Source organism: uncultured Roseovarius sp. (assembly GCF_947489715.1).
GTDB lineage: Bacteria > Pseudomonadota > Alphaproteobacteria > Rhodobacterales > Rhodobacteraceae > Roseovarius.
The window spans coordinates 1-113475 of record NZ_CANLER010000008.1 but is presented as its reverse complement, the minus strand read 5'-3'; the positions used below and the strand labels follow the sequence as shown (position 1 = coordinate 113475).

The following is a 113475-nucleotide window of genomic DNA, read 5'->3' as shown; positions in this document are numbered from 1 at the left end:
TGGGGCAGGTTTTGCGTCCGCGCAACGCAGGGCCAAATTCTAAAGCGTTTCCAGTTCACATTGAATCGCTTGTTCGCTGCCTCTCGCGGCGCTCGAACGCGAAAAGCGATGATGCTTGTTTCAACGAACACTGGAAACGCTCTAACGAACCGACTTCAGGAAATGTGCCAGTACGTCAATGGCGACGCCCATATCGCTGGCCGAGGCAAACTCCTCGGGCGTATGACTGACCCCGTTGCGGCAACGGACAAAAAGCATGGCAACGGGGCAGAGATCCGCCATGGCCGAGGCATCATGCGTCGCGCCCGAAGGCAGCGAAAGCGCCCGCGTCCGGGCGTGCCGCGACGCGTCTTTCAAGCATTCCGACAGCTCTGCGGCGCAAGGTTGGGCTTTTTGCTGGTAGGTTCTGGTGCATGTGATCTGCAGCCGGCTTTCCTGCGCAAGCGCATGTGCGAACCGATGCAGGTTTTCCCCGGCCAGGCTGCGTGTTTCATCATCGGGGGATCGGAACTCGGCCGTCAGGCGAACGGCGCGCGGCACCGCGTTGACAACATTCGGTTCCACCGTCAGCGCTCCGACCGTGGCCCGAAGATCAGGCGTGGCCCTGGCCATCCGGTTGACCTCGGTCACAAGGGCAGCAGCGCCCACAAGCGCATCACGACGGCCCTCCATTGGCAATGTCCCGGCATGGCCGGTTTCACCAATTACCGAAATCTGGTGACGTTCGATGCCGCAAATCGCCGTGACGATGCCGACAGCCTCGTCTTCGCGTTCCAGCACCGGACCTTGTTCGATATGCGTCTCCAGAAAGCCGATTACATCGCCCGGCCCACGAGCCAGCTGGCCGATGCCATCCGGGGTCAGGCCAAAACCGCTCAACGCATCACGCAGGGAAATCCCGTCCCGGTCGGTCATTTCCAGAACCGCCGGATCGAAAGATCCTGCCAGGGCGCGTGAGCCGATCAGGGCGGTCGGAAAACGCACCCCTTCTTCATCGGCGAAGGCAAGGATCTCTACCGAAAACGGCAACTCCGTCCCACCGGCCTTCAGTTTTTCCAGTGCGATAAGGGGTAATACCACCCCCATGATCCCGTCATAGGCCCCGCCTTCACGCACCGAATCCTGATGGGATCCCATCAGGAACGTCCCCGCACCGGCAGGGCCCTCCTTGCGGCCAATCAGGGTTCCGGCAGCGTCCAGCGCAACCTCCAGCCCGGCCTGTTCCATCCGTTCGCTCAGCAGGTCAATCGCCGCGCGGTGTTCTGGCGTGAAGGGCAGGCGGGTGACACCCAGGCCGGGCTCGGAACAGCGTGACAGCTCCTCCAGCAAGACCGCCGCCCTCGTGCCCCAATCAGTCAAGCTTTCGCTCCGGATCGTTCAGCGTCGGCACCTGTTCGGTCCAGGCCGCATAGTCTCCGCCCGTGGCCCTTTGGTGCAATTGGTCAAGCGCGCCAATGGGGTCGTCCGGATGATAATCGACCCGCAGCGTCAGGGGTGGTCTGTCAGGATGCAGAACCAGCAGCGCCGCCGAAAGAAGCCCGCGATAATCGCCCCCGGCCTTTTCCGCCGCCCGCAATGCCGCCAGCAATCTCAGATCGAACGCCATGTCGGCACTCTCGAACCCTTCGGCCAGGGCCTCCAGCACGCTGGCCCGCGCCAGCATATTTCCCGCTGCAATTCCGCCCGTAAACGCGACGCTGCCTTTTTCCGGTTGATTGGCATCGCCGGTGAACGCCGCCACCCCGCCATGTCTGTCCAGCGCCGAAAGCTGGCGATGGGCGCGCCCGCGATCCGGCAGCGTGACGTTGTCGATGGCGGATTTTGCATCCGCGCCCTGCTGCATCATCGTCAGAACATCGTCGCCCCACAGGGTCGATGGCGCGGCGCCCTGACTGGCCGACATCCCGGCAGAAAGGTCGCCTCTCAGCACCCAGCCGCCGACGCAAAGGCTACCGGTTGCAGCGGCGCCACCGATGGCACCGGTTTCAGGATCATGCGCAAGAATCGAAAAGGTCATGCCTCACCTTATACTGAACATTTTCTATTTATCATGATTAATTGACGATTGCAATTTATCATGATAAATACAATGCCATTACAACAGGGAGAAAACCAATGAAACTCACAACCTGGACCCGTCGGGGTTTGATGGCCGCCGCCGTGGGCGCGGTGCTGGCCACCGGATCCCTGACAGCCCCCGCAACCGCGCAAACCCCGCCCGGCGTGCTGATCGTCGGCCAGATCGCCGAGCCGAAATCGCTTGATCCGGCGGCGGTGACCGCGGTGAATGATTTTCGCATTCTTGTGAATGTTTACGAAGGGTTGACCCGTTACAAATCCGGCACACTCGAGGTTGAACCGTCATTGGCCACCGATTGGTCGATCAGCGATGATGGCACCGAATATACCTTTACCCTGCGCGACGGGGTCAGCTTCCACGATGGCACGCCATTCAATGCCGAGGCGGTGAAATTCAATTTCGACCGGATGCTGGATGAGAATCACCCCTTTCATGACACCGGCCCGTTCCCACTGTCATTCTTCTTCGGGGCCGTGCAGTCAACCGAGGTTGTCGATGACATGACGGTGAAATTCACCCTGAACGCCCCCTACGCCCCTTTCCTGTCGAACCTTGCCTATCCTACGGGTCTGATCGTCTCTCCCGCCGCGGTCGAGGCGCATGGCAAGGAGTTCGGTCGTAACCCCGTCGGCACCGGCCCGTTCAAATTCGCCGAATGGCGCTCGAACGAGGCGGTCGTCGTTGAGCGCAATGATGGCTACTGGGGCGATGCGGCGGGTACCGAGGCGGTCGTGTTCCGCCCGATCACCGATGCCAACACCCGCGTGGCCGAGATGCTGGCCGGTGGCATCGACATGATGGTCGAAGTGCCACCCACCTCCCTGGGTCAGTTCGAAGGTGGCGGGTTTACCATTGCCGAACAGGCCGGGCCGCATGTCTGGTTCCTGATCCTCAATGCCAAGGAAGGCCCCTTTGCCGACAAGTCGCTGCGCCAGGCGGCCAATTACGCGATCAACAAAGAGGCGATCGTGAACGACGTGCTCGAAGGCACGGCCACCGTTGCGGCAGGCCCCACGCCACCCGCTTTCGCCTGGGCCTATAACGACGCGCTCGATCCCTATCCCTATGATCCCGAAAAAGCCAAGGCGCTGATCGCCGAGGCCGGGGCAGAGGGCGCAGAGCTGACTTTCTTCGTGACCGAAGGTGGCTCGGGCATGCTCGATCCGGTCCCGATGGGCACTGCCATTCAGGCCGATCTCGAAGCCGTCGGCTTTGACGTCAAGATCGAAACCTATGAATGGAATACCTTCCTGGGAGAGGTGAACCCCGGGCTTGAAGGCAAGGCCGACATGGCCGAGATGGCCTGGATGACCAACGACCCCGACACATTGCCCTACCTGGCGCTGCGCTCACAGGCCTGGCCCGATCAGGGTGGCTTCAACTCAGGCTACTATGCCAACGACAAGGTCGATGAGCTGCTCGAGGCCGCACGCACCGCCACCGATCAGGAAGAGCGGGCGAGGCTCTACCGCGAGATGCAATCCATCGTGCAGGAAGACGCGCCCTGGGTCTTTGTCGCCAACTGGAAACAAAACGCGGTGACAAATGACCGGGTCGAGAATTTCGGACTTGAACCGTCATTCCTGTTGCATCTGCAAGGCGTCGTGAAAAACTAACACAAGACGCTTCGGGCTGGTCACAAAAGCAGCCCGAAGCGAACCCAAAGAGGGCACGATGGGCGGATACATCCTGAAGCGACTGATATCGGCCATCCCGGTGCTGCTGGGGATCACGATCATCGTCTTCCTGATCATGTCGCTGATCCCGGGCGACCCGGCCACGGCTATCCTCGGCTCCTACGCGACGCCTGAGAATGTCGAGAAACTCAACCGCGACCTGGGCCTCGACAAACCGATGGTGCAGCGGTATTTCATATGGCTTTCCAATATGTTGACCGGGGATTTCGGGCGCTCCTATTCGCTCAACCGGCCGGTCATCGACGAGGTGCTGGAACGCTTCAACGCCACGCTCATTCTGGCGGGCACGGCCTTTGTTCTTTGCTCGATCCTCGGGGTGTTGGCCGGTGTGATCTCGGCGGCCCGTCAATATGGTCTTGCCGACAAGGCGATCACCTTCATCGTGCTGATCGGCATTTCGGTCCCGTCTTTCTTTCTGGGCATGATGATGATCCTTGCCTTCGCAGTGAACCTGCGCTGGCTGCCGGTGTCGGGCATGTTCGCGATCTATGGCGGTGGCGATCTGCCGGACCTGATCAACCACCTGATCATGCCGGCGCTGGCGCTCGCTGCCGTGGCCACCGGCGTCATTGCGCGGCTCTCACGGTCGGCGATGCTTGAAGTGTTACGGCAGGATTACATCCGCACCGCCCGCGCCAAGGGCGTGCCCGAACGCCGGGTGATCATGGGCCACGGGCTACGCGCCGCCATGGTTTCGATCATCCCGATCCTTGGTATTCAGGCCGGGTTTGTCCTGTCGGGCGCGGTTTATATCGAGATCGTGTTCCAATGGCCCGGCGTCGGCCGGATGCTGGTGGATGCGATCCTCAAGCGCGATCTGCTGCTGGTGCAGGGCGGCGTCGTGTTCGTCGCGGCCTGCTACGTGCTCTTCAACATCGCCGTCGATGTCGCGCAAAGCCTGCTTGACCCCAGGATCAAGACATGACGTTTCTCAGGCTTCTTTTCCGAAACCGGCTGGCCGCGATGGGTGCCGTGGTGCTGGTGGCAATCCTGATCCTTGTCCTGATCACGCCGCTTCTGCCGCTGCAAAACCCCGACACGACTGCCACCGCCGACCGGTTCCAGAAACCCTTCAGCGACGGGCATCTGCTGGGCACCGACCATCTGGGACGCGATCTGCTCAGCCGCCTGTTGCACGGCACCCGACTGTCGCTTGCGGTCGGTATCGCCGCCGCGGTGATCGCCGCCACCATCGGCTCGGCCATCGGCATCGTCGCGGGCTATTTCGGCGGGCGCATCGACAACGTGATCATGCGCGTTGTCGATATGCTGATGGCCTTTCCCTATATCCTGCTGGCGCTGGCGATCGTCGCAGCCCTGGGCCCCGGCCTGATGAACGCATTGATCGCCGTGGCCGCGGTCAACGTGCCGTTCTTCGCCCGCAACATTCGCGGCATAACGGTGGGCCTTGCTGGCCGCGAATTCATTGATGCCGCGCGGCTGGCGGGCATGGGGCACACACGGATCATCCTCACGGAACTTCTGCCCAATGTGCTGCCGGTGATCATCATTGCCATGTCCACCACCGTGGGCTGGATGATCCTTGAAACCGCCGGCCTCAGCTTTCTCGGTCTGGGCAGCCAGCCACCGCAGGCCGATCTGGGCTCGATGCTGGGCGAGGCGCGCTCGGCCCTCATTTCGCACCCGCATACCTCGGTCGTGCCGGGGATCATGATCTTCCTGATCGTCATGTCGATCAACCTGCTGGGTGACGGGGTGCGCGACGCGCTTGATCCGCGCCTGCGTTCCGGCGCGCTCAGCCGCCCGCTGCCCACCACGCTTGTGGATCGCCAGGGCGACATTCCCGCCGCCACCGACGATCTGCTGGCGATTCAGAACCTTCAGACCCAGTTTCATGTCGGCAAGCGCATCTACCGCGCGGTGGGTGGTGTGTCGCTCGCTGTCAAACCCGGGGAATGCCTGGGCGTGATCGGCGAAAGTGGCTCGGGCAAATCCGTCACCGCGCTGTCGGTCATGGGCCTTGTCGCCTCGCCCCCGGGTGTGATCACCGGTGGCGCGGTGCGGTTTCAGGGACACGACCTGATTGGTGCCCGTTACGAAACGCTGCGGCAGAAACGCGGGGACCGGGTGGCCTATATCTTTCAGGATCCGCTTTCGACGTTGCATCCGCTCTACCGCGTCGGGCGGCAACTGGCCGAGGCGATCCAGTCGCATCACAAGGTTTCCAGCGCCGAGGCACGCACCCGCGCGATCAGCTTGCTCAAGGATGTTCGCATCCCCAATGCCGAAAGCCGTGTTGACAATTATCCGCATGAAATGTCGGGCGGGATGCGCCAGCGCGTCGGCATTGCCATGGCGCTGGCGAATGAACCCGACGTGATCATCGCCGATGAACCCACGACCGCGCTGGATGTCACGGTACAGGCACAGATCCTCTCGTTACTTTACGATCTGCGGCGCGATCGCGGCCTGGCGATCATCTTCATTACCCATGATTTCGGCGTGGTGGCGCAGCTATGCGACCGCGTGGCCGTGATGTATGCGGGCCGCATTGTCGAAGAGGGGCCCACCGATGCTGTGCTCGAGGCTCCGGCGCATCCCTACACGAAACGTCTGATCGCCTGCGTGCCCGAACTGGGCGGTGGGCGGCGCGCGCTGGCGGCCATTCCGGGCCTGCCGCCGGTGGTCGATGACCTGCCACCGGGCTGTGCTTTCGCCCCGCGCTGCGCCAAGGTGCAGGATGCCTGCCGGACACAAGAGGTGACGCTGGCCGGGGCGGCGCCCCGCGCCGTGCGCTGCCTTTTCCCCGAGGAGGCCCTGTGATGACCCACCTGTCGCGTACCGACGTAATACCGACAAAATACCGACGTTATACCGACGTTGAATTTTGCCTGTTTTCCGGGGGATCCGCATGACCGCCCTGACCGTCGAAAACCTGGCCAAGACCTTCCCGCTGAAGAAGCCGCTTTTCGGTCCCGCACCGCCCGGCGTCCGCGCCGTCCGCCCCATGAGCTTTGCGGTCGAGACCGGCGAAACCCTCGGCGTTGTGGGCGAATCCGGCTGTGGTAAATCCACGCTGGCCCGGATGCTGGTCGGGCTGCTGGAGCCAAGCGAGGGGGCAATCCAGATCGAGGGAAAGGCGCTCGACAATGCCGATCCGGCGGAATTCGGCAAGCTGATCCAGTATGTTTTCCAGGATCCGATCAGCAGCCTGAACCCACGCAAAACCATCCGTCAGATCATCGAGGCACCTCTTAAACGACTGTATAATATGCCGAAATCGGAACGCGAGGCACGGATCTCCGAGATTTTCGCCTCCGTCAATCTGCGCGAGGAATTTCTGGAACGCTACCCGCATGAATTCTCCGGCGGCCAGGCACAGCGCATCGGCATCGCGCGGGCGTTGGCCGCAAGCCCTCGGATCGTCATTCTGGATGAACCGGTCTCGGCGCTTGATGTCTCGGTACAGGCACAGGTGCTCAACCTTCTGGCCGATCTCAAGGCGCAGTTTGGCCTGACATATCTCTTCATCACCCATGACCTTGCCGTGGTCGAAGCGGTCAGCGATCGCATCATCGTGCTCTATTTCGGATCGGTCGTCGAAATCGGCAAGGCCGAGAATATCTTTGCAACCCCCCGACATCCCTATACAAAACTCCTGGCAGACAGCGCCCCGGTCGTCGGTCGGCCTCTTTCCGCGCCCGAGCAGAAAGGGTCGGAATTGCCCGATCCGCTCAACCCGCCGCCGGGCTGCGCCTTTGCCGGCCGCTGCCCGCGCGCAACCGATCTTTGCCGCGCCAAGGTGCCCGCGCTGAAACAAATGGGAGAAGACCAACTTGCCGCCTGCCACCACCCGATCGAAGGCTGAACCCAAGCTGAGCAGACCCGTTCAGGTCGCCGAGGCGATCAAGGACTGGGTCGTGGAACAAGGGCTTCAGGCCGGGGATCGTCTGCCGGGCGAGGCTGAGCTGATCGAACGGTTCGCCATGGCCAAAGGTACGATCCGCGAGGCCATGCGCATCCTCGAGGCCCAGGGTCTGATCAAGACCCGCACCGGCCCCGGCGGCGGCGGTTTCGTGCACGAGGTCAGTCGCCAACGCGCCAAGGCTTTGTTGGGAAATTACTTTTATTTCAAGGACCTGACCATTGGTGACATCTACCAGTTGCGTCTTGCGCTGGAACCGGAACTTGCGGCCTCTCTGGCGGGTAACCTGTCGGAAGAAGTACTGGCGCTATTGGAAGACAATATCGCTGAATATTCTGAACCTGCTGCCACGCTGGATGAAGAACGTCAGCAGCATGTGGCATCGCTCCGGTTCCATGCGGTCCTGGCCGAGCAGGCCAAAAACCCGATGCTGGGCTTCATCATCGACTTCATGGTGAACCTTTTGTCCGATCTCACGGTTTACCGGCGTCTTTATTCACCGCCCAATCTCGAGCTCTGGAAGCAGGGGCGTGACCACCAACAGAGGCTGGTTCAGGCATTAAGGAACAGCGATGGCGATCTGGCCCGATCCATCATGACCGACCATATGGAAACCGCATGGACGCTTATGCGCCAGCAAGAGGTTGAGATGCAAAGCAGGTTCATATCAGAATAGGTGCCACCCGCCCCTCGTGTCCCACGGCCCAGAGCCGGCTGGCAATTTCGAATAACTCACATGCGCGGGCATTACAGGCGCGCTTGAAAACATACCAAAAAATGGTGATCAGGCGTTTTAGCCGCCTCGTTGCATCCGCGCGGCACGGCCACCGCGGCGCTTGCGCAGCAGCGGGGCACGGTTCGGCAGGTCTTCCATGATCTCGCGACGTTCATCGGAACTCATCTTTGACCAGCGGCCAATCTCGTCGATGGATCTCAGACACCCGGTACAGATCCGCGCCTCGGGATGCACGACACAGATGCGCACGCAGGGGCTTTCAACCTCATCGCGCTTCCAGACGGGTGTTTCGTCGTTCATTGTGCTGCCCTCAAGTGGCTCAAGCGGTCCAATACTCCCTGCAGGATATAGGATGCTGCGATATTATCTATGACCTCGGCGCGACGTTTTCGTGTCGCATCCGCCTCTAACAACGCTTTTTCCGCCGCGACGGTCGATAACCTTTCGTCCCAGAACCCGATGGGGAGCGCCGTCAACCGTTCCAGATTGCGGGCGAATGCGCGTGTGGATTGGCAGCGCGGGCCTTCGCTGCCATCCATGTTACGGGGCAGACCCAGGATAATTCCGCCTATATCGCGCTCTTTGGTTATTTCCAGCAGGCGCGCCGCATCCAGCCCGAATTTGCGCCGGCGGATGGTTTCGAAAGGGCTGGCAACCGATAGCAGGCTGTCCGAGACCGCAACGCCGATGGTCTTTTCACCCAGATCAAGCCCAATCAGCGCGCGCCGGGCGGGCAGGGCGGCGGCAAATGCCTCAATGTCGTCCGTGATCATTCGGCAACCCCGGCCTGCTCTGCGCCGGATCGAACCTGCGCCAATGCCTCGGCCTTGCCCGCAAAAACCTGCTGTGCCTCGGTCCAGATGGCGCGCGCCTGATCCACTTCGCCCAGAACCCCGTAGGCGGCGATCAGGCGGGCCCATTCCTCGGGGCTACCGCCGTCACTTGCCAGGCGGTCCGACAGGTTCTGGACCATACCTCGGATCATCTGGTCGCGATCCTCGGCGTTCATCTCGCCCGCAGCTTCAACATCCTCTGCCGATGGCCCCCTTACGGGTTGCGGCAGCTCGTATTTGACCCCCGCACGCCAGGCGACTTCTTCAATCTGGTTGCGGATCGGCGCCACCCAGGGCGCATCCGGGGGGCTTTCGCGCAGCAGCTGTTCCCAGGTGCGGAACGCCGCATCAGGGCGATCCACCTGCATCAGGAACGAGCCCAGATAATAACGCGAAGTCGGGTGGTCGGGATCCCGTTGCAGCGCCATGCGTAAGGCCGCCTCGGCCTCGGTCGAGACATATCCGCCTGCCGCCGCGATCATCAGATCGGCCATCAGCGCATGATCATCGGCGGTGGCTTCGGGGCCTTTGACCTCGATCACCTTTGCCTGCGCAGTGTAGGCGGCGGTGATATTGCCCAATGCGGCCTCGTTGCGTACCAACAGGCGCAAACCACGCAGGTCGCCCGGCCGGTCCTTGACCGTCTGGCGCAGTTTTTCCATCAGGGCCAGGTAATCCGCTGACGCCTCGGGCACCGGTGGCCGCGCAGGCGCGCGCGCCTCGGCTTCGGATTGCGATGCGCGTTCGGTGCGTGCCTGTTCGGATGCCGCAATCCGCGCCTCAAGCGGCAGGTCACCGTACCCGGGCGCGCCCAATCGGGCGTAAAGTGCAACGGACCCGCCCAGCATCACCGCAATCAGCGCCAGCGCCACGATGGCGTTGCCACCTGTCGTGCGACCGTCAGCGGCCTGCTGCGCGCGCAGATTCGCATCCGCGGCCAACACGCGCCGGGATACTTCGGTGCGCACCCGCTCGGCATCCGCCTCGGCGATCACCCCGCGCGCAAGGTCGCGATCCACCTCTTTCAGCTGGTCGCGATAAACCTGCAAATCATAAGCTGCAGGCGGTATCGCCCCTTTGCGCCCGCGCAAAAGCGCCAGTGCCAGAACGCCCCCGACACCCAGTGCCAGCGACCCGATGATGATCCAGAACGTCATGGCCTCTCCCATTTCCGATCTTCATGTAACGGTGCGGTGACCCGGAAAAAAGGCCAAACCCTTCACAACAGGGTCATCTGGCCAGCGCCAAGTTGCCGCAATGTCGCGATTTCGATGTTTTGTGCCGCCGTCAGTGTGCTTTTACCCGGGGATAAGGCGCATTACATCCCCAACTGCTGCCATCTGCGAATCCACCCCAAACCCGAGAGCGCGCATGAAACGTTATTCCGCCTTTGCCGTCGCCCGTGAAGCCGCCCGTTTCCACATGGGATGGGAGCGGGCCTGGGCCTCCCCCGAACCGAAAGCCAAATATGATGTGATCATCATCGGTGCAGGCGGGCACGGCCTGGCCACCGCCTATTATCTGGGCAAGAACTTCGGCATTACCAATGTCGCGGTGCTGGAAAAAGGCTGGCTGGGCGGTGGCAACACCGGTCGCAACACCACCATCATCCGCTCGAACTACCTACAGGATCCGTCGGCCGCGATCTACGAAAAGGCGCGCAGCCTGTACGAAACCATGAGCCAGGATCTGAACTATAACGTCATGTTCAGCCCGCGCGGCGTGATCATGTTGGCCCAGACCGAGCATGAGGTCCGTGGCTACAAGCGCACGGCCCATGCCAACGCGCTGCAAGGTGTCACGACCGAATTCATCACCCCCGCGCGGGTCAAGGAAATCGTGCCGATTATCAACCTCGAAGGGCCGCGCTATCCGGTGCTGGGCGGTCTCTGGCAGGCGCGCGGCGGCACAGCGCGTCACGATGCGGTGGCCTGGGGCTATGCGCGGGCCTGCTCGGACATGGGCATGCACATCATCCAGAAATGCGAAGTCACCGGTGTGCGCACCGAGGCAGGCAAGGTCGTGGGTGTCACCACCAGCAAGGGCGATATCGACTGCAACAAGTTGGGCATGGTCGTGGCCGGCAACGCGGGTCACGTCGCGGATATGGCGGGCTTCCGTCTGCCAGTTGAATCCGTGGCGCTGCAAGCGCTGGTTTCCGAGCCGATCAAACCCTGCATGGATTGTGTTGTCATGGCCAATACCGTGCACGGCTACATGTCCCAGTCCGACAAGGGCGAAATGGTCATCGGTGGCGGCACCGACGGGTTCAACAATTATACCCAGCGCGGCTCTTTCCACCATATCGAGGAAACCGTGCGTGCATTGGTCGAAACCTTCCCGATGGTCGCGCGCCTGAAAATGCTGCGCCAATGGGGCGGCATCGTCGACGTCACAGGCGACCGCTCCCCGATCATCGGCACCACCCCGGTTGAGGGTATCTTCATCAACTGTGGCTGGGGAACCGGCGGCTTCAAGGCAATCCCGGGCTCGGGCTGGGGCTTTGCCGAACTGATGGCCAAGGGCCATTCCCCGCTGACCGAGGCATTTGGCCTCAACCGTTTCTACGAAGGCCGCTTTATCGACGAAAGCGTCGCCGCTGGGGTCGCGCACTGATGCGCGTCCGGCGCACCATAATGATCCGGGGGGACCGGGCGGAATCTGGCCGAGGCCACACCACGCAATTCGCGGGGTTTGGCCGGTTTTGGCCGGGGATTTCCGCTTATCCTTCTCAACCTCTGGCTGCATCCCCATCCTTGTTTTTGCAAGGAAAGGAGACCATGCCATGTCAAATTACGATCAATGGCGCGACTCGCATAATTTCTCGCGTGGCGCGATGGACACCGGTAGCACCGGGTCCGGGCTGCTCTGGCTTTTCGCCGCAATTGCGGTCCTGGGCGTGCTTATACTTGTCGGCTCGCTCGGCGGTGGCTCAACCTCGGTTGAACATCCGGGCGGTGCGGGCGCTGACCCAATTGTCGTCCCGGTTGAACCGGACGCGGGCGCTGGCGCCACAAGCTCGACCGGCGCAGAATCAGCCGGCACAGTCCCTATCGAATAATACCAAATCTCACGTGAACGCTTTGGGCGGGGGCCAATCGGTGCCCGCCCTTGGCGTGTTTTCCGGTAGTGACCGTTCTGCGGATGCCAAAGGATCAGTGGTTGCCCGGCCACCAGCTGGGACCGCCGCCTTTCGCGCGGTTGTTCGTGCTGTCGCCGTCGCGACCCATTCCCCGAAATACCACGATGATTGCAATCAGAAGAATGGCCGCCAACGGGGCGATCTTCAGAAGATTGATAACGAGAGAGCCGTCTTCCATGCGGTTCAACCTAAGAACGCAGCGCTTCAATTTCCAGAAGGAGCCGTAATATGCTGATCCTGACCTGCCCTTGCTGCGGCGTCACCGGCGAGGAAACCGAATTCCACGCCGGCGGCGAAGCGCATATCAAACGTTTCGGCCCCGGTACGTCGGACGAAGATTTCCATGGCTACATGTTCGCCAAGGAAAACGCCAAGGGCGTGCATTTCGAACGCTGGCGGCACAATAACGGCTGCGGCAAGTGGTTTCATGCCGCGCGCTGCACCACCACGCTCGAGGTTTTCGGCACCTATAGTGCGCAGACCTATGAGCCCCCGAAAGACATCAAGGACAAAATCTCGGCCAAGCGGCCGGGCTGGAGCTGGAGAGAGTTCGCATGAGCACACGTCTGGCCACGGGCGGCCGCCTTCTGAACAAGGACCGCGCGTATAATTTCACCTTCAACGGCAAACGTCTGACCGGCTATCCGGGCGATACGCTGGCCTCGGCGCTTTTGGCCAACGATCAGATGCTGATCGGCCGGTCGTTCAAATACCACCGCCCGCGCGGCGTGGTCGCCAGTGGCGCCGAAGAGCCCAACGGCATCGTCGGCATGGGCGAGGGCGCGGCGTTCGAGCCGAACCAGCGCGTTACTACAACCGAGCTGTTTGAAGGCCTGACCTGCGCCAGCCAGAACCACTGGCCCAGCCTCGAATTCGACGTGGGCGCGATCAACACCAAACTGTCGCGCTTCCTGCCGGCGGGCTTCTACTACAAGACCTTCATCAGCCCGCGGCCGTTCTGGAAACATGTATACGAGCCGATCATCCGCAAATCCGCCGGTCTGGGCAAAGCTCCGAAAGAGCGGGATCAGGACAAGTACGAGCATTTCTACGCCTTTGCCGATGTCGTTGTCATCGGCGGCGGTGTGGCGGGGCTTCAGGCGGCGCGCGCCGCTGGCAAGGCTGGTGCCAAGGTGCTGTTGATGGAGCAGACCGCCCATTGGGGTGGCCGTGCGCCGGTTGACGGCGGCACCATTAACGAAGGTAAAGAAAAAGTTAATCAGACGCCTGTGGATAAGTTCGTGGACGAAATCGTCGCGGAACTGGAGGCGATGCCGAATGTGACCCTGCGCACCCGGATGATGGGCGCCGGGGTTTACGACCACGGCTATGTTCTGGGTTACGAGCGGGTGAATGACCACCAGCCGGGTGCCGCTGGCCCCCGCCATCGCCTGTGGCGTGTCCGCGCGGGTCATATCGTCACCGCGACCGGCGCCATCGAACGCCCGCTCAGCTTTGCCGGAAACGATATTCCGGGCGTGCTGCTGGCCTCTGCCGTGCGCGATTACGCGGTGAATTACGGTGTCTCGATCGGGGACCGGACAGTTGTCGTAACCAATAACGACGATGCTTACCTAACGGCAATCACCCTTAAAAAGCTGGGGCTCGACGTTCCGGTGATCCTGGACGCACGGGTTCTGCCAGAAGACAGCGCCCTGATGGCCGAGGCCAAGGCCCTGGGCATCCGCGTGATGATGGGCCACGCCGTGGCGTCGGTCAAAGGTGGCAAGCGCGTCACCGGGGTCGAGATTTGCAGCCAGGCGGGCGAAGGTGCCGTGCTTGAAACCGTGGATTGCGATGCTGTCGCCATGTCGGGCGGCTGGTCGCCAGTGGTGCATCTCTGGTCCCATTGCGGCGGCAAGCTGACCTGGAACAGCGATTTCGCCATGTTCCAGCCGGATGTGGATAATCCGCCCAAAGGTGTGGATGGAGAAGGTTTTGTAACCGCTGCCGGATCCGCCAATGGCGAGCTTGATCTGAACGGTGTTCTGGCCGATGCGGACGCCGCTGGCAAAGCCGCCGCCAAGGCCACCGGTCACACGCCGGGCAAGGCCAAGACCCCAACCGCAGAGACGGCCGAACAGGCCCCGATGGCGCCGGTCTGGCTGATGCCGCAGGGCGCGGGCATCAAGAAGCGGATGAAAGCCTGGCTGGATTATCAGAATGACGTCAAGGTCAGCGATGTGCAACTGGCTGCCCGCGAAGGGTTCGAAAGCGTCGAACACGCCAAGCGTTATACCACGCTGGGCATGGCGACCGATCAGGGCAAGCTGAGCAATATCAACGGTCTGGCGATCCTGTCGGATGCGCTCAACCAGCCGATCCCGCAGACCGGCACCACCACGTTCCGCCCGCCCTATACACCGATCTCGCTGGCCGCGATCGCCGGCGAGGCGCGGGATGAACGGTTCCAGCCCATTCGCAAGACGCCGATCCATGGCTGGCACGAAGAAAACGGCGCGTTCTTTGAACCCGTCGGCCAGTGGCGCCGCCCCTATTGCTATCAGAAACCGGGTGAAACCGTGCATGGCGCGGTCAAGCGCGAGATCAACCAGACCCGCGACAAGCTGGGCCTGCTGGATGCCTCGACCTTGGGCAAGATCATCGTCAAGGGCCCCGATGCGGGCAAATTCCTGGACATGCTCTACACCAACATGATGTCGACGCTAAAGCCCGGCAAATGCCGCTATGGCCTGATGTGCAACGAAAACGGCTTCCTGTCGGATGACGGTGTCGTGGCGCGGATCGACGATGAAACATTCCTCTGCCACACCACCACCGGCGGGGCCGAAACGATCCACGGCCATATGGAAGAATGGCTTCAGACCGAATGGTGGGACTGGAAAGTCTATACCGCCAACGTGACCGAGCAATTTGCCCAGATCGCCGTGGTCGGACCGCAAGCCCGCAAGACGCTGGAAAAGCTGACCGATGCGGATATCAGCGGCGAGGCGCTGCCCTTCATGTCCTGGGCCGATATCACCCTGGGTGATGGCATTCCGGCGCGGGCCTACCGCATCTCGTTCTCGGGCGAGCTGAGCTATGAGATTGCCGTGCCCGCCAGCCGGGGTCGCGAGCTTTGGGATCTGCTGCTGGCTGTGGGGGCCGAGGATGGCATCACCCCCTATGGCACCGAGGGCCTGCATGTGATGCGTGCTGAAAAGGGCTTCATCATGATCGGCGACGAAACCGATGGCACGGTGATCCCGCAGGACCTGAACATGCAATGGGCGATTTCCAAGAAGAAAGAAGATTTCCTTGGCAAACGCGCGCAGGAACGCAGCCATATGGCCGATCCGAACCGCTGGAAACTGGTGGGGCTGGAAACCGTCGATGGCTCGGTGCTGCCGGATGGCGCGTATTGCGTGGCCGAGGGCAGCAATGCCAATGGTCAGCGCAATGTGCAGGGTCGGGTCACCTCGACCTATTATTCGCCGACGCTCGACAAGGGTATCGCCATGGGTCTTGTGCTGCACGGTCCGGACCGCATGGGCGAAGTCATCGACATTCCCAAGGTGGATGGCAGCATCGTAAAGGCGAAAATCGTCGATCCCATCTTCTACGACAAGGACGGGGAGAAGCAGAATGTCTAAGCCAGTAAGCGCGCTTGATGGCGCCACCTATCAGGGCTTTGCCAAGGTCGAGGAACTGGGCCTGCGCGGTATGATCACCATTCGTGGCGATCTGAAATCCGCCGGGATGAAGAAAGCCGCCAGCACCGCGATCGGCCTTGATGTGCCGGGCCAGCGCGAGGTCAATATGACGGGCGAGAACGCCCTGGCCTGGATGTCACCGGACGAATTGCTGGCCCTGGTCCCGTATGAAGAGGTTGGCGACAAGATCGCCGCCATCGACAAGGCCCTGAAAGGTAAGCATTATCTGGCGGTCAATGTCTCCGACGCCCGCGCGATTTTCCGCGTGACCGGCGGCGGCGCGCGCGAGGTCATCGCCAAGCTTTCGCCAGTCGATATGTCGTCTGATGCCTTTCCTGCGGGTCAGATTCGCCGTACCCGCATGGCGCAGGTGCCAGCGGCTTTCTGGGTCGATGAAGAGGGGGGCATCATCATCATCTGCTTCCGCTCGGTCGCGGAATACGTTTTCAACCTGCTCAAAGGCGCGGCCGAGAACGGCAGCCAGGTGGGCTATCTGAGCTAACGTTTGGTGCCGTTATGACGATGCCACCCTTCGCAAAAGGGGGCATCGTCAAAATTTGGAGATGATCGTGGCCGGCTAGGCGGACGATGCCGCGTTCTCTCGCCGCGGGCAGATATGCGCCGGCCTTGGGGGGAAATTAAGTCAAAGCCTGCCACGGCCTCGGTCCTGACAGGGCTGGAACTTTAAGAACAGGCTTGACGTTATCCCCTCAGGCCTACCATGTATGGCCATGAGATTTTGAACCAACGAACAGGGGGCCCAAAATGGCTTTTGAACTTCCCGATCTTCCTTACGCCCATGATGCGCTGACCGATAACGGCATGTCGAAAGAGACGCTGGAATATCACCACGACCTGCATCACAAGGCCTATGTCGACAATGGCAACAAGCTGATCGCGGGCACCGAATGGGACGGTAAGTCGCTGGAAGAGATCATCACCGGCACCTATGACGCCAATGCTGTGGCCCAGTCCGGTATCTTCAACAACATCAGCCAACTTTGGAACCACAACCAGTTCTGGGAGATGATGGGACCGGGTTCCTCGGCCATGCCGTCCGAGCTGGAAAGCGCCATCACCGACAGCTTTGGCAGCGTGGATGAATTCAAATCGCAATTCTCCGCCGCCGGTGCCGGTCAGTTTGGCTCGGGCTGGTGCTGGTTGGTCAAGAACGCCGATGGCGGTCTGGCCGTGACCAAGACCGAAAACGGTGTGAACCCGCTCTGCTTCGGCCAGACGGCACTTCTTGGCTGCGACGTGTGGGAACATTCCTACTACATCGACTTCCGCAACAAGCGCCCTGCCTACCTGACCAACTTCCTCGATCATCTGGTGAACTGGGAAAACGTCGCCTCGCGGATGTAACACCGGCGCGACTATCGAAAAACCTTGTCGATTGAGAGCATCGTTCGTGACACGCGAGCGGTGCTCTTTTCTTTGGGGTCTGCGCGGGGCCAAATCCGCAAACCGTTTTTTGACCAAGACTTAGCCAGCACCACGAAAAGGTTTGAGAACCTCAAAGTTTTCTTCTTCTGGATCGACGTGAAGATTGCCCCACTTGGATTCCAGCAACCACGAAATCTGCTCGGCAGGCACCGCCTTTTCGAATAGGAACCCCTGTCCCAATGAGCAGTCCAGCGATTGCAGAAAACCGAGATCTTCGGTGGATTCGATCCCTTCTGCCGTCACATCCAGATCAAGCCCGTTTGCAAGCGCCATGATCCCCGAGACGATTTTCTGATTTTGTGGCTCTGCTGCGATATTGGTGACAAAGCTTCGGTCAATCTTTATCTGGTCGAATGGCAGCTGCCGCAGGCTTGCCAGGCTGGAATAGCCGGTGCCGAAATCATCAAGGGCGACGGCAACGCCAATCCCTTTCAGGGCATTCAGCTTTGTTCGTGCCACGTCAAAATCGTTGATGACCGAACTTTCGGTGATTTCGATTGTCAGCCGGTTCGCATCAAACTCACATTCCTGCAATATCGCCTTGATTTGATCCACAAGCTTGGGATCCTGAAACTGATAGGGCGAGACATTGAACGAAATCGAAAGGTCCGGATCCCACTCCCCAGCAGCCATGCAGGCGCGTCGCAAGATACCAAGACCAAGACTGCCGACCTGACCGCTGTCTTCGGCAATTGGAATGAACACATTAGGCGGAATGTGACCGTGGGTTTTATGTTGCCAACGCGCCAGAACCTCAAATCCAATAAGCTTTTTCGAGTCAATCTGGATGATCGGCTGAAACCAGGGTTCGATTTCAGATTTGAGGATTGCTTCTCGCAGATCAGCTTCAATCTCAGCACGCGCATGAGACTGACGATCCAGTTCTGCATCGTACCAGGCAAATTGGCTACGGCCTTCGTTCTTTGCCGTGTACAGAGCTTTATCCGCTCGTCGCAACGCCTCCACACAGGATGTTGCGGTATTCCATTTGACCAGTCCGATGCTACCGCTGATGAAGATCTGGCCATCCTCAAACGCCACGGCCTGTTCCATCGTGTGCAGCAGGCGCCGGGCAATACGCTCGACCTGAACCACACCGGCCGAGGGGTCGAAAATCACCGCGAACTCATCGCCGCCCAGCCGCGCAAGAACGGCCTCTGGACCGATTTCTTCGCGCAAGCGTCGCGCGACGGTCTGAAGCGTATGATCACCCGCTGCGTGGCCGTGCAGATCATTGACCGGTTTGAACCTGTCCAGATCAATCATCGCGACAATGCGTTCGTTCGAACCGGCGGCCTGTTCTTCGATTTGTTCCATCGCAGACGAGAATGCGCGGCGATTCATCAATCCCGTCAAGGGGTCGTGCCGGGCATTCTTTTCGGCGCGTTGACGCTGAAATTCGCGTTCACGAACAAGTCTTTTGAGTCTGTGCCACTGAAAAATTGCTGAAAAAACCAACGCTATCGTCAGATTTACGATCAACAGCGCGAACTCATCAAGATCCCAGTCTTCATGGGCGCGGCTATATTCATAGAAGCGTTCAAACAGCTCCATCTCTGCCAGTATGGGCCAGGTCACGACAGCCGATAGGAAAAACAAAATCGGTATGGCGAAATTCTTGATGAAGCGCCGGAATGCCAGGGGTGAAACAGATGCCATTTTTGCTCAACTTGTTTGGTTCAGGGCAAGTTGCATCAGATTGACCTGCGTTCGGGTAAACCAATGGCCAAAAAATGTTTCGGAATTTATCAAATTGCGGCACCGCGCAAATCATGTTGCCGCTGGGATCTGACGGGCCGGCTGAATTTGTTGCGCGAAAGGTTTGATCAGATCGCCCGGGGCGGTTGCCGTCCGTACGCCCTGTTAACCCGGCAAAACACCGATTTCGACACCGACGTAATACCGACAAAATACCGACGTTATACCGACATGGGTTTTCACATGATTTCAGGGCGTTAATGGCGATTCGCTGCCCTGACACCCTGTCGTGGCGAAAAGCTAAACCTGCCGGGTCTTTTGCCGGGCGGCCATCACATCGCGGGCCAGGGTCAGCGTATAGGCTTCCAACTCGTGCAGCGCGGTCTCGGCCGCTTGCGCATCCGTGTCCTCGACCGCGTCGGCGATCCGCGTGTGCAGGCGCACGATCTCCTCGCGCGACCGGGCGGTGAAGGTGATCATGTTCATCAACGGTTGCATCGCTTCGACAGCACCCGCCAGTTGATAGGACAGTACCGGGTTGCACGCCGCATCCACCAAGGCCCGGTGAAAAGTCACGTCCGAAGCACAGAACGACTCGTCGCTCAGTCCGGGGTGTCCCTGACGGTGAATTTCAGCCCGCATCGTCGCTAGGTGGTCCGGTGTTCGACGCTCCGCCGACAAGGGGGTACAGGCCCGTTCCAGCGCATAACGCGCCTCGCAGGCAACATCAAAACTGACCGCATTCATACTCAACAGAAGGGTCGAGGTGGTGATCTGCTGGCCGTAAGCCTCCTCGTAGCTCAGCTTATTCACGAAGGCGCCGCCAAAGGCCCCGCGCTGGGTGCGGATCAGCGATTGTGCTGCAAGCCTTTTCAGCGCCTCGCGCACCGTCGGGCGAGAGACCTCGAACTGGTCTGCCAGCTCGGCCTCGGAGGGCAGGCGTTCATCCACGATCATATCACCGCTCACGATGGCATCGCGAATGGCCTGCGCGATCTGCGCTGACAGATCAGCTTTCTTATCCGGGTCAATTTTCATTTGTCTTACATTTAAATGTCTGACATTTTAAAAGCAACCCCAAGAACGCCCCCTGAGTCGGAGGAAAAACCTCGGTGCGCGCCATCCTACTAACCCCGATGCGGAGCCTGCTTTGGCTGGGCTTTTTCGCCGCCATCCTGGCGTCGTGGTGGGTGATGTATGTGATGGCGATGGACATGGATCTTGACCTGATCGGTCGCCCGGGGGCCTCGGGGCAGGTGATGCGCGAGATGGACCCGCGCATGGATATGTATATGCCGATGGCGCATTTCGGGCCGCTATTCATAATGTGGGCGATCATGATGGCGGCGATGATGCTGCCAACACTGGTGCCGACCCTGCGCAGCTACGAGGATCTGATGATCAGCGCCAATGGCAATCGCGCGGGCTGGCTTGGTGTTTTGCTGGGCTATTTCGTCGTTTGGGTCGCTTTTGCCGCGCTGATCACGGCTGTGCAACTGGCGCTGCTTTTCGGTGGCGTGATCGACATGCTGGGCATCGCCAAGTCCCCTATTTTTGCAGGGCTTTTGCTGCTTGCGGTAGGGGCATTCCAGTTCACCCGGGCCAAGGAAATCTGCCACGGCGTCTGCCACAGCCCGATGATGTATTTCCTGGGTCATTGGCGCACCGGTTTTGCCGGTGGGTTGCGTATGGGCCTTGGGCTGGGGGCGTTCTGTGTGGGCTGCTGCTGGGGTTTCATGGCGCTGGGTTTCGTCGGTGGGGTGATGAGCCTGCTGTGGATGGGCCTCGCCACGTTTTTTATGGTTCTCGAAAAATTGCCGCAAATCGGTCACCGCGTGACGAAACCGATGGGTGTGGCGCTGATATTCAGCGGGTTGGCCGTAATGGCCCTGCCGCTTGCAAACGGAGGATAATCAATGGCGATCAAACGCAAACCGGATGCCGACAAATTACCGGTGTCGCAACGCATCGACAACCGGATGCCCAACCCCAAGCGACGCAAGATGTCGCCCACGGAATGGGCCATCAAGGGGGAGCTTTTCTTGAACTGCTCCTGCACCGTTTTCTGCCCCTGCGTGGTCAGCCTTGGTGCGCACCCGCCGACCGAAGGCCACTGCCACGCCTGGATGGCCATTGCCATCGACGAGGGCCATTTCGAGGGCGAAGACCTGTCCGGTCTGAACGTCGGCCTGCTGGTCGATATCCCGGGCCGCATGGGCGAAGGCAACTGGCGCGTAGCGGCCTATGTCGACGAGCGCGCAAGCGGCAAGGCCTATAACGGCATTCTGCAGATTTTCTCGGGGCAGGCGGGCGGTACCACCGGCCTTTTCACCATGCTGGTGTCCGAGATCATCGGTGCCGAACGCCAGAAGGTCGAGATCGTCCGTGACGGCAAGAAACGCGGCATCTATATCGGTCGCAAGATCGCCGGAGAGATCGAGATGATCGACGGCCTCAGCCCTGATCACCCGGTGATGGTGACCAATTCGAAATACTGGATGGGCCCCGATATCATCGCTGCCAAAGGCATCAAATCCAAGGTTCGCGACTATGGTCGGGTCTGGGATTTTGGCGGCAAATCAGCCGAGATCTGCCCGATCGATTGGAAAGGCCCGAAATAAATGGCACTGCTATCGCCATCGCGCCGGGTGCGCCGCACGCCGTTTTCAGACGGCGTCGAAGCCCAGGGAATTAAGGCCTATACCGTCTATAACCGCATGATGCTGCCAACGATGTTTGCCAGTGTGGAAGAGGATTATTACCACCTGAAGCAGGCGGTGCAAGTCTGGGATGTGTCCTGTGAACGGCAGGTTCAGGTGCAGGGCTCGGATGCGCTCAGACTGATCCAGATCCTAACCCCGCGAGACCTGAGCAAGATAACCCCGAACCGCTGCATGTATATCCCGGTGACCGATCAGAATGGCGGCATGCTGAACGATCCGGTCCTGCTACAGTCGGGCCCCGAAACCTACTGGATTTCCATCGCCGACAGCGATCTGCTGATGTGGGTCAACGCCATCGCGGCCTGCAACGGGTTTGATGTTGAGGTCAGTGAGCCCGATGTCTCACCATTGGGGGTGCAGGGGCCAAAATCCGACGATCTGATGGCGCAGGTTTTTGGCGAAAAAATCCGCGATCTGAGGTTTTTCGGCTGTGACCGCTTTGAATTCGGTGGCTTTGATTTCCTGATCGCGCGATCGGGCTACTCCAAGCAGGGCGGATTCGAGATTTATGTCGAGGGAACCGAGCGTGGCATGCCGCTCTGGCATGCGCTTTTCGAGGCGGGCCAACCGCTGGATGTGCGGGCAGGAGGACCGAACCTGATCGAGCGCGTGGAAAGCGGCCTGTTGTCTTATGGTAACGACATGACCAGCGATAATTCCCCGCTGGAATGCGGCTTGGGCAAATTTGTCAGCACCAGCCAGTTGGCAACCTGCTTTGGCGGTCGCGCCATGCGCGAAGAGCTGGAAACCGGCAGCGCCCAGATGATCCGGGCCATCGAAATCGACGGGAATTCCGTGCCAGGTTGTGATCGGGCCTGGCCACTTCATGCCGGGGGGGAACAGGTGGGGCAGGTGACATCCGCCACCTGGTCGCCTGATTTCAAGACCAATGTCGCTATCGGCATGGTGGCCCGCGCACATTGGGATGCTGACAGCGAAATTACGGTTGAGACGCCAACCGGCCCACGCGCGGCACGGGTGTGTGACGGGTTCTGGAATTGACGTAAACCAAGGGCAATTGCCCGCCCTGAGTAACCTCGGGGATGATGAAAAGATGAGAGGAATGAAGATGTTCAAGGCACTGGTTGTTGAAAAAGATGAAGAAAGCGGCAAGACAAGCGCCGCTGTCAAAGACCTGAGTTTAGAGGATCTGCCCGAGGGTGAGGTTACGGTGGCGGTCGAATATTCCACCGTCAACTACAAGGACGGGCTTTGCATCGGGCCGGGCGGTGGGTTGGTGCGTAAATACCCGCATGTGCCGGGCATTGATTTTGCCGGCACGGTCGAAGCCTCGTCGGATGATCGCTACAAACCCGGCGACAAAGTTGTGCTGACCGGCTGGCGTGTGGGCGAGGCCCATTGGGGCGGTTACAGCCAAAAGGCCAATGTGCGCGCGGATTGGTTGGTTCCGCTGCCCGACGGCCTTGATACCCGTCAGGCAATGGCCGTGGGCACCGCTGGATTTACCGCGATGCTGGCGGTGATGGCGCTTGAAGATCATGGGCTTGAGCCGGGCCACGGCCCGGTGCTGGTGACCGGGGCTGCGGGGGGTGTTGGCAGCGTGGCCACCGCCATTCTGGCCAATCTCGGCCACGAGGTTGCGGGTGTCACCGGGCGGCCTGACACGGCGGATTACCTGAAATCGCTGGGCGCCACACAGATCGTCGCCCGGGAAGAGATCAACGAGACCACCAAGCGTCCGCTCGAGACGGAAAGCTGGGCGGGCTGCGTCGACGCCGTGGGCGGCACGATGCTGGCGCGGCTTTTGGGGCAAATGAAATACGGTGCCTCGGTTTCGGCGGTCGGTCTGGCGGGTGGCGCGGGCCTGCCTGCGACGGTTATTCCGTTCCTCTTGCGCGGGGTGAACCTGCTGGGGATCGACAGCGTGATGCAACCCTACGACAACCGCGTCCGCGCGTGGAATCGGATTGCCAGCGATCTGCCGATGGACAAGCTTGAGGCGATGATCAATCCGGCGACGCTTGCCGATCTGCCGGGCCTTGGCGCCGATATCCTGAAGGGTCAGGTCAAAGGGCGCGTCGTGGTAGACGTAAACGCCTGAAGTCTTTGAATTAATGTTGAAATTGCAGTGGCGCCCGTGCGAAAGCCCGGGCGCTATTGTTGTTCGATGATAAACAATCGCCCGTTTTGCGCCCCATTTCGGACAAATCGCATCTTTAGTGTTTTCGCGATTGATTTGAGGAGACATGACATGGGTTTCAAATACGATTTCGACATGTTTTCAGTGATCCCCGAAGAAGTGCGCCAGGAGTTTCAAGGCTTTCTCAACGATGTGGGCATGGGTCCCTCGGTGGGTAAGCAGGTGGCCCTGTTCCGCGATCCCACCCTTGTCGAAGCGCTTTCAAGCGCTGACGAGAAAGTCAAAAACCTGTTTCTCGACGCCGGGTTCGGGCTCAATGTCTATGACAGTGGCGCACCCGAGGGGCGATTTCCGGGCCATGACGAGGCGGGGCGAAATGCCTGCGTGCGTAAATTGTCCGAGAATATAGGTGCGTCCCAGAACCTGAAACAGGCGAATTGGGGTGGCTTCAACATCCTTGAATTCGTCGATTACTTCTCTGCTGCCAAACCGATTGACGAGATTGAAATGCAGGCGATTGCCAAGGCGCAACAGGCCCGGAACAAGAAGAAATCGCTGGCGCGCCTCGGCGTGATGGCGGGCGGTGCCATGATCGCTGTATCGGCGGCGGGCATCCTTCTGGGCGCCACCGGCGGGTGATACGACCGGCACGAATATTCAACGACGCACTGGACGACATCCGCCTTCGTATGCAATGCAACAGGCTGTGGACTTGTTCCAGTGCCGAAGGGAAGACCAAAATCCTATGATGGGTGTGCAAAGTTTAAATATCAGATTAGCGCGGGACACTGATTTCGAAGCGATCTGGCCCATTCTGCGCGCCGTCATTCGGGCGGGTGAAACATACGCAATTGACCCCAGGATCAGCCGCGAAGGAGCGTTCGATCTGTGGATGAATGCACCCCGCGCCACCTACGTGGTCGAGGCCGGCGGCGAGGTGTTGGGCACCTATTACATCAAGACCAACCAACCCGGCGGTGGTGCGCATGTCTGCAATTGCGGCTACATGGTAGCCGAGGCGGCGCGGGGGCAGGGGCTTGCCGCGCAAATGTGCGAGCATTCCCAGGCCGAAGCGCTAAAGCTTGGGTACCGCGCGATGCAATATAACCTCGTGCTGGCAACCAATACCCATGCCATTCACCTTTGGCACAAGCTGGGCTTCGATACGGTCGGTCGCTTGCCAATGGCCTTCGATCACCCGAAAATGGGCCTGATCGACGCGCTGGTGATGTACAAGTGGCTGGCCTTCTGATCCAATCTCAGGCCTTGTGATCCTCAAGGATCATGTCACTGGCCTTTTCACCGATCATGATTGCAGGCGCGTTGGTGTTGCCTGACACGATTTCCGGCATGATCGAACAATCCGCCACGCGCAGCCCCCGAATGCCATGCACCCGTAGCCTGTCATCTACTACCGCGTCCTTCCCGCTGCCCATCTTGCAGGTGCCGGTGGGGTGGTAGATCGAGGCGGTATTGTTGCGCGCCCAATCCAGCGTGGCATTGTAATCATCCATATCCAGATCGGCATTAGGCCGAAATTCCTGGGAGATTTTCGAGGTCAGCGGCGGATGTCGCGCGATGGTGCGCGCGATATTGACGCCAGCCACGACTGTTCGGCAGTCGGTCTCTGTCGACAGATAGTTCGGAATGATCTTGGGATAAGTTCTGGGATCAGCGCTGGCCAACCGGATCTCGCCCCGGCTTTCGGGGCGAAGCTGGCAGACCGACATGGTGAAGGCCGAGAATTTATCAGCCCCTTTACCGGGATTCTCCGCCGAAAGTGGCTGTACATGAAACTGAATATCGGGCGTTTCCTGATCTTCGTTGGTCTTCAGAAAACCGGTTGCCAGGCTGGCTGCCATTGTCATTGGACCTGACCGGAACATCAGGTATTTCAACCCGATCTTGGCTTGTCCGAAAAGGCTGCTGACCTCATCGTTCAGTGTGGGCTCATTGCATTTATAAACCAGCCGCGCCTGCAGGTGATCCTGCATGTTCTTGCCGACACCTTTGAGGTCTTTCTTGACCTCGATCCCGTGCTCGGACAGTTGGTCAGCTTCTCCGATGCCCGACACCATCAGCAATTGAGGGGAATTGATCGCGCCGCCACAAAGGACGATCTCGCGTCGCGCAGAAACCGTTTGCAGATTGCCACCGCGATCCCTGTAGCTGACGGCCTTGGCACAATTATCCTCGATTTCGATCTTGTCGACCTGCGCATGGGTGATGATCTGCAGGTTCTCGCGGTCCTTGACCGGTTTCAGATAGGCAACTGCCGAACTGCACCGTCGCCCGTTCTTCGATGTAAGCTGGAAAAACCCGACACCTTCTTGCGAGACGCCGTTATAATCGGGGTTGAACGGGTAGCCCGCCGCTTGCGCCGCAGCAACCCAGGCGTCGGTGATGGGGCGCTGGATGCGCATGTTGGAAACCGATAGCGGTCCCTGATCACCATGATACTCATCCGACCCGCGCTCGTTGTTCTCGGCGCGTTTGAACAGGGGCAGGACATCATCCCAACCCCATCCCTTGTTTCCCATCTGCCGCCAACGGTCATAGTCCTGTGACTGACCGCGCACATAAAGCAATCCGTTCAGCGACGACGACCCGCCCAGCACCTTGCCGCGCGGCCATTCGATCGAGCGCCCGTTCAGCCCCGGATCGGGTTCTGTCTTGTAGCACCAATCAACCTTTGGGTTATGGATGGTTTTGAAATACCCTACAGGGATGTGGATCCAGGGATTGATATCGCGCCCCCCAGCCTCAAGCAGAATGACCCGATTCTTCGGATCAGCGCTCAGGCGGTTGGCCAGCACACACCCAGCCGACCCTGCGCCAATGACGATATAATCAGCCTCCATAATCCGTCCTCCTAACTCTTTCAAAAATAATTCTATGCAGATTGAAAAAAATAAGCTAGTGTTTTTTGAAACAAAAAGTCTCAACCAATGAAACACTTCACGGGAGGAATCAAATGAGTGTATCAAAGAAACTAGGCGGGATTTCGCGCCGCGACCTGTTCAAGCTGGCAGGGCAGTATGGGGTCAGTTCCACGCTGATGGCGGCAGGGACATTCGGCGGTGCAATGAGCATCGGCAATCTAGCCAGTGCCGCGGAATCAACCTATGAAAAGCGCTTTGCCAAAGAGGCCAAACATACGCTGAAATTCGGTGCTTCGGGCTTTAATCCCCAGAACCTGTTGATTGAACGCGCTGGTGCGCTTGAATTCGCGCGCGATCTGGAAAGCCGCACAGATGGCGAAATTCGCGTCGAATTCATCGGCAACAACCAAATCTGCGGACAGCTCAGCTGTGTTGAAAAAGCTCAGCAGGGTATCGTTGATATCTACGCGGCGTCGACCCAGAACTCGGCCGGTGGTGCACCCTATCTCAATGTGCTGGATTACGCCTATATGTTCCCCAGCCGGGCGGCGCAGTACCATTTCCTCTACAGCCCTGATTCGCAGCGCATCCTGCGTGATCCGTTCGAAAAGCGTCACGGGCTGAAATTCCTGTTCTCGCATTGCGAACTGCGCGGCATCCAGTTGGGCCTGAAATACGAAGACGCGCCCACGGTGACCAAGCTGGAAGAACTCTTTGGCACCAAGAACCGTGTCACGGGCACGCAGTTGGGTAGAATCGCCATGCAGGCGCTTAACCTGAATCCGGTTCCTGTTGCCTGGGAAGAAACCCTTGATGGTCTCAAACAAGGCCTGATTGATGGTGCGGAAACATGGGCGTCGGCGGTGGCTTACGCCAACATGTCGCCGGTGGTCAGCCAGTCGGTCGATCTGAAATTCTTCTGCGGTACCGAACACACCGCCATGAATGCCGAAGCCTTCGACAAGCTCGAGGCCAACCTTCAGGACGCAGTCATGGAAAGTGCCTATTGGGCGCAAACCCATGTTCAGGCGGCAAACGAGGCGGCACTGGTCAACACCGTGGGCCATTCCGATCCACAGCTGCCCAACACGATCTTCGCCCAGAACAACGTGCGCAATGCCTTCCTGGCCGATGATCAGATCAAGATGGCCGAGGAAATGTGCTCGCCCGAATTCCAGCCCGATCTGTGGTCGGATTGGCGTGAGCGTATCAACAAATGGGCGGGTGGCATCGACACCTACCAGGAGATCTACGACATCGCGCGTCAGATCCCCAAAGATACGCTGGCTGAAAATGTCGAGCCGCGCCGTTGGTGGAAAGCGTAAGCACTATTCTCTTAGCAAATGGTCAGCCCCTTTTCAGGGGGCTGGCTAACCATTGAAATGTGGCACAGGGACAGGGGACGCGCATGTCTATTTTAGCAGAAGTTGGCGAGATTTTCGCCGCATTCGGAGGCAGGGATTCTTATGATATCAGTCAGGCCCTGCGCGCTGACGGGGCTTGGGTCGTCGGCACGATGATTACATTATTCGGCGGTGCGCTGGTCGTCTGGATCTACAAGATTGCGCCCTTCGTTGAACGCCATATGGAACGCTCGATCATGGTCTGGAGCTACCTGGCGATTGCGGCCATCATTTTCTGGGGGGTAATTGACCGGTTTGTCTTTTCAAACCAGCAACCCTGGTCGACAACGATCCCACCACTTCTATTCATGATCATGGCATGGTTCGGCTGTTCCTATAACGTACGGCTCAGAACCCATCTCAGTTTCAGCGAATTCCGATCCCGCATGCCGCGCGCCGGGCAGATGGCCTGCCTGATGATGGACGCGGCCCTGTGGCTGATCTTCTGCGTGATGATCGTCACCACCACCCTGCGCGTCACCGCCAATTCGGCGTCGAACTTCCAGATCGTGCTGGGCACGGATGATGTGATGCAATGGTGGTTCATCCTGACCGTGCCACTGGCCTTCACGATGATGGCCGCACGGGTTTTTCAAAATGTGCTTGATGATCTTGCCAACTGGCGCAGCGGCGAGCCGCTGATCAAACAAGCTGTCATCGGGGAGGAACCGGCATGACTGACGGAACCTGGGTCACACTGATCTCGCTTGGGGTCACGGGTCTTTTCATGCTGGGTACGCCGGTGCTGCTGATCATCGCCTATTGGGTGATTGGCTGTTCCGCGGTGCTGGGCCTGACACTGGATAACATGGGGGCAGAACTGCTCAACGTGTTCAACAAAGGCTTCGCCCTGCTGGCGATGCCACTCTTCATCCTTACCGGCGACCTGATCAACAAATCCGGTATCGCGCGGCGGCTATCCGATTTCGCGTATTCCTGCCTGGGGTGGCTGCGCGGCGGCCTGGCGATGGCATCGCTTGGTGCCTGCGGGCTGTTTGCGGCAATTTCGGGGTCGAACTCGGCCACCACTGCGACCATCGGGTCAATGCTCCATCCTGAAATGGTCAAAGGCGGCTATGACGAACGCTTCTCGGCGGCCACTGCGGCGGCGGGCGGCACGGTGGGGATCATCATTCCGCCGTCGATCATCTTCATCGTCTACGGCTTCCTGATGAACCTGCCGATCTCGGACCTCTTCGTTGCCGGCATCCTGCCGGGCACGCTGATGGTCGTGGGCATGCAACTGGCCTGCTGGATCATCTGCCGCATGAATGGCTGGGGTTTTCTGATCCCGCTGCAGCTCAACCGTGTTCTGAAAACGGCTTTCGGGGCGTGGCTTGGCTTTTTCGCCATCGGCCTGGTGCTCTGGGGCATCTACACCGGCAAATTCTCTCCGACCGAGGCGGCGGGCGTCACCGTGGGCTTCTGTGTCATCGCCGGTCTGGTCAGCTTCCCGCTGAACAGGCTGATGGGCCATCACGACGCGCAGGAATGGACCGACAAATCCTACCTCGACATGCTGGTGGTCGAAGGCTTTAAAATCCCTGAAATTCCGTCGATCGTCATGCGTTCGGCGCAGATTACCGGTATCCTTGCGCCGCTGATCGCCATCTCGGTGGTGATGCAGCAAATCCTGTCGCTTCTGGGGGCGCAACAGGTGATTGGCGATTTCGTGACCTCTATGGGTGGCTATCACGCGGTGCTCTTTACCTCGATGATCATCGTCTTCGTCTCGGGCATGGTTCTGGAAAGCCTGCCGGTCACGATCATCCTTGCCCCGATCCTTGCGCCGATTGCGGCCTCGGTGGGCGTCGATCCGATCCACTTCTCGGTGATCTTCTTGGTGGGTGCCTCTATCGGCTTCATCACGCCGCCTTATGGCCTTAACCTTTATGTCGCATCAGGCGTCACAGGCGTTCCCTATTTCAGACTGCTGAAGTATACAGTGCCCTATCTTGTATCGTTGATCAGCGTCTGGATACTGGTCTCGCTGGTTCCCGACATTGCACTGTTGTTGTTGCCCAATAGGTAAGTAGCCCATGCCCGAAGACAATCTGACAGGAAAAGAAGGGCAAATCCCCACCAATCTCAGATTGCTCATAATCCTTGAGGAAGTGGCAAGGGCAGGGGTGCCGGTCAAACCGGCAACGATCGGGAAACTGATCGGCCTGCCCAAGCCTACGGTGCACCGCCTGTTCCAGACCGCCGAGGCCGAAGGCTTCCTGCAGCGCGATCTGGACGGTCGGTCCTACGGGCCCGGGCCACGGCTGCGCGATCTGGCGGTCAACATCATGTCGTCACAGCACATGCGCACCGCGCGGCTGGCAATCCTCAAGGATGTCGCCGAAGAGATTGGCGAGACCTGCAACCTTGCCACGCCCGACCGCGAGGGGATGGTTTATCTGGACCGGGTTGAAACCCATTGGCCGCTGCGCATTCAGTTGCCAGTCGGCACGCAGGTTCCATTTCACTGTACCGCCAGCGGCAAAATGTACCTGTCCTCGCTGAAGCCGGCGATGTTCGAGGGTTACCTGTCAGCAGGCCCGTTCGAGGCCGTGACCGAGCGTTCGATCACAAACCCCGATGCGCTTCGCAACGAGGTCGAATTGACACGGGCGCGCGGCTATTCCGTCGATAATGAAGAATTCATGGCCGGCATGACCGCAATTGCCGTGCCGGTCACAGACGCCCAGGGGCGTTTGATGGCAACTTTGTCGGTCCATGTTCCCCTGCCACGACGCACGCTCGAAGATCTCATGACCGCCCTGCCGGTGCTACAGGCCGGTGCGGAAAAGCTGGGGCTGCTGAACCAAAGCTAACCGCTTCCGGAAGGGGCCGGGAATTCGTGGGAACGACCGGCGCAACGCTCTCCGAAACACTCAAAATCCGAATCATATTGAGGAATAGGCTGAATTTTTGGATATCTGACGGTCGATTTTCGGGTGTTCGGCGGTGGCGGTAAGGTAATTTCTGAAAAAAGTCGGGAAAATATGGGAAAATATGTTTCACTGAATTTCTCCACCTAATTATCTATATATAGTATTATGACTCGCAGATCACACCAATTAGAGCGTTTGTGATATGATTTCATCCACATCATCTTGTTTTTCAGGGGTGTCGAAAACTAGATAGAGTAGTTCTTCCCACAGATTTTCATTGATTTCCATGAATTCCCATGTCATCCATGTAATCACGATGAGGACGGGAAAGACATAGGGGCAACAAAGAACCCCGAACCAAAACTCCCAAGTCAGGTTTCATACAGGCACCCGCTTTCATCGAAACTAAGGATCCGGCGCGCGGGCGAGCAGACATCCCCCCAGGTGGCGCGCGCAGCTGGACACACCCCGCACAGCGGGACGAGGGCGGCGGATTGGGCAGTGGCAGCAGCTCAATCCGCCGTTTCGTTTTTAAGAGGTTCATTGGGGGCGAGAGAGGCAGACGGGACAGTGGTTCTCAGCTTCAGAGGCGAGTTCAACCAGAAGGTTGACGGTAAGGGTCGGATGTCGATCCCTGCCGATTTTCGCGCTGTGCTGGCCGATGGCGATCCCCGTTACCCTGAAAATCCCCTGCCGCGTCTGGTGGTGCTGCATGGGCCGCACCTCAAGAATTGCCTTCACGCCTATACAATCGACGACATGGCCGAGATCGAGGCCGGTATCCGCAAGCTCCCGCGCGGGTCGGTCGAGCGCAAGCGCGCCAGCCGGATGATCCTCGGGAAATCATGGGATACGGAAATCGACAAAGATGGTCGCATTGTCCTGCCACAGCGCCTGCGCCAGCAGATCGGGCTGGAAGGGGATGCCACGATGGTTGCCATGGGCGACTATTTCGAGATCTGGAACAAGAACACCTACGAAGAGATCGAGGCGGCCGAAACCGATGCATGGCTGGAAGAACAGCCCGAGGACTTTGATCCTCTCTCCCTGATCAGCCCGCCCGACGAGGGCTGAGCGATGGGGAACGCTGCCGCTGATATCCCCCACATCCCGGTGCTCATCACACCTCTGATCGCCGCGTGTTCGCCGATTGGTGGCCTCTGGCTGGATGGGACATTCGGCGCGGGTGGCTATGCCCGTGCGTTGCTGGACGCGGGTGCCGACAAACTGATCGGCGTCGACCGTGATCCGCTGGCGCTGAAGATGGCAGCACCTCTGGTTGCCCATTACGGTGACAGGCTGGAGCTGGTGCAGGGCGTGTTCTCGAAGCTTGACGACTATGCCGCCGATCTGGACGGTGTGGTGCTGGATCTGGGCGTCAGTTCCATGCAGCTTGATCAGGCCGATCGCGGTTTTTCCTTCATGAAGGACGGCCCGCTTGATATGCGGATGAGCCAGCAGGGCCTTTCCGCCGCCGATCTGGTCAACGACGCATCGGAATCTGATTTGGCTGACATTCTCTATCTTTATGGCGAAGAGCGTGCCAGCCGGCGCATCGCCCGTGCCATCATAAAGGCGCGCACGCTGGAGCCGGTCAACACCACCTTGCAACTGGCCGGGATCATTGAAAAATGCCTGCCCCGGTCCAAGCCGGGCCAGGCCCATCCCGCGACCCGTAGCTTTCAGGCGATCCGCATTGCCGTGAACGACGAATATGGTGAGCTGATCGCCGGGCTGGAGGCTGCGGAACGTGCGCTCAAACCCGGCGGGCATCTGGCGGTGGTCACGTTTCACTCGATCGAGGACCGGATGGTCAAACGCTTTTTCCAGGCGCGGTCGGACTCGGGCGGGCGGGGCAGCCGCCACGGGCCCGTGACCGAAATCACCACACCGCAATTCACGCTCAAAAACCGCAAGGCCATCGGCCCGGACAAGGCCGAACTTGCTGAAAACCCGCGCTCCCGCAGCGCCAAACTCCGGGTGGCAGTCCGTACCGATGCGGCACCCGGCAAAACCGACCGCAAGGCCATCGGCATGCCACATCTCAAAGGGGACCACTAATGCGCAGCTTTTTCTATGTGATGACCGCCCTCTCGGTAATCGGACTGGCCTTCTGGGCCTATCATGAAAATTACGAGACGCAGGAAGCACTCAGCAAGGCCGAGAAACTGCAACGCGAGATCAGTGAGGCGCGCCAGCGCCTGCGCATCCTCAATGCCGAATGGGCTTATCTCAACCGTCCTGACCGCCTGCGCGATCTGGCCGAAATCAATTTCGACAAGCTGGGCCTCTTGCCGCTGCAACCCTACCAGTTCGGCAAGATCGACCAGGTCGCCTATCCGCCGAAAGAGTTGCTGCCAATCACCAATCCTGTTGACGTTATCAACCTGGAGCTGGCCGAATGATTCGCACGCCACTGCGTCCCCTGGCGCGAATTCTTGACGCCCGCAGCAAGGGCGAAAACCCCGATGCGATCGAGCGCGAGAATATCCGCCTGAGGCACGAGGAAATGCGCGACCGTGCCCGCACCCGCGCCGAAGGCCGTCTGCTGGTCATGGGCGCGATGTTCTTCTGTGCCTTCGCGCTGGTGGGTGGGCGCATGGGTGTTCTGGCCAGTTCCGAGCCGTCCGAGCCGCGCAGCTCGGTCGCGGGCGCCAGCATCGTGGCGCAACGCTCGGACATCGTGGATCGCAAGGGCCGCATTCTGGCCACCAATTTCGAAACCCACAGCCTCTATGCGCAGCCGCAGCAGATGATCGAGCCGTTGAAGGCCGCGGACAAGCTGGCTGAAATCTTCCCGGATCTGGATCGGGACCGGCTGGTCAAAGATTTCACCGGGAAACGCAAGTTCCTGTGGATCAAGAAGAAAATCAGCCCCGAGCAGATGCAGGCCGTGCATGATCTGGGCGAGCCGGGGCTGCTGTTCGGCCCGCGCGAGATGCGGCTTTATCCTAATGGCAAGCTGGCGGCGCATGTGCTGGGCGGGGCCAGTTTTGGCCGCGAGGGCGTGCATGCCGCCGAGGTGATCGGCGTGGCTGGGATCGAAAAACACTTCGATGACCGTCTGCGGGACCCGGCCCGGGGTCACGAGCCGCTTAGGCTGTCACTGGACCTGTCGGTGCAATCCGCGACCGAGCGGGTGCTCTATGGCGGCATGAAACTGATGAATGCCAAGGGGGCCGCCGCGGTCCTGATGGACGTCAAGACCGGCGAACTGATCGCGCTGGCCTCCCTGCCTGATTTCGACCCGAACAAACGCCCGCGCGCCCCGATCGAAGGCTCGCCTTCGGACAGCCCGCTGTTCAACCGCGCCGTGCAGGGGGTTTATGAACTGGGCAGCACGTTCAAGATTTTCGCGGTGGTGCAGGCGATGGAGCTGGGCCTTGTGAACCCCTCGACCATCATCGACATCAAGGGGCCACTTGTCTGGGGCAAACACAGAATCCGCGATTTCCACAATTACGGAAAGGAACTCAGCGTCAGCAAGGTGATCGTCAAATCCTCGAATATTGGCACCGCCCGCATTGCCCAGATGATCGGCGCCAAACGTCAGCAGGACTTTCTGAAAAACCTGGGCTTTTTCGATCCGACCCCGCTTGAGATTGTCGAGGCCAAGGGCGGCAAACCGCTTCTGCCGCCAAAATGGTCCGAATTATCGGCGATGACGATTTCCTATGGCCACGGCCTCTCCTCCAGCCCGCTGCACCTGGCGGCAGGCTATGCCGCGATCGCCAATGGCGGTACGCTGGTCACGCCGACACTGATCAAGCAGCCGCGCGCGCAACTGGGCCCGCGGGTAATGTCCGAACGCTCGGCACAGGCGGCCCAGATCATGCTGCGCAAGGTCGTGACCGAAGGCACCGCCAGCTTTGGTGAGGTCGAAGGCTATGCCGTTGCGGGCAAAACCGGCACCGCCGACAAGCCCAAGGAACGTGGGGGTGGCTATTACAAGGACAAGGTGATTGCCACTTTCGCCAGCTTCTTCCCGGCCCATGATCCGCAATATGTACTGGTTGTCACGCTGGACGAACCGGTCGAAACCTCGGGGAAAGAGCCGCGCCGCACTGCAGGCTGGACTGCCGTGCCCGTCGCCGCCGAACTGATACGCCGCGTCGCCCCGCTTCTGGGGGTACGCCCGGTGATTGAACCCGCCGAGTTAAGCGGTATAACCCTTACATCCAATTGACCCGGGAAAAGGGGACAACGGCGGTGGGGCAGACAAAATCCTTGGCCGAACTGGGCTTGACCGCCCAAGGCGGGCGCAAGTCCGATGTGACCGGTCTTGCCGTTGACAGCCGCGAGGTGAAAGACGGTTTCCTTTTTGCCGCCCTGCCGGGTACCCGCGTGCATGGTGGCGAATTCATCAAATATGCGCTGCGCATGGGGGCTGGGGCGGTCTTGACCGATACCGATGGGGCCCGCATGGCCTATGAGGAGCTGGCCGAGAGCGAGGCGGCCCTGATCGTCGCCGAAGATCCACGTCAGACTTTGTCCTATGCGGCGGCGCTCTGGTACGGCGCCCAGCCCGAGGTGATGGTGGCCGTTACCGGTACCAATGGCAAGACATCGGTCGCCAGTTTCACCCGTCAGATCTGGGCCGAGCTGGGCCTGGATGCGATCAATCTGGGCACAACAGGAGTCGAAGGGGCCTATGCCGCCCCGCTGGCCCATACCACGCCCGAGCCGATCACCCTGCACCGGGTTCTGGCCGAGGCTGATGCCGCCGGCGTGACCCATGCCGCGATGGAGGCGTCAAGCCACGGGCTGGCGCAACGGCGTCTCGATGGCGTGCGCCTGATGGCGGCGGGCTTTACCAATTTCACCCAGGATCACCTGGACTATCACGCTGATTTCGAAGAATATTTTGCCGCCAAGGCCGGTTTGCTGGCACGCGTGCTGCCTGAAGAAGGCACCGCCGTGATCAATATCGACGACGCGCGCGGCACCGATATGGTGGCCATCGCGCAGGCGCGCAATCAGCACCTGATCACCGTCGGGCGCAGCGATGGCGCCGATCTGCAACTCAATGCCCAGCGGTTCGAGGCGACCGGCCAGCGATTGCGGTTTTCCTGGCTGGGCGAGGTGCACCAGATCAAGCTTGACCTGATCGGTGGCTTTCAAGGTGAAAACCTGTTGCTGGCCGCCGGGCTTTGTATCGGGGCAGGGGCCGACCCGGATCATGTGTTCGAAACCCTGCCGCAGATGAAAACCGTGCGGGGCCGGATGCAACTGGCCGCGACCCGCGAAAACGGCGCGGCGGTGTTCGTCGATTACGCCCATACGCCCGATGCGGTCGCGACCGCGCTCAAGGCCCTGCGCCCGCATGTGATGGGCCGTCTCATTGCGATTGTCGGCGCGGGCGGTGACCGCGACCCGGGCAAACGTCCGCTGATGGGGCAGGCGGCAGAGGAAAACGCCGATCTGGTGATCGTGACCGATGACAACCCGCGCTCCGAAGACCCCGCCAGCATCCGCGCCGCAGTGATGCAGGGCTGCCCCGAGGCCACCAATATCGGCGACCGGGCCGAGGCGATTTTGCGCGGTGTCGATGCGCTTGGTCCCGGCGATGCGCTGCTGATTTCGGGCAAGGGGCATGAAACCGGCCAAATCGTTGGCGATGATATCCTGCCCTTCGATGATAGCGAACAGGCCAGCGTCGCCGTGGCCGCGCTGGACGGAGGGCTCGCATGAGCCTCTGGACCGCCGCTGACGCCGCCACCGCCACCGGCGGGCAGGCGCAGGGCGATTGGCAGGCTACCGGCGTTTCCATTGATACCCGCACCATTGCACCCGGCGATTTATTCGTGGCGCTCAAGGATGTGCGCGACGGCCATGATTTCGTGGCGCAGGCGTTGGAAAAGGGGGCCTCTGCCGCGCTGGTCAGCCACATCCCCGACGGCGTGGCCGCTGACGCGCCACTGCTGATCGTCGACGATGTTCTGCCTGCACTGGAAAAGCTGGGGCAGGCCGCACGCGCGCGTTCAAACGCCCGTGTTGTGGCGGTCACCGGATCGGTGGGCAAGACCTCGACCAAGGAAATGCTGCGCGACGTGTTGCGCGCGCAGGGCAGGACCCATGCGGCCGAGGCCAGTTACAACAACCACTGGGGTGTGCCCCTGACCCTGGCCCGCATGCCCGTCGATACCGAATTCGCGGTGATCGAGATCGGCATGAACCATCCCGGCGAGATCGCACCGCTGGCCCGCATGGCCCGCCCGCATGTGGCGATGATCACCACCGTTGCCGCCGCGCATCTTGAGGCGTTCGATGATATCGACGGCATCGCCCGCGAAAAGGCGGCAATCTTCGACGGTCTGGAACCGGGCGGCACCGCGATCATCAACGCTGACCTTCCAACCACGCCGATCCTACTTGAAAAGGCCCGCAGCCTCGGCGCCCAGATCGTGACCTTCGGCGAGGCCAGCCAGGATTATACCCTCACCCGCGTCAGCCTCAGCGATGACAAGACCGTGGTACAGGCGCAGGTGGGCGACGCCCGCGTGATCTTCAAGATCAACAGCGCCGGGCGGCATTTCGCCATGAACGGGCTGGGGGTGCTTGCCGCCACCGATGCCCTGGGTGGCGACAGCGACATGGCCGCGCTGGACATTGCCAACTGGCAGCCCCCCGCCGGGCGCGGCACGCGTGAGGTGGTGGCCCTGGACGAGGCCGACGAAGACCTCACCTTCGATCTGATTGACGACGCGTTCAACGCAAACCCCACCTCGATGGCCGCCGCGCTTGAAGTGCTGGCCGCCGCCACCCCCAAGGATGGCATCGGACGCGTCTCAAAAGGCCGCCGCGTCGCCATTCTGGGCGACATGCTGGAACTTGGCCCGGATGAGATCGCCCTGCACCGCGACATCGCCGCCTTGCCGCATATCGCCGACCTGCACATCGTCCATTGCGTCGGCCCGTGCATGCATGCGCTTTGGAAGTCACTCCCCGAGCCCAAACGTGGCCGACAGGTTGACACCGCCCAAGAATTGGCAGAACAGGCCCACCGCATTATCGACGCGGGCGATGTGGTGCTGGTCAAAGGCTCCAAGGGCAGCCGCGTCAGCCAGGTGGTCGAGGCGCTGCGCAAGGCAGGCCGGGTGATGGACGCCGAAAGAGGGGACGCTTAAATGCTCTATTGGTTGACCTTGTGGTCCGATGGCGGGGATTTCTTCAACCTCTTTCGCTATATCACCTTCCGCTCTGGCGGGGCCTTCATGACCGCGCTGGTCTTTGGCTTCATCTTCGGCAAACCGCTGATCAACGTGCTGCGCCGCAAACAGGGCAAGGGGCAGCCCATTCGCGATGACGGCCCCGAGGGGCATTTCGTCAAGGCCGGCACGCCGACGATGGGGGGCCTCCTGATCGTGGGCGCGCTGCTGACCTCAACCATCTTCTGGGCGCGGCTTGATAACACCTTCGTCTGGCTGGTGCTTTTCGTCACCATGTCCTTCGGCATGATCGGATTTCTGGATGATTACGCCAAGGTCTCGAAACAGAACACCTCGGGCGTGCCCGGCAAGGTGCGCCTCGGCGTCGGCTTCCTGATCGCAGGCATCGCCGCCTACTGGGCCACGCTCGCCCACCCTGACGCATTGCAGTACAAGCTCGCCCTGCCGGTCTTCAAGGACACGCTGCTGAACCTCGGCATCTTCTTCATCCCCTTCGCCATGTTCGTCATCGTCGGTGCCGCCAATTCCGTGAACCTGACCGACGGTCTGGACGGGCTTGCCATCATGCCGGTGATGATCGCCGCGGGTACGCTGGGCCTCATCGCCTATGCCGTGGGCCGCGTCGACTTCACCGAATATCTCGACGTCCATTACGTGCCCGGCACCGGTGAAATCATGGTCTTCGTCGCGGGCCTTTGCGGTGGTGGCCTCGGGTTCCTCTGGTACAACGCCCCGCCCGCTGCCGTCTTCATGGGCGACACCGGCTCGCTGGCCCTGGGCGGTGCGCTTGGCGCCATCGCCGTCGCCGCCAAACACGAGATCGTTCTCGGCATCGTCGGCGGCCTCTTCGTGGTCGAGGCGCTTTCGGTGATCATCCAGGTCCTCTACTTCAAACGCACCGGCAAACGCGTGTTCCTGATGGCCCCGATCCACCACCACTACGAGAAAAAAGGCTGGGCCGAACCGCAGATCGTCATCCGCTTCTGGATCATCGCGCTCATCCTGGCAATGATCGGACTGGCCACGCTGAAAGTGCGGTAAAGCAGACGCAACGGGCCTTCATCTCCGCTGCTCTAATGCCTGCTTCAAGTGCCGTTGTTACTTGTTTTGCTCTTTCCTTGCGGGTGACCATCCTGGTCCTCGAAAAACGTACCCGAATGCATCGCGCCATGTGTCAGCATTTTTGACATCGCGCCCAATTGCCCAGAATTCGTGGAAGTTGATAATCAGGGGGTTGCTGGTTTCCAAGGGGTTCGTAATGCCGTAGGTCACCTTCTCATCTTCGGCCTGATACGTGCCGAACAGACGGTCCCAGATGATCAGAATGCCACCATAGTTCTTGTCGAGATACCTGCTGTTTGACCCATGGTGCACACGATGCACCGACGGCGTGTTGAATACGCGGTCGGCCCAGCCGAGTTTGCCTACCTTCTCGGTGTGAATCCACGTCTGATAGGCCACGACGATGGAAATCGCGATAATAGCCTGCACCACATCGAATCCGATCAGGATCATGGGCACAAAGAACACCCACTCGATGAATCCTTCTACCCAACCCAATCGCAGGGCGGTTGTCAGATTGTACTCGGGAGAGGAGTGGTGAACACTGTGATACGCCCAAAGAAAACGCACCTCATGCTCCCACCGGTGCATCCAATAATGGGTGAAATCAGCCACCAGAACGGCCAGCATCCATGTCCACCACGTCACCGGCAGGTGATAGGGTAACAGGTATGAAATCGTAACCAACATGATCACGAAAACAAGGCCGTACACGGTCCGCTCCAAGAGGATATTGCCCAACGCGATGGCGTAGTTGGCAAAGGACTCGCCCAGTTTCCTTCGCGCGCCCGAAAAGAAATCCCAAACGGTTTCCGAAACAATCGCGATCAGAAACACCAATCCGATCAGTTCCAAGATATTGAAGGCTTCAGAAAACGCGGCAAAATGATGATCGATGAAGTCCATGATCAGTCTTCCCTCTTCTCTGATTTGCCATCCGGTATGAAGTTCAAAAACCACAGGAACCAAAGAATGTTTGTCAGCTTCCATAGGCTCGCTTCGCCTGAAAACACCTTGGTGACTTCGGGGAGGAAGTATATTCCTACCAAACCAAGAAACCCGAGGTACCAGTATTTCTGCATTCTCATTCTGCTCTCCTAATTTCAGTGAACGACTGTTCATTGAATTACTTAGGGCAACCAGATAAGGTACGCAAGTCATGCCGATAAAAACGAACAGGCAAATCGAAGCCGACAAGCGACGCCAGCACATTCTGGAAACCGCGGTACGGGCGTTTTTGGAACTTGGCTATCAAAGGGCGGGCGTTCGTGAGATTGCAAAGCGAGCCGGAGTCAGCCTAGGCAACCTCTATAACCATTTCCCGAGTAAGGAAGCCGTGTTGATCGAAATCGCGCGCCTCGAAGCTCTGAAGATCGCGCCATTCGTTGAACAGTTGCGGGCGGACAAACCCGCACAAGATCGGTTGCAAGAGTTTCTGGAAGGCTACCTTCGTTACGCGGCGGAGGCGGATAACGTCTTGCTCGCGGTCGAGATACTCGCTGAAGCCGTAAGAACATCCGCCGTTGCAGATGCATTTGCGCCAACCCGAAAAAGCCTGATCTCTGGAATATTCGGCTGTCTTTCCGCATTGAATCCATCGGATAAGTCAAACCAGGTCGACAAGGCGCGCCTGATACTGGATCTGGTCGAAGCCCACGCACGACACCTGGTATTCTCTGGAAAGGGTTTCTCGGAACGCGAAGTTGCAACCGTTGTTCAGATGGTTGGGTCAGGCATAGGCCTAAGTTCAAACGCCTGACATGATCGCCCACCCACGAAAGCCACAATCCGAACGTCGCTTAGCATCAAGCACTTTGGGTTCAAATCGGTCATGTGTTCCATCCGATTTCAGTTTTGTGCTTCCTGCGCGATGGTTGGTTTGCGCGGGATTGGATGCTGGCGCCAGTGACGGGCGCGTCAATAATGTGCCATCGGGGGCCAAATTCCTTAACACCTCCCTGCGCGCGCCCTGTTAATCCAACACTTTGCCGCCACCTGCACCGACGGTATACCGACAAAATACCGACGTTATACCGACATGGGTTTTAACCCCGATTCCCCTTGTTAACCTGGGGTTTGCGTGTCTGCGCCCGTCGTGCCCTCAAATCTCGGCGAACGCTGCCTTTACCGATTGCCCCTCTGGCAAAACCGCGCATCTTGCGCTAGCGATAGCGCCATAGGGGCAAAAGGGGCGGACGATGATACCGGTCAGGGGGTTTGAGGGTAAGACAGTTGCGGTGCTGGGTCTGGGCCGCTCGGGCCTTTCTGCTGCGCGGGCGTTGCAGGCCGGTGGCGCACACCCGCTTTGCTGGGATGACAGCCCCGAGGCCCGCGCCGCCGCCGACGTGGAAGACTTTGAAATCAGGGATCTTTCCCGTGATGATGCGTTCCGGGACGTGGCCAGTCTGATCGTCAGCCCCGGCATCCCGCATCTCTATCCCGAACCCAATCGTGTGGTCGCCGCCGCGCAGCGTGCGGGCGTGCCGGTGGACAATGACATCGGGCTGTTCTTCCGCTCTTTCGGCAATGGTGACTGGCACCAGATGGATCAGCCCCCCAAGGTCATCGCTGTCACCGGCAGCAACGGCAAATCCACGACCTCTGCGCTCATTCACCATGTGCTTGAAAACGCGGGGAAATCCGCGCAGCTGGCAGGTAATATCGGACGTGGTGTGCTCGATATCGACCCGCCCGAAGATGGTGGCGTCGTGGTGCTCGAACTCAGCAGCTACCAGACCGAGCTTGCCCGCGCCCTGACCCCGGATGTTGCTGTTTTTACAAACCTTTCTCCGGATCATCTGGATCGCCATGGTGGTCTTGGCGGCTATTTTGCAGCCAAACGGCGGCTCTTCGCAGAGGGCGGCCCCGACCGTGCCGTGATCGGCATTGACGAGGCCGAAGGCGCCTATCTTGCCGGGCAGCTCTCCGAAGGCCCTGCCGATGATCGCGTGATCCGCATTTCGGTTGCCCAAAAGCTCGCCGGCCCCGGTTGGTCGGTCTTTGCCCGCAAGGGCTTTCTCAGCGAATACCGCAAGACCCGCCAGGCAGGCTCCATAGATCTGCGGAAAATCAAGGGCTTACCCGGCAGTCATAATCATCAGAACGCCTGCGCCGCCTATGCCGCCTGCCGCACGCTGGGCCTGTCGCCAAAGGCCATCGAGGCCGGGTTCCACAGCTTTGACGGCTTGCCCCACCGCAGCCAGATCATCGCCGAGGCGAGCGGCGTGACTTTCGTCAATGACAGTAAGGCCACCAATGTCGACAGCGCGCTCAAAGCCTTGCAGGCGTTCAAGAAAATTCGATGGATTTGTGGTGGCCTGGAAAAGGACGGCGGGCTGGCCGGGCTGAAACCGGGCTTCGACAACGTGATCAAGGCCTATGTGATCGGACGCGAAGCGGCGGGCTTTTCGGTTCAGCTTGACGGGGTTGATACTGAAGTTTGCACCACGATGGCACGCGCCGTCGAGCGCGCGACCACGGACGCGGGCAAGGGCGAGACCGTGTTGCTTGCTCCCGCTGCTGCAAGCTTTGACCAATATGACAGTTTCGAGAAACGCGGCGAGGATTTCATCACCCAGGTCAGGGCGCGAACCTGACCCTTGGGCGGAGCATTTCCTAAAGTATATGAAATGCTTTCAATGTCTTACCCGGCAATCACGAGCCGATAACCGCAGTCGCGCGTCTTGAGTTTCATCAACCCGGAATTTTCATGTTCCCATGTTCCGTCCTTAAGGTCTTGCTCTAGCCTGGACAATGCCTCGGACACGTCGCCCAACGCCCAGAAAGACGACATCGCGCCCCTGACCCTGGCATCCAGATAGGCCGCTGGCCGTTGCCAATAGGCGCTGAGGAAACCATCTGTGCAATCATGCGGAATCGGCACCGGGGTAATCTCCACCGGTCCAAGCCAGTCTTGGTAGTCCGATATGCTAGGCATCTGCGCCTCGTCCAACGCGATCAGCCCCGGGAAGTAGTCAAACAACCAGAAATCGCGAAAGGCCGGATCGTAGGTCAGCAGGACAACCGGACCTCGGGTAACGCGGCGCATCTCCGACAGGCCTTTCGCCTTGTCAGACCAATGGTGGACCGTCAGCACCGCCATCGACGCGTCAAATGAATTGTCGTCAAAGGGCAGGTTTTCGGCATGGCCCTGAATGATTTCGGCCTTTGATGCAGGGCGTTGTTCGATCATCTTTGCCGATGGTTCAACGGCCGTGACACGCCTGTCGGTGGGCTCGTAAGACCCCGCGCCCGCACCTACATTCAGAACCGTTTTGGCAGGCCCCAATGCTTGCCATATCGTCTGCGCGATCCGCATGTCAGGTCTGCGCAGGTCCGCGTAGTTCAGACCGATTGTGTCGTATAGTGTCCCCATAGCGCCATCTCCCTTGTCGCGGCGACCCTGCCAGGTGTTCGCCTGCGCTTGCAATGCGGCCTGAAAAGGTCAAATCAACCTTGCCTGATCGCCTGACCAGCAGCCCAGCCCGAAGACCAGGCCCATTGAAAATTGTACCCACCCAGCCAGCCGGTTACATCAACCGCTTCGCCAATGAAATAAAGCCTTGGAACGCTGTTCGACATCATGGATTTTGACGAAAGACCAGCGGTATCTATACCACCCAAGGTCACTTCGGCAGTCCGATATCCCTCTGATCCGGTTGGCTTCAGAACCAAGGTCCGCAATGCCGTTAGTATTTCCTGCAAACGCGCATCTGACTGGTCTGCCAAATTCCCACTCAACCCCAATTGGGGTGTCAGATGCTCGACCAGCCGGGCGGGTAGGAAACGCGATAACTCGGTCGTTAAATTGCGGCGTCCCTCGTGTTGGCGCTGGTCCCGCAAAACCTCGAACAAAGAGGTTTCGGGGATCAGGTCGATGCTTATCTCTTCACCCTCGCGCCAGTAGGACGAGATCTGAAGGATCGCGGGGCCAGACAATCCGCGATGGGTAAACAGAATGGCCTCGTTAAACGCCTGTCGGTCATTGGATACCCGCGCCGGGGCCGCGACACCGGACAGCCCGGTAAAGGGATTGTCGGAAAAGGTCAGCGGTACAAGGGCAGGGCGGGTGTCGGTCATATCGTGACCAAACTGCCGCGCGATCTCGTAGGCCAGCCCGGTTGCCCCCATCTTGGGGATCGATTTGCCGCCAGTCGCCACGACCAGATGGCGCGCTTGAACCGTTTGGTCACGGCCTTCCCGGTCTAGTATGGCAGTAAATCGGCTGCCATCATGAGACAGTTCTTTCAGCGTGGTCTGCAACCATAATTCTGCCCCGGCTGCCGCCAATTCATCGCACAGCATCGCGATGATCTGTGGCGATTTTCCATCGCAGAACAACTGCCCCAATGTCTTTTCATGCCAGTTGATTCCGTGGCGTGCGACAAGGTCGATGAAATCCCACTGGGTATACCGGTTAAGCGCGGATTTGCAGAAATGCGGGTTGGCCGAAATGAAGTTTTCTGGCCCCGTATGCAAATTGGTGAAATTGCACCGCCCACCTCCGGAGATCCTGATCTTTTCACCGGGCGCCTTGGCGTGATCAATCACCAGCACATCAGACCCAGCATGCGCAGCGCACATCATCCCCGCCGCACCGGCGCCCAATATCAGCGTTTCAACCTGCATCTTCGTGCCCTGCCTGACCTGACCCGCGTCGTCAAGTTTTGGTGAGGTAGGTTGAGGAAGAATTTCAAGGCGTTAAGTATCGCGCTTGTGTCAACACATCAAAACAGGACAGAGATATGCAAGCCTTGGAAGCCGGTCAGATTTTCCCGAAAACCGAAATCGCAAAACTGGGTGGCGGCACGCTTACGCTGGGAGTGCCCTCCGCCGCTTATGACTGGCAGCTTGTCATCATCTATCGCGGTCTGCACTGCCCATTGTGCAAGAAGTACCTTGCAAAGATGGAAGAGGTGAAATCGCGCTTCCATGACAATGGCATTGACGTGGTTGTCGCCTCGGGCGACCCAGAGGGCAAAGCGCAAGAATTCGCCGAAGAAATATCACTGAGCGTCCCGGTTGGATTTGGTCTGAGTGTCGCGCAGATGCGGGCGCTTGGGCTCTATGTTTCTGACCCGCGCAGCCCGCAGGAAACTGACAGACCTTTCCCCGAGCCGGGTGTGTTCGTCATCAATGCCGAGGGTAAACTGCATATTGTCGACATCTCAAACGCTCCGTTTTCGCGCCCAGATCTCGAGGCACTTGCCGGGGGGCTCGATTTCATCCGCGCCAATGACTACCCGATCCGGGGAACCCATGCCGCCTAACCCCTTGCTGTGTTAACCGAAACCTCGCCGGAAAACCGCATCCAACACTTCCCAGACCCGCCCCTTGCTGCTAAACTACGCGTAACGACCTCGTAAACGGGGCGAAACATGAGGCTGTAGGCGGTACAGATGACAGAAATGGTGTATGGGGCGGTCCCGGTTTGGGACGCTGAGCCCGTTCTGCCGAAATGGTGGCGGACGATCGATAAATGGTCGGTGTCCTGCGTTTTGATTCTTTTCGGTGTCGGGATATTGCTGGGCCTGGCGGCCTCACCTCCCTTGGCGGAAAAGAACGGCTTCCAACCTTTCCACTATGTCCAGCGTCAGGCGTTTTTTGGATGCATGGCGCTGATGGCGATGATGCTGACCTCGATGATGACCCCGCAACTGGTGCGTCGTCTGGCCGTGATCGGTTTCATCGCGGCCTTTATCTCATTGGCCTTGCTTCCTTTTTTCGGAACTGACTTCGGGAAAGGGGCCACGCGCTGGTATTCCCTCGGATTCGCCAGCATCCAGCCTTCGGAATTTCTCAAGCCCGGTTTCGTTGTCGTGGCTGCCTGGATGATGGCCGCAGGGCAGGAAATCAACGGGCCGCCAGGGCTTCGCTTGTCATTCCTGCTGGCAATCATCATCGTTACCCTGTTGGCATTGCAACCCGATTTCGGACAGGCCTGCCTGGTGCTTTTCGGCTGGGGCGTGATGTATTTCGTGGCTGGCGCGCCGATTATCCTGTTGATGATCATGGCGGGGTTGGTGGTTTTGGCGGGCAGTTTCGCCTATTCCAATTCCGAACATTTTGCCCGCCGCATTGACGGGTTCCTCAGCCCGGATGTTGACCCGAATACACAGCTTGGCTTTGCCACGAATGCTATTCGCGAGGGCGGGTTCTTTGGCGTTGGCGTCGGCGAGGGGCAGGTCAAATGGTCGCTCCCCGATGCTCATACCGATTTCATCATCGCCGTTGCAGCCGAGGAATACGGGCTGGTTCTGGTGCTTTGCATCATAGCGCTTTATGCGGGCATTGTCCTGCGGTCGCTAACCCGGTTGATGCGTGAACGCGATCCGTTCATCCGGCTGGCGGGCACCGGGCTGATTGCCATCTTCGGCGTGCAGGCGATGATCAACATGGGCGTGGCCGTGCGCTTGCTACCGGCCAAGGGGATGACGCTTCCATTCGTCAGCTACGGTGGCTCTTCATTGATCGCCACGGGTATCGCCGTGGGCATGCTCTTTGCGTTCACCCGCAGCAGACCGCAGGGGGAAATCGGTGATATCCTGCGAGGGCGCGTAAGATGACAGATCAAGCGCCACTGCTGGTGATAGCGGCAGGCGGCACCGGCGGGCACATGTTTCCGGCGCAGGCGTTGGCCGAGGTCATGTTGCATCGGGGCTGGCGGGTCAAGCTGTCCACGGATGCGCGCGGTGCTCGGTACACGGGTGGTTTTCCCCACACGGTCGAGGTTGAAGAGATCGCCAGTGCGACATTCGCCCGGGGCGGACCGTTGGCCAAGCTGATTGCCCCGTTCCGCATCCTGAGCGGCGTGGTCGGCGCCACGTTAAAAATGATGAAAGAAAAACCCGCAGCTGTCGTGGGTTTTGGCGGTTATCCCACGATCCCGGCTTTGGCGGCGGCGCGGCTCTTGCGCAAACCCAGCATGATCCACGAGCAGAACGGAGTGCTGGGGAAGGTCAACACGTTTTTCAGCACGCGTGTGAACCGCGTGGCCTGTGGCACCTGGCCCACGAACCTGCCTGATGGTGTCGAAGGCGTGCATGTGGGCAATCCGGTGCGGGCCAGTGTGCTGGAGCGTGCGAACGCCCCTTACATCAGCCCGGGCGATTATCCGATGTCGATACTTGTGATCGGTGGCAGCCAGGGCGCACGCATCTTGTCCGATGTGGTGCCGCCCGCTATTGCCGCCCTGCCGATGGAAATGCTGCGCAACATCCGCGTCAGTCATCAGGCGCGCGACGAAGATGGCGAACGTGTCGCCCAGTTCTATGCTGATCACGATATCGACGCCGACGTACAACCCTTTTTCCGCGACGTGCCCCGCCGCATGAGCGAGGCGCAGCTGGTGATCAGCCGCTCTGGCGCTTCGTCGGTGGCGGATATCAGCATGATCGGTCGCCCGTCGATCCTGATCCCCTATGCGGCGGCAACCGGCGACCACCAATCCTCTAACGCACGCGGTCTGGTTGACGCCGGGGCGGCGATCCTGATCCCGGAAAAACGGCTTGAGATCGAGGCCCTTTCACAGCAAATAGCCACGGTTATCGAGAATCCCGAAGGATCATCAAAAATGGCCCGGGCAGCGTTTTCCTGCGCGCTGCCGGATGCACCAAAGACATTGGCGGATTTGGTCGAGGAATTGGCAGGGATGAGGGCAGAGACATGAATGCGGCAACCAAACTTCCCGGTGATGTCGGGCCGATCCACTTTGTCGGTATCGGCGGTATCGGCATGTCCGGCATCGCCGAAGTGCTGCTCAATCACGGCTACACGGTACAGGGTTCTGACCTGAAACGCTCCAAGATCACAGATCGGCTGGCCGATGCAGGTGCCACGATCTTCGAAGGTCAGCACGCCGAGAACCTTGAGAACGCCGAGGTGGTGGTGATTTCCTCTGCCATCAAGCCGGGCAATCCGGAGTTGGACGAGGCACGGGCGCGCGGATTGCCTGTCGTGCGCCGGGCCGAGATGCTGGCCGAGCTTATGCGGCTCAAGTCCAACATCGCCGTGGCCGGTACACACGGAAAAACGACGACGACCACCATGGTTGCGGCGCTCTTGGATCATGGCCAGTTTGACCCCACCGTCGTCAATGGCGGCATCATCCACGCCTACGGCTCCAACGCCCGCGTGGGTGACGGCGAATGGATGGTGGTCGAGGCCGATGAGAGCGACGGCACCTTCAACCGGCTGCCTGCGACAATCGCCATCGTCACCAATATTGATCCCGAGCACATGGAGCATTGGGGCACCGAAGAGGCGTTGCACAAGGGCTTCCTCGATTTCGTGTCGAACATCCCGTTCTACGGCCTTGCGGTCTGCTGCACCGATGATCCGGATGTGCAGACCCTCGTGGGCAAGATCAGCGACCGCCGCGTTGTCACCTATGGCTTCAACGCTCAGGCGGATGTGCGCGCGGTTAATCTGAAATACAAGAAAGGTATCGCCCATTTCGATATCGTCTTGCAGGCCGAAGGCATGATCATCGAAGCTTGCACCCTGCCGATGCCCGGCGATCACAACGTGTCGAACGCGCTGAGCGCCGTGGCCGTGGCCCGACATCTGGGCATGAAACGCGATGAAATTCGCGAGGCGCTTGCAGCGTTCGGGGGTGTTAACCGACGGTTTACCCGAGTGGGTGAGGTTGGCGGCGTGACCATTATTGATGACTACGGCCATCACCCGGTGGAAATCACCGCGGTACTCAAAGCCGCCCGGCAAGCAACCGAGGGGCGCGTTATCGCCGTGCACCAGCCGCATCGCTATACCCGCCTGTCCGGGCTGTTCGAAGATTTCTGCGCCTGTTTCAACGATGCTGACGTCGTGGCCATTGCCGAGGTTTTTGCTGCCGGTGAAGACCCGATCGAAGGCGCCAGTCGCGATGATCTGGTGACGGGTCTTATCCGTCACGGTCATCGCCACGCCCGGGCACTGGAAAATGAAGATGATCTTGAGCGGCTGGTGCGTGAACAGGCCAAATCGGGCGATCTGGTCGTTTGCTTGGGTGCCGGCACGATCAGCGCCTGGGCCAATGCACTTCCCGCGCGGCTGATGAAAGGGGCGGCATGACACTTTTGGTGTTCTCTTGCCTCTGGGTGCTGGCGGCCACAATCGTGGCAATGCTGCCCATGCGATACCAGTATATCCCGGGCGTTTTCCTGCTGTTGGCCGCGCCGGTGTTGATCTATCTGATTGGCCGCGATGTGGCACTTTGGGCAGGGATTGCCGCCACGTTAGCTTTTGTCTCTATGTTCCGGAATCCATTGCGTCATTTCGCAAAGAGGGCTATGGGCCAAAAGGTGGAGGTACCGAAATGAGCTGGTCGTTGATCCTTGCCTGTCTCTGGGCTGTGTCGGCAAATGTGCTGGCAATGGTGCCCTCGGGCGATAACCACTGGCGCAGGGCTTATGCGCTGATCGCTGTTGGTGTACCGCTTCTGGGCTATGTCACCTATGAAAACGGCCCTTGGATGGGATTTTTAGTGCTGGCTGCGGGTATGAGTGTGCTGCGCTGGCCGATGATCTATCTTGGTCGCTGGATCAAGGGGCTTTTCCCGCGTAAGACAGAGGCCAGCAGCAGCTATCCGCCCGAGGGTTAATCCCAATGAATATCGTCACGTTCATCGCTTTTGTGCCACTTTCTTCGATGGTTGCTGGTGTCTTGATCGGTTTGACACTTGGGCGTTTTTCGACGCCCAGGGTGGGGTTCTGGGTGCTTGGCCTTTTCGTGGTGGTTTCGATCGCGCTTTTGGTGCGCATGGCGGCCATCGTCCCTGGAGACGAAGAACAGGCCTTCGCCCCGTTTGTTACTCTGACCGGCGGTGTCTTCCCGGGCCTGTTTGGCGGTATCGTCGGCTGGATACTTGGTCGCACAAGGAAGAAACGGGCGACGTAGCGATGTATAATGGCTCTGGTCAATTTGTAAGATGACGGAAAAAGGTTGTTCGTGATTTGGTTGGCGTTGATGTGCCTGTCTGGCTTTCGGCTGAACTTCATATGCTGAGAGAAAACGCAAGTTCCTGGGATTTCGCTTTGGCTGTTAACTTTCAGTCATTCCCACTGATGCTTGGCGAAACGCTTGGTATGTTTTGGGCGATGCGAAAACGCGAGATCTCTTGACGTCAAGCGTATGAACCTGCACTCCGGCACCATGAAAACTCTTCCAATTCCACGCGGAAAACTGACCCCGAACCGCCCGTTGAACGACCTGACCTGGTTGCGTGTGGGCGGCCCTGCCGACTGGCTGTTCCAGCCGGCGGACCCGGATGATCTGGCAACTTTTCTCGCGGGTCTTGACCCCGCCATACCGGTTTTTCCGATGGGCGTCGGTAGCAATCTGATAGTCCGCGACGGGGGCCTGCACGCGGTTGTGATCCGGTTGGGCCGCGGATTTAACCAGATCGAAGTCGACAGAAATCGCGTCACCGCGGGTGCCGCGGCACTTGATGCGCATGTGGCCCGCAAGGCCGCAGACGCTGGTGTCGATCTGACTTTTCTGCGCACTATTCCCGGCGCCATCGGAGGCGCGGTGCGGATGAATGCCGGGTGTTACGGCAGTTACACGGCGGATCATTTCCTCTCAGCCCAAATTGTCACGCGGACGGGCGAGGTGGTCACCCTGACCGCCGATGACCTCAATTTCCAATATCGTCAGACCGATCTGCCCGAGGATTGGGTGATCATCAGCGCCACGTTCGAAGGTGACAGGGCCAGCCCCGAAGACCTGCACGCGCGCATGGCGGCACAGCTTAAGAAACGCGACGAAACCCAGCCCACAAAGGATCGCAGCGCTGGCAGCACCTTCCGAAACCCGGCGGGCTACAGCTCCACCGGGCGCGAAGATGATGTGCATGATCTCAAAGCGTGGAAGGTGATCGACGATGCGGGCATGCGCGGGGCGACACGGGGCGGTGCGCAGATGAGCTCCAAACATTCCAATTTCCTCGTCAATACCGGTGATGCAACTGCCGCCGATCTGGAAGGTTTGGGCGAAGAAGTGCGAAAAAAGGTTTTCCAAACCAGTGGAATAGAGTTACATTGGGAAATCATGAGGGTCGGCGAAACGGCCCCGAAATAAGTCAGTAGGCAGTTAACAAAAACAAGGGCCAAACAGAGGTCCGGGATATTGAGGCACAAGGTGGTTGGTTCGAGCAGAACAACCCACAAAGTGGCGGTGATCATGGGTGGCCCCTCGGCTGAGCGCGAGGTGTCGCTGTCAACAGGTCGCGAATGTGCAGCCGCTTTGCGGGACGCAGGGTACGAGGTGATCGAGGTCGATGCTGACCGCGATCTTGCCGTGCAGCTTGGCCAGATTTCCCCCGATGTCGTGTTCAACGCCCTGCATGGTCGTTGGGGCGAAGATGGTTGCGTGCAAGGTATCCTTGAATGGCTGAAAATCCCCTATACCCATTCCGGCGTACTGGCTTCGGCCCTGGCGATGGACAAGGAAAAGACCAAGGCGACTTACCGCGCGGCGGGTCTGCCGGTGGTCGATAGCGTCCTGGCGGACAAGGCCGAGGTCGTGGCGCGCCATATGCTGGCACCTCCTTATGTGGTCAAACCCTATAATGAAGGCTCCTCGGTCGGCGTCTATATCGTCAACGAGGCCGCGAATTCCCCGCCGCAACTTTCTGACGAAATGCCGCAGACGGTGATGGTCGAAGCCTTCGCGCCGGGCCGCGAACTGACAACGACCGTGATGGGCGATCGCGCACTGACTGTCACCGATATCATCACTGACGGCTGGTACGACTACCACGCCAAATACGCCGAGGGCGGATCGCGCCACGAGGTGCCCGCCAAACTTCCGGCAGAGATTTTCGACGCCTGCATGGACTACGCTTTGCGCGCTCATCAGGTGCTGGGCTGCCGCGGTGTCAGCCGCACCGATTTCCGCTGGGATGAAGCGCGAGGTCTGGACGGGCTGATCCTGCTGGAAACCAACACGCAACCGGGCATGACGCCCACATCGCTTTCGCCGGAGCAGGCGCAGAAATTGGGCATTTCTTTCCCCGAATTCTGCCGCTGGATAGTCGAGGACGCCTCATGCGACAGGTAGGTTCCCGCCACGATCCCGCACCCTCGCGCTGGTCCTACCGCTACCAGCGCTTGATGCTGACACCGCTCTTTCGCAAAGTTTTGCGCGTGGGGCTACCCGTCGCGGTCATCGTCGGTACGACGACGGTCTATTTTTCTGATGAAGCCCGTCGCGAGCAATTGATGCTGACCTATGCGGAAATCCGCCATCAGATCGAAACCCGCCCCGAATTCATGGTCAATTTGCTGGCTGTCGAAGGGGCGAGTTCCGGGGTAGAGGCTGAAATCCGGGAAATCTTTCCCATCGAATTTCCGATCAGTTCTTTTGATCTGGCACTTGATGATGTCCGCAGGCTGATCAAAGACCTTCCCGCCGTGGCCGATGTCAGCGTCCGTATCCGACAGGGCGGCATGTTGGTGGCCAAGGTGACAGAGCGCGAACCCGCCGCCCTCTGGCGTAGCCGCGATGGGCTGGCGATCGTTGATTTGGAAGGCGTGCGGATTGCCGAATTGGGCAGTCGGTCGACCCGTCCCGACCTGCCGGTCGTGGCAGGTAAGGGCGCCAATGTCGCCGTCCCGGAAGCACTGAACATTCTTGCCGCCGCAGCGCCGCTTGAAGGGCGCGTGCGTGGATTGGTGCGCATGGGGGAACGCCGTTGGGATCTGGTGCTGGACCGCGATCAACGCATTCTTCTGCCCGAACGCAATCCGGTGCGGGCGGTCGAGAGGGTGATCGTGCTTGGTGACGTGCAGGACATGCTGGAACGCGATCTGGTTGCCGTCGACATGCGATTGGCCGCGCGGCCGACGATCCGAATGAACCAGCGCGCCGTCGAGGAATGGTGGCGCGTCAGAAATATTTCAGCAGGCAGTCCGGCAGGGGGCGATGATTAATGATTGAGCTTTACGAGACCCAGCGGGCAATGCGCAACATGCGCAAGGCGGCGATGCAGCGCGGCGTCGTGGCGGTGCTGGATGTCGGTACATCTAAGATCGCCTGCCTGGTACTACGCTTTGACGGCACGGACCGCCTTGCAGGGACCGAGGGTATCGGCGCTATGGCGGGGCAGGCCGGGTTCCGGGTGATCGGCGCAGCCACTACACGGTCGCGCGGTGTTCGCTTTGGTGAAATCGAGGCGATGCAGGAAACTGAACGCGCTATCCGGACCGCTCTGCAAGCGGCGCAGAAGATGGCCAATATCCGTGTCGATCACGTGATTGCCTGCTTTTCCGGTGCGCAGCCGCGCTCTTACGGTCTGGCCGGGTCGATCGAACTTGAGGGTGAAACCGTCGACGAACAGGATGTCAGCCGCGTGCTGTCGGCCTGCGATGTGCCTGATTATGGCGAAGGCCGCGAGGTGCTGCACGCTCAACCGGTGAATTTCGCACTCGATCATCGCTCGGGTCTGATTGATCCCCGTGGTCAACTGGGGCAGGTGTTGTCGACGGACATGCATATGCTGACCGTAGATGAAATCGCTGTGCAAAACCTGGCCCATTGCGTCAAACGTTGTGATCTCGAACTCGCAGGTCTGGCCAATTCGGCCTATGTTTCGGGGATCGCCTCGTTGGTCGAGGACGAACAAGAGCTTGGATCCGCCTGCATTGACCTTGGCGGCGGTTCGGCCGGCGTGTCCATCTTCATGAAAAAACATATGATTTATGCCGATAGCGTGCGTATGGGGGGCGATCATGTCACCGGCGACATCTCTATGGGCCTGCAGGTGCCAACCGCCACGGCTGAGCGGATCAAGACCTTTTATGGCGGCGTTGTCGCCACCGGCATGGATGATCGCGAGATGATCGAGATCGGTGGCGACACGGGCGATTACGAACATGACCGCCGCACTGTCAGCCGGGCCGAGTTGATCGGTATCATGCGCCCCCGCGTCGAAGAGATATTGGAAGAGGTGCGCGCACGGCTTGATGCGGCCGGGTTCGAACACCTGCCCAGCCAGCAGATCGTGTTGACCGGCGGTGGCAGCCAGATCCCGGGTCTTGATGGCCTGGCCAGCAAGATTCTCGGGCAGCAGGTTCGGCTGGGCCGCCCCTTGCGGGTGCATGGCCTGCCGCAGGCCGCGACGGGGGCCGGTTTTGCCAGTGCCGTTGGCATGTGTCTGTTTGCAGCCAATCCACAGGACGAATGGTGGGATTTCGAAATCCCCGTAGACCGCTATCCGGCGCGATCACTCAAACGCGCGGTCAAGTGGTTCAAGGACAACTGGTAGACGGTTTTCCCTTCACACATCCCCGCGCAAGAACGGGTTTTTGCGTTCAAAAAGCGGCTGCTGCATCCAAAATCGTTGTTTCCGATTCGGAAACGCGGGTTTATGCCTGTTTTTCAAGAATCGCGTGACGCTAAGCGTTTGTTGTGATACAGTTTTTACTAAGGCTCGCAGAGGCCGACACTAAGGATGAGCAGACATCCTCACATCTGATGATTGAAAGAATGCACCCGAGGTGTATTCGTGGTTGCAAGGAGCAGTTGTGTAGAGGCAAATACCGAACCGCGATATCTGGTCAAATTGGCGAAATAACGCGTTTAAACTCAATAAACTACCCATATTTTGTGTCTAAAGGGTGGTTTTTTGATGACTGAAACGGTAACCACGGGTAATGATACCCCTCATTAAGCGGAAAATCGGCCTGCGCGGGCAGGCTTAACAGCAGGCGGAACGAAAAATGACATTGAACCTGACAATGCCGGGACATGAAGAGTTAAAACCCAGGATTACCGTATTTGGTGTGGGCGGCGCAGGCGGCAACGCCGTGAACAACATGATCGAGAAACAGCTCGATGGTGTTGATTTCGTTGTTGCCAATACCGACGCGCAGGCCCTGAGCCAGAGCAATGCGGATAACCGGGTGCAACTGGGTGTGAAAGTCACCGAAGGTCTGGGCGCGGGCGCACGCCCAAGCGTGGGTGCTGCGGCAGCCGAAGAAAGCATCGAACAGATCGTCGATCACCTGGCTGGCGCGCATATGTGCTTCATCACCGGCGGAATGGGCGGGGGCACCGGCACCGGCGCCGCACCGATCATCGCACAGGCCGCCCGCGAATTGGGTGTTCTGACCGTCGGCGTTGTCACCAAACCCTTCCAGTTCGAAGGCGCCAAACGCATGAGGCAAGCCGAAGAAGGTGTTGATGCGCTTCAGAAAATGGTCGACACGCTGATCATCATTCCGAACCAGAACCTATTCCGCTTGGCGAATGAGAAGACCACCTTTACCGAGGCGTTTTCGATGGCCGATGACGTACTGTATCAGGGCGTCAAAGGTGTCACTGACCTGATGGTTCGGCCGGGCCTTATCAACCTCGATTTCGCCGATGTCCGCGCGGTGATGGACGAGATGGGCAAGGCGATGATGGGTACTGGCGAAGATGCCGGCGAAGATCGCGCCATCCAGGCCGCCGAGAAGGCCATTGCCAATCCGCTTCTGGACGAAATCAGCCTGCGTGGCGCCAAGGGTGTGTTGATCAACATCACCGGTGGTCACGATCTGACCTTGTTCGAACTGGACGAAGCTGCCAACCGCATCCGCGAGGAAGTGGACAGCGATGCCAACATCATCGTCGGCTCGACGCTCGATACCGCGATGGAAGGTGCGATGCGCGTCAGCGTTGTTGCCACCGGGATCGACGCCAGCGACGTGGTCAGCGATGTACCGGTCCCGCGTCGGTCACTGGCCCAGCCTCTGAAAACCTCAATCGAGGCGGAGCATCGCGATGAACCGGCTGAAGAAGAAGTCCCTGCCGTAGCAGTGGCCCGCGCCGAGGAAGAGCCCTCGCTTTTCAATGACATGGAGGCACAGCGCGCTGCCGCCGAAGATCAGATGGAAGACATTTTCGAGACCGCCCACGAGCGGCGCGCCGAACGTGATGTCGATGATCTGCCGCCGCCGGCCTACACGCCACGCGTTGAAGAATTCGACCCCCGTGCCAGCGAAGAAGACGACACCCTGGAAGATTTCGTGGCGCCCCGTGCCCCTTCCGCCGGAACACCGTCGCCTGATGCGATGGCACGCCTACAGGCAGCCGTGGCCAAGGTGCCCAATGGTGGTGGCTATCAGCGCCCGCAAGAGCGTAGCAGCGCTTCCGCTCCAAGCGCCAACGCCGAGCGCCCGCGCTTTGGGATCAACACGCTGATCAACCGTATGACCGGCCATTCGGGCGACAATGAGGGCACTGCGGCCCCGCGTCCGGCACGCCAGCAGCCCTCGATGCAGGCCCCTCAAGCGCAACGCGCCCCGGTGGAATCGCATGAGGAAGAAGACGAGCAGATCGAAATTCCAGCCTTCTTGCGGCGTCAGGCCAACTGAAAACCGGTCAAATTGAAAATAGATGAAGGGCTGCCTTGAGGCAGCCCTTTTCTTTTGAAAACAGTAACTTAGTCTAGATAAAAACCACCTCGGCGGATAACCGCCGCAGACGCGATACGCGATGTTTCAATCCGTTGCAAAGTTTGAGTTTACCATTTGCAGGTGCAGCATTATTTCCGGGTTTCAAAGTAGCGGACCACTCTCCGCGTGGGGACTTGAGGACAGACTTGCAGAATACGATCAAATCACCACTATCCTTTGACGGCGTTGGCTTGCACTCCGGTGCGCCTGCACGTCTGACGGTATTGCCTGCACCGGTCTCTCACGGTGTGATTTTCCGTCGTGTGGATGTGGCGGGCTCCTCAAACGAAATTCCTGCATTGTGGCACCATGTGCGTCAATCGCCGCTGTGCACCCGTCTTGTGAACAGTGATGGCGTGGCGGTGTCGACGGTTGAACATATCATGGCAGCGCTCGTGGGCTGTGGCATTCACAATGCCGTGGTCGAAGTGGATGGCCCCGAAGTACCGATCCTGGATGGCAGCTCGGCTATTTTTGTCCGCGGTATCCTGGGAACGGGTATCCAGCGTCAGGATAAACCTGTGCGCGCCCTGCGTGTTTTAAAGCCGGTTGAAGTGCGTAAAGGTCAGGCCCGTGCGCGTCTTTCGCCGCATAAAACCCTGCTGATCGAATTCAACATCGAATTCGAGGATGCTGCGATTGGCGAGCAGAAGAAGACGCTGAACATGTCAAACGGCAGCTTCGTGCGCGAGCTGTCCAACAGCCGTACCTTCTGTCGCAAGGCCGATGTCGATCATATGCGTGCTAACGGTTTGGCCCTTGGCGGCACGCTGGAAAACGCCGTGGTCGTCGACGGCGAAAACGTGCTCAGCCCGGGCGGCCTGCGCCACCGGGACGAGGCCGTGCGTCACAAGATGCTCGACGCTCTGGGTGATCTGGGTCTGGCAGGTATGCCGATCTTGGGTCATTATCAGGGGTTCCGCGCCGGGCACGCCCTGACAAACGACCTGTTGCACGCGCTTTTCGCCGACAAGGACAGCTATGAAGTGGTCGAATGCGACCCGGACATGGCCGCGCGTCTGCCCGGCGCGGGTGTTCACTGGGGTGAAATTCCCGAGGTTGCCTGACTCTGTCAGTCATTTCCACCAAAGGCGTTTTGCCCCGGAAATTTCTGTGCTAGGACCGTTGCCAAGAACGGGGTGAATCCCGGCAAGGCGCAACAAAGGTGAGTTACATAAATGACAGTCCGCAGGTTCCGGGCAAAGTGGGTTGGTGCGTTGCTCATTGCAGTCGCCGTTGCAGGTTGTGGCGGCATCAGAGGCAAGATTGATCGCGGCGACGTCGATTTTGAAAACTATACGGCCAAACAGATTTTCGAACGCGCCGAATACGATCTGGCGCGCAATGACCCTGATCTGGCAGCTCAGCATTTCGCCGAGGTTGAACGCCTTTATCCCTATTCCGAATGGGCCAAGCGTGCTGTGATCATGCAGGCCTTTTCCTATCATCAGGATGAGGATTACGAAAACAGCCGGTCCGCGGCGCAGCGGTTTATCGACTTCTATCCCACCGATGAGGATGCCGCCTATGCCCAGTATCTGCTGGCGTTATCCTACTACGACCAGATTGACGAGGTCGGCCGCGATCAGGGACTGACCTTCCAGGCACTGCAATCCCTTCGCGAAGTGATTGAGCGTTATCCGGACAGCGAATATGCCAGCTCGGCCGTGCTCAAGTTTGATCTGGCCTTTGATCATCTGGCAGCCAAGGAAATGGAAATCGGTCGCTACTATTTGCGCCGCGATCACTTCGGCGCGGCAATCAACCGTTTTCGCGTTGTGGTCGAGGATTTCCAGACAACCACACACACCGCCGAGGCGCTGCATCGCCTGGTCGAAGCATACCTGTCGCTTGGTCTCACCCGCGAGGCACAGACCGCCGGCGCGATTCTGGGGCATAATTTCCGCTCAACCAAATGGTACGAAGACAGCTACAAACTGTTGAAGGGCCGCGGACTGGAACTTGAGGCTGCTGGCGACAGTTGGTTGCGCCAGGTCTATCGCCAGATGATTCAGGGCAGGTGGCTGTAGTCCGGGCCTAGGGGGGCAGGGTGCTCAGAGGTCTCGATATTCGTGACATGCTGATTATCGACCGGCTGGAACTATCGTTTCAGCCCGGTCTGAACGTGCTGACCGGGGAAACCGGCGCGGGTAAATCCATCCTGCTTGATTCCCTGGGATTTGTTTTGGGCTGGCGCGGCCGTGCCGAACTGGTGCGCGCTGGTGCGGCGCAGGGCGAAGTACAGGCCGTTTTCGATCTGCCTGCCGATCATCCCGCGCGCGCCATTCTGCGCGATGCCGGTTTGCCGGAAGAGGATGAGCTGATCCTGAGGCGCATCAATACCAGCGACGGGCGCAAGACCGCCTGGGTCAATGACCGGCGTTGCTCGGGCGAGGTGCTGCGCCGCTTGTCGGAAACGCTGTTGGAACTGCATGGTCAGCATGATGATCGCGGTTTGCTGAATCCACGGGGGCACCGCGACCTGTTGGATGAATTTGGCAAATTGTCAGGGCACCGTGACAAGGTGCGTGCGGCATGGCGCGCGGTTGCCGAAAAACGCAAGGCGCTTGATCTTGCACAGGCCGCGCTGGAAAAGGTTCGCGCCGAAGAAGAGTTTCTGCGTCATGCGGTGGCTGAGCTTGACTCACTTGACCCGCAACCCGGTGAAGAGGACGAGTTGGATGCCCGACGTCGCCTGATGCAGGGTGCCGAACGCATCCGTGAGGATATCAACAAGGCGGCGCAGGCGCTTGGATCTGATGGTGCCGAAGGTCGCGCCGGGGATGCCCTGCGCTGGCTTGAGGACGCCGCAGACAAGGCGGATGGTCAACTGGATGAGCCTATTGCAGCCCTTGGCCGTGCCCTCGTTGAATTGGACGAGGCCGCGTCCGGCGTGACGCGCTGTCTTGAAACGCTGTCTTTTGATCCGCTGGAACTGGAACAGACCGAAGAGCGGTTGTTTGCCATTCGCGCCCTGGCGCGCAAACATGACATCGTCCCAACCGAACTGGGCGCGCTTGCCGACGATCTGCGTGGCAAACTCTGGGCGCTGGATCAGGGCGATGCGGATGTGCGGGTACTGCGACAGGTTTTGACTGATGCCGAGGCTGTATATGACGCCAGCGCGCAAGCCCTCAGCGCGGCGCGAACCAAGGCTGCAAAACGTCTGGACAAGGCCATGATGGCCGAACTTGCGCCGCTCAAGATGGACCGTGCGATCTTTGAAACCACCATTGCCGAAGCCGAACCCGGCCCCTCGGGCTGTGATGATGTCAGCTTCACGGTGGCGACCAATCCGGGCGCGCCCTCCGGCCCATTGGCACGTATCGCCTCGGGCGGCGAGCTCAGCCGGTTTTTGCTTGCGCTCAAAGTTTGCCTGACCGGAGCCAATAGTGGCCTGACCTTGATATTCGACGAGATCGACCGTGGTGTCGGAGGTGCGACCGCCGACGCGGTGGGGCGGCGTCTGTCACAGCTAGCCGGGGCAGGGCAGGTTCTGGTTGTCACCCACTCACCGCAGGTTGCGGCTCTCGCGGCCCATCACTGGCGTGTCGAAAAACGGGTGTCGCAGGACCAAACTTTATCAACCGTCACCGAGTTGCGCGAAAGCGCGCGTGTGGATGAAATCGCAAGAATGCTGTCGGGTGACACAATCACACCCGAAGCCCGCAGTGCCGCACAGGCGTTGATGGGTGGCTAATCCTTTGAAAATAAAATAAATTATGACATTTTCCGCTATCGATTCCATGTCGGATAGCGTTAACCTTTTTCCCAGAATATGGCAAATTTGTGAAGTGTTAACCACCAATTTGCCTTGATTTAGTCTCAATTTGTGATAGCTGGGGCTTAGTAACGAGTTAAGTTTTTGGGGGTTATTGCTATGCTTTTCGTAAGCAAAAACGCGGCTATTTTTGCACGCGCTATCCTTTCTTTCATTGTAATTGCAACTTTCGCTATCTGGGTAACAGATGCGCATGCCAGCGGTTCTGGCGGCGGTGGTTCCGGCGGCAGCGGTGGTTCCGGCGGCAGCGGTGGTTCCGGCGGCAGCGGTGGTGCCGGAGGTAGCAGCGGTGGCTCTGGCGGCAGCGGTGGCTCTGGCGGCAGCGGTGGCTCTGGCGGCAGCGGTGGCTCTGGCGGTAGTGGCGGTTCTGGCGGTAGTGGCGGTAGTGGCGGTTCCGGCGGCAGCGGTGGTTCCGGCGGCAGCGGTGGTTCCGGCGGCGATGGTGGCGGTGGCGGCAACGGTGGAGATCGTGGCGGACGTGGCGCTAATGTCGACCGGGGCACATATGGCACCGTGGCGCGGAACAGGACCGACTCCTACGAGCCTCCGATTGGCCTCGTGATTTCCGACGATGCCTGCATCGGCGGCAAATACGTAAAGTGCTGATCTTTCCGGTCTCAGCCTTTTAGACCAGATCGACTTGCCAATCTAACAGCGCCGCCGCGTGATCTAGTTTCGCGGTGGCACAAGCTTGCCCGGGTTCATGATGTTGTCCGGGTCAAGGGCCTGCTTGATTGAGCCCATCATGGCCCACCCGGCACCGTGCTCCTCGTCCATATAGCTCAACTTGCCCAAGCCCACACCATGTTCGCCGGTGACCGTGCCGCCAAAGGCCAGCGCGCGTTCCACCATCCGATGCGATGCCGCCTTGACCGCCTTCACCTGGTCCTTGTCGCCTTCATCGAACATCAGCGACGTGTGGAAATTGCCATCGCCCACATGGCCGACAATCGGCCCGTGAATGCCGGCCTCTTCCAGATCCATGCGGGTTTCCTCGATTACCTGCGCAAGGGTCGAAATCGGCACGCAGATATCCGTGACCAGAACCTTCGCATCCGGGCGCGTGGCCTTGATCGCATGATAGGCATTGTGACGCATGGCCCAAAGCGCTGTGCGATCCTCGGCCTTGGTGGCCCATTCGAACCCTGCTCCGCCGTGGGTCTCGGCGATCGCACCGAAAGTCTCGGATTGTTCGGCAACGCTGGCCTCGGAGCCGTGGAACTCAAGCAGCAGATGCGGTGCCTCGGCCAGTTCGCTGCCGGAATAGGCATTCACCGCCTTGACCGAGGCGACATCCACCAACTCGATCCGCGCCATCGGCAGGCCCACCTGGATCGTGTCGATCACTGCCGCCACCGCGTTCTTCACGCCCGGAAACGCACAGACCGCGCTTGCGACGGCTTCGGGGCGGCCCTGCAGACGCAGCGTAAGCTCGGTGATCAGGCCCAAGGTTCCTTCTGATCCAACAAAGAGCCCGGTAAGGTCATAGCCGGATGAGGATTTTCGTGCCCGACTGCCGGTGCGGATAGTCTCGCCACTGGCAGTCACGACCTCCAACGCCAGTACGTTCTGTCGCATCGTGCCATAGCGGACCGCCGTGGTGCCACTGGCGCGGGTGGCCGCCATCCCGCCAAGCGTCGCATTGGCCCCCGGATCGACGGGAAAAAATAAACCTGTGGCGCGCAGATCTTCGTTCAGCGCCTCGCGCGTCACGCCGGGCTGCAAGGTCACATCCATATCGGCCTGGTGCACTTCAAGAATACGGTTCATCCGGCTGAAATCCACACAAACACCCCCCTGCGGTGACTGTGCCTGCCCTTCAAGAGATGTGCCAACCCCCCAACCGATCACCGGCACACGGTGCTGGGCGCAACAGCGCACGATCCGGGCAACTTCCTCGGTGCTTTCCGGATAGGCCACCGCGTCGGGCGGCATAAGTGGGAAATGGGTTTCACTCCGCCCATGTAATTCCAGATCGGACTTGGACCGTGTCACCCGTTGGCCTAGAAACGTGGATAGCTCGGTGATCACCGTCTGAAGTGCCATTGGTCGTACTCTTTCTGTTATTGCCGCGACACTCTAGGCGAGTTGCCACGCCGGGGGAAGCACGACAGCAGGGCAGGAAAGAAACGGCGGATGTCAGAACCGGAAACCTCGATCTGGGCGGAAAAACGCCGCGCCGCTGTCATGTCTCTGCAAAGAGGCTGGCATGTCCTGCGCACCCGCGGACCCAGCCAGTTCCAGTTCTGGATCATTGCCCTGATCATCGGAATCGCCGCCGGTTTCGCGGCGCTTTTTTTCCGCAAGGGGATCAATGCGCTGCAATACCTGGCCTACGGGACCGAGGATATGGCCCGCATCCATTCCCATGCGGCGTCTCTGCCGTGGTACTGGGTGCTGATCGTGCCGATCCTGGGCGGGCTGGCCGTAGGGTTGATCCTGCATCATTTCACACCGGACGCGCGGGCCCGCTCGGTGGCGGATGTGATCGAAGGCGCGGCGCTAAATGACGGGCGCGTCGAAAAACGAGCTGGCATTGCGTCGGTCTTTGCGTCCCTCATCACCCTGGGTACTGGCGGTTCAACCGGTCGTGAGGGGCCCGTCGTCCATATGGCCGGTGTGATTTCAAGTTGGGTCAGCAACCGGATCAATGCCGATGGGATTACAGGTCGGGACCTGTTGGGCTGTGCCGTGGCGGCGGCGGTATCGGCATCGTTCAATGCACCGATTGCCGGGGCGCTTTTTGCGCTCGAAGTAGTGCTGAGACATTTCGCCGTGCATGCCTTTGCGCCCATCGTGATTGCATCTGTGGCTGGAACGGTGATCAACCGGCTGGAATTTGGCGACATCACCGAATTCAACCTGCTGCAGACCGGCATGCTGGAATTTTATGTCGAGCTTCCCGCCTTCCTGATCCTCGGACTGATCTGCGGATTGGTGGCAACCGCGCTGATGCATGCCGTGTTCTTCGCCGAGGATTTTGCCAACCATGTTCAGCGCCGTATCAAGCTGCCCCGCTGGCTGCGTCCGGCCGTTGCGGGCGCTTTGTTGGGCGGGCTGGCAATCTGGTTTCCGCATATCATCGGCGTTGGCTACGAGACCACGACAGCGGCCCTGTCCGGCGAGTTGCTGTTGCACGAAGCGGTAGTCTTTGCCGTGCTCAAGGTTGTCGCCGTGGCGATCACTTTCGGGGGGCGCATGGGCGGCGGTATCTTCTCTCCCTCGCTGATGCTGGGCGCTCTGACAGGTCTTGCTTTCGGCCTTATCGCCACGGCAGTCTTTCCGGACGTTTCCGGCGCGCATACGCTTTATGCCTTGGCGGGGATGGGGGCCGTTGCCGCCGCGGTTCTTGGCGCACCGATTTCCACCACGCTGATCGTATTCGAACTGACAGGCGACTGGCAGACCGGTCTGGCGGTCATGGTGGCGGTGTCGATGTCCACTGCACTTGCCTCCCGTCTTGTGCGGCGCTCGTTCTTCCTGACGCAGCTCAACCGGCGCAATATCCGACTGGCCGCCGGACCTCAGGCTTATCTGTTGGCGATGTTCCGTGTGGCCAAGCTGATGCGCGCACCAGATCATCCTCGCGCTGCGTCAGAGGAAGAATGCTGGGAGCTTATCGAAGATGGTGTCTATATCGACGGCAACGCCACGCTTGAATCCGCCATGCCAATCTTTGACCGCTCGGGCATGCGCTTTATCCCGGTGGTCACGTTAGGGGGCGAGGATCAACCCCCCGAGCTCTGGGGCGCTCTGTTCCACGTCGATGCGCTCAAAGCCTACAACCGTGCCCTGGCCGCGGTGTCGGAGGAAGAACATAGTTGATAGAAGTTTGCTTGAAACCTCTTGCGGTAATTCCAAACACAGCGCCCCTGGAGGAAAGCCAAAGTGCCGCTAGGCTAAAAATTGGACCATTGGATTGCCCCCAGCCATATGCCCCATTCGTTCAAGCCAAGAAATATAAAGCGCAAACCGTACCGCTGGGCTCTACTCAAATCCAACATTGAGGTTTGTTATTAGCGCCAATTTTTTGGGGAGAGACACCGTGGTGGTTCCCCCATTCAGCACCATCCAACCATTCGACGGCTATCTTTTTCAGCAAATTTCAAAACCAAAGGACGAGACCGCAAAGGTTGCGATTTTTTAGCGATAGCCAGCTCAAATGTAACTGGGACTGTTCCGATCCCCATCAGCCCAATCAAGTCGTATAGATGTTTGGAAATCAGCAGAGGCTCATTGGCACTGATCTGCCTGCACATATCAAAAGCGAGGGCTTTGCTTTGTCGCGCAGAACTGGCCGTCTGCTTAGATTTGTTCCACAGCTACCGTGTCGCTCGGATAGAATGCCAGATGGTCCTTGATACGGGCCACATCACTTTTCGGATTCTCATAGGACCACGCGGCATTTTTGAGCGTTTGGCTTTTGGTTATGATCGAAAAATAGCTGGCATCCCCCTTATGCGGGCAATGGCTGCTGTGATCGGTTTCATCCAGAAACGCCATCGCAATGTCGTCCCTCGGGAAATAGATCACGGCCGGATAGTCGCCCTGGCTCAGCTCAAGCGCGTTCTTGCTTTCGGCCAGCACCGCGCCACCCGCGCGCACTGTCCATACCCCATCGGCCTTGCGTATCCGGATATCCGTCATCATTCTCTCCCGTTCGATCTCATTCTGCGTCTCTTTGGATGCAGTTGTACACCAAAATTCTACAGGGGGGCAGTGGCCTGATCCAGCCAATTCGCCGCAGCCTCTGAAAGGCGGGGTCCGATCTTTTCGCGACACGTGGCGTGGTAGTCGTTCAGCCATTTGCGCTCCGGGTCACTCAGCATCTCAACGTCGATCAACCGCCGGTCAATCGGCACCCAGTTGAGCGTTTCGAAACATAGTTTTCCGGTCTGATCACCCCCTGAAACTGTTTCTGCGGGGGTGACTACAACCAGGTTTTCGATGCGGATGCCAAACGCCCCTTCGCGGTAATAGCCGGGCTCGTTCGACACGATCATCCCGGGTTTGAACGGTACATGGCTGATCCGCGACAGCCGTTGCGGGCCTTCGTGCACACAAAGTGCCACGCCGACACCGTGGCCGGTCCCGTGGGCATAGTCCTGATCGGCCAGCCACAGCGGATAGCGCGCAATCGCATCCAGATCGCGCCCGGCCAACCCTTCGGGCCAGCGCAGCCGGCTGATCGCGATCATCCCCTGTAATACGCGGGTAAAGGCGGCGCTTTCGTCCTGCCCGACATCGCCTACGGGCAGGGTACGGGTGATGTCGGTGGTGCCGTCCAGGTATTGCCCGCCGCCATCCAGCACCAGCAGATCGCCATTTTCCAGCGTTCGGTTGGTTTTATGCGTCACCCGGTAATGCGCCAGCGCACCATGCGGGCCACTGCCGGCGATGGTGTCAAAGCTGATGTCCAAAAGCTTACCGGTGGCGGCGCGGCATGCCTCCAATCGGGTGACCACGTCGATTTCGGTGATCGTGTCGGGGGCCTGGGCATCGAACCATGTCAGGAATTCGCACAATGCCGCCCCGTCGCGCAGATGCGCCTCTCGGGTGGCGGCGATTTCGGCCTGATGTTTGCAGGCCTTGGGCAGGATCGGGGGTTCATCGCCCCAGTCATGTACCACCCCTGCGTCGTCAAGCTGTTGCACCACCCAGACCGGCACCCACCCCTTATCCAGCCGCACCGGGCCGCTGAGATCGCGCAAAGCGGCGCTGAACCCTTCGACCGGTTCTATCGCAACATCCGCACCCAGATGCGTGCGAACGGTGTCATCCAGCTTGGCCGCATCGACAAAGAGGGTCAGAAGGCCCGTGTCATGCAGGATCGCAAAGGCATGCGCCACAGGGTTGCGCGGGATGTCACGCCCCCGGATGTTCAGCGCCCAGGCAATTGAATCGGGCAGGGTGATCACCGCCGCCTTATGTCCTGCCCGTTGCAGGTCAGCCGCCATTTCCGCGCGTTTCTCAGCATGGTCGCGGCCAGCGAATTCTACCGGGTAGGGGCTGATCAGCCCCTTTGGCGCAGCAGGTTGTTCGGGCCAGATACGATCGATCAGGTTGTCACAGGGCCGCAGGGTAATCCCGCTTTCGCCCAGACCTTTTTCCAGCGTTTCGATCTGCTCAGCGGTATAAAGCCAGGGGTCAAACCCGATTGTGCGGCCACCGGGCAGATGCTCTTTCAGCCAGGCGGCTGGTTTCACCTCGGGCCAGTCCACCGGTGTGAAATGCGCGGTATCGACCTGGACCTTGACCTGAACCCGGTAGCGCCCGTCAACAAAGACCCCGGCGATATCCGGCAGCACCACGCAGAACCCGGCAGACCCGGTGAATCCCGTCAGCCAGGCCAGGCGGGCATCGCGTTCGGCCACGTATTCCCCCTGATGGGCATCCGCGCGTGGCACCAGAAACCCCGAAAGCCCCTCGGCCTGCATTACCTCGCGCAGTTCGGCTAACCGGGCCGGACCCGCCTCTGGGTTTGCGGTATCGTCAAAGGATTGAAACATGGCGCGGCATCCCGTTTTGTAGCTGTCGCCCATTTCTGTCTCAGATGCCGCAGAATGACCAGAGCGCAGGAGGGAGTTGATCGGGTTTCGGAGATCAGCGAGCAGGCCGCCGCTGCGAACGGACTGTCTAACTTGCCCGTTTTATCCCCATCACCCGGGCACGCGCACGCGGATCGCTGTCAAAGAGCGCGGCAAGCTGTTCGGTCATGGCTCCGGCAAGCTGATCCACATCGGTGATCGTGACCGCGCGGTTATAGTACCGCGTCACGTCATGGCCGATGCCGATGGCCAGCAGTTCGACCTGGCGGCGTTTCTCGACCATCGCGATCACATCGCGCAGGTGCTTCTCCAGATAGTTGGCAGGGTTCACCGACAAGGTGCTATCATCCACCGGCGCACCATCGGAAATCACCATCAGGATCTTGCGCGACTCGCGCCGCATTACCATTCGCCGGTGCGCCCATTCCAGCGCCTCACCGTCGATATTTTCCTTCAGCAGGCCTTCTTTCATCATCAGACCAAGGTTCTGACGGGTCCGGCGCATCGGTGCATCGGCGGATTTGTAGATGATGTGGCGCAGATCATTCAAGCGACCGGGCAGTTGAGGCCGCCCGTTGCCAAGCCAGTTCTCGCGGCTTTGCCCACCTTTCCAGGCGCGGGTGGTAAAGCCCAGAATCTCGACCTTGACATTGCAGCGTTCCAGCGTGCGCGCCAGAACATCGGCACAGATCGCGGCAATGGAAATCGGCCGCCCGCGCATGGAACCTGAATTATCCAGCAACAATGTGACCACCGTGTCGCGGAATTCGGTATCCTTCTCAATCTTGAAGCTTAGCGGCGTGGTCGGATTTGCCACTACGCGCGCCAGACGTCCGGCGTCCAGCGTGCCTTCTTCCAGATCAAATTCCCAGCTCCGGTTCTGCTTGGCCTGCAACCGGCGCTGCAACTTGTTGGCCAAACGGCTCACGGCGCCTTTCAGCGGTTCAAGCTGTTGATCCAGATAGGCGCGTAAACGTTCCAGCTCGACCGGTTCGGCCAGGTCTTCGGCGTTGATCTCCTCGTCGAACTCGGTGGAATAGACGGTGTAATCCGGGTCCGCGTCCGAAATCGGCTGCGGGGCAGGGGGTTCCAGCGGGGCCTCGCCCTCGGGCAGCTCGGTCTCGTCGCCCATCTCCTGATCGGCCATGTCATCCATGCTGACCTGCGCCTGGCTCTGGTCCTGCTGATCATCCTGAGACTGCTCGGGGTCGGCATCCGCCTGATCCTCGTCGCCGTCATCTTCGCCGGTGCTATCGGGTTCTTCCTGCTCTTCGCCGTTGTCCTCGGCCTCATCCTCTTCGTCATCATCCAGATTATCCGGATCATCGCCAAGCTGGTCGCCATAGCCCAGGTCCTCGATGATCTGGCGGGCGAATTTGGCGAACTGAGTCTGATCGGACAGGATGTCTTGCAGGCTTTCCAGCGTGCCGCCGGCCTCCTGCTCGATGAACCCCTGCCACAGTTCCATCACGTTCTGCGCGGCAGGCGGCAGGTCGCGCCCGGTCGCCAGATGCCGGATCAGATAGCCCGCCGCGGTCGGCAGCGGCACCTGCGAGGCTTCATTGACCTGATCATAGCCAAGACGCAGTGCTTCGGCTTCGATCTTGCTGTCGATATTGCTTGCCGTGCCGGGCATGACGCGTGCGCCCACCGCCTCGCAGCGCGCGGTTTCCATCGCGTCATATAGTTCCTGCGCCATCTGCCCTTGCGGGTTGTACCGCGCATTCACGGCGTCATCATGATACTTGTGCCGCAGCGCCAGCGCATCCGCCGTGCCACGGGCCAACAGAACTTCCTCGCGCGTCATCCGGCGGCTGACCTGAGGCAGGCGCATCGCGTCACCGCTAAGGCCCGCGGGATCGACCGAATAGGTCACCGACAATTCACTGTCGTCAGCCATGACCTTGGTCGCCTCGGCCAGTGCCTTCTTGAACGGATCGGCGGGGTTGTCGTTGGGCTTCTTCATCGGGCGGTCTCCAGCTCGTCCAGACCAATCTCGTCGCAGGCAAGGCGCGCCAGCAGGTCCACATGCACTTCAAGCGCGTCGATCACGCGATAGTCGGGGGTATGCCCGTCAAAGGCAAGGTTCAGATCGGTGCCGGCCAGTATAACCGCGTCAGCTCCTTGATCGTCGGTCAGGCGCTGTCCGGCGTCCAGGAAATAGCTGCGATCCGCATCGGTGGCAGCACCGGCCAATGCCATGTCGATATAACGCTGCCCCAGCTCGTCCAGCTCATCTTCGATGGCCACGGCGTCGGTCTGGCTGAGCTGACCATAAAGCTTGGTGGCCATCACCACCCGCGTGCCCAGAAGGCCCACACGCTTGAGCCCCTGACTGGCGAAATAGCTGTCGAGAGGGGTAACGCCCGAGACCAGAGGCAGAGACGAGCGTGCCACTGTCTCATAATAGCAGAAATGTCCGCCAAGAGAGGTGATCGCAGCGCAATCTGCCCCCGCGGTCTTCAACCGGTCAATCAGTCTGGCATAGATCTCGGCCTGTCCCGCGCGATTATCCTCGCGGTTGTTCTTCACCAACGTCGGCGCATCTGCCTGCACGATGGTCAGGTCAAGCTTTTGACCCTTTGCCGCCACAGTCGCCGCCAGCCGCTGGTAATACACCACCGTCGCTGCCACACCGATACCGCCGATCAGTCCAATATGCATGCCTTACCTCGCGAGATAGGGCGAGCGTGTCCGTTATCCCAGGCTCATGCTCGCCGCGCTTTCCGGCAGTTCCTCGTCAAAGCAGCGCTGGTAGAATTCGGCCACGGTCTGGCGTTCCAATTCGTCGCATTTGTTGAGGAAGGTGAGGCGGAAAGCATAGCCCACGTTGCGGAAGATATGGGTGTTCTGCGCCCAGTTGATCACGGTCCGGGGGCTCATCACGGTCGAAAGCTCGCCATTCATGAACGCGGTGCGGGTGAGATCAGCGACGGTCACCATCTGGGAGATCGTCTTGCGGCCCTTCTCGTTGTTGAAAAGCGGGTTCTTGGCGATCACGATGGCGGTTTCCGCGTCGTGGCTGAGATAATTCAGCGTGGCCACCATCGACCAGCGGTCCATCTGCGCCTGGTTGATCTGCTGCACCCCGTGATAAAGTCCGGTCGTGTCGCCCAGACCCACGGTGTTCGAGGTCGCGAAAAGCCGGAAATTCGGGTTCGGCGTGATGATCTCATTCTGGTCCAGCAGCGTCAGCTTGCCATCATGCTCCAGCACGCGCTGGATGACGAACATCACGTCCGCCCGGCCCGCATCATATTCGTCGAACACGATGGCGACGGGATTGCGCAGCGCCCAGGGCAGGATGCCCTCGTGGAATTCGGTCACCTGTTTGCCGTCGCGCAGCTTGATCGCGTCCTTGCCGATCAGGTCGATCCGGCTGATGTGACTGTCAAGGTTCACGCGCACCGCCGGCCAGTTCAGCCGTGCGGCAACCTGCTCGATATGGGTCGATTTGCCGGTGCCGTGATAGCCCTGGATCATCACCCGCCGATTATGGGAAAACCCGGCCAGGATCGACAGCGTGGTGTCGGGATCGAACTTGTAGGTGCTGTCGAAATCCGGCACCCGGTCGGTCTTCTCGGCAAAGCCCTTGACGATCATGTCCGTATCAATGCCGAAAACCTCGCGCACCGAAATTTCTTCGGTGGGTTTTGCATTCATGTCAATCGTACCGTCAGCCATCGCAGGGCTCCTTCAATCGGGTCTTTTCTGTCGCGCCCCTCGTGCCTGAATTCGCAACCAAGAGCAAGGGGAACGGGGAACACTCTGCGTCTATTTGATAAGGCCCCGCCGCATCCCCGGTTAGGTCCAGTTTTCGGCCAAACGGGCGACCAGTTTTGGAATTAGGACGATTGTTGTACTGCGCCAGGGGACACAATCCTTTGGCGTGGGAATGGTCGATCGAAAATGGTTGAAACTATTCCCATCGGCGCTCCGTATCTTTTTCTGACGCCAGGTAACGACCCGGAAACCCAAAGGACCCACACGAAAATGCGACTTAATCCCCCGGATCACCCGCGAATTTGTAACGTTTATCACGCGAATTTGCGGCAGAGTTTGTTGCGCAATAGCCCCGCAACCCTCACATTCCAATCAACTTAAGAGGAGCTTCGATATGCACCGTCGACATTTCATCCTGTCGGTCCTGACAACCGGGACCGCCATCACCCTGGGCCTGCGCGCGGATGCCGCCGGCACTTTTGAAGTGACCCGCAGCGAGGCCGAATGGCGCGCCATGCTGAATGATCTGCAATACAAGGTCATGCGCGAGGAAGGTACCGAACGCGCCGGCAGTTCACCGCTGGACAAGATCTATTCGGACGGCACCTATCACTGCCGTGGCTGCGACCTGCCGATCTATTCGTCCAAGCATAAATTCGACAGCGGCACCGGCTGGCCCAGCTTTTACCAATCGCTGCCCAATGCGGTTGGCACCAAGGAAGACCGCAAGCTCTTTTCGGTGCGCACCGAGGTGCATTGCCGCCGCTGTGGCAGCCATTTGGGGCATATCTTTGATGATGGCCCGGCCCCCACCGGCAAACGCCATTGCCTGAACGGCGTGTCGCTGGTGTTCAAAGAAGCCTGAACCAGGCGCGGGTTGTCCCCACCCTGAATAATTATTGCGGCCTTCCGTTTTCCGACGCGAAGGCTGCTTTCTTTTGAGTGTCGGCACCGCCGCTGGCCGGGCGGGGCAGGGCGTGGGCGTCCGCCACTGGCGGGCAAACGCCGGGCTCTCGCGTGAATGCCCTTGCACTCAACGCCAATAGACCTATGAGTGTGCCCGTCGCTGCCGCAAGGGAAAGAATGCAATGGATATGCTCAGCACATTCGTCAAACCGATGCACCGCGAAGGCATCAGGTTTGTTGCGATTTTCGCCGCGATCACGCTGGGCCTGTTCCTGATTTCGGATTTCCTGGGCTGGATCGGCGTTGGGCTGACCGTCTGGTGTTACTACTTCTTTCGCGACCCCGAACGGGTGACACCAAATCGGCCCGGTCTGATCGTCAGCCCTGCGGATGGCATCATCTCACTGATCGAAGAGGCGGTTCCGCCCGCAGAACTGGGCATGCCGGATGAGGCGCTGACCCGCGTCAGCGTCTTCATGAATGTCTTCAACTGCCACGTAAACCGTGCGCCGGTCGCCGGTACGGTCAAGGCGGTGGCTTACCGTCCAGGCAAGTTTTTCAATGCCTCACTGGACAAGGCCAGCGCCGATAACGAACGCAACAGCCTTTGCATCGAGATGCCAGATGGGCGCGATGTCGCCGTTGTGCAGATCGCGGGGCTGGTGGCCCGACGGATCGTATGTTTCGTGCAGCCGCAGGCGGTTCTCAATGCGGGCGAACGCTTTGGCCTGATCCGGTTTGGCTCACGGCTTGATGTTTACCTGCCCAAAGGCGTCGATCCGCTTGTCAGTGTGGGTCAGACGATGGTGGCGGGCGAAACCGTGATCGCCGTTCTGACGAACAAGAAAGAGGTATAGGCCAACAATCCCATGAACAAGCGACCCGACAGACCGCATTCTGAACTCGCGCTGATCCAGCTGTTGCCAAACATGCTGACCATCGCGGCGATCTGTGCGGGCCTCTCGGCGATCCGCTTTGGCGTGCAGGGGCACTATACGCTTGCGGCACAGCTTATTCTGGCGGCCGCCATTCTGGATGGTCTCGATGGCAGGCTGGCCCGGCGTCTTGGTGCTGACAGCAAGATGGGGGCCGAGCTGGATTCACTGGCCGATTTCCTGAATTTCGGTGTGGCACCGCCACTGGTGCTCTATTTTTGGGCCTTGCAGGATATGCGCGGGGCGTGGATCGCGGTGCTGCTTTTTGCCGTCTGCTGCGTGATCCGGCTGGCGCGCTTCAATGTCAGCGGAAAATCCTCGGATGAAAGCCCGGATCGGTCCTATTTCGTGGGTGTCCCGTCACCGGCTGGGGCGCTCCTGGTCATGTTTCCGATGTATGTGTCTTTTGCTTTTACCAATTCGCGGCTCTTGCCGGATGTGATCATCTGCCTGCACATGGTGTCTGTCGGGTTCCTGATGATCAGCCATATCCCGACCTGGTCTTTCAAGACCACCAGGATTTCCCGCGAAAACGTCAAGTATTTTCTGGTTGGTTTCGCCTTTGTCGGCGCCGCCGTCCTGACCTATGCCTGGACCACGCTGGTCGCCATCTGCCTTGGCTATGTGGTGGTGGTTATCTGGGCGCTGATCAAGAACAAGAAGTCTATTTTCAGCAAAGGAAAGTAAATGGACATCAAAGCTGTTCAGACGTCCTATGCCCGCTGGGCCCCTGTCTATGACAAAACCTTCGGCGTGCTTACCAGTTTTGGGCGCCGTCAGGCCGTCGATTACATCAACAGCGGTTCCGGAAGCGTGCTTGAGGTCGGTGTCGGCACCGGGTTGTCACTGGAACGCTACAAATCCGATCTGCGGGTGACCGGGATAGATTTCAGCGATCAGATGCTGGAGAAGGCGCAAAAGAAAGTGCGAAAACAGGGCTTGTCCCATGTGGTCGACCTGCGCCAGATGGATGCCCGCGATCTTGATTTTCCCGATGCCAGTTTCGATACCATCGCGGCGATGCATGTCCTCTCGGTCGTGCCCGAGCCCGAGCGCGTAATGTCCGAGATCGCCCGCGTCTGCAAACCCGGTGGCAAGGTTGTGGTCACCAACCATTTTGTCCGCACCAAGGGTGTTCTCGCCGCACTTGAACGGATATCTGCGCCCTTTGCCAACACGATCGGCTGGCATTCGGATTTCGAGATTGAGACCATCCTGGGCGAAAAGGTGCTGTCTGTCGAAGAGCAACGACAGATCCCGCCGCTGGGGATGATGACCTTTCTGGTTCTGCGCAAGATGACGAAATCCTGACCGGATTTTTCGGCACGCTCGATCAAGTTACCCATCGTCGCGCCACGCTACGTGTTACGTACGTTTCGCACGTACAAAACGTACGGAGTTTACACAATGGAGCGTGTGGCCCAGCCCACCCGGTTTACTTGAAATTGCGGCTGGCCTTGATCTGATCCCAAGCCCAGACGACCTGCTGCAACTGTTCTTCCTGACTGCGGTCTCCGCCATTGATGTCAGGATGAAGTATCTTGATCAACGCCTTGTAAGATTTACGAATTTCCGCCTTGGTCCAATGATCCTTGGCCTCCAGAATATCAATGGCCTGACGTTCTGTCGGGGGCAGCTTGCGGGTGCCGGTCGTACCCCGTCCCGGATTTTGCGTGGCATTCCCCCCCAGCACCTGATGCGGATCCTCGATCCCCAATCTCGCCCATGCCTTTGCTTCGGGATCGGAAAAAGACTTGGTCTCTCTCTCCCAGACCTTGTCCTTTGACATTTGAGCGTTCATCTCGGCCTCGGTGGTGCCGTGGAAGAAGTTCCATTTCAGATTGTATTCGCGCACATGGTCTTTGCAAAACCAGTGAAATTCGTCCAGAACGTCCGGTGCTTTCGGCGCCCGATATTTCCCAGCCTCGGTGCATCCATCATGCTCGCAAACCCTGACAGATGTCTCAGACGCGCCCGACATGCCCCGGCGCCCGCGCGGGTTCTTTTTTTTCGCGGACGAAACGGACATATCAAAACCGAAGGGATCAGACTTGGACATTGGAACACCTTTGCGACTCGGAGAAGAGAGTTTAAGCCAAAACGCGGCAATGAGAAGGGGGCAGGAGATAAAAATTTAATGGTTTCAGCGAGAAATCGCACGGCTTCGAGTGGAGCCGAAAGGTGTTAGTCATTTGTGATTATTTAGGAAATTACTATTCTTACCGACCCCAAGTAAATTTGGGTTATTCGGACTTCTTTTCCTCCTCGGCTTCATCAGGCGTGGTTTCGTCTTCGGCGCCGTCGCCTGCATCACTGTTATGATCTTGCTCGTCCGGTTCGGTGTGCTCTGCTTCCCCACCCGCCGTATTTTCCGGCAAAGGCGCCTCGTCCTGGACGTCCGCGGCAAGCGCCCGGCGAAAAACCAGCACTGACCGATAGACCGTATGTGTCGATGTAATCCCCTGCCGTTCTTCGCTGGGAAGGATATCGGCGCGCTGGTATTCCCATCCCTCGCTGGCCAGTTCGTTGATGCGGAGTTCCAACGCGTTGGCAAAGCGCGCTTCAGGGCCTTTGACGCCGGGCGCTTTCAGGCCCTTCGCGGGGGCGGGGATGATTTTGTATTCGTAACCGACCATGAAACCGTCCAAATTTTTATGCTGTTGGCAAGCATCGCATCCTAGCTGCACGTCGGTTCAGCGCAAGCTTTCTAGATGCCGGTCGGATCACCATCCAGGCTGAGTGTGTTCTTTTTAGCCCAAAACGCCTCTAGTTCTGGTTTGGTCATCTTGGCATACCAAGGCACCAGTTCTGTCTCGGCCCGCCCACGTTTGACGGCCATTTCCGGCACCCCAGTGCCGCAGGACGTCGTGACCAGATCTATGCTGAAATCGAAGATATTTCGCGCGCCGGCATAATCAGGAAACTGTCCATACAATTGCGACCAATCGTCATCGCGAGGGTGGATCACGCGGGCATTGCCATAGACCCTGAGCGTCAGCGCGTCACCCTCGAAAGCGCAAAACATCAGCGTCATCCGAGCGTTCTGAAGCACATGCGCGGCGGTTTCGTTGCCGCTGCCACTGACACTGAGCCAAACGATCCTTGTGTCCGACAAGATACGTAACGAATCCAACCCTTTAGGTGACATGTTTACACGTCCCTTCGGGGCGGCCGTTGCCACAAAAAATAACGGTTGTTTTTCGATGAAATGGCGGAAGCTACGGTTTAGTTTATCGGTCTTGATACCCATGGATTTTCCTTACGTCGTGGATTTCTGTGTGAGTTTTTTGCGATCAAGTTGGGACAAGATGACGGCCAACAAGACCAGAATCCCACCGGCGATTGCCCAGGCTGTTGGCAGTTCACTCAGCAGCAGCCAGGCCCAGATCGGCGCCAGTGGTGTCTCCAAAGCACCCAACAGGGCAGTCTGCGCCGCGGGGATGCGGCGGGCGCCTTCGGTCAGCGTGATTGAGGCGACGGCAAAGACCAGACCAAAGATCAGCAGGATAGCGATTTCTGGCTGGCTGGTTGCCAAGGGTGCTCCCAAGAACCAGCCGGGCACCAGCAGAATGACTGAGGCAAGCACATTCGGCAGCACGGTTGGGGTATCGAGCCAGATGCGGTAGATTACGTAGAAAACGGCCATCATAAGGGTCATCCACATGGCCAGCAGGTCGCCTGCTAGGTGGCTGGATCCGACAGAGCCACGTAGTGTCAGCCCGACACCGACAAGCGCCAACAGACTGGTCAGCATGATTTTCAATCCCGGCCTTTCTCCGATGAGGAGCCAGGCCAGTGCAGCCGCGACGAAGGGTGCGGTTGCCCAGATCAGAACCACGTTGGTCACTGTGGTCAGTTTGAACGCAGGGATAAATGCCGCTGTGCCCGATGCGACAACAATCGCGGCAAGTAGCGCCGTCCAGCCAAACCGGGACACTTCATCCCTCAAAGCCCCGCGCATCATCACATAGCCCAATGACAAAACGGCTGCGCCGAGTCCGCGCCAGAAAATAACCGACCAGGCATTGGCGTCGACAGCTTTGGTGAATATTCCAGCCGTGCTGAACACAAAGGCCGAGATGCAAACCAGAATGACCCCGGACATATGTGACAGCGGCACCGAGGATTGGGGGGTGGAAATAACGGCCATGAAATTCTCCTGTTGGTGCTTCCGTTGTCGGGATAGCAAATCGCTACTGACATGTATGTGTCAGTAGTCTTGTGTTAGGATCACCCAAGTTCAGGAAGGGATAGTCGGTGGCCCGATCAACACGCATGTTCGAAATCATTCAGCTTCTGCGCAACGCTTGCCAGCCCCGCACTGCGGCCCAGATCGCGCAGGAACTTGAAGTGACCCCACGCACAATTTACCGCGATATCGCCTCGCTTCAGGCGATGCGCGTGCCGATTGATGGGGCGGCGGGCATTGGCTATATCATGCGCCCCGGTTTTGATCTGCCGCCGATCAACTTTGACATTGAAGAGGCCGAGGCCGTCACTGTCGGTCTGGCCATGATTGCCCGCACCGGGGACAAGGGGCTCAAGGCCGCAGGTCGGCGTGCCTGTCGTAAACTGTCCGAGGCGACACAGTTGAGCGACGCGCTTTTTTCGTCGACCTGGGGGCCGGAGGAGCCCGACAGGATTGACCTGTCGGACCTGCGAGCCGCCATTCGCCAAGAGCGTAAGCTTGAGATCGTCTATCGTGATGGCAACGGTTCCGAGACAAATCGGACAATCTTACCTTTTGCAATCGTATATCATTCCGAGGCGATCATCCTTGGTGCATGGTGCGAAATGCGGGATGATTTCAGAAACTTTCGACCGGATCGGATGGCACGCTACACCATCCTTGAAGAGACCTTCGAGGGCCGTGGTGACGCGTTGCGATGCGAATGGATGAAAAGCTATGCCGAGTGGTTGTGAACGATACGTGATGCAAAATGCCTAGACGCACTGAAGATCAGCGGGTTAGGGTTGCGATAACGCGAATGGGCAGTCTGGGGGCTGTCTGAGATCTTCTACTGCCAATACGGTGCTTGATACATGTTGAGAATGCTTGTGCGCCGACTTTTCCTGGGGTTCGCAACCGTATGGATCGTGTCGGTTATCATCTTTGCCGGGGTCGAAGCGTTGCCCGGCGATGCCTGCACAGCATTCCTTGAACGCGATGCGCAAGGCAAGCTGCTTGAAAATTGCCGCAATGATCTGGGCCTCAATAAGCCTGCGGTCACGCGCTATCTCGATTGGGCTTCGGGTGCGGTCAGGGGTGATTTTGGTGTATCGCCCGATGGCCAGAAAAGTATCGCTTCACTGGTGGGCGACCGGGTCAAGAATTCCTTCCTGCTTGCGGCGGGCGCATTGGCGGTTGGTGTCCCTCTGGCGATTTTTCTCGGTGTCATTACAGGGCTTTGGCGTGACAAATGGGTCGATATCCTATTCTCGACCGGTGCGATTTTTGCCATGACAATTCCCGAATTCGTATCAGCCACCGTGTTGATCCTGATCTTTGCGATTTGGCTGGATTGGGTGCCGGCCATCGTGCTGACCCCGGCCGATGCCCCGGCGCTTGATTTCTTCCCTGAATTCATTCTGGCCTCGGTCGTACTGACCATGGTGATGATTGCTCATATCATGCGCATGGTCCGCTCGTCTGTGATCGAAGTGATGGCCAGCGACTACGTGCAAATGGCGATGCTCAAAGGTGTGCCCTACTGGCGGATCGTTTTCCGACATGCGCTACCCAACGCCCTGCTACCCGCAATCAATGTCGTTGCCTTGACCGTTGCGTGGTTGTTGGGCGGCGTTGTGGTGGTTGAAGTGGTGTTCAATTACCCCGGTCTGGGCCGGACGATGATCGACGCGATCTCGGATCGTGACTTGCCGGTGGTGCAGGCCTTGGCGATGATCGTGGCGGCCACCTATGTTGGGGTCAATCTGATTGCGGATATGCTGACCATCTTGCTCAACCCGCGCCTGCGCACGTTGAGCCAGAGGCGCAAATGACGGATACCGCCTTGCAGAGCAAAGGCCCTCGCAGGCTTGGCCGTTTCAGCGTTGTGCTGCGCGACGTCATCTCGCGCCCGTCAGGGGCTATTGGTCTGACGCTGGTTCTGGGTCATATCATTCTGGCACTGATCAGCCCGTGGTTGGTCACTTACGATTTCAAGTCGATGGATTCCTCGTTGATCCTCGAAGCCCCCTCAGCGGAACATTGGTTGGGCAGCGATCATCTTGGGCGCGACATCCTCAGTCGGGTCTTGCAGGGTGGGCGGATCGCGCTGCTTGTGACCGGCATCGCGACACCTATCGCGCTGCTCTGGGGCGGTATGACGGGCATCCTGCTTGGTCTTGTCGGTGGGCGGGTAGACGAGGTGGTGATGCGGGTCGTTGACGCGTTTTTATCCATACCCGGCGTGTTGCCCTTGCTGGTCTTGGTCACAATATTCGGCACCGGCAACGAGGTGATGGTGCCCACGCTGGCATTTTTCTACGGGATACCTGTCATTCGCGTGATCCGGGCGGCAACACATGATGTGGTGGCCCGCGATTTCGTGCTTGCTGCGCGGGCGCGTGGTCATAGCAGGCTGAGCATCGTCTGGCGCGAGCTTCTGCCCAACGTGCGTGATGCGATGCTGGTAGAAGGGGCGATGCGGTGGTCATGGATGTTGCTGGCCTTCTCATCCTTGTCTTTTCTGGGTTTTGGCGTGGCGCCACCCACACCGGATTGGGGAGTGATGATTGCCGACGCGCGGGCCTATATGCCCCTGGCACCCTGGGGCGTCCTGGCGCCAGTCATTGCGCTTTCATCCTTGATTATCGGGATCAACCTGACGGCTGATGCGCTGGCCAAGGCGATGGGTATCGACCGTGCCAGAAAGGCCGTGGTCTGAATGGCGCGGCCGATTATTGACATTCGCGATCTCTCGATTGGTTTTACCGGGCGCACCGGGAAAACCCTTCCTGTTCTGCGCAACGTCGATTTGACCGTCCGTCGCGGTGAAAGCATTGGAATTGTTGGCGAAAGTGGATCTGGCAAAAGCACGCTGGCGCTGGCGTCGATGGGGTTTCTCAAGCAAGGGCTGCGTGTGATTGGCGGTAGCGTCTGTTTCAATGGCGAGGATATGTTTGCCCGCAAACGCAGCGAGCTTGAGGCGATCCGTGGGGGGCAGTTGGGGTTGATCCCACAGAATTCGGGCCAGTCGCTTACGCCGACAATGCGGATTGGCGCACAAATGGCCGAGGCGCTTGAGCTGCATTGCACCCTTGGAAAAGACGCCTATCACGCTAGAATCATTGACCTTTTAGGTCAGGTGCGCCTGCCTGACCCAGAAGCGATCTTTATCCGCTATCCGCATGAATTGTCCGGCGGTCAGCAGCAGCGGGTTGCGATCGCAATGGCCCTTGCCGGAGAGCCTGATGCGCTGCTTTTGGACGAGCCGACCACAGGTCTGGATGTGACCACGCAGGCGCATATTCTTGAACTATTGCGGGACCTTGCGCGCGACCGGAACATGGCGATGATCTATGTCAGCCACGATCTTGGCGTCATTGCACGGGTCTGTGAGCGGGTCATGGTGATGTATGCCGGTGAGGCCGTGTTGCAGGGGCCAACGGCGGAGGTGCTGAAAGATCCGGCGCATCCTTATGCCAGGGGGCTGTTGGCGTCGATTCCACGGCTGTGTGACACGCATTTGCCAGTGGCGTTGGACGGGCGCCCGCCGCCACCCGGGGGGGGTGGGGCAGGCTGTGCCTTTGCTGCGCGCTGTGCGTTAGTGGTTGATCAATGCCAAGCCGAGCGTCCAGCGTTGATGGGCGCAGGTAATGGCAGCCAGGCGCGATGTTTCCGCCATGCCGATGCCCACACATTGGCCGCTGGCGGTACTGGCGCTGACCCGCTGCACCACCGGTCGGATGGGCAGCCTGCGCTGTCGCTGGATGATGTGTCGATCAGTTATGCCTCGCACGGGTTTCTGGACCGGCTCTTTGGCGGCGCGGCCAAGGATATCCCTACGGTTGATGATATCTCAATAACCGTAGCCAGCGGGGAAACCCTTGGTCTGGTTGGTGAATCCGGTTCTGGCAAGTCCACGATCCTCAAGGCCGTGGCCGGGTTGCTACCCCCGGCAGGCGGTCAGATTGCGGTCGGAGAAGGCAACGCCTTGCCGACGATGGTTGAGCAGCGCCGCCCGCAACAATTGCGCCGCATTCAGATGATTTTCCAGAACCCGGATGACAGTCTGAACCCACGTCATACGGTGGCCGAAATCCTGGCCCAGCCCCTGCGGTTATATGACGGCCTGAGTGGCCAGGCGCTGACCGAGCGTAGCGTTGAGATATTGGAAACGGTCAGGTTGGGCGCGCATTACATGGATCGCCTACCGGGGCAGTTATCGGGGGGTGAAAAACAGCGGGTGGCGATTGCGCGGGCGTTTGCGGCGGAACCGGAGATTGTTCTGTGTGATGAGATTACCTCGGCGCTGGATGTTTCCGTGCAAGCGGCGATGCTGGAACTTTTGAATGATTTCAAGAAGATGAAAGACACAACTTATGTGTTTGTCAGCCATGATCTGGCAGTTGTCCGGGCGCTGTCGGACCGGGTGGCGGTGCTGTATCAGGGGCGGTTATGCGAGATCGGGCCCACAGAAAAAGTCTATGGAAATCAATCACATCCCTATACGTCGGTGCTGCTGAACGCGGTGCTGGAGCCGGATCCGGATGTCGCGCCCACGTTGATGGCCGAGGACGTGGTAGAGCTGTCGCCACCATCGACGGGCTGCCCTTTTCAACGAAGATGCACACGAAAACAAGGGGTTACCTGCGAAAATGAAACGCCACCCTGGCGCGAAACCGGGGGCGGACATGCGATCCGCTGCCACATCCCGCTGGAGGATTTGGGCGGCGACTGATCGAGGGTCGATTTCCGTACACTCCGTACGGGATGTACGTCCGAAACGTACGGAAATCGGGGGTGATCCGAAGGCGGGCGTACGGGCCGTACGTTTTTCAACATGAACCCGGCGCAATCACCTTTACCTAAGACCGATTTTTGCGCCCGCCCCATTGGGCGTTGGCAGGTCAGCGGTCTGGGCTTTCATCTGCGCGATGCGGCTGTAAATCGCGGCAGGCATCGGGGCTACGCGGGGGCCGGAAAGGTCGATATGCAGGGTCATGCCTTCGCCGGTTGCGGCCAACCATCCGTCTTCGTGAAAGAGTTCCTGAAATGAGTGGAACCGCTTTTCGTCATGATCCAGAATCCGGAAGGAAGATCGTACCCGGTCGCCCCGCTTCAGTTCGCGCAGATAGCGGACATGAAATTCGGCCGAGAAGGTAGTGTGGTTCTGCGCCGCGATATAGGTGGGGCCGAAACCGAGTGTTGCAAATGCCTCATCCGCGGCGCGATCAAAGATAACCGTGTAATAGCCCATGTTCAGGTGGTTGTTGTAGTCGATCCAACCGGGTTCGATCTGCTGAAGGGAAGACATGAAAGGGGTCGTCATTGTCGATGAAACCTTCGGTGCTGGAGGATTCGTTCGGGTGCCAGCTAAACGCGAGCTTCAAGGGGTTGGCGGCGACAATATCGCTCATGAACGGGCTGTCAAATGGCGGGTCGTGTTCAGGGCTGGGATCTGACCGCTCAGAAATATGTTCAGTCGCCCACAAAGACACGGACTGTTTGAACGGCATTATTGCCAAAGCCGGACAAATCCCAAGGTGGGTCAAGCGGCTGAACAGCACCGGTTTCATCCGTTGCCCGACATTGCAAGACATGCGTGCCGGGTTCTGCCTGCCAATCGGCGCGCCATCCTGTCCAGGCATAGCGACTTGAGCGACCGGTCAGGTCTGCCTCGTGCCATATGCCATCCACGCCAAATTCAACCCTGGTGATCGCACGACCCGCGCCCGACCACGCCCGGCCACCAATTGTGACAGGGCCCGGTTCCACAAAACGGGCGCGGCTGATCCAATCCGGGACGCCGGGTGGAACCATCAGCGATTTGACACGGATTTCCGTGATGGGGCGCCCTTCATCCTGATCGTTGTCCTTGTAACGATAGGTGTTGACCTGCTGGTAGCCACGAAAGGGTTCGGTCAGCGCCTCGATACTGCTGAGCCATTTCACCGAGGCCATTCCATACCATCCGGGAACAACGATGCGCAGTGGTGCGCCATGCTGTGGCAGCAAAGGCTGTCCGTTCATGGCGTAGACCAGCAGAACCTCGAGTTCCTCCAATTGAGCCAGCGTCAGGCTGCGCCCAAAGAAATGACCGATCCCGCTATCATAGCCGTAGTCAACGCCGGTGAAGGATATCTCGACCACATCTTTGGCCGGTTTCGCCTGGGCGATCAGCGGTGCAAGTAATGTGCCGGTCCATTCATATGTGCCGACGGCCTCGCAGTTCCAGGGCATCGAATATCTGCGCGGCGACAGGCTCGCGCGCCCGTTTCCGGCGCATTCAAGTGTCACAGGCAATGTCACTTGCGGGCGGGCGCGGATGTCGTCCATGGACATCTCGAATGGATGGGTGAAAGCGCCCTGGAAAGTCAGCCGGTGAGTGCTGTCGTCCAACAGGGGTGTGTCAAAATGAGTCAGAAGATAATGCGCGCCCGTCGGTGTGACGTCCAGCGCCAGCGTTTCAAGCAGGGTGCCGGAGTTTCGGTTGGCAAGGCTGCGTTCGGAATCGTCAAAGACACCATCTTGCGTCGCGGGCTTGGGGGCGGGGTTTGAAAAGGGATTGGTCATCTTCCGGTCAGTTATTTCACCTTTTTGGCCTGTATTCTACCGGATGCCGAGCCCGGTGATGGAGGTCGTGGCACCCTGTCGGGAGAACAGTTTTAGAATCCCGCTTTGCGCGTCCTTGTCCAGCCCCGGATTGGCGCGCCCTGAGCGGTGCGCACAAGCCGCTGCCTTTTGCATCGGATAGGTGTCCGTCAGGTTTACGACAATGTTTTCGAGTGCGCGCGGCAGTTAGGTCTAGAGCGCGGGCAGTCGGTACATGCCGGCCGAGGAGAACGCGATCGAATTACCGTTGGCGATGTCGTCGGCGAACCGTTCGGCAATGACCCGAAGGGCGGTTTGTCGGCCCTTGGCCACAAGCGCGCGACGCGAGGGCAGCGGGGGCGTCAGACCCGGGCTGAGCAGAGTTTGAGACCAGATCAGCGGGTGCAATTCTTGCAAGTGATCGGTTAGGATATGGTCCAGAAAGCCGTGCAGGCGCTTGCGGGTCGCCTCGGCTTTGGCGGGACGTTTGTTTCCCGCGGCATCGGGGGCCATGATGATGGCGCAAAAGGCTGCCAGAAGGTTGGTGACATGCTGGTCCTTGCGGTGTGTCAGGATGTCTTGCAGACCTTCGAGGAAGAAGTCACCGTCAAGCTGGCCCAGGGTCTCCGCATCCAGCGCCAATGCATCGAAATAGACCCACGCATAAGCGCCCGCGCCCCAGATGTCGCCGGTGCGGGCGGCGGTGCGGCGGGCCTCAAGTTCGAGCTGTTTGTAATCGCCGTAATAGGCAGGCAAGAGATGCTGACCCAGGGCGCGCATGTGGCGGGGGCTGTCGGGATCTAGGTCAATCAGAGTCTCGTAATCATCGGCAACGCGCGTGCCGGGCTGCCGCCGAAAGGCAAGAAGCGCGCATTGTGCTGCGGCGAGTGAGGGCGCATCCAGATCAACCCCGTCGAACGGGCCAAGGATATCCTCGGCGCGTTTGAAATGTTCCTTGAAGCGCAGAAGGTGCAGGGCACCGTCGCTTTCCGGGGCGGTATTGCGCCAGGCCCAGCCGATGTCGATATGGGCCAGGGCGGTAATCAGCGCGCAGGCATAATCGCCGTAATGTTCGGCCAGCATCTCTTCCAGCGCGTCGATGCCTTCGGGGCTGGGTACGGCCTCGTCGTAAAGCGCGTCCTCGGCCACGGCGACCACGTCACTGCGGGCTCCAAAGGCCAGCAGCATCGCGGCGGATTCGCCACCGGGCGTGGGCAGGCGGCAATCCTCGGCATGCTGGATCAGGCGCGACAGTTCCTGCCAGTTTTCCTGGCGGGCCAGTTTCAGGCCGTTATCCTGATGGGTGGCGCGGGCCATTTCCTCATCGGTGACGGGCAGGGAGGGCAGGATGATGTGTTTGGTCAGCGTGTCGATATCGAGCTGCTGCGCGCGTGCGTTCTGCGCCGTGCCTGCGGGGCCGGGCAGGGTGGTTTTTAACGATTTGAGGACCGAGCCCGCAAGGGACTTGCCGGTTTCAAATGGCGCGCGCATGGAGTCTCCAACTCTTTAACCGGGGACAGGATGGCGCGGGTTATGGGCCAAAACATGACCGGCCTTGGGAGAAGGCGGGGAAATCTGCGGGCCGGCCGGGGCGTTGCCATGGCGCGGGATTCCCGTCAGTATGGTCGGATGAAACGCGTAGCTGCCCTTGTTTTACTGGCCTTCTGGCCGGGAATCGCCCTGTGTGCCGAAAGTGGTGCACTTGATCTTGCCATGTCAAAGCCCAAACCGCCCGTCCGGGAAGGCAATTTACCGCGCACGCGGTGGGAAAACCGGCCCGAAGCGCAATTGTGGACCCGTGCGTCGCTGTCGGCGCTCAAAGAGCATGGTGCGCGTCTGCCCCAGACCGTGCCGCATGACATCGCCCAGTGGTGCCCGGCCTATCCCGGTGCGAATGAGGCGCAACGGCGGGCGTTTTGGGTCGGGCTGCTATCGACACTGGCCAAGCATGAAAGCACGTATCGTCCGCGTGCCGTGGGCGGTGGCGGCAAATGGTTCGGGCTGTTGCAGATCTCACCCGGGACGGCACGCAGCTACAAGTGTCGGGCGCGCAGTGGCGCAGCGCTGAAAGACGGTGTGGCGAACCTGTCCTGTGCCATTCGGATCATGGCGGTCACGGTGCCGCGCGATGGCGTGGTGTCGAAGGGCATGCGCGGTGTCGCCGCCGATTGGGGGCCGTTTCACAGCCGGGTCAAGCGCAATGACATGATCCAGTGGATGCGCAAACAGAGCTATTGCAAGCCGATGAATGCCGTGCGGCCCCGGACGCGACCTATCGAGGTGGCGAGTGTGGCGCTGGACTAGTGGTTATGAGGGCGACTGCAGGGCCATGAGCGCGTCGTAATCTGCCAGACGATCTCCCAGGAACGTATATTTTTCCCTTACTTCGTGCAGTTGCTCTTTGGCGACCGTCACGTGGCGAAAATCTTCGTCAGTGTCTGCAAACCGCACGGCCGGAGTGTTTTCATCCATCCAGGGCCAGCAGAAAATCGAGTTGCCCCAGGTCTTTCCGGCGCGGTTCAGCGACAGGAAGAAAATCTGGTTTTCCATGGCGCGCGACATGGCAAAGTTGTGCCAGGTGTTGAAGGATTCATCCCGGTAATACGCCCCGCAATGCAGGATCAGGTCGACGCCGTGTTTCAGCGTCAGGACGCGCGCCAGTTCGGGTATGCGAATATCGTAGCAAATGATCGGGGAAATGGTGAAATTATTGATATTGAACGTGAATACGTGATCTCCCGCGCCAAAATATTCCTTTTCCATCGACGCGCCGTATTGGCACAGATGAAGTTTGTCATAATGACCGGCCAGCGTGCCCTCGGGCGTTACAAAGGCTATCGAGATATAGGTCCCCGATGCATCCCTGCGGGCGAAGCTGTAGGATATGTACACGCCGAATTCGATGGCGACCGCGCGCCACGTCTCGAACGATTTCCCGTCCAGCGGCTCCGAAATCTCATCAAGATTGTCAAAGGCCGAGCGGGAATAATCAATGCTGGAAAGCTCGGGCAAAACCACCAGATCGGCATTTTGCGCAGAAAGTTGTGCGCGCAGCTTGGCGGCAGTATCCGCAAGATGGTGGTCGCGCGCGGCGGTCGTTGCCGTGGGAGGTATCTGGATCTGACAGGCCAGCAGGGTCAGCGTATCTTTTGATGTCATGAGTCCGGTCTCCGCCCGTCAACGCCTGTGCTGAAAGTCACTCCATCTCTTGCAGGTTGTAGCTGCGCTGCGCAAGCGGGACAGAGTTCAGCCGGCTTCGAAACATTTCGAGGATAGCAAGTTCCGCCCGGTTCAGCCGGGCGCTTTTATGGTGCACCAGATGGATATCAATCGCCAGCGTGTTTTCATAGGGCGGCAGGCGCCAGAGCTTGCCGCGTTTCACAAATCTTTCGGCGACATGAACGGGCAGCGGTCCAAACCCAAGCCCGGCGCCAATCATCCGTTGCGCCTCGCCCAGATCAGATGTGTAGCCAATCACCCTGTTGTCGAGCTTGTGCTGCGCGCGCAGCAGGGCCACCGGGCGCAGGGCATCCCACAGCTGATCTGTTCTGAACGAAATGGAGGAATGGTCGCGCAGGTCATCGATTTTCAGGTCGCTCTTGCCAAATAATGGATGGCCCGGGCCGCAATAAAATCCAAAATAGGACCGGTACAGAACCTCATGTCGCAGATTTGGATGTGCATCATGTATCAGGCAAACCCCAAGGCTAGCGGTTTTTTCCAATACCGCCTGCTGGACTGCCTTGCTTGACATGACTTCGATGTCGAAGCCGACTTCGGGGTTCTGGTGGTGAAAATCAGATAAGACCTTGTCGAAGAATTCGCTTTCAATTCTGCTGAGAAGTGCGAGTTTGACTTTGCCTGTCACCACGTCTTCGGTGCCTTGCGTGCTTTGAATGGTGCGAACCAGATTGCCGAAAATATCCAGGCACTCATGGTACAGCGTTTGCCCCGCCGGCGTGATGCGGAAATGCGACGGGCTGCGGTCAATCAGCTGTGTTCCGAGGCGCGTTTCCAACCGCTTCAGGGCCTGACTGACCGATGGCTGGCGACGCATCAGTCGTTTGGCGGCAAGCGTGATGCTGCCCTCTTGCACGACAAACATGAAAGTGCGCAGCAGGTTCCAATCCAGTTCCCGGATCAGTTTTTCCTGTTCGGTGGAGTCCTTCATTGATCTGACCAATGATAAATATAAGCGCTATCTATTTGCTCTATAATGAAAACAAACACAAGCTTGGCCAGAGCCCCGATTGCCGCAGAACCTTTCTAAGAAAGAAGACCGTGAAGACATCAAACCTGTTTTATCAGAGCCGAATGCGCCGTCCCGAAGTGGACCGCGCCGAGGGGATTTATATCTGGGGCAAGAATGGTCAGCGCTACATCGACGGCTCGTCCGGCGCAATGGTCAGCAATATCGGCCATTCAAATCCCAATGTCCTTGCCGCGATGAAGGCGCAGATGGACAGCGCGACCTTTGCCTATCGGTTGCATTTCGAAAATGACGCCGCAGAAAAGCTGGCCACCGCGATTGCCGAGCGAATGCCCGACGGGTTGAGCAAAGTGTTCTTTGTCTCGGGCGGGTCCGAAGCCGTGGAATCCTGCGTGAAGTTTGCCCGTCAATGGGCCGTTGCGACGGGGCAGGGCAGTCGCTGGAAGGTGATTTCACGCTTTCCGTCCTATCACGGCTCGACCCTGGGGGCTTTGGCGATAACCGGCTACGGTCCGCTGACGGATGCCTTTGGGCCGCTCTTCAAAGATATGCCGAAGATCCCCGCACCCACCTGTTATCTGGATCGGGATAATCTTTCGGATCATGATCGCGGGCTCAAATACGCCAACATGTTGCGCGACGAGATCATTGCCCAGGGGCCGGAAAGCGTGCTGGCCTTTGCAATGGAGCCTGTCGGCGGCGCATCGACCGGGGCGTTGGTTGCGCCGGACAGCTACTATGGCCGGGTGCGGGAGATTTGCGATGAGTTTGGCATCCTGCTGATCATGGATGAGGTTATGTCGGGCGTCGGGCGCACCGGCACGTTCCTGGCGTCCGAACACTGGAATATCCGCCCGGACCTGGTGGCGGTGTCCAAGGGGTTTGGGGCGGGCTATGCGCCGCTTGGCGCGATGATCGCCAATGCGGGGATGGTCGAAACCGTGCTGAGTGCCGGTGGATTTGCCCACGGACATACCTATGCGGGCAATCCGCTGGCCTGTTCTGCTGGTCTGGCGGTTCTGAGCGAGATCGACAGGCTTGATCTGATGGCCAATGCGCGGGTCATGGGCGAGGCGTTGATGGCAGGGCTTGTCACGCTTATGGACCGTCACCCTTTTATCGGGGACGTGCGCGGCAAGGGGCTGCTGACCGCCTTTGAACTGGTCGCGGACCGGGATACGATGGCGCCGCTGCCCAAAGAACTGAATGCCTATGAGCGATTTGTGGAAATCTGCTATGAGCGCAATTTGATCACCTATGCGCGGCGTACCCGTGGCGGGGTGGCGGGGGATCATTTCCTGATTTGCCCGCCGATGATCGTGACCAAACCCCAGATTGGTGAGATATTGAATATCCTTGATGACAGTCTTGGGGTACTTGCCCGGGATTGTGGGCTGGAGGTCTGAACGTGGCACGCAAGATCATCCTTACCTGCGCCATCACCGGCTCTATCCATACGCCGAGCATGAGCCCGCATCTGCCCATCACGCCCGAAGAGATCGCCACCTCTGCGATCGACGCCGCCAAGGCCGGTGCATCGGTTCTGCACCTGCATGCGCGGGATCCTGAGACCGGGCGTCCAAGCTCGGACATCAACGTGTTTCGCCAGTTTCTGCCCCGGATCAAGGACGCCACCGATGCGGTGATCAATCTGACAACCGGGGGCAGCTCTCAGATGAGTGTCGAGCAACGCCTGTCTGCGCCTGCCGAATTGGCCCCCGAGATGTGTTCGCTGAACATGGGGTCGATCAATTTCGGACTGTTTCCGATGAAGGACCGCTATGCCGACTGGACGCATGATTGGGAGGAAGAGTTTCTTGAAAACACCCGCGACACGGTATTCAAGAACACGTTCCATGACATCGAAACCGTTTTCCGGATGCTGGGTGACGCCGGTGGCGCGCGGTTTGAATTTGAATGTTATGACATCGGGCATATCCAGAACGTGGCGTTCTATCTGCGGCAAAACCGCATCGAGCGTCCGGTGTTTCTACAGTTCGTCATGGGCGTTCTGGGGGGGATCGACGCCAGCCCCCAGAGCCTGATGTACATGAAAGAAACCGCCGACCGCCTGCTGGGTGACAGCTATGCCTTTTCGGTTCTGGCGGCCGGGCGGCAGCAGATGACCTTGGGGACAATGGGTGCAATCCTTGGTGGAAATGTACGTGTCGGCCTTGAAGACAGCCTGATGATCGAGCGCGGGCAGCTTGCCGTCAGCAATGCCCAGCAGGTCACAAAGATTCGTATGGTTCTGGAGGAGCTGGGATTTGAAATCGCCACGCCCGATGAGGCACGTGCAATGCTGGGGCTCAAGGGCGCAGACAAGGTGGGGTTCTAGAAAATGAAGGTCTTTTCGGATCAGGAACGGCAATGCCGGCACGACCCCAGCGGGTTTCTGGTGAATGGGCTTATGCAGCCAAATCCCGAGAAACCTGAACGGGTTGAACGCCTGCTTGCGGGCGTTGCGGCGGGTGGTCACGAGATGCGCGCGCCAAAAGATCACGGCCTGTCGCCAATTGCGGCCGTGCACACGCCTGCCTACCTGAAATTCCTGTCCACGGTCCACGACCGCTGGAAACGCATCCCCGATGCGGCGCCTGAAATCTTTCCAAACATTCACCCGGATCGCCGCACGGCCAGCTATCCCTTGTCGGCGGTGGCACAGGCAGGTTTTCATGTCACCGATATGTCCTGCCCCATCGGGGAACACACCTGGGAGGCGGCCCGGTGGTCCGCCAATTGCGCCGTGTCCGCGGCAGAAGCCGTGGCGGAAGGGGATCGCGTGGCCTATGCGCTCTGCCGTCCGCCGGGGCATCATTGCTTTACCGACCTGGCCGGGGGATTTTGTTACCTGAACAACAGCGCCATTGCGGCGCAATACCTTCGACAATCCCATGACCGCGTGGCGATCATTGATGTTGACCTGCACCACGGCAACGGCACGCAGGGCATCTTTTACGAGCGCGACGATGTTTTCACATTGTCGATCCACGCGGATCCTGCACGGTTCTACCCGTTTTTCTGGGGCCATGCGCATGAGATCGGTGAAGGTGCGGGTCGGGGTTACAACCTGAATATCCCGCTGCCCCGTGGCACCGGGGATGACGGGTTTTTGAAGGGTCTTGCAGGTAGTCTGATCAATGTCAGGAATTTTGCACCGGGTGCCATCGTGATTGCCCTTGGCCTTGATGCCTTCGAAGGCGATCCCTTTGGTGGCCTCACGGTTTCGACCCCGGGATTTGCGGACATGGCCAAGGCGCTGGCGATGCTCGACCTGCCCACCGTGATTGTCCAGGAAGGCGGCTATCTTTGCGATGAGCTGGGCGCCAATCTGCAATCGTTCCTGCGTGGATTTGAAGAAGCGACCGCATGAGCCACCGGCGTGGGATCAGTGACGTGGTGCAGATCCAAGCCTTGCAACAGCCCAAAGAGAGAATCGCGAACCATATCGCGGACCCGGCCGTCATACAGTCTTTCACGAAGATGGTGCCATTGCCGGTTTGCCGACGCACGAATCCGTTACGGGCAAGGCCCGACTGAAACGAACGAAGGAGAGATGAACGAGATCCAGACACAAGAAATACAAAACGAATTGCGCTGTGCAGTCTGTTCGCATAGCCTGACCGGATGCCACACATTAAGCTGCGGTCAAAAAAAGTCATAAACCAAACGACTTACAATTAACTGGGAGAGAACTCGATGAACTTCACAAAATTTACCAAAGGTCTGACAGTTGGAGCGCTGAGCGTGCTGATGTCGACCGCTGCGTTTGCCGACGAAATGACCCTGCGCTTTGCAGGTGTGTTTCCGATTGACCACCAAGGCACCAAGATGATGGAGCAGGTTGCGGCAGATGTTGCGGCGGCTGGTGTTGACCTCAAGATTGACGTGTTTCCGGCCAACCAGCTGGGGTCGGGTGAAGCCCTGTTCGAAGATGTCGCGCGCGGCAATATCGACCTGGCGGCGGCCTTTATCTATGCGGATACCGATCCGCGTCTTGAATTCCTGTCCATGCCATTCCTCGTCGGCGGATGGGACGACATGAACAACATCATGCGCAACATGGATTCTGAGTATAACAAGATCCTTCAGGAGATCACCGACGATTACGGCGTCAGCGTGATCGCTCAGAACCCCGAAGGCTTTGTTGGCATTGTTGCCACGCAGGAGCCGACAAACTGGAATACGTTCGACGATAAGGGCATGAACATTCGCGTCTGGTCGTCGAACGTTGTGAAATCCATGGTCGAAGAACTGGGTTTCCAGGCGACGACAATGGCCTGGGGTGACATTTTCCCGGCGATCCAGTCCGGTATCGTTGATGGCGCGATCTGCTGCACCAAGACGGCGACCTATTCCATCTTTGCCAAATCCGACGTGGGCACCCACTTTGTCGAGTACAACTCGATCTCGGAACTGACGACGTTCTACGCCTCGCAGCGTACGCTGGACAAGCTGAACGACGAACAGCGCGCAGCCCTGACAGCGGCAATGACCAAAGCCTCCGACGACTTCTTCGCCTATAACCGTGAGAATGATGAGGTCTTTGGTCAGAAACTGATCGAAAGCGGTTACACCATCCTGAGCCTGAACGACGAAGAGCAGGCAGCGATGGCGGCACATGTTCAGGAGACGATCTGGCCACTGATGGCGGAAAGCGTCGGCCAGGATATTATCGACCGTCTGCTGTCGGCGGGCGGTTCATAATTCACGACCTGCAGGGGCCGGCAAACTAGCCGGCCCTTTTTTCTACCCATTGAAACGAAAAAGAAGAAACGGGGGGGACATGTCGAATTTAACAGACGACAAGCCGACATTCTTTGGATACGCGACCGCTGAAGGCCAGCAGAAAATAACGGACGAACTGCCAAAACTCATTGGTATGCCAATGAAGTTTATAGCGTTCTGTATGCGTCTGATCGTGACGTTTTCTGGTTTTATCATGGCATTCACCTTCGGGGCGGTCGTCGTGATCAGATACGGCTTTGGCGGCGATCTATTCGCCTATGAAGAATGGCTTTTGGCCATCAGCATCGTGGGCTTTTTTGCCGGGGCCGTTTTGGCCTCCTCACGCAATTTGCATATCAACGCCGATATCCTTGGCATCGTGATCCAAAACCCCCGGTTGATCTGGTGGCGCGGCTTCATTGTCTTGTTGGTTGAGCTGTTGGTGATCCTGTTTCTTTTTTACGCATGCTATATCTCGCTGCTTGATGACTTCTCATTCCCACGCCTGCGATCAACACCGGTGTTGCGCATTCCCTTCGTCTCGTGGCGGATTGCGATCATGGTTGCCTTTGGCTTCATGGCGCTGTTCACCTCTGCGTATCTTTACGTGCACATCCGCAAAGGGCTTGGCCTTCCCCTGAAATCCGACACTGCTGAGGAGGCTGCAAAATGATCATTACCGGAAGTCTGGTTATCGTATGCGTAATGCTGCTGCTTGGCGTCAGCGTCTATGTGGCGTTTGGGTCGGTCTTGATCTTCATTGCCCTTGTCGGGGACCAATCCATCTCGGGCTATCTGCCGACGGGTGCGACAGGGATCCGTTCACTGGTTCTGCTGGCGATCCCACTATTCATGATTGCCGGTGGCATCATGGAAAAAGGCAGGATCGCCGCGCCGCTTGTGGCCCTGGCCGAGATGCTTATCGGTCATATCAAGGGTGGCCTGAGCGCTGCCGGGGTTCTGGCCTGCGGTGTATTCGGATCAATCTCGGGCAGTGCCAATGCGACGCTGACCTGCATTGGCGGCATCATGATGCCGCATCTGAAAAAGGCCAACTATCCGGGTGGGCAATCGGCGGCGCTGATCGTCTCGGCAAGTCCTCTGGGCCTGTTGATCCCCCCCAGTTCGTCGCACATCCTCTATGGCTGGGTTGCGCAGCAACACGTGTTGAAGTGCTTTCTGTCCACGGTCATTCCGGCGATCATCCTGATCACGTTGCTGATCATTACCAACCAGTTCATGCTGCGGAAATATGACAACATCGAATTGACGGAACGACCAAAACCGTTCTTGCCGACTTTTGGTCGTCAGGGGCGTCTGGCCGGTCCTGCATTGATGATGCCGATCATCATTCTGGGCGGTATCTACGGTGGGATCATGACCCCGACCGAGGCCGCGGGCATCGCCGTGGTCTATGCAATCCCGGTAGCGATCTACTTCTACCGCGGCCTGACCTGGAAAACCCTGGCGCAGACCATCCAAACGTCCGGTGTGACCATCGGCGTGGTGATGGTGATGATCTTCATGGTTCTGATCGTGTCGGACAACCTGATCTCGCAGGGGGCACCGCAACTGGCCAAGGACATGGTCTATTCCGTATCAGAAAACCCGATTGTGATCCTTTTGATGATCAATGTCGTGATGATCCTGATCGGGATGCTGATGGACGATATCTCGGGCCTGCTTCTGGCAACGCCGATCCTGCTGCCGATCGCACAGAGCGTCGGCGTAGACCCGATCCATTTTGCAGCTATCATCGGTGTCAATCTCGGCATGGCCAATATCACGCCACCGACGGCGCCGCTGCTCTATCTTGGGGCGCAGGTCTGCGACACGCCGGTATCGAAAATGCTGTGGCCGACACTGGTGTTCATTGTCTTTGCATGGCTGCCAACGCTGATGCTGACAACATTCATACCGGAACTGGCGCTGTGGCTGCCGGATCTTTTGCTCAGCCGGTAATCAGGCTGACAGAAAACAAAAAAAAGGCGCCCTAGATTTGGGCGCCTTTTTTCGTTTCCATGACGTATCTGCCCCACACGATCTTGGCGTTTTTCAAACGCCTTGCCCGAGCAAAGGGCCTGTGTCGAAATGTGCGTTAGAGGACATACATCCAGGAATGCAGGCCGATAAACGATACGGTTGCTGCAATCAAGGCTGCGATGCCCAGAGCGTCTTTTACAACTTGTGTCATTGTCCTGATCCTTAGTAGGAGTTGCTGTTATTTCACGCAGATAAGCAATCAGTCCGAACATGACTACTCTCAATCGGCACATATGCGCCTTGCGCTTCCTGCATAGCTATTCAGGCGTTTGACCGGGCCATCGCTTTGGCCGGGTGCTGTCGGGCGAGACGCAAACCGTTGCAATCTGAACGTCGGCGTTGGATACTTCGAGCCGCACCGTAGATCATGCGACGCATTGCAGATCTCAGGCATCCTCTTCACGGCATTCGGTAATTTCAGGCCGCCAGAATACGGGTGACCATCTCGGTCGTGTCGCGGCTGAGGTTCGGCGTGTCGAGGATACGCTCCAACTGGGCCCTGATCAGGGTCTGGCGGTTGGCATCATAGCGTTTCCATGTTTCGAAGGCCGAGCAGGTCCGGGCGGTGGTTTGCGGGTTGAGGGGATCGAGCTTGATCAACCAATCCGCCAGCAGCGCATAGCCTTTGCCGCTGGCATGGTGGAACCCGGCCGGAGAGGCGGTGAGGCCACCCAGTGTAGATCGGAAACGATTGGGATTTTTCATCGTGAAATCCGGGTGCTTTGTCAGGCTGGCAGCCGTGTCGGCGGCGTCTGCCGGATCTGCATGCAGGATTTGCAGCATGAACCATTTGTCGATCACCAGCCGGTCATGCTGCCATTGGTCATAAAAGGCGGCGGTGGCAGCCTCACCGTTGCCCGCCTGAAGCAGGCAGGACCACGCGGCAAGCTGCTGCGTCATGTTGGTGGCGGTATCATACTGGCGCTGCGCCTGCGTGCCGCCATCGAGCCTGGTGATCATTGCCAGCGCAGCATTTGCGAGCGACCGTGCGCCGGATTGTACGGCGTTGGGCTGATAGGCATCGGTCACCTGATATTGCGCATAAAGGCGCGGAGCGAGATCCTGCATGGTCTGTGCCTTGGCCTGACGCAGGGTTTCCAGTGCCTCCCATATCGCCTGCAGATCGGGGGTTTCGCCCGCGTCAAACAGGGTCTGTGCCAGGTCGTCCTGGCTTGGCAGGCCAAGTGCCAGCGCGCGGAAGGCCGGATCAAGGCTGTCATCGCGCGCCATCTGCTGAACCGCGTCCAGATAGGCCGTATCGGGCGCGGCGCCGTCGCGGATCATGGCGATCAGCCCGCCCCGCGCCAGGCTCAGCCCGGCCTCCCACTTGTTGAACGGGTCGGTGTCATGGGCCAGCAGAAAGGCGCGTTCGGTATCGCTGATGTCACGCTCAAGGATCACCGGGGCCGAGAATTCGCGTAGGATCGAAGGGATCGGCCTAGCGGAAAGACCTTCGAAACTGAAGCTTTGTCTGGCGTCGGTCATCTCCAACACTTCTGTCGCATGCACCTCGTCGCCATTGGGTCCAAGAAGGCCCACGGCAATCGGAATCACGCGCGGGTCTTTGATGTCCTGACCCGGCGTGGGTGGCGTTTTCTGTTCGAAATGAAGGGTGTAAGTGCCGTCCCTGAAGTCATCGGTCACGCTGAGGCGTGGGGTGCCCGCCTGTTCGTACCAGCGTTTGAACTGACCGAGGTCGCGGCCGGTGGCATCCTCGAACACTTGCAGCCAATCCTCGATCGTGGCGGCGTCACCGTCATGGCGGTTGAAATAGAGATCGAGCGCCCTTGTATAGGCGTCATCGCCGACCAGCGTCTTTAGCATGCCGATCAGTTCGGCGCCTTTTTCGTAGACCGTGGCAGTGTAGAAATTGTTGATCTCGACAAAGCTGTCGGGGCGCACCGGGTGGGCCAACGGGCCATTATCCTCGCGGAACTGCCGGGCGCGCAGGGCAATTACGTCCGAGATGCGCTTGACCGGGGCCGAACGCATGTCCGAGGTGAATTGCGCGTCGCGAAAGACGGTCAGCCCTTCCTTGAGGCAAAGCTGGAACCAGTCGCGGCAGGTGATGCGGTTACCCGTCCAGTTGTGGAAATACTCATGCGCGATGATCGCCTCGATCCGCTCGAAATTCATGTCGGTGGAGGTTTCGGGCGAGGCCAGCACGGCGGAGGAGTTGAAGATGTTCAGCCCCTTGTTTTCCATCGCACCCATGTTGAAATCATCGACCGCGACGATGTTGAAGATATCGAGGTCGTATTCGCGGCCATACACGTCCTCGTCCCATTTCATCGACGCCTTCAAGGCCTGCATGCCAAAGGCGCATTTTCCCTCGTCGCCGGGGCGGACCCAGATGTTCAGCTCGATTTTTCTGCCGGATCTGGTGGTGAAGCTGTCGGGGTGGTTGATCAGGTCACCGGCTACCAGCGCAAACAGGTAGGCCGGTTTCGGCCAGGGATCGCGCCATTCGGCAAAACCGTCGCCCGCCTTGGCCGGATTGCCGTTGGACAGCAGGACTTCCTCGTCGCCTTCGATCCGCACGGTGAACGGCGCCATCACATCGGGGCGGTCGGGGTAATAGGTGATCTTGCGAAAACCCTCGGCTTCGCACTGGGTGCAGTACATGCCGTTCGACATATAAAGCCCCTCTAGCGCGGTATTGGTCGAGGGTGAGATTTCCACCTCGGCCTCCCATACGAACGCGGTGTCGGGGACCGGGCAGGTAAGGCCCGTGTCGGTCAGTTCGGGCGCAACGGGGATGCCGTCGATCTGGGCGCTGATCAGGGTCAGATCCTCGCCGTGCAGAAAGAACCGGCTGTCGGTCGCATCGGGGTTGGGGCGGAAGCGGATGCGCGAGATCACGCGGGTCTTGGTGGGGTGCAGGCGGAAGGCCAGTTCGACACTTTCGATCAGGTAACCGAAGGGCGTGTAGTCCTTGAGATAGATCGTCTGGGGGGCGGCGTCGCGCATCTGGCTCATCTCCTCTGTCGGGGCTGGCACAGGTTTAGCGGAATGAGGCGTGGCTGCAAGGCGGGAAGCTGTGGCAATGGTGTGGACGATGACACCCCGCCTGACCGGGATGCTTGTGGCCTAAGCGGGGACGCTTGCAAGCGATTTGCCCCTCGCGACGCGTGCCATCGCCCACGAGGGCAGTAGTTAGACATTGTCGGTTACCATTACGTGCATTTTCGCGCAAAATTCTGTGCGTTGATTGGTGTTTTATTATCAAATTGACCGATATATTCAGGGGTAAGGAATTAAGCAGGGGTCAGCATAATGCGTCCGATCATAGGTATCATCGGAAACCAGTATGAACTTGAGGACCGGTATCCGGTTCACGCCAATGGCGTGATGAATTCGACCGCGATCGCCAAGGTTGCCGATTGCATTCCGCTGATCGTGCCATCTGATCCGGATCTGGCCCCGGTAGAGGATTTGCTGGAGGCTTGCGATGGGTTCCTGCTGACCGGTGGGCGGCCCAATGTCCACCCCGAGGAATATGGCCATGCCGAGACCGAGGCGCATGGCGCGTTTGACCGGGCACGCGACAACCTGTGCCTGCCGCTGGTGCGGGCATGTGTGGAACGCGGTCAGCCGCTGCTGGGCATTTGCCGTGGCTTTCAGGAGGTGAACGTGGCACTGGGCGGCACCTTGCACCCGGAAATCCGCGAATTGCCCGGGCGCGACAATCACCGCATGCCGCCCGAAGGCACGTTGGCCGAACAGTTTGCTCTGCGCCACACCGTAAGCTTTACGCCCGGCGGCCCGTTTCACCGTTTGCTGGGCGCGACCGAGGTGTTGACCAACACGCTGCACGGTCAGGGGATTGAAGAACCCGGCGCGCGTATCGTGATTGATGGCCGCGCCCATGATGGCACCCCCGAGGCGATTTATGTCGAAGGGGCCAAGGGTTTTGCCCTGTCGGTCCAGTGGCATCCCGAATGGAATGCCACCGATGATCCGGTCAGCCGTCCATTGTTTTCGGCTTTTGGCGACGCTGCGCGGGCCTGGGCGACAGGTCGTGCCGCGCCAACGCTGAAATCCGCCTGAAGATTACTTGACCCTCCCCCTGCTGGAAGGCGCAAACCGACCGTGATGAAACGGAATCGGAGGCGTATTGATGACGCGCATTGTGATGTTCGCAGCCTTGGTTCTGGCGCTGGCGATCGGCGTCTGGGTGGTGCAATTGCCTGATGACAAGCTTGGCAACGGTCCGGAGGTATCATCGACAACGGGCGAGGCAATCGTGGCTGTCATTGTGCCGGAACTCAGCGGCAAAGCCGCCCTGGGGGCGAACGCTTTTGACGGGCTTTGCGCCGGGTGCCACGGGGCAAATGCCGGCGGTATCGAGGGGAAAGGCCCGCCCCTGATTCACAAGATTTATGAACCTGGGCATCACGGCGATTTCGCCTTTGTCCGTGCGACGCAGCAGGGAGTGCGCAGCCATCATTGGTCGTTTGGGGATATGCCGCCCGTTTCCGGTGCCACCGACGCGGATATCGAGGCCATCATTGCCTACATCCGAACCGTGCAGCGGGCGAACGATATTTACTGAACACGCTCTGGGTCAGGCGACGTTGGCGCGGTGATCCGGTGTGATGAGCGGTGCCAGAAGCCGCGCTTCATGTGCCTTGAGACACAGGCGCGCAGTGTCCCCATGTGCCCCGCTATCCGCCCGCAATTCCGGGAAAATCGCGAACATTTCGTCGCGCGACTGATCCGAAATGGCCGAAACACCGGTTTGGCCGGCATGGAAGCTTTCGGTGGCCGTGCCATCAGCGTAGATAATCTCGTGCCGGTCAAACATCAGGTGCAGATAGGTGATCTGCGCGCGCGCGGTCTGGCGGATGTTCAGATCGTTGACCAGATGCCTGGCGGCGATCAGCACCTCTGGCGTGCCGAATAGCAATTCCGCGCGGTAGCCGCTGAACAGGAGACGATGCTGGGGGGAGACCGTCAACGGGCGGGTCAGACCGTCGAGCGCGCCGGTGTCAAAGGTAACCGGTGCAAACCGGCCCAGACCGGGCACGGTGCGTTGGCCCAACCAGCGGATGGGCTGTGGGCCATTGTCACGGGTGATGACCAGATCACCGGGGCGGAGTGTTTCGACCGCGCGCGCGCCTTGCGGCGTCTGGATGCGGGCGCCGGGGGTGAAGCAGATGATGTTTTCGATCTCGGAAAACGTCACCAGGGTGCCATCGGCCATGGTGAAATTGCCCGAAAGGCCACCAGCATTGTCATCGGTATTGGTGAAGGTGATGTCGGCGACCGAGATGTCAGAGGTCAGTTGCAGCGTGTCGCCGCCAGTCTCGTCCCCTTCGCCACCGGTGATCGAAATCGCGTCATTGCCGACCTCTGACAGGTCGGTCAGGGTGAAAAAGTCATCGCCGTCGCCACCGGTGACCGTATCGCCCTGTGCCACCTGAATGGTGTCATCGCCAGAGCCACCGGTGATGCTGTCCGCGCCGACCCCGCCGGTGATACTGTCATCGCCGCTGCCGCCATCAATGGTGTCGTCCCCGGCCCCTGAAACAACGGTGTCATTGCCATCGCCGGCGATGACGGAATCGTCGTTGGACCCGTCCGAATGGTCATTGTTGTCGATCCTGTCGCCTTCGGGGTCGCTGGTATAGCTGCTGTCGATCAGGTCATTGCCCGTCGTGCCCTCGACAATGAAGTTCGACGCGACCGCATCGCGAAAATCCAGATCGTTGACCAGTGGCGTGGCGCCCGATCCGTCCGCAGCTGTGTCATTGTCGCTGTCTGCCAGTGTGAAATCGCCCGAACCGTCGATATCTGCATCGTTGGCGTCATAACCGTCCACATCGTCGACCACATCGGCGATGCCATCGAAATCAGCGTCCCCCGAGGCGTCAATTGCCGCCTGCGTGATGCCATGTCCGGCCTCATCCACATCGTCGATACCGTCATTGTCGGAATCGGTATCGATAAAATCTGCAATACCGTCACCATCGGTATCTACTGGCGTGAGGCCAGAACCTTCGTAGGCGTCATCAAGGCCGTCACCATCGCTATCCGTGCCGGTCGGGGCGGTATAGCCAGCGGTTGTCTGGGCCTCGACATTATCGGTAATGCCATCATTGTCGCTGTCCAGATCAAGGTGATCGGCAATGCCATCGCCGTCGGTGTCGCGCGTGTTGATGATGGTATCGACGTTGAAGGTTTCGGTGATGGTGGTGCCGAAATTGGGGTTCGGACCGGAATCCACGACCACCTGGCCGTTGACTGCGATCGTGTAGCTGGCCGGGTCGCCGCCCGCCAGGCCATCGCCGAAATCGTCGTTGATGGTAAAGGTGTAATCGCCCAGATCGGTGATGTTTACATTGGTAATCTCGACACCGCTGCCGATGGTTGTATCGCTGGCAATGAGGTTGCCATCAGGATCGCGCAGCTCCCACTCGGTGTTGTCGACACCGGTGAACTGATCGCCGTCAAAGGTGATGGTGATCGTTGTCGGGGTGGTCTCGCTATAGCCTTCGTCAGTGTCAAGGATACCGTCGCCATCGCGGTCGATATCCGTGGCGTCAGGCTCGCCGTCGCCGTCGGTATCATTTGCCGGGATGTCGAATGTCAGGTCGCTGATACCCGAGCCGCCAGTTTGCGTGCCGTCGGGACCGGGTTCGAAAGTGATGTCGAGCTGTGAGACCTGACCGGGCAGGTCAAGTGTAACATCGTTGGCGGTTGTGCCGGCGGATTGGATCGTGACCGACCCGTCGGGGTTGGTGATGATGGTTTCATCGACCAGACCGCTGATGCCAGCGATGACATCCGCTGCCGGGATCAGATCACCGTTTTCGTCATAGGCGTGGATGGTCCAGGAATCGTCGAAGGTCGAGCCGCCGTCATCATTGAGGTGCTGGATGTCGAAGGACAGGTTTTCGACTGGGTTGGAGAACTGGTAATTGGCGGTGATGGGCGTGGTGACGCCGAACGCGCCGAAATCCGATACGTTGTTGCCGCCCTGCGAGGCGTCCCAGACATCTTCGGTGAAGCTGGCAAACACGGTGGTGGTGTTGCCGTTTTCCGTCAGCGTGGTGTTGCCGCTTTCGGCAAACCCGTCACCGCCGAACCAGATTGCATTGTCCAAAACAGCCATGTGCTGCCCTTCCTGCCCGTCGCGATGTCACCGCGAACATGTGATTTTGATATCGGGGGTAGGGTCCGTCCGCGGCAGGAGTGCGGACCGGATAGGGCAATTCTTCGACCAAATAGGGTGAAATTGCGAATTTTCTGCCAGGGGTTGTGATGCGGTCTCAGGTTACACGGTTGACAGTATGAAATTCCGGATTTTCCCATAGTTTCCGGTGCATTACCTTGGTTACCGTTTCGGCGGCTCGTTCGATATCCTGCCTGTCCACGTAAAGCGGTGTGATGCCGAAACGCATGATATCGGGGGCGCGGAAATCACCGATCACACCTTCGGCAATACAGGCCTGCATCGCGGCATAGCCATGCTGAAAATGGAACGAGACCTGGCTGCCACGCCGAAGTGGATCACGGGGCGAGGCAAGGGTGAGGTCGGGGCAGGTGGCCTCAATCCGGTCGATGAATAGCTGGCTGAGTGCGATGGATTGGGCCCTGAACGCTGCCATGTCGATGTTTTCCCAGATGTCCAACGCGGTATCGAGCGCGGCCATCGCCAGCACCGGGGGGGTGCCGACGCGCATCCGCTCGATGCCGGGACCGGGCTGGTAGTGCGGATCAAAGGCGAAGGGGGCGGCGTGACCGAGCCAGCCGGAGAGGGCAGGTTGAACCCGATCAGCGTGCTCCGGGGCGATATAGATGAAAGCGGGCGCACCGGGACCGCCATTGAGGAACTTGTAGGTGCAGCCGATCGCGAAATCGGCCTTGCAGGCGGCCAGATCAACAGGGATTGCACCGGCACTATGGGCCAGATCCCAGACAGCAAGAGAGCCGTTTTCATGCGCTTTTTCAGTCAGTTGTGCCATGTTGTGAAGGCGTCCTGTGCGGTAGTCCACCTCGGTCAGGAGGGTCGCGGCGACCTCATTGGTGATGTTGGCCTCGACCTCGTTGGGCGGGACGACACGGAGTTCATGGCCCTGATCCAGCGCCTTGATCAGCCCTTCGGCCATATAGAGATCGGTGGGGAAATTGCCGGTATCGCTGAGGATCACCTTGCGGTCGGGCCTGAGCGCCAGCGCGGCGGCGAGTGCCTGATAAACCTTGATCGACAGCGTGTCGCCCAGCACCACATGCCCTGGCTCTGCCCCGATCAGCCGTCCGATACGGTCCCCCAGACGGGCGGGTTGATCCATCCAACCGGCGCGGTTCCAGCCGGTGATCAGCATCTCACCCCATTCGTCCCGCATCGTGGTCTGCATCCGCGACAGCGCGGCCCTGGGCAGCGGTCCAAGGGAGTTGCCATCGAGGTAAACAAGGCCCTCGGGTAGATGAAATAAGTCTTTCAACGCCTTGAAATCAGTCATTTTTGCTCCGGTATTCCCAGCTCAACCCGTTTCTTCTTGCTGAGGTTTGCCGCGGCCATGTGATAGGAGGCAACAAGATGTTCGCGCAGTTCATCATCGCTGAGGCCGGGCAGGTCATAGACCTGCAACCACTTGAGGCCGCGTGAGGCCAGATAGGGAGCCGGGCGGATGCCGGGCTGGTCCTGGAGCACCTCGAAGGCGATCTCGGACGCCTTGAAGGTGAACGCGTCGCGCCCGTCATTCCAGCCACAGATGCCAAAGACCTTGCCGCCGACTTTCCAGACATCGGCATTGCCCCATTGCACCACATGGCTGGTGGCAGTGAGAGAGCCGCAAAAGGCATTGAATTCATCGCGGGTCATGGAGCATCTCCGAATCGGGGGTGAAGCCCTTGGTTAACAAGGAAAAACCCCAGGCTGTATCACGTCGGTATTTTGTCGGTATTACGTCGGTATTTGTATCGGCAAAGCGGGGCCCTAACAGGGCGCACGGTGCCGAAGAGGGGCAGGACGCCCAGCATCAGAACTGACCCCCGGCGATTTCGATGGCCTGACCGTTTATGCTTTCCGACCCCGGACCGCAGAGCCAGAGGACGGCCTGTGCAACCTCGGACGGGGCGATCAGGCGTTTGTGCTTGTTGGCGTCGATCATCAGGGCGCGGGCGTCATCGGCGCTGATCCCGGCGCGCTCTTGGATCGAGGTGACATTGCGGCTGATGATCTCGGTATCGACATAGGCCGGGCAGACGGCGTTGAAGGTGAGTGCCGCGCCCAGGTAATCCTCGGAGAGCGCGCGGATCAGGCCAATCATGCCGTGTTTGGAAGCGGTATAGGCGGCGGCCCCCTTGAGGCCCTTCAACCCGGCGATGGAGGAGATCGCGATGACCCGGCCCCAATCGGTCTGGCGCATCGAGGTGAGGCTTTCGCGGATCGTCAGGAACGCGCCATCGAGGTTGGTGGCCATGGTTCGGCGCCAGAATTCCATGTCGGTCTTGTGCAGGGCGCGGCCTTCGGCGATGCCCGCATTGGCGATGCAGATCTGGATCGGGCCGCGCTGTTCGACGGCGGCGGCGATCGTGTCTGTTAGCTGCGCCTCGTCGGTGACATCCATCGCGGCGGGGTGGAGGCCGTTGCCTGCGACGCGTTCCAGCACGTCGGCGCGGCGTCCGGTGATGGTGACCTGCGCGCCCTGATCTGCCAGTGCCCGGGCGATGGCAAGGCCGATGCCGGTGCCGCCGCCGCTGACGAGCACGTGTTTGCCGGAGAGTGGTTTTGGGGCTGTCATGGGGTCAGCCTAGCAAAACGCGGAGCGTGGGCAAGAGGTGCGGCTTGGGTGTGGAGCCGGGCCAGCGGTGGCCCGTGGGGTGGCGCAGCAACGTCAGTGGCAGGCACTTGTGCCCGCCAAGCCCCTCTTCGCATTGATCGTCTTACTGACCTCTCCAAAGCGGCAGCCCGGTGGGACGGGCTACCGCTGGCCCGGCGCCTTCGGCTTGATTCCGGGCCGGGGTGTGCGCCTGTGACAAGACGCGCTCTTTCAGGCGGATGGCGCGTGGGGTAGGGACGCGGCCATGCTGAAATGGATCGACATACCGCCCGTGTGGCTGTTGGGCTTTGCGGTACTGGCCTGGCTTCAGGTCGCGCATTTCCCGATGGGGCTGAGCTTTGGCGGGAGCTGGGCGGATTTCGCGGGCGGTTTGCTGGTGGGCGGCGGTCTGGTGTTGATGGCGTTGGCCTTTGCCGAATTTCGCCGTCACAAGACGACGGTGATTCCGCATCAGGAAGCTGACAGGTTGATCACCAGCGGCATTTTCAAACGCTCGCGCAACCCGATTTACCTGGGGGATGCGCTGATTCTGGCGGGGTTGATTCTGCGCTGGGATGCGGTTCTGGCACTGCCATTGGTGCCGATCTTCGTCTGGGTGATTGAAAAACGCTTCATTATCGCGGAAGAAGATCGTCTGAGGCGCAAGTTCCGGATGGATTTTGCGCGATATTGTGAAAAAACGCGGCGTTGGATTTAGCTGGATGTACGAGATGGGACAATCTGGCTGTCGTATTTTGGTATAGCTTGTGAAATAACGACGCTTGACGCTAAGAGGGCGACGACCGATCAGGGCCGGTCGGGCAATCGAATTTGCCAGTAAGAGGAACAGGACATTGAAGATAGGGACACCCAAAGAGGTCAATGAAGGTGAAAATCGCGTTGCGATGACGCCCGATTCAGCGCTGCAATTGCAGAAGCTGGGCCATGAATGTGTGATCGAGACCAAGGCTGGTGCGGCTGCGGGCTTCTCGGACAAGGATTACAAGGATGCGGGCGTAGAGGTGGTCAAGACCGCTGCGGCGCTGTGGAAGGCCGCGGATGTGGTCGCCAAGGTGCGCCAGCCGACCGATGCCGAGATGAAGCGGCTGCGCGAGGGGCAGACGCTGATTTCGTTCTTCAACCCCGGTGCCAATGAAAAGCAGATGAAGCAGGCCGCCGAAAAGGGCGCGACCGTTGTGGCGATGGAAATGGTGCCGCGCATTTCGCGCGCCCAGAAGATGGACGCGCTGAGTTCGATGGCCAATATCGCGGGCTACCGCGCTGTCATCGAGGCGGGCAACAATTTCGGCCGGTTCTTCACCGGTCAGATCACCGCGGCGGGCAAGGTGCCCCCGGCCAAGGTTCTGGTGGTGGGTGCTGGCGTTGCCGGTCTGGCCGCGATCGGGACATCCACGTCGCTGGGCGCGATCACCTACGCGTTCGACGTGCGCCCCGAAGTGGCCGAGCAGGTTGAATCGATGGGGGCCGAGTTCGTGTTCCTCGATTTCGAGGAGGAGCAGACGGACGGCGCCGCGACCGGCGGCTATGCCTCGGTCTCGTCACCGGAATTCCGCGAGGCGCAGCTGGCCAAGTTCCGCGAACTGGCACCAGAAGTCGATATCGTGATCACCACGGCCCTCATTCCGAACCGCGAAGCGCCGGAATTGTGGACCGAGGATATGGTCAAGGCGATGAAGCCGGGCAGCGTGATTGTCGATCTGGCCGCCGAGAAGGGTGGCAACTGCAAGCTGACCGTCATGGATGAGAAGATCGTGACCGATAATGGCGTGACCATCATCGGCTATACCGATTTTCCCAGCCGGATGGCGACGCAAAGCTCCACCCTTTATGCGACGAACATTCGCCACATGATGACCGATCTGACGCCGGAAAAGGACGGCGTGATCAATCATGACATGGAAGATGACGTCATTCGCGGCGCGACCGTGGCCCATGCCAAGGAAGTGACCTTCCCGCCGCCGCCGCCCAAGGTGGCCGCGATTGCGGCGCAGCCCAAGAAACCGGCCGCCAAGGAGCTGACGGCCGAAGAGAAAAAGGCGCAGGAGCTGGCGGCCTTCAAGGCGCAGACCAAGAGCCAGGTCACCTTGCTGGCCGTGGGCGGCGCGCTGCTGCTGGGTGTGGGTCTGGTGGCCCCGGCCAGCTTCATGCAGCATTTCATCGTCTTCGTGCTGGCGGTCTTTGTCGGCTTCCAGGTGATCTGGAACGTGTCGCACAGCCTGCACACGCCGCTGATGGCGGTGACGAACGCGATCTCGTCGATCATCATTCTGGGCGCGCTGATGCAGATCGGATCAGGGTCTTTCCTGGTCATATTGCTGGCGGCGCTGTCGGTCTTCATGGCCGGGATCAACATATTCGGCGGTTTCATGGTGACACGGCGCATGCTCGCCATGTTCCAGAAGTCGTAAGGGGGCAGAGATATGGATTATGGATTTACAACGGCCGCCTATGTGGTCGCCGCCATCCTCTTCATTCTGAGCCTTGGCGGGCTTTCGGGACAGGAAAGCGCCAAGCGCGCGATCTGGTATGGCATTGTGGGTATGGCGCTGGCTGTGGTCGCGACGCTTATCGGCCCCGGTTCGGGGCTGTGGCTGCTGTCGCTGCTGCTGATCGCGGGCGGCGGGACCATCGGCTATATCGTGGCCCAGCGGGTCCAGATGACCGAGATGCCGCAGCTTGTAGCGGCGATGCACTCGCTTGTCGGTCTTGCGGCGGTTTTTGTGGGCTTTAACGCGCATTTCGAGCTGGTCAATGTGCTGGCGATGGATGACGCCGCGAAGAAGGCCACCGAGGGGTTTGCCGCGCTTCTGGCCAAGAAGGATAGTGTCGAGATCGCGATCCTGCGGGTCGAGCTGTTCCTGGGCATCTTCATCGGGGCGATCACCTTTACCGGGTCGGTCATTGCCTATGGCAAGCTGGCGGGCAAGGTGACGTCTGCGGCGACGAAACTGCCGGGCGGGCATATGCTGAACGCCGCGGCGGCGGGCCTGTCGCTGATCTGCCTTATCTGGTACTTCAACTCGGGCGGGTTCCTGCCCCTCTTCCTGATGACGCTGGCCGCGCTGTTCATCGGCTACCACCTGATCATGGGCATTGGCGGCGCTGACATGCCTGTCGTTGTCTCAATGCTCAACAGCTACTCGGGCTGGGCCGCGGCGGCGATCGGCTTCAGCCTCGGCAATGACCTTTTGATCGTTGTCGGCGCGCTTGTCGGCTCGTCCGGTGCGATCCTGAGCTACATCATGTGCAAGGCGATGAACCGTCACTTTGTCAGCGTGATCCTGGGCGGCTTTGGCGGCCCGGCGGGTGAGCAGATGGCGGTCGAAGGCGAACAGATCGCGATTGACGCCGATGGCGTGGCGACCGCGCTGAACGAAGCCGATTCAGTCATCATCATCCCCGGTTACGGCATGGCGGTGGCGCAGGCCCAGCAGGCGGTGAGCGAGCTGACCACCAAGCTGCGCGCCAAGGGCAAGAATGTGCGTTTCGCCATTCACCCGGTGGCCGGGCGTCTGCCGGGGCACATGAACGTGCTTCTGGCCGAGGCGAAGGTGCCCTATGACATCGTGCTGGAGATGGACGAGATCAACGAGGATTTCCCATCCACGGACGTGGCGATCGTGATCGGATCGAACGACATCGTGAACCCGGCGGCGCAGGATGATCCCAACAGCCCGATTGCTGGAATGCCGGTGCTGGAATGCTGGAAAGCGAAGCAGGTATTTGTTTCCAAGCGCGGGCAGGGGACCGGGTATTCCGGCATCGAAAACCCGCTGTTCTACAAGGAAAACACCCGCATGTTCTATGGCGACGCAAAAGACAGCGTGTCGAGCCTGCTGAGCAAGATCGACTGATCGAAACCCGCCCCCCACGACCCGCCCCTTGGGGTGAGTCGCGGCGGCAGGTTTTCACGGCAAGTTCTGATAGGGGCCCAACCCGTTTGGGCCCTTATTCTTTTCCAGATCGTGCCAATCTGCCGCGATCCCGTTCACTGTTGATGAGGCGGAAACAAGCAGGCCGAAAAAGGCAGTGTTTTCATAAGTTTATGATTTGGAACCTCAATTATTCCCCGTATGATGGGATTTGTAACGAGTGAGGAAATTAGGATGAAGGTTATCCAATCTGTCTTGGGTGCTGGCGCATTGGCCGTGGCGCTGATGGCGATGCCGGCACAGGCAGCATTTATCGAAGTGCATTCCGACAAGAAATACACCGGTGGCGGCAGCGAAGGCAGCGGGCGCGGGCAGGGGTTCGAGATGCTGGCAAATACCAGCGTCAACAGTATCGGCATCGAAGCCAACCTGAACCGCCTTTCCTACACGATTGATATTTTCGCCAGCACCAATGGCCGGTCGGCGGGATCCATTCTGGCAAGCTTTACCCGTACCCTCGGCGGTGCCGGGTTTGGCTGGTACGACATGGCGGTGAATTACACCTTCAATACCAACAGCTATTACGTGGTGAACTGGCGCCCGAGTACCGGTGGTGACTGGGTGGTCCAAAGCGGCAATCCCGGCAATGCGGGCATCAATTACTACAATGACAACGCGCTGCCTGAGACCGATGGCCCGTTTCGTCTGGTTGAAGGGTTTGCCGGGTCGGTCCCGAATAGTGGCAACAGCCTGCATCCGTCGATGCGCTATGGCGTCGGCGCGACCGTCCCGCTCCCGGCCAGCCTGCCGCTGCTGATCGGCGGGTTTGGCCTGTTGGGCTTTGTCGGGCGTCGTCGCAAGGGCTGACCACACCAGCCGCTTTCGGTTGAGTGCCGACAAGGAACCGCGCCTTCTGGCGCGGTTTTTTCATGGCGACATGGGGGCTTAGGGCAATTCCCGGTATGCATACTTTGGTATTCATTTAAGGTATTGTGATAAAAGGAAAAATTGGTTTCCTTACCGGTGTGGTGCGGTTATTGTCCGCCGCATCGCAAGGAGAGCCTTTTATGCCGCCGATTGACGATCATCCGCTGCGCTATGCGCTGGCAAACGAGCTGCACGCGCGGCCTTTCCCGTCATTGGGTGCGCCGGCAACGGCGGCCTATCTGGCGATCAAGCAGCCCACGGATGCGGCCAAGCGGGACCGGGCCGCGGACCGGGCGCATTTGCTGGCCTTGCTGGACCGTTACGGCGCGCCGCACCCGCAGCCTGACGCCACGCATTATTTTGGCCAGCTCGGGCGCTACATGCTGAAATGGGAGAGCCATACAGAGTTTGTCACCTACATGGCATTGGGCGACGGGCTAAGTGAGCGCCCGTTTGATCCGCGCGATTTCGAGGTGTTTCCCGAGGATTGGCTGGCCGAGGCGCCGGGGCAGCGTGTGACCTCGGCCTTGATCCGCGTGACGCCCTGGGAAAGCGACGAGGTGTTGCGCGACGAGATTTCCCGCTGTTTCGTGGCGGAAAGCGTGGCCGTGGCACGGGTGCTGGACAATTCGGCGGTGATTGCCGGGGATTTCCGGATTGATCCGGCGGGGCATCTGCGGTTTCAGGTCAGCGTGGCGCCGGGCACGGGTGAGCGGCGGATCGGCCGTATCGTGCAGCGCCTGTGTGAGATCGAGACCTATAAGACGATGTCGATGCTGGGGTTCAGCCGGGTGCGCGACATGGGGACACGGATGGGCGATATCGACGGTCGGCTGGGGCGGCTGATGGAGGAAATGGCCAGCGCGTCGACTCCGGCGGATCAAACGCTGGGGCATCTGCTGGATGTCTCGGCAGAGCTTGAGGCGATGGTGGCGCAATCGTCCTTTCGGTTCGGAGCGACCGAGGCCTATGCAAAGATCGTGGACCAGCGGATCGAGGTATTGCGCGAGGAACGGTTCGAGGGGCGTCAGACCTTTGCCGAATTCATGATGCGCCGGTTTTCCCCGGCGATGCGCACGGTGACCTCGACCCAGGCGCGGTTGCGCAACATGTCCGACCGCGCCCTGCGCGCGGGCAATCTGCTGCGCACCCAGGTGGATGTGGCACGCAGCGCCCAGAACCAGACATTGCTGGAAAGCATGAACCGCCGCGCCGATCTGCAATTGCGGTTGCAGCGCACGGTGGAAGGGCTGAGCGTGGTGGCGATCAGCTATTACGCGGTGTCGCTGGCAGGTTATCTGCTTTATCCGCTGGGCGAGGTGCTGGGGATCAGCAAGGGCATGATCACCGCACTGGTCACGCTGCCCGTGGTCGCACTGGTCTGGTGGATGATCCGGCGAATTCGCCAACGGATGCACTGACCCCCGTCATGTGACGCATCTGCGGTTCAATGCAGGCGTAGTGTGGGTGAAACCCACGCTGTGCAACGTGGTCGTCCCTAGGGGGTGCCGGTAGGTTCGCCGGATTTCCAATAGGCCCGGAATGCGCCGATGGCCGGGATCAGCACCGCGAGTTTGAAGAGCAGGAGCAGAAAGCCCAGCCCGACGGGGCGGTCGCCGGGCAGCGGCTCGGTCAGTTGCAGTGTGTCGGGGACTTTCAGGGCCGGGATGCTGTCGAGGAAATGATAGCCAAAAAAGTTCAGGTAGCTGTCGCTGTCGAGGCTGCCATCGCTACCCGGCCCATAGAGGTAGAAGGCGAAAAACCCGAACAGCACGACCGAGACGGCGATGTAGTTGAAAAGAAAAATCAACGGTGTGAACCAGCCCAGCGTCTTGAGCTTTGAAAACAGCCAGGCCTGCGGTTTCGACGGGCAGAGCAGCGACACGAGGCCCAGCCAGATCGCGCCCGAGACGACAAAGAACCCGGTTCTGAGGATCGCGGTCTCGCTTTCGGCCATCAGCTGTGCGGCCTTGAAATAGGCGATTCCGGGGATCATCAGGGCAAACACGATCGCGGTGAAAATCAGGTAGTAGACCAGCCCGTATTTCATCACCCGGTCGATGAAGGGCAGGATCTGGCTGAGCAGGCCCAGCGTGATCAGCGTGCCGATGAACAGCGTTTCCCACAGCAAGTCTTGCCATGTCGAGCCAAAGACGTAGTGGCGGATCAGGGCGAAGGCAGCCAGAACGCCGAAAAACAGCAGGGCGAGGCCAAGGGCAATTTTGATATCTTGCTTTGTCGACATGGGGCAAAAGGAAATGATTTTTTGACGGTATAGCACAGGTCTCGCATCTTTGGGACCGTCCGGGCCTCAGCGGCCCCGGATGCGCGGATCAAGCGCGTCGCGCAGCCCGTCGCCCATGTAATTGACGCTGAGCACGGTGAGCGAGATCGCAAGCCCCGGCCAGATCACCCGTTCGGGATAATCCTGCAGATAGACCGTGGCATCGTTCAGCAGCCGACCCCAGGTCGGAAAATCGGGCGGGAAGCCGAGACCAAGGAAGCTGAGCGCGCTTTCGGTGATGATCGCGTTGGCGATGCCCAGCGTGGCCGAGACCATGATCGGGGACATCACGTTGGGCAGGATATGCCGGGTGATCAGGTTCAGGTTGCTGGTTCCGATGGAGCGGGCGGCGAGGACAAACTCACGCTCTTTCAAGGCGAGGACGTCGCCGCGCACGATCCGCGCGGTGGGCATCCAGCTGGTCACGCCGATGGCGACGACGATCAGGATGAAGATACCGGTTTCTGGGCCGAACGTGGCGCTGAGTGCTTCGCGAAAGAGCATGACCATGACCAGCAGCAGCGGCAGGAGAGGCAGTGACAGAAAAAGGTCTGTCAGGCGCATCAGCGGCCCGTCGAGCCAACGGAAGAAACCTGCGATCACACCGACCAGCCCGCCCAGGAAAAGCGCCAGTAGCATCGCCGTCAGCCCCACGGTGATCGAACTGCGCCCGCCGGCCATCATCCGCGCCAGCGTGTCGCGGCCCAGCTGATCGGTGCCGAAGGGATGCGCCCAGTTTGGCCCCTGGTTGCGCGCCCGGATGTCGATGAAGGTGGGGTCGATGGTCCAGATCAGCGGGCCGGCAAAGACCGTGGCGATGATCAGCAGGAAGATGACCATGCCGATCAGCGCGCCGCGATGGGCGCGGAACTGGTGCCAGACATCGCGCCACTGGCTGCGGGGGGCGGCGGTGGGCAGGGGCTCAGTCATAGCGGATCCTCGGGTCCAACAGGCCGTAGAGCAGATCGGCGATGATGTTGAAGAGCACGATGAGAACCGCAAGCATGAAGGTCACGGTCTGCACCATCGGCAAATCGTTGGCCTGAATCGCGGTGATCAGTAGTTGGCCCAGCCCGTTCACCTTGAAAATCTGCTCGGTAATGATGGCGCCGCCAAAGATCTGCGGCACGCCGAGGGCAATCACCGTCACCACCGGGATCATCGAGTTGCGCAGCACATGGACGAGCACAACGACGCTTTCGCCCAAGCCCTTGGCGCGGGCCGTGCGCACGTAATCCTGCCCCAGATTGTCCAGCATCGAGGCGCGCATGAAGCGACTGATCTGCGCCGTGGTCTGCAGGGCGAGTACCATCACCGGCATGACCATCTGCTTGATCTGGATGATGAAACTATCCCAATCGACGACCTGATGGGTGGTGTCATAGATCGACGGCAGCCAGCCCAGCTGCACCGAGAAGATCACGATCACCAGCACGCCGGAAAAGAATGGCGGCACCGAGTAGCCAACCATTGTGATGAAGGTACCGACCTGATCGAAGACCGAATATTGCCGGTAGGCCGAGTAGATGCCGATGGGCAGGGCAATGAGGATGCCCACCACATAGGACATCGCCACCACCCAAAGCGTCTGCGGCATGCGCTGGACGACGATATCCATCACCGGCGAGCGCGTCTGCCAACTGATCACCCGCTGTTTACCCTCCGAAAGCGCGGTGCCGAACGTGTTGTCCATCCAGACCGAGGGTTCGACCACGAAGAACTGATAGAGCCATTTGCCAAAACGGATATGGGTAGGCTCGCCCAGGCCCAGAGCCTCGCGCATCTGCTGCTTGACCTCGGGCGGGACGGTCAGCGGCACCTGCGCCATCGGGTCCCCGGGTGCAAGTTCCAGCAATAGAAATATGACAAGCGCAATGAAAAGCAGCGTCGGAACGGACAGGACCAGTCGTCGGACGGTATAGGTCAGCATTCAGGCGGCTACCTCTGTCAAAGCGGGTACTTTCTGTATCCACCCTTGCAGAAAAAAAAGCAACGCAGGGTTGGCACAGGCGACCGTGGCTATGCGGACAAGCTTGCCATATGGGCTGTCGTTCTCAATGGCTGCTTCTCTAATTGGGCGATTGGGTCAAGCTCATTTTCCTTGTTTTTCGCAGGTCCATTGTCACTCATCCGGGTCACG

General features: G+C 59.4%; 106 protein-coding genes. 71 read left to right on the top strand and 35 right to left on the bottom strand.

Annotation, left to right across the window (positions count from 1 at the left end; genetic code table 11):
- Positions 1-141: 141 nt before the first annotated feature.
- Together Q1B27_RS18460 and Q1B27_RS18455 are read right to left on the bottom strand one after the other, a co-directional pair.
- Positions 142-1359 (bottom strand): M20 family metallo-hydrolase, encoded by a 1218-nt coding sequence (locus Q1B27_RS18460; RefSeq protein WP_299849726.1) that lies wholly within the window; start codon positions 1357-1359, stop codon positions 142-144.
- Entirely contained in the window at positions 1352-2017 is a 666-nt protein-coding gene (locus tag Q1B27_RS18455) for a DUF1028 domain-containing protein (RefSeq protein WP_299849723.1), read from the bottom strand. Before Q1B27_RS18455 ends, Q1B27_RS18460 begins: the two co-directional genes overlap by 8 nt.
- Positions 2018-2115: 98 nt before the next feature.
- On the opposite strand from Q1B27_RS18455, the gene Q1B27_RS18450 reads away from it, so the two are divergent.
- The 5 genes from Q1B27_RS18450 to Q1B27_RS18430 all read left to right on the top strand — a co-directional run bounded on the left by Q1B27_RS18450 (position 2116) and on the right by Q1B27_RS18430 (position 8339).
- Positions 2116-3696 carry an ABC transporter substrate-binding protein gene (locus Q1B27_RS18450; protein WP_299849721.1) on the top strand — a complete coding sequence of 527 codons (1581 nt, stop codon included), beginning with the start codon at positions 2116-2118 and terminating at the stop codon, positions 3694-3696.
- Between the two features lie 58 nt (positions 3697-3754).
- Positions 3755-4702 carry an ABC transporter permease gene (locus Q1B27_RS18445; RefSeq protein WP_299849719.1) on the top strand — a complete coding sequence of 316 codons (948 nt, stop codon included), beginning with the start codon at positions 3755-3757 and terminating at the stop codon, positions 4700-4702.
- Positions 4699-6561, top strand: a complete 1863-nt coding sequence (locus Q1B27_RS18440) for a dipeptide/oligopeptide/nickel ABC transporter permease/ATP-binding protein (protein ID WP_299849717.1) — start codon at positions 4699-4701, stop codon at positions 6559-6561. Before Q1B27_RS18445 ends, Q1B27_RS18440 begins: the two co-directional genes overlap by 4 nt.
- An 88-nt stretch (positions 6562-6649) precedes the next feature.
- The gene (locus Q1B27_RS18435; RefSeq protein WP_299849715.1) at positions 6650-7606 is read left to right on the top strand and encodes an ABC transporter ATP-binding protein; all 957 of its coding nucleotides are present in this window, start codon (positions 6650-6652) and stop codon (positions 7604-7606) included.
- On the top strand, positions 7575-8339 hold the full coding sequence (locus Q1B27_RS18430; protein WP_299849713.1) for a FadR/GntR family transcriptional regulator: 765 nt from the start codon (positions 7575-7577) through the stop codon (positions 8337-8339). Before Q1B27_RS18435 ends, Q1B27_RS18430 begins: the two co-directional genes overlap by 32 nt.
- Positions 8340-8456: 117 nt before the next feature.
- On the opposite strand, the gene Q1B27_RS18425 is transcribed toward Q1B27_RS18430, so the two are convergent.
- Genes Q1B27_RS18425 through ccmI form a run of 3 tightly spaced genes read right to left on the bottom strand, consistent with a single transcriptional unit; the run spans position 8457 to position 10389 of the window.
- A complete protein-coding gene (locus tag Q1B27_RS18425) occupies positions 8457-8699 on the bottom strand; it encodes a DUF1289 domain-containing protein (RefSeq protein WP_299849711.1) in 243 nt (80 codons plus the stop codon).
- On the bottom strand, positions 8696-9172 hold the full coding sequence (gene ruvX, locus Q1B27_RS18420) for a Holliday junction resolvase RuvX (protein ID WP_299849709.1): 477 nt from the start codon (positions 9170-9172) through the stop codon (positions 8696-8698). Before ruvX ends, Q1B27_RS18425 begins: the two co-directional genes overlap by 4 nt.
- Complete coding sequence (ccmI, locus tag Q1B27_RS18415) at positions 9169-10389, bottom strand: c-type cytochrome biogenesis protein CcmI (RefSeq protein ID WP_299849707.1); 1221 nt, start codon at positions 10387-10389, stop codon at positions 9169-9171. The genes ruvX and ccmI overlap by 4 nt, the downstream gene beginning before the upstream one ends.
- A 214-nt stretch (positions 10390-10603) precedes the next feature.
- Here ccmI and Q1B27_RS18410 point away from each other — a divergent pair, with 214 nt between their 5' ends.
- Together Q1B27_RS18410 and Q1B27_RS18405 are read left to right on the top strand one after the other, a co-directional pair.
- Entirely contained in the window at positions 10604-11848 is a 1245-nt protein-coding gene (locus Q1B27_RS18410; protein ID WP_299849705.1) for a sarcosine oxidase subunit beta family protein, read from the top strand.
- A gap of 169 nt (positions 11849-12017) precedes the next feature.
- A complete protein-coding gene (locus tag Q1B27_RS18405) occupies positions 12018-12293 on the top strand; it encodes a hypothetical protein (RefSeq protein WP_299849703.1) in 276 nt (91 codons plus the stop codon).
- 94 nt (positions 12294-12387) lie between these two features.
- Here the strand turns inward: Q1B27_RS18405 and Q1B27_RS18400 are convergent, their stop codons facing one another.
- Positions 12388-12552: a hypothetical protein gene (locus tag Q1B27_RS18400; RefSeq protein WP_299849701.1), complete on the bottom strand. Its 165-nt coding sequence runs from the start codon at positions 12550-12552 to the stop codon at positions 12388-12390.
- Between the two features lie 50 nt (positions 12553-12602).
- Between Q1B27_RS18400 and Q1B27_RS18395 the strand changes: the two genes are divergently transcribed.
- The 4 genes from Q1B27_RS18395 (at position 12603) to Q1B27_RS18380 (ending at position 17392) form a co-directional block, all read left to right on the top strand.
- Positions 12603-12932 (top strand): sarcosine oxidase subunit delta, encoded by a 330-nt coding sequence (locus Q1B27_RS18395; RefSeq protein ID WP_299849699.1) that lies wholly within the window; start codon positions 12603-12605, stop codon positions 12930-12932.
- Positions 12929-15967 carry a sarcosine oxidase subunit alpha family protein gene (locus Q1B27_RS18390; protein WP_299849697.1) on the top strand — a complete coding sequence of 1013 codons (3039 nt, stop codon included), beginning with the start codon at positions 12929-12931 and terminating at the stop codon, positions 15965-15967. Before Q1B27_RS18395 ends, Q1B27_RS18390 begins: the two co-directional genes overlap by 4 nt.
- Positions 15960-16529 carry a sarcosine oxidase subunit gamma gene (locus Q1B27_RS18385; RefSeq protein WP_299849695.1) on the top strand — a complete coding sequence of 190 codons (570 nt, stop codon included), beginning with the start codon at positions 15960-15962 and terminating at the stop codon, positions 16527-16529. Before Q1B27_RS18390 ends, Q1B27_RS18385 begins: the two co-directional genes overlap by 8 nt.
- Before the next feature lie 263 nt (positions 16530-16792).
- A complete protein-coding gene (locus Q1B27_RS18380) occupies positions 16793-17392 on the top strand; it encodes a superoxide dismutase (protein WP_299849693.1) in 600 nt (199 codons plus the stop codon).
- A gap of 120 nt (positions 17393-17512) precedes the next feature.
- Here the strand turns inward: Q1B27_RS18380 and Q1B27_RS18375 are convergent, their stop codons facing one another.
- On the bottom strand, positions 17513-19132 hold the full coding sequence (locus Q1B27_RS18375; protein ID WP_299849691.1) for an EAL domain-containing protein: 1620 nt from the start codon (positions 19130-19132) through the stop codon (positions 17513-17515).
- A 63-nt stretch (positions 19133-19195) separates the two neighbouring features.
- Between Q1B27_RS18375 and Q1B27_RS18370 the strand changes: the two genes are divergently transcribed.
- A complete protein-coding gene (locus Q1B27_RS18370) occupies positions 19196-19432 on the top strand; it encodes a hypothetical protein (RefSeq protein WP_299849689.1) in 237 nt (78 codons plus the stop codon).
- 39 nt (positions 19433-19471) lie between these two features.
- Here Q1B27_RS18370 and Q1B27_RS18365 read toward each other — a convergent pair whose 3' ends face one another.
- On the bottom strand, positions 19472-20209 hold the full coding sequence (locus Q1B27_RS18365) for a GntR family transcriptional regulator (protein WP_299849687.1): 738 nt from the start codon (positions 20207-20209) through the stop codon (positions 19472-19474).
- Positions 20210-20307: 98 nt separating this feature from the next.
- Here Q1B27_RS18365 and Q1B27_RS18360 point away from each other — a divergent pair, with 98 nt between their 5' ends.
- The 6 genes from Q1B27_RS18360 (at position 20308) to Q1B27_RS18335 (ending at position 25247) form a co-directional block, all read left to right on the top strand.
- Positions 20308-21084: a DUF2182 domain-containing protein gene (locus Q1B27_RS18360; protein WP_299849999.1), complete on the top strand. Its 777-nt coding sequence runs from the start codon at positions 20308-20310 to the stop codon at positions 21082-21084.
- Between the two features lie 3 nt (positions 21085-21087).
- On the top strand, positions 21088-21792 hold the full coding sequence (locus Q1B27_RS18355) for a DUF1326 domain-containing protein (RefSeq protein WP_299849685.1): 705 nt from the start codon (positions 21088-21090) through the stop codon (positions 21790-21792).
- Entirely contained in the window at positions 21793-22896 is a 1104-nt protein-coding gene (locus Q1B27_RS18350) for a dimethylsulfoniopropionate demethylase (RefSeq protein ID WP_299849683.1), read from the top strand.
- A 67-nt stretch (positions 22897-22963) separates the two neighbouring features.
- Positions 22964-23956, top strand: a complete 993-nt coding sequence (gene acuI / locus Q1B27_RS18345) for an acryloyl-CoA reductase (protein ID WP_299849996.1) — start codon at positions 22964-22966, stop codon at positions 23954-23956.
- A 150-nt stretch (positions 23957-24106) separates the two neighbouring features.
- Positions 24107-24634 carry a hypothetical protein gene (locus Q1B27_RS18340; RefSeq protein WP_299849682.1) on the top strand — a complete coding sequence of 176 codons (528 nt, stop codon included), beginning with the start codon at positions 24107-24109 and terminating at the stop codon, positions 24632-24634.
- A 109-nt stretch (positions 24635-24743) separates the two neighbouring features.
- Complete coding sequence (locus Q1B27_RS18335; protein WP_299849680.1) at positions 24744-25247, top strand: GNAT family N-acetyltransferase; 504 nt, start codon at positions 24744-24746, stop codon at positions 25245-25247.
- Positions 25248-25254: 7 nt separating this feature from the next.
- Here Q1B27_RS18335 and Q1B27_RS18330 read toward each other — a convergent pair whose 3' ends face one another.
- Positions 25255-26856, bottom strand: coding sequence for a choline dehydrogenase (locus tag Q1B27_RS18330; RefSeq protein ID WP_299849678.1), 1602 nt, complete (start codon positions 26854-26856; stop codon positions 25255-25257).
- Positions 26857-26969: 113 nt separating this feature from the next.
- On the opposite strand from Q1B27_RS18330, the gene Q1B27_RS18325 reads away from it, so the two are divergent.
- From Q1B27_RS18325 to mraY, 11 genes are all read left to right on the top strand, one after another.
- On the top strand, positions 26970-28202 hold the full coding sequence (locus Q1B27_RS18325; protein ID WP_299849676.1) for a TRAP transporter substrate-binding protein: 1233 nt from the start codon (positions 26970-26972) through the stop codon (positions 28200-28202).
- 83 nt (positions 28203-28285) lie between these two features.
- Positions 28286-28957, top strand: coding sequence for a TRAP transporter small permease (locus Q1B27_RS18320; protein ID WP_299849674.1), 672 nt, complete (start codon positions 28286-28288; stop codon positions 28955-28957).
- Positions 28954-30312: a TRAP transporter large permease gene (locus Q1B27_RS18315; protein ID WP_299849672.1), complete on the top strand. Its 1359-nt coding sequence runs from the start codon at positions 28954-28956 to the stop codon at positions 30310-30312. Before Q1B27_RS18320 ends, Q1B27_RS18315 begins: the two co-directional genes overlap by 4 nt.
- 7 nt (positions 30313-30319) lie before the next feature.
- Entirely contained in the window at positions 30320-31099 is a 780-nt protein-coding gene (locus tag Q1B27_RS18310; protein WP_299849670.1) for an IclR family transcriptional regulator, read from the top strand.
- 603 nt (positions 31100-31702) lie between these two features.
- Complete coding sequence (locus Q1B27_RS18305) at positions 31703-32233, top strand: division/cell wall cluster transcriptional repressor MraZ (RefSeq protein WP_299849668.1); 531 nt, start codon at positions 31703-31705, stop codon at positions 32231-32233.
- Between the two features lie 3 nt (positions 32234-32236).
- The gene (rsmH, locus tag Q1B27_RS18300) at positions 32237-33220 is read left to right on the top strand and encodes a 16S rRNA (cytosine(1402)-N(4))-methyltransferase RsmH (RefSeq protein WP_299849666.1); all 984 of its coding nucleotides are present in this window, start codon (positions 32237-32239) and stop codon (positions 33218-33220) included.
- Positions 33220-33564 (top strand): cell division protein FtsL, encoded by a 345-nt coding sequence (locus Q1B27_RS18295; RefSeq protein WP_299849664.1) that lies wholly within the window; start codon positions 33220-33222, stop codon positions 33562-33564. Before rsmH ends, Q1B27_RS18295 begins: the two co-directional genes overlap by 1 nt.
- A complete protein-coding gene (locus Q1B27_RS18290) occupies positions 33561-35345 on the top strand; it encodes a penicillin-binding protein 2 (protein WP_299849662.1) in 1785 nt (594 codons plus the stop codon). Before Q1B27_RS18295 ends, Q1B27_RS18290 begins: the two co-directional genes overlap by 4 nt.
- Positions 35346-35368: 23 nt before the next feature.
- On the top strand, positions 35369-36850 hold the full coding sequence (locus Q1B27_RS18285) for a UDP-N-acetylmuramoyl-L-alanyl-D-glutamate--2,6-diaminopimelate ligase (protein ID WP_299849659.1): 1482 nt from the start codon (positions 35369-35371) through the stop codon (positions 36848-36850).
- Entirely contained in the window at positions 36847-38286 is a 1440-nt protein-coding gene (gene murF / locus Q1B27_RS18280; protein ID WP_299849657.1) for a UDP-N-acetylmuramoyl-tripeptide--D-alanyl-D-alanine ligase, read from the top strand. Before Q1B27_RS18285 ends, murF begins: the two co-directional genes overlap by 4 nt.
- Positions 38287-39369, top strand: coding sequence for a phospho-N-acetylmuramoyl-pentapeptide-transferase (mraY, locus tag Q1B27_RS18275; RefSeq protein ID WP_299849655.1), 1083 nt, complete (start codon positions 38287-38289; stop codon positions 39367-39369).
- A gap of 57 nt (positions 39370-39426) precedes the next feature.
- On the opposite strand, the gene Q1B27_RS18270 is transcribed toward mraY, so the two are convergent.
- Positions 39427-40512, bottom strand: a complete 1086-nt coding sequence (locus Q1B27_RS18270) for a sterol desaturase family protein (protein ID WP_299849653.1) — start codon at positions 40510-40512, stop codon at positions 39427-39429.
- Between the two features lie 37 nt (positions 40513-40549).
- Between Q1B27_RS18270 and Q1B27_RS18265 the strand changes: the two genes are divergently transcribed.
- Together Q1B27_RS18265 and murD are read left to right on the top strand one after the other, a co-directional pair.
- Positions 40550-41149 carry a TetR/AcrR family transcriptional regulator gene (locus tag Q1B27_RS18265; RefSeq protein ID WP_299849650.1) on the top strand — a complete coding sequence of 200 codons (600 nt, stop codon included), beginning with the start codon at positions 40550-40552 and terminating at the stop codon, positions 41147-41149.
- Between the two features lie 439 nt (positions 41150-41588).
- Positions 41589-42986: a UDP-N-acetylmuramoyl-L-alanine--D-glutamate ligase gene (gene murD / locus Q1B27_RS18260; protein WP_299849648.1), complete on the top strand. Its 1398-nt coding sequence runs from the start codon at positions 41589-41591 to the stop codon at positions 42984-42986.
- Positions 42987-43033: 47 nt separating this feature from the next.
- Here murD and Q1B27_RS18255 read toward each other — a convergent pair whose 3' ends face one another.
- Both Q1B27_RS18255 and Q1B27_RS18250 read right to left on the bottom strand, forming a co-directional pair.
- The gene (locus Q1B27_RS18255; RefSeq protein WP_299849646.1) at positions 43034-43765 is read right to left on the bottom strand and encodes a class I SAM-dependent methyltransferase; all 732 of its coding nucleotides are present in this window, start codon (positions 43763-43765) and stop codon (positions 43034-43036) included.
- A gap of 74 nt (positions 43766-43839) precedes the next feature.
- The gene (locus Q1B27_RS18250; RefSeq protein ID WP_299849644.1) at positions 43840-45018 is read right to left on the bottom strand and encodes an NAD(P)/FAD-dependent oxidoreductase; all 1179 of its coding nucleotides are present in this window, start codon (positions 45016-45018) and stop codon (positions 43840-43842) included.
- Between the two features lie 116 nt (positions 45019-45134).
- On the opposite strand from Q1B27_RS18250, the gene Q1B27_RS18245 reads away from it, so the two are divergent.
- The 16 genes from Q1B27_RS18245 (at position 45135) to Q1B27_RS18170 (ending at position 61171) form a co-directional block, all read left to right on the top strand.
- Complete coding sequence (locus tag Q1B27_RS18245; protein WP_299849642.1) at positions 45135-45659, top strand: redoxin domain-containing protein; 525 nt, start codon at positions 45135-45137, stop codon at positions 45657-45659.
- A gap of 129 nt (positions 45660-45788) precedes the next feature.
- Positions 45789-46955: a putative lipid II flippase FtsW gene (gene ftsW, locus Q1B27_RS18240; RefSeq protein ID WP_299849640.1), complete on the top strand. Its 1167-nt coding sequence runs from the start codon at positions 45789-45791 to the stop codon at positions 46953-46955.
- Entirely contained in the window at positions 46952-48058 is a 1107-nt protein-coding gene (gene murG / locus Q1B27_RS18235; protein WP_299849638.1) for an undecaprenyldiphospho-muramoylpentapeptide beta-N-acetylglucosaminyltransferase, read from the top strand. Before ftsW ends, murG begins: the two co-directional genes overlap by 4 nt.
- The gene (gene murC, locus Q1B27_RS18230; protein ID WP_299849636.1) at positions 48055-49461 is read left to right on the top strand and encodes a UDP-N-acetylmuramate--L-alanine ligase; all 1407 of its coding nucleotides are present in this window, start codon (positions 48055-48057) and stop codon (positions 49459-49461) included. The genes murG and murC overlap by 4 nt, the downstream gene beginning before the upstream one ends.
- Entirely contained in the window at positions 49458-49709 is a 252-nt protein-coding gene (locus Q1B27_RS18225; protein WP_299849634.1) for a DUF2484 family protein, read from the top strand. Before murC ends, Q1B27_RS18225 begins: the two co-directional genes overlap by 4 nt.
- A complete protein-coding gene (locus Q1B27_RS18220; protein ID WP_299849632.1) occupies positions 49706-49990 on the top strand; it encodes a DUF2484 family protein in 285 nt (94 codons plus the stop codon). The genes Q1B27_RS18225 and Q1B27_RS18220 overlap by 4 nt, the downstream gene beginning before the upstream one ends.
- Before the next feature lie 5 nt (positions 49991-49995).
- Positions 49996-50286 carry a hypothetical protein gene (locus Q1B27_RS18215; RefSeq protein WP_299849630.1) on the top strand — a complete coding sequence of 97 codons (291 nt, stop codon included), beginning with the start codon at positions 49996-49998 and terminating at the stop codon, positions 50284-50286.
- Positions 50287-50541: 255 nt separating this feature from the next.
- Positions 50542-51468, top strand: a complete 927-nt coding sequence (murB, locus tag Q1B27_RS18210) for a UDP-N-acetylmuramate dehydrogenase (RefSeq protein ID WP_299849994.1) — start codon at positions 50542-50544, stop codon at positions 51466-51468.
- 90 nt (positions 51469-51558) lie between these two features.
- The gene (locus tag Q1B27_RS18205; protein WP_299849992.1) at positions 51559-52449 is read left to right on the top strand and encodes a D-alanine--D-alanine ligase; all 891 of its coding nucleotides are present in this window, start codon (positions 51559-51561) and stop codon (positions 52447-52449) included.
- Positions 52437-53321, top strand: a complete 885-nt coding sequence (locus Q1B27_RS18200) for a cell division protein FtsQ/DivIB (RefSeq protein ID WP_299849628.1) — start codon at positions 52437-52439, stop codon at positions 53319-53321. Before Q1B27_RS18205 ends, Q1B27_RS18200 begins: the two co-directional genes overlap by 13 nt.
- A complete protein-coding gene (ftsA, locus tag Q1B27_RS18195) occupies positions 53321-54655 on the top strand; it encodes a cell division protein FtsA (protein WP_299849626.1) in 1335 nt (444 codons plus the stop codon). The genes Q1B27_RS18200 and ftsA overlap by 1 nt, the downstream gene beginning before the upstream one ends.
- A 454-nt stretch (positions 54656-55109) precedes the next feature.
- Positions 55110-56747, top strand: coding sequence for a cell division protein FtsZ (ftsZ, locus tag Q1B27_RS18190; protein WP_299849624.1), 1638 nt, complete (start codon positions 55110-55112; stop codon positions 56745-56747).
- A 227-nt stretch (positions 56748-56974) separates the two neighbouring features.
- The gene (gene lpxC / locus Q1B27_RS18185; RefSeq protein ID WP_299849622.1) at positions 56975-57895 is read left to right on the top strand and encodes a UDP-3-O-acyl-N-acetylglucosamine deacetylase; all 921 of its coding nucleotides are present in this window, start codon (positions 56975-56977) and stop codon (positions 57893-57895) included.
- A 111-nt stretch (positions 57896-58006) separates the two neighbouring features.
- Complete coding sequence (locus Q1B27_RS18180; RefSeq protein WP_299849620.1) at positions 58007-58858, top strand: outer membrane protein assembly factor BamD; 852 nt, start codon at positions 58007-58009, stop codon at positions 58856-58858.
- Positions 58859-58878: 20 nt separating this feature from the next.
- Positions 58879-60528, top strand: a complete 1650-nt coding sequence (gene recN, locus Q1B27_RS18175) for a DNA repair protein RecN (RefSeq protein WP_299849618.1) — start codon at positions 58879-58881, stop codon at positions 60526-60528.
- 268 nt (positions 60529-60796) lie between these two features.
- Positions 60797-61171, top strand: coding sequence for a hypothetical protein (locus tag Q1B27_RS18170; RefSeq protein WP_299849616.1), 375 nt, complete (start codon positions 60797-60799; stop codon positions 61169-61171).
- A 107-nt stretch (positions 61172-61278) separates the two neighbouring features.
- Here the strand turns inward: Q1B27_RS18170 and Q1B27_RS18165 are convergent, their stop codons facing one another.
- Positions 61279-62655 (bottom strand): FAD-linked oxidase C-terminal domain-containing protein, encoded by a 1377-nt coding sequence (locus Q1B27_RS18165; protein WP_299849614.1) that lies wholly within the window; start codon positions 62653-62655, stop codon positions 61279-61281.
- A gap of 90 nt (positions 62656-62745) precedes the next feature.
- On the opposite strand from Q1B27_RS18165, the gene Q1B27_RS18160 reads away from it, so the two are divergent.
- Entirely contained in the window at positions 62746-64434 is a 1689-nt protein-coding gene (locus Q1B27_RS18160; RefSeq protein ID WP_299849612.1) for a chloride channel protein, read from the top strand.
- 480 nt (positions 64435-64914) lie between these two features.
- Here the strand turns inward: Q1B27_RS18160 and Q1B27_RS18155 are convergent, their stop codons facing one another.
- The 5 genes from Q1B27_RS18155 to cobS all read right to left on the bottom strand — a co-directional run bounded on the left by Q1B27_RS18155 (position 64915) and on the right by cobS (position 70841).
- Positions 64915-65259: a DUF427 domain-containing protein gene (locus tag Q1B27_RS18155; protein WP_299849610.1), complete on the bottom strand. Its 345-nt coding sequence runs from the start codon at positions 65257-65259 to the stop codon at positions 64915-64917.
- Between the two features lie 56 nt (positions 65260-65315).
- Positions 65316-67118: an aminopeptidase P family protein gene (locus Q1B27_RS18150; RefSeq protein WP_299849990.1), complete on the bottom strand. Its 1803-nt coding sequence runs from the start codon at positions 67116-67118 to the stop codon at positions 65316-65318.
- A gap of 127 nt (positions 67119-67245) precedes the next feature.
- Positions 67246-69123 (bottom strand): cobaltochelatase subunit CobT, encoded by a 1878-nt coding sequence (gene cobT / locus Q1B27_RS18145; RefSeq protein ID WP_299849608.1) that lies wholly within the window; start codon positions 69121-69123, stop codon positions 67246-67248.
- A complete protein-coding gene (locus tag Q1B27_RS18140) occupies positions 69120-69821 on the bottom strand; it encodes an aspartate/glutamate racemase family protein (RefSeq protein WP_299849606.1) in 702 nt (233 codons plus the stop codon). Before Q1B27_RS18140 ends, cobT begins: the two co-directional genes overlap by 4 nt.
- A 33-nt stretch (positions 69822-69854) precedes the next feature.
- Positions 69855-70841 carry a cobaltochelatase subunit CobS gene (cobS, locus tag Q1B27_RS18135; RefSeq protein WP_299849603.1) on the bottom strand — a complete coding sequence of 329 codons (987 nt, stop codon included), beginning with the start codon at positions 70839-70841 and terminating at the stop codon, positions 69855-69857.
- A 433-nt stretch (positions 70842-71274) separates the two neighbouring features.
- Here cobS and msrB point away from each other — a divergent pair, with 433 nt between their 5' ends.
- The 4 genes from msrB to Q1B27_RS18115 all read left to right on the top strand — a co-directional run bounded on the left by msrB (position 71275) and on the right by Q1B27_RS18115 (position 74032).
- Positions 71275-71745, top strand: a complete 471-nt coding sequence (gene msrB, locus Q1B27_RS18130; protein WP_299849601.1) for a peptide-methionine (R)-S-oxide reductase MsrB — start codon at positions 71275-71277, stop codon at positions 71743-71745.
- Positions 71746-71968: 223 nt separating this feature from the next.
- A complete protein-coding gene (locus Q1B27_RS18125) occupies positions 71969-72643 on the top strand; it encodes a phosphatidylserine decarboxylase (RefSeq protein WP_299849599.1) in 675 nt (224 codons plus the stop codon).
- A gap of 12 nt (positions 72644-72655) precedes the next feature.
- Entirely contained in the window at positions 72656-73408 is a 753-nt protein-coding gene (gene pssA, locus Q1B27_RS18120; protein WP_299849596.1) for a CDP-diacylglycerol--serine O-phosphatidyltransferase, read from the top strand.
- Complete coding sequence (locus tag Q1B27_RS18115) at positions 73409-74032, top strand: class I SAM-dependent methyltransferase (protein WP_299849594.1); 624 nt, start codon at positions 73409-73411, stop codon at positions 74030-74032.
- 124 nt (positions 74033-74156) lie between these two features.
- On the opposite strand, the gene Q1B27_RS18110 is transcribed toward Q1B27_RS18115, so the two are convergent.
- From Q1B27_RS18110 to Q1B27_RS18095, 4 genes are all read right to left on the bottom strand, one after another.
- Positions 74157-74780, bottom strand: coding sequence for a DnaJ domain-containing protein (locus Q1B27_RS18110; protein ID WP_299849592.1), 624 nt, complete (start codon positions 74778-74780; stop codon positions 74157-74159).
- A gap of 184 nt (positions 74781-74964) precedes the next feature.
- Complete coding sequence (locus tag Q1B27_RS18105; protein ID WP_299849590.1) at positions 74965-75357, bottom strand: DUF4177 domain-containing protein; 393 nt, start codon at positions 75355-75357, stop codon at positions 74965-74967.
- A gap of 71 nt (positions 75358-75428) precedes the next feature.
- Entirely contained in the window at positions 75429-75971 is a 543-nt protein-coding gene (locus Q1B27_RS18100) for a pyridoxamine 5'-phosphate oxidase family protein (RefSeq protein ID WP_299849588.1), read from the bottom strand.
- Between the two features lie 9 nt (positions 75972-75980).
- Positions 75981-76871, bottom strand: a complete 891-nt coding sequence (locus Q1B27_RS18095) for a DMT family transporter (RefSeq protein ID WP_299849586.1) — start codon at positions 76869-76871, stop codon at positions 75981-75983.
- A gap of 107 nt (positions 76872-76978) precedes the next feature.
- Between Q1B27_RS18095 and Q1B27_RS18090 the strand changes: the two genes are divergently transcribed.
- From Q1B27_RS18090 to Q1B27_RS18075, 4 genes are all read left to right on the top strand, one after another.
- Positions 76979-77644 carry a YafY family protein gene (locus Q1B27_RS18090; RefSeq protein ID WP_299849584.1) on the top strand — a complete coding sequence of 222 codons (666 nt, stop codon included), beginning with the start codon at positions 76979-76981 and terminating at the stop codon, positions 77642-77644.
- 120 nt (positions 77645-77764) lie between these two features.
- The gene (locus Q1B27_RS18085) at positions 77765-78724 is read left to right on the top strand and encodes an ABC transporter permease (RefSeq protein ID WP_299849581.1); all 960 of its coding nucleotides are present in this window, start codon (positions 77765-77767) and stop codon (positions 78722-78724) included.
- Positions 78721-79611 (top strand): ABC transporter permease, encoded by an 891-nt coding sequence (locus Q1B27_RS18080; RefSeq protein ID WP_299849579.1) that lies wholly within the window; start codon positions 78721-78723, stop codon positions 79609-79611. Before Q1B27_RS18085 ends, Q1B27_RS18080 begins: the two co-directional genes overlap by 4 nt.
- The gene (locus tag Q1B27_RS18075) at positions 79612-81627 is read left to right on the top strand and encodes an ABC transporter ATP-binding protein (protein ID WP_299849577.1); all 2016 of its coding nucleotides are present in this window, start codon (positions 79612-79614) and stop codon (positions 81625-81627) included. It begins immediately after the preceding gene.
- A gap of 123 nt (positions 81628-81750) precedes the next feature.
- Here the strand turns inward: Q1B27_RS18075 and Q1B27_RS18070 are convergent, their stop codons facing one another.
- The 3 genes from Q1B27_RS18070 to Q1B27_RS18060 all read right to left on the bottom strand — a co-directional run bounded on the left by Q1B27_RS18070 (position 81751) and on the right by Q1B27_RS18060 (position 84971).
- Complete coding sequence (locus Q1B27_RS18070) at positions 81751-82203, bottom strand: thioesterase family protein (protein WP_299849575.1); 453 nt, start codon at positions 82201-82203, stop codon at positions 81751-81753.
- A gap of 164 nt (positions 82204-82367) precedes the next feature.
- Positions 82368-83462: a sulfite oxidase gene (locus Q1B27_RS18065; protein ID WP_299849573.1), complete on the bottom strand. Its 1095-nt coding sequence runs from the start codon at positions 83460-83462 to the stop codon at positions 82368-82370.
- A gap of 231 nt (positions 83463-83693) precedes the next feature.
- Positions 83694-84971: a hypothetical protein gene (locus Q1B27_RS18060; RefSeq protein WP_299849571.1), complete on the bottom strand. Its 1278-nt coding sequence runs from the start codon at positions 84969-84971 to the stop codon at positions 83694-83696.
- A gap of 108 nt (positions 84972-85079) precedes the next feature.
- On the opposite strand from Q1B27_RS18060, the gene Q1B27_RS18055 reads away from it, so the two are divergent.
- Entirely contained in the window at positions 85080-85784 is a 705-nt protein-coding gene (locus Q1B27_RS18055) for a transglycosylase SLT domain-containing protein (protein WP_299849568.1), read from the top strand.
- Positions 85785-85787: 3 nt separating this feature from the next.
- Here the strand turns inward: Q1B27_RS18055 and Q1B27_RS18050 are convergent, their stop codons facing one another.
- Both Q1B27_RS18050 and Q1B27_RS18045 read right to left on the bottom strand, forming a co-directional pair.
- Positions 85788-86639, bottom strand: coding sequence for a carbon-nitrogen hydrolase family protein (locus tag Q1B27_RS18050; RefSeq protein ID WP_299849566.1), 852 nt, complete (start codon positions 86637-86639; stop codon positions 85788-85790).
- A 37-nt stretch (positions 86640-86676) separates the two neighbouring features.
- Positions 86677-87651: a LysR family transcriptional regulator gene (locus tag Q1B27_RS18045; RefSeq protein ID WP_299849564.1), complete on the bottom strand. Its 975-nt coding sequence runs from the start codon at positions 87649-87651 to the stop codon at positions 86677-86679.
- Between the two features lie 143 nt (positions 87652-87794).
- On the opposite strand from Q1B27_RS18045, the gene Q1B27_RS18040 reads away from it, so the two are divergent.
- The 6 genes from Q1B27_RS18040 (at position 87795) to Q1B27_RS18015 (ending at position 94380) form a co-directional block, all read left to right on the top strand.
- A complete protein-coding gene (locus Q1B27_RS18040) occupies positions 87795-89096 on the top strand; it encodes an aspartate aminotransferase family protein (RefSeq protein ID WP_299849562.1) in 1302 nt (433 codons plus the stop codon).
- A 2-nt stretch (positions 89097-89098) separates the two neighbouring features.
- Positions 89099-90028: a 3-keto-5-aminohexanoate cleavage protein gene (locus Q1B27_RS18035; protein WP_299849560.1), complete on the top strand. Its 930-nt coding sequence runs from the start codon at positions 89099-89101 to the stop codon at positions 90026-90028.
- A gap of 3 nt (positions 90029-90031) precedes the next feature.
- Positions 90032-91063, top strand: a complete 1032-nt coding sequence (locus Q1B27_RS18030) for a histone deacetylase family protein (RefSeq protein WP_299849558.1) — start codon at positions 90032-90034, stop codon at positions 91061-91063.
- A gap of 326 nt (positions 91064-91389) precedes the next feature.
- Complete coding sequence (dctP, locus tag Q1B27_RS18025) at positions 91390-92397, top strand: TRAP transporter substrate-binding protein DctP (protein WP_299849557.1); 1008 nt, start codon at positions 91390-91392, stop codon at positions 92395-92397.
- A gap of 79 nt (positions 92398-92476) precedes the next feature.
- On the top strand, positions 92477-93091 hold the full coding sequence (locus Q1B27_RS18020) for a TRAP transporter small permease (protein WP_299849555.1): 615 nt from the start codon (positions 92477-92479) through the stop codon (positions 93089-93091).
- Entirely contained in the window at positions 93088-94380 is a 1293-nt protein-coding gene (locus Q1B27_RS18015; RefSeq protein ID WP_299849553.1) for a TRAP transporter large permease, read from the top strand. The genes Q1B27_RS18020 and Q1B27_RS18015 overlap by 4 nt, the downstream gene beginning before the upstream one ends.
- Positions 94381-94878: 498 nt before the next feature.
- On the opposite strand, the gene pepN is transcribed toward Q1B27_RS18015, so the two are convergent.
- Positions 94879-97431 carry an aminopeptidase N gene (gene pepN, locus Q1B27_RS18010; RefSeq protein WP_299849551.1) on the bottom strand — a complete coding sequence of 851 codons (2553 nt, stop codon included), beginning with the start codon at positions 97429-97431 and terminating at the stop codon, positions 94879-94881.
- Between the two features lie 303 nt (positions 97432-97734).
- Between pepN and Q1B27_RS18005 the strand changes: the two genes are divergently transcribed.
- Together Q1B27_RS18005 and Q1B27_RS18000 are read left to right on the top strand one after the other, a co-directional pair.
- A complete protein-coding gene (locus tag Q1B27_RS18005; protein WP_367181364.1) occupies positions 97735-98511 on the top strand; it encodes a gamma-glutamyl-gamma-aminobutyrate hydrolase family protein in 777 nt (258 codons plus the stop codon).
- 70 nt (positions 98512-98581) lie between these two features.
- The gene (locus tag Q1B27_RS18000; protein ID WP_299849547.1) at positions 98582-99016 is read left to right on the top strand and encodes a cytochrome c; all 435 of its coding nucleotides are present in this window, start codon (positions 98582-98584) and stop codon (positions 99014-99016) included.
- A gap of 12 nt (positions 99017-99028) precedes the next feature.
- Here the strand turns inward: Q1B27_RS18000 and Q1B27_RS17995 are convergent, their stop codons facing one another.
- The 4 genes from Q1B27_RS17995 to Q1B27_RS17980 form a co-directional block, all read right to left on the bottom strand.
- On the bottom strand, positions 99029-101578 hold the full coding sequence (locus tag Q1B27_RS17995; protein ID WP_299849546.1) for a Hint domain-containing protein: 2550 nt from the start codon (positions 101576-101578) through the stop codon (positions 99029-99031).
- Positions 101579-101735: 157 nt separating this feature from the next.
- Entirely contained in the window at positions 101736-102929 is a 1194-nt protein-coding gene (kynU, locus tag Q1B27_RS17990) for a kynureninase (RefSeq protein ID WP_299849544.1), read from the bottom strand.
- Positions 102926-103291, bottom strand: a complete 366-nt coding sequence (locus tag Q1B27_RS17985) for an MmcQ/YjbR family DNA-binding protein (protein ID WP_299849543.1) — start codon at positions 103289-103291, stop codon at positions 102926-102928. The genes kynU and Q1B27_RS17985 overlap by 4 nt, the downstream gene beginning before the upstream one ends.
- Before the next feature lie 157 nt (positions 103292-103448).
- Positions 103449-104213, bottom strand: a complete 765-nt coding sequence (locus Q1B27_RS17980) for an SDR family NAD(P)-dependent oxidoreductase (RefSeq protein ID WP_299849541.1) — start codon at positions 104211-104213, stop codon at positions 103449-103451.
- Between the two features lie 67 nt (positions 104214-104280).
- Between Q1B27_RS17980 and Q1B27_RS17975 the strand changes: the two genes are divergently transcribed.
- The 6 genes from Q1B27_RS17975 to Q1B27_RS17950 all read left to right on the top strand — a co-directional run bounded on the left by Q1B27_RS17975 (position 104281) and on the right by Q1B27_RS17950 (position 110472).
- On the top strand, positions 104281-104448 hold the full coding sequence (locus tag Q1B27_RS17975) for a hypothetical protein (RefSeq protein WP_299849539.1): 168 nt from the start codon (positions 104281-104283) through the stop codon (positions 104446-104448).
- Positions 104449-104496: 48 nt separating this feature from the next.
- Positions 104497-104949, top strand: coding sequence for an isoprenylcysteine carboxylmethyltransferase family protein (locus tag Q1B27_RS17970; RefSeq protein WP_299849538.1), 453 nt, complete (start codon positions 104497-104499; stop codon positions 104947-104949).
- 136 nt (positions 104950-105085) lie between these two features.
- Complete coding sequence (locus Q1B27_RS17965; RefSeq protein ID WP_299849536.1) at positions 105086-106660, top strand: Re/Si-specific NAD(P)(+) transhydrogenase subunit alpha; 1575 nt, start codon at positions 105086-105088, stop codon at positions 106658-106660.
- A gap of 12 nt (positions 106661-106672) precedes the next feature.
- A complete protein-coding gene (locus tag Q1B27_RS17960) occupies positions 106673-108106 on the top strand; it encodes an NAD(P)(+) transhydrogenase (Re/Si-specific) subunit beta (RefSeq protein WP_299849534.1) in 1434 nt (477 codons plus the stop codon).
- A gap of 252 nt (positions 108107-108358) precedes the next feature.
- Positions 108359-108991 carry a VPLPA-CTERM sorting domain-containing protein gene (locus Q1B27_RS17955; protein WP_299849532.1) on the top strand — a complete coding sequence of 211 codons (633 nt, stop codon included), beginning with the start codon at positions 108359-108361 and terminating at the stop codon, positions 108989-108991.
- Positions 108992-109191: 200 nt separating this feature from the next.
- Positions 109192-110472 (top strand): DUF3422 family protein, encoded by a 1281-nt coding sequence (locus tag Q1B27_RS17950; RefSeq protein WP_299849530.1) that lies wholly within the window; start codon positions 109192-109194, stop codon positions 110470-110472.
- Between the two features lie 77 nt (positions 110473-110549).
- On the opposite strand, the gene Q1B27_RS17945 is transcribed toward Q1B27_RS17950, so the two are convergent.
- The 3 genes from Q1B27_RS17945 to Q1B27_RS17935 form a co-directional block, all read right to left on the bottom strand.
- Positions 110550-111296: a hypothetical protein gene (locus Q1B27_RS17945; protein ID WP_299849528.1), complete on the bottom strand. Its 747-nt coding sequence runs from the start codon at positions 111294-111296 to the stop codon at positions 110550-110552.
- Between the two features lie 66 nt (positions 111297-111362).
- Positions 111363-112265 carry an ABC transporter permease gene (locus tag Q1B27_RS17940; protein WP_299849526.1) on the bottom strand — a complete coding sequence of 301 codons (903 nt, stop codon included), beginning with the start codon at positions 112263-112265 and terminating at the stop codon, positions 111363-111365.
- A complete protein-coding gene (locus Q1B27_RS17935) occupies positions 112258-113265 on the bottom strand; it encodes an ABC transporter permease (protein WP_299849524.1) in 1008 nt (335 codons plus the stop codon). Before Q1B27_RS17935 ends, Q1B27_RS17940 begins: the two co-directional genes overlap by 8 nt.
- Positions 113266-113475: the final 210 nt, after the last annotated feature.

Coding starts and splice junctions, on each gene's coding strand:
- Q1B27_RS18330 (WP_299849678.1), bottom strand. CDS start 26,856: ATGGAGGCTGATTATATCGTCATTGGCGCAGGGTCGGCTGGGTGTGTG.
- ruvX (WP_299849709.1), bottom strand. CDS start 9,172: ATGATCACGGACGACATTGAGGCATTTGCCGCCGCCCTGCCCGCCCGG.
- cobS (WP_299849603.1), bottom strand. CDS start 70,841: ATGGCTGACGGTACGATTGACATGAATGCAAAACCCACCGAAGAAATT.
- Q1B27_RS18110 (WP_299849592.1), bottom strand. CDS start 74,780: ATGTCCAAGTCTGATCCCTTCGGTTTTGATATGTCCGTTTCGTCCGCG.
- Q1B27_RS18115 (WP_299849594.1), top strand. CDS start 73,409: ATGGACATCAAAGCTGTTCAGACGTCCTATGCCCGCTGGGCCCCTGTC.
- Q1B27_RS18290 (WP_299849662.1), top strand. CDS start 33,561: ATGATTCGCACGCCACTGCGTCCCCTGGCGCGAATTCTTGACGCCCGC.
- Q1B27_RS18015 (WP_299849553.1), top strand. CDS start 93,088: ATGATCATTACCGGAAGTCTGGTTATCGTATGCGTAATGCTGCTGCTT.
- Q1B27_RS18390 (WP_299849697.1), top strand. CDS start 12,929: ATGAGCACACGTCTGGCCACGGGCGGCCGCCTTCTGAACAAGGACCGC.
- Q1B27_RS18310 (WP_299849670.1), top strand. CDS start 30,320: ATGCCCGAAGACAATCTGACAGGAAAAGAAGGGCAAATCCCCACCAAT.
- Q1B27_RS18375 (WP_299849691.1), bottom strand. CDS start 19,132: ATGGCATCTGTTTCACCCCTGGCATTCCGGCGCTTCATCAAGAATTTC.
- Q1B27_RS18320 (WP_299849674.1), top strand. CDS start 28,286: ATGTCTATTTTAGCAGAAGTTGGCGAGATTTTCGCCGCATTCGGAGGC.
- Q1B27_RS18160 (WP_299849612.1), top strand. CDS start 62,746: ATGTCAGAACCGGAAACCTCGATCTGGGCGGAAAAACGCCGCGCCGCT.
- Q1B27_RS18000 (WP_299849547.1), top strand. CDS start 98,582: ATGACGCGCATTGTGATGTTCGCAGCCTTGGTTCTGGCGCTGGCGATC.
- Q1B27_RS18215 (WP_299849630.1), top strand. CDS start 49,996: ATGAATATCGTCACGTTCATCGCTTTTGTGCCACTTTCTTCGATGGTT.
- Q1B27_RS18085 (WP_299849581.1), top strand. CDS start 77,765: ATGTTGAGAATGCTTGTGCGCCGACTTTTCCTGGGGTTCGCAACCGTA.
- Q1B27_RS18065 (WP_299849573.1), bottom strand. CDS start 83,462: ATGACCAATCCCTTTTCAAACCCCGCCCCCAAGCCCGCGACGCAAGAT.
- Q1B27_RS18395 (WP_299849699.1), top strand. CDS start 12,603: ATGCTGATCCTGACCTGCCCTTGCTGCGGCGTCACCGGCGAGGAAACC.
- Q1B27_RS18405 (WP_299849703.1), top strand. CDS start 12,018: ATGTCAAATTACGATCAATGGCGCGACTCGCATAATTTCTCGCGTGGC.
- Q1B27_RS18200 (WP_299849628.1), top strand. CDS start 52,437: ATGCGACAGGTAGGTTCCCGCCACGATCCCGCACCCTCGCGCTGGTCC.
- Q1B27_RS18250 (WP_299849644.1), bottom strand. CDS start 45,018: ATGCAGGTTGAAACGCTGATATTGGGCGCCGGTGCGGCGGGGATGATG.
- mraY (WP_299849655.1), top strand. CDS start 38,287: ATGCTCTATTGGTTGACCTTGTGGTCCGATGGCGGGGATTTCTTCAAC.
- Q1B27_RS17995 (WP_299849546.1), bottom strand. CDS start 101,578: ATGGCTGTTTTGGACAATGCAATCTGGTTCGGCGGTGACGGGTTTGCC.
- Q1B27_RS18140 (WP_299849606.1), bottom strand. CDS start 69,821: ATGCATATTGGACTGATCGGCGGTATCGGTGTGGCAGCGACGGTGGTG.
- Q1B27_RS18155 (WP_299849610.1), bottom strand. CDS start 65,259: ATGATGACGGATATCCGGATACGCAAGGCCGATGGGGTATGGACAGTG.
- Q1B27_RS18370 (WP_299849689.1), top strand. CDS start 19,196: ATGGCCAAAAAATGTTTCGGAATTTATCAAATTGCGGCACCGCGCAAA.
- Q1B27_RS18455 (WP_299849723.1), bottom strand. CDS start 2,017: ATGACCTTTTCGATTCTTGCGCATGATCCTGAAACCGGTGCCATCGGT.
- Q1B27_RS17985 (WP_299849543.1), bottom strand. CDS start 103,291: ATGACCCGCGATGAATTCAATGCCTTTTGCGGCTCTCTCACTGCCACC.
- Q1B27_RS18360 (WP_299849999.1), top strand. CDS start 20,308: ATGCGGAGCCTGCTTTGGCTGGGCTTTTTCGCCGCCATCCTGGCGTCG.
- Q1B27_RS18125 (WP_299849599.1), top strand. CDS start 71,969: ATGGATATGCTCAGCACATTCGTCAAACCGATGCACCGCGAAGGCATC.
- Q1B27_RS18435 (WP_299849715.1), top strand. CDS start 6,650: ATGACCGCCCTGACCGTCGAAAACCTGGCCAAGACCTTCCCGCTGAAG.
- Q1B27_RS18365 (WP_299849687.1), bottom strand. CDS start 20,209: ATGAAAATTGACCCGGATAAGAAAGCTGATCTGTCAGCGCAGATCGCG.
- Q1B27_RS17960 (WP_299849534.1), top strand. CDS start 106,673: ATGGATTATGGATTTACAACGGCCGCCTATGTGGTCGCCGCCATCCTC.
- Q1B27_RS18440 (WP_299849717.1), top strand. CDS start 4,699: ATGACGTTTCTCAGGCTTCTTTTCCGAAACCGGCTGGCCGCGATGGGT.
- Q1B27_RS17955 (WP_299849532.1), top strand. CDS start 108,359: ATGAAGGTTATCCAATCTGTCTTGGGTGCTGGCGCATTGGCCGTGGCG.
- kynU (WP_299849544.1), bottom strand. CDS start 102,929: ATGACTGATTTCAAGGCGTTGAAAGACTTATTTCATCTACCCGAGGGC.
- dctP (WP_299849557.1), top strand. CDS start 91,390: ATGAACTTCACAAAATTTACCAAAGGTCTGACAGTTGGAGCGCTGAGC.
- Q1B27_RS18225 (WP_299849634.1), top strand. CDS start 49,458: ATGACACTTTTGGTGTTCTCTTGCCTCTGGGTGCTGGCGGCCACAATC.
- msrB (WP_299849601.1), top strand. CDS start 71,275: ATGCACCGTCGACATTTCATCCTGTCGGTCCTGACAACCGGGACCGCC.
- Q1B27_RS18450 (WP_299849721.1), top strand. CDS start 2,116: ATGAAACTCACAACCTGGACCCGTCGGGGTTTGATGGCCGCCGCCGTG.
- Q1B27_RS18055 (WP_299849568.1), top strand. CDS start 85,080: ATGGCGCGGGATTCCCGTCAGTATGGTCGGATGAAACGCGTAGCTGCC.
- Q1B27_RS18180 (WP_299849620.1), top strand. CDS start 58,007: ATGACAGTCCGCAGGTTCCGGGCAAAGTGGGTTGGTGCGTTGCTCATT.
- Q1B27_RS17935 (WP_299849524.1), bottom strand. CDS start 113,265: ATGCTGACCTATACCGTCCGACGACTGGTCCTGTCCGTTCCGACGCTG.
- Q1B27_RS18095 (WP_299849586.1), bottom strand. CDS start 76,871: ATGGCCGTTATTTCCACCCCCCAATCCTCGGTGCCGCTGTCACATATG.
- Q1B27_RS18050 (WP_299849566.1), bottom strand. CDS start 86,639: ATGACATCAAAAGATACGCTGACCCTGCTGGCCTGTCAGATCCAGATA.
- Q1B27_RS17970 (WP_299849538.1), top strand. CDS start 104,497: ATGCTGAAATGGATCGACATACCGCCCGTGTGGCTGTTGGGCTTTGCG.
- Q1B27_RS18335 (WP_299849680.1), top strand. CDS start 24,744: ATGGGTGTGCAAAGTTTAAATATCAGATTAGCGCGGGACACTGATTTC.
- pepN (WP_299849551.1), bottom strand. CDS start 97,431: ATGCGCGACGCCGCCCCCCAGACGATCTATCTCAAGGACTACACGCCC.
- Q1B27_RS18400 (WP_299849701.1), bottom strand. CDS start 12,552: ATGGAAGACGGCTCTCTCGTTATCAATCTTCTGAAGATCGCCCCGTTG.
- Q1B27_RS18325 (WP_299849676.1), top strand. CDS start 26,970: ATGAGTGTATCAAAGAAACTAGGCGGGATTTCGCGCCGCGACCTGTTC.
- Q1B27_RS18350 (WP_299849683.1), top strand. CDS start 21,793: ATGGCACTGCTATCGCCATCGCGCCGGGTGCGCCGCACGCCGTTTTCA.
- murF (WP_299849657.1), top strand. CDS start 36,847: ATGAGCCTCTGGACCGCCGCTGACGCCGCCACCGCCACCGGCGGGCAG.
- acuI (WP_299849996.1), top strand. CDS start 22,964: ATGTTCAAGGCACTGGTTGTTGAAAAAGATGAAGAAAGCGGCAAGACA.
- Q1B27_RS18220 (WP_299849632.1), top strand. CDS start 49,706: ATGAGCTGGTCGTTGATCCTTGCCTGTCTCTGGGCTGTGTCGGCAAAT.
- ftsZ (WP_299849624.1), top strand. CDS start 55,110: ATGACATTGAACCTGACAATGCCGGGACATGAAGAGTTAAAACCCAGG.
- Q1B27_RS18295 (WP_299849664.1), top strand. CDS start 33,220: ATGCGCAGCTTTTTCTATGTGATGACCGCCCTCTCGGTAATCGGACTG.
- ftsA (WP_299849626.1), top strand. CDS start 53,321: ATGATTGAGCTTTACGAGACCCAGCGGGCAATGCGCAACATGCGCAAG.
- Q1B27_RS18445 (WP_299849719.1), top strand. CDS start 3,755: ATGGGCGGATACATCCTGAAGCGACTGATATCGGCCATCCCGGTGCTG.
- Q1B27_RS17980 (WP_299849541.1), bottom strand. CDS start 104,213: ATGACAGCCCCAAAACCACTCTCCGGCAAACACGTGCTCGTCAGCGGC.
- Q1B27_RS18385 (WP_299849695.1), top strand. CDS start 15,960: ATGTCTAAGCCAGTAAGCGCGCTTGATGGCGCCACCTATCAGGGCTTT.
- Q1B27_RS18340 (WP_299849682.1), top strand. CDS start 24,107: ATGGGTTTCAAATACGATTTCGACATGTTTTCAGTGATCCCCGAAGAA.
- ccmI (WP_299849707.1), bottom strand. CDS start 10,389: ATGACGTTCTGGATCATCATCGGGTCGCTGGCACTGGGTGTCGGGGGC.
- murD (WP_299849648.1), top strand. CDS start 41,589: ATGATACCGGTCAGGGGGTTTGAGGGTAAGACAGTTGCGGTGCTGGGT.
- Q1B27_RS18270 (WP_299849653.1), bottom strand. CDS start 40,512: ATGAACAGTCGTTCACTGAAATTAGGAGAGCAGAATGAGAATGCAGAA.
- cobT (WP_299849608.1), bottom strand. CDS start 69,123: ATGAAGAAGCCCAACGACAACCCCGCCGATCCGTTCAAGAAGGCACTG.
- Q1B27_RS18070 (WP_299849575.1), bottom strand. CDS start 82,203: ATGTCTTCCCTTCAGCAGATCGAACCCGGTTGGATCGACTACAACAAC.
- pssA (WP_299849596.1), top strand. CDS start 72,656: ATGAACAAGCGACCCGACAGACCGCATTCTGAACTCGCGCTGATCCAG.
- Q1B27_RS18075 (WP_299849577.1), top strand. CDS start 79,612: ATGGCGCGGCCGATTATTGACATTCGCGATCTCTCGATTGGTTTTACC.
- Q1B27_RS18425 (WP_299849711.1), bottom strand. CDS start 8,699: ATGAACGACGAAACACCCGTCTGGAAGCGCGATGAGGTTGAAAGCCCC.
- Q1B27_RS18255 (WP_299849646.1), bottom strand. CDS start 43,765: ATGGGGACACTATACGACACAATCGGTCTGAACTACGCGGACCTGCGC.
- ftsW (WP_299849640.1), top strand. CDS start 45,789: ATGACAGAAATGGTGTATGGGGCGGTCCCGGTTTGGGACGCTGAGCCC.
- Q1B27_RS18020 (WP_299849555.1), top strand. CDS start 92,477: ATGTCGAATTTAACAGACGACAAGCCGACATTCTTTGGATACGCGACC.
- Q1B27_RS18030 (WP_299849558.1), top strand. CDS start 90,032: ATGAAGGTCTTTTCGGATCAGGAACGGCAATGCCGGCACGACCCCAGC.
- Q1B27_RS18045 (WP_299849564.1), bottom strand. CDS start 87,651: ATGAAGGACTCCACCGAACAGGAAAAACTGATCCGGGAACTGGATTGG.
- Q1B27_RS17950 (WP_299849530.1), top strand. CDS start 109,192: ATGCCGCCGATTGACGATCATCCGCTGCGCTATGCGCTGGCAAACGAG.
- Q1B27_RS18040 (WP_299849562.1), top strand. CDS start 87,795: ATGCGCCGTCCCGAAGTGGACCGCGCCGAGGGGATTTATATCTGGGGC.
- Q1B27_RS18355 (WP_299849685.1), top strand. CDS start 21,088: ATGGCGATCAAACGCAAACCGGATGCCGACAAATTACCGGTGTCGCAA.
- murC (WP_299849636.1), top strand. CDS start 48,055: ATGAATGCGGCAACCAAACTTCCCGGTGATGTCGGGCCGATCCACTTT.
- Q1B27_RS18060 (WP_299849571.1), bottom strand. CDS start 84,971: ATGCGCGCGCCATTTGAAACCGGCAAGTCCCTTGCGGGCTCGGTCCTC.
- Q1B27_RS18315 (WP_299849672.1), top strand. CDS start 28,954: ATGACTGACGGAACCTGGGTCACACTGATCTCGCTTGGGGTCACGGGT.
- Q1B27_RS18170 (WP_299849616.1), top strand. CDS start 60,797: ATGCGCATGCCAGCGGTTCTGGCGGCGGTGGTTCCGGCGGCAGCGGTG.
- Q1B27_RS17945 (WP_299849528.1), bottom strand. CDS start 111,296: ATGTCGACAAAGCAAGATATCAAAATTGCCCTTGGCCTCGCCCTGCTG.
- Q1B27_RS18150 (WP_299849990.1), bottom strand. CDS start 67,118: ATGTTTCAATCCTTTGACGATACCGCAAACCCAGAGGCGGGTCCGGCC.
- Q1B27_RS18410 (WP_299849705.1), top strand. CDS start 10,604: ATGAAACGTTATTCCGCCTTTGCCGTCGCCCGTGAAGCCGCCCGTTTC.
- murG (WP_299849638.1), top strand. CDS start 46,952: ATGACAGATCAAGCGCCACTGCTGGTGATAGCGGCAGGCGGCACCGGC.
- Q1B27_RS18265 (WP_299849650.1), top strand. CDS start 40,550: ATGCCGATAAAAACGAACAGGCAAATCGAAGCCGACAAGCGACGCCAG.
- Q1B27_RS18380 (WP_299849693.1), top strand. CDS start 16,793: ATGGCTTTTGAACTTCCCGATCTTCCTTACGCCCATGATGCGCTGACC.
- Q1B27_RS18165 (WP_299849614.1), bottom strand. CDS start 62,655: ATGGCACTTCAGACGGTGATCACCGAGCTATCCACGTTTCTAGGCCAA.
- Q1B27_RS18105 (WP_299849590.1), bottom strand. CDS start 75,357: ATGGTCGGTTACGAATACAAAATCATCCCCGCCCCCGCGAAGGGCCTG.
- Q1B27_RS18080 (WP_299849579.1), top strand. CDS start 78,721: ATGACGGATACCGCCTTGCAGAGCAAAGGCCCTCGCAGGCTTGGCCGT.
- rsmH (WP_299849666.1), top strand. CDS start 32,237: ATGGGGAACGCTGCCGCTGATATCCCCCACATCCCGGTGCTCATCACA.
- murB (WP_299849994.1), top strand. CDS start 50,542: ATGAAAACTCTTCCAATTCCACGCGGAAAACTGACCCCGAACCGCCCG.
- Q1B27_RS18245 (WP_299849642.1), top strand. CDS start 45,135: ATGCAAGCCTTGGAAGCCGGTCAGATTTTCCCGAAAACCGAAATCGCA.
- Q1B27_RS18100 (WP_299849588.1), bottom strand. CDS start 75,971: ATGGGTATCAAGACCGATAAACTAAACCGTAGCTTCCGCCATTTCATC.
- Q1B27_RS17940 (WP_299849526.1), bottom strand. CDS start 112,265: ATGACTGAGCCCCTGCCCACCGCCGCCCCCCGCAGCCAGTGGCGCGAT.